90 protein-coding genes, 1 tRNA gene and 4 pseudogenes are annotated in these 93,154 nt (G+C 67.3%); 52 read left to right on the forward strand and 43 right to left on the reverse strand.

Translation table 11 applies throughout. The annotated features are described in order from the left end of the window. Positions 1–623 (reverse strand): annotated as a pseudogene (locus A5764_RS15025) (hypothetical protein); the annotation flags it as partial. Positions 624–677: 54 nt separating this feature from the next. On the opposite strand from A5764_RS15025, the gene clpS reads away from it, so the two are divergent. From clpS to rdgB, 12 genes and pseudogenes are all read left to right on the forward strand, one after another. Next, positions 678–983, forward strand: coding sequence for an ATP-dependent Clp protease adapter ClpS (gene clpS / locus A5764_RS15030; RefSeq protein WP_067114307.1), 306 nt, complete (start codon positions 678–680; stop codon positions 981–983). A gap of 25 nt (positions 984–1,008) precedes the next feature. After that, entirely contained in the window at positions 1,009–1,590 is a 582-nt protein-coding gene (locus A5764_RS15035) for a DUF2017 domain-containing protein (protein ID WP_067114308.1), read from the forward strand. A 16-nt stretch (positions 1,591–1,606) separates the two neighbouring features. Further along, entirely contained in the window at positions 1,607–2,644 is a 1,038-nt protein-coding gene (locus tag A5764_RS15040; protein WP_067114309.1) for a P1 family peptidase, read from the forward strand. Positions 2,645–2,656: 12 nt separating this feature from the next. After that, positions 2,657–3,067: pseudogene (locus A5764_RS15045) on the forward strand (Mov34/MPN/PAD-1 family protein); the annotation flags it as partial. 128 nt (positions 3,068–3,195) lie between these two features. Continuing rightward, a complete protein-coding gene (locus A5764_RS15050) occupies positions 3,196–3,477 on the forward strand; it encodes a MoaD/ThiS family protein (protein ID WP_067114310.1) in 282 nt (93 codons plus the stop codon). 9 nt (positions 3,478–3,486) lie between these two features. After that, a pseudogene (locus tag A5764_RS15055) lies at positions 3,487–4,458 on the forward strand (cysteine synthase). Positions 4,459–4,471: 13 nt separating this feature from the next. Continuing rightward, positions 4,472–4,545, forward strand: a pseudogene (locus tag A5764_RS30080) (hypothetical protein); the annotation flags it as partial. A gap of 14 nt (positions 4,546–4,559) precedes the next feature. Next, positions 4,560–5,231: a rhomboid family intramembrane serine protease gene (locus tag A5764_RS15060; RefSeq protein WP_067114311.1), complete on the forward strand. Its 672-nt coding sequence runs from the start codon at positions 4,560–4,562 to the stop codon at positions 5,229–5,231. Beyond that, the gene (gene murI / locus A5764_RS15065) at positions 5,228–6,043 is read left to right on the forward strand and encodes a glutamate racemase (RefSeq protein ID WP_067114312.1); all 816 of its coding nucleotides are present in this window, start codon (positions 5,228–5,230) and stop codon (positions 6,041–6,043) included. The genes A5764_RS15060 and murI overlap by 4 nt, the downstream gene beginning before the upstream one ends. A gap of 67 nt (positions 6,044–6,110) precedes the next feature. Then, the gene (locus tag A5764_RS15070; RefSeq protein ID WP_067114313.1) at positions 6,111–6,893 is read left to right on the forward strand and encodes a cyclic nucleotide-degrading phosphodiesterase; all 783 of its coding nucleotides are present in this window, start codon (positions 6,111–6,113) and stop codon (positions 6,891–6,893) included. 22 nt (positions 6,894–6,915) lie between these two features. Further along, complete coding sequence (gene rph / locus A5764_RS15075) at positions 6,916–7,695, forward strand: ribonuclease PH (RefSeq protein WP_067114314.1); 780 nt, start codon at positions 6,916–6,918, stop codon at positions 7,693–7,695. A 29-nt stretch (positions 7,696–7,724) separates the two neighbouring features. Further along, positions 7,725–8,354 carry an RdgB/HAM1 family non-canonical purine NTP pyrophosphatase gene (rdgB, locus tag A5764_RS15080; RefSeq protein ID WP_067114382.1) on the forward strand — a complete coding sequence of 210 codons (630 nt, stop codon included), beginning with the start codon at positions 7,725–7,727 and terminating at the stop codon, positions 8,352–8,354. Positions 8,355–8,462: 108 nt separating this feature from the next. Here rdgB and A5764_RS15085 read toward each other — a convergent pair whose 3' ends face one another. Together A5764_RS15085 and A5764_RS15090 are read right to left on the reverse strand one after the other, a co-directional pair. Continuing rightward, the gene (locus A5764_RS15085; RefSeq protein WP_067114315.1) at positions 8,463–8,813 is read right to left on the reverse strand and encodes a DUF3817 domain-containing protein; all 351 of its coding nucleotides are present in this window, start codon (positions 8,811–8,813) and stop codon (positions 8,463–8,465) included. Then, complete coding sequence (locus A5764_RS15090) at positions 8,810–9,193, reverse strand: hypothetical protein (RefSeq protein ID WP_067114316.1); 384 nt, start codon at positions 9,191–9,193, stop codon at positions 8,810–8,812. Before A5764_RS15090 ends, A5764_RS15085 begins: the two co-directional genes overlap by 4 nt. 97 nt (positions 9,194–9,290) lie before the next feature. Between A5764_RS15090 and A5764_RS15095 the strand changes: the two genes are divergently transcribed. Beyond that, a tRNA-Leu gene (locus tag A5764_RS15095) sits at positions 9,291–9,373 on the forward strand. Positions 9,374–9,442: 69 nt separating this feature from the next. After that, positions 9,443–9,769, forward strand: coding sequence for a hypothetical protein (locus tag A5764_RS30085; RefSeq protein WP_082951712.1), 327 nt, complete (start codon positions 9,443–9,445; stop codon positions 9,767–9,769). Positions 9,770–9,772: 3 nt separating this feature from the next. Here the strand turns inward: A5764_RS30085 and A5764_RS15100 are convergent, their stop codons facing one another. Then, positions 9,773–10,093: a hypothetical protein gene (locus tag A5764_RS15100; protein WP_067114317.1), complete on the reverse strand. Its 321-nt coding sequence runs from the start codon at positions 10,091–10,093 to the stop codon at positions 9,773–9,775. A 365-nt stretch (positions 10,094–10,458) separates the two neighbouring features. On the opposite strand from A5764_RS15100, the gene A5764_RS15105 reads away from it, so the two are divergent. The 4 genes from A5764_RS15105 (at position 10,459) to A5764_RS15120 (ending at position 16,656) form a co-directional block, all read left to right on the forward strand. Beyond that, on the forward strand, positions 10,459–11,172 hold the full coding sequence (locus A5764_RS15105) for a TetR family transcriptional regulator (protein ID WP_067114383.1): 714 nt from the start codon (positions 10,459–10,461) through the stop codon (positions 11,170–11,172). Then, complete coding sequence (locus tag A5764_RS15110; RefSeq protein ID WP_067114318.1) at positions 11,172–13,748, forward strand: ABC transporter ATP-binding protein/permease; 2,577 nt, start codon at positions 11,172–11,174, stop codon at positions 13,746–13,748. Before A5764_RS15105 ends, A5764_RS15110 begins: the two co-directional genes overlap by 1 nt. Next, positions 13,745–15,493, forward strand: a complete 1,749-nt coding sequence (locus tag A5764_RS15115) for an ABC transporter ATP-binding protein (protein ID WP_067114319.1) — start codon at positions 13,745–13,747, stop codon at positions 15,491–15,493. The genes A5764_RS15110 and A5764_RS15115 overlap by 4 nt, the downstream gene beginning before the upstream one ends. Positions 15,494–15,579: 86 nt before the next feature. Then, positions 15,580–16,656 carry a phosphotransferase family protein gene (locus A5764_RS15120; RefSeq protein ID WP_067114320.1) on the forward strand — a complete coding sequence of 359 codons (1,077 nt, stop codon included), beginning with the start codon at positions 15,580–15,582 and terminating at the stop codon, positions 16,654–16,656. A gap of 6 nt (positions 16,657–16,662) precedes the next feature. On the opposite strand, the gene A5764_RS15125 is transcribed toward A5764_RS15120, so the two are convergent. From A5764_RS15125 to A5764_RS15135, 3 genes are all read right to left on the reverse strand, one after another. Then, the gene (locus A5764_RS15125; protein ID WP_067114321.1) at positions 16,663–18,525 is read right to left on the reverse strand and encodes a fatty acyl-AMP ligase; all 1,863 of its coding nucleotides are present in this window, start codon (positions 18,523–18,525) and stop codon (positions 16,663–16,665) included. A 178-nt stretch (positions 18,526–18,703) separates the two neighbouring features. Continuing rightward, entirely contained in the window at positions 18,704–19,132 is a 429-nt protein-coding gene (locus A5764_RS15130) for a TIGR03618 family F420-dependent PPOX class oxidoreductase (RefSeq protein WP_067114322.1), read from the reverse strand. A gap of 48 nt (positions 19,133–19,180) precedes the next feature. Continuing rightward, complete coding sequence (locus A5764_RS15135) at positions 19,181–20,353, reverse strand: acyl-CoA dehydrogenase family protein (RefSeq protein ID WP_067114323.1); 1,173 nt, start codon at positions 20,351–20,353, stop codon at positions 19,181–19,183. Between the two features lie 114 nt (positions 20,354–20,467). Between A5764_RS15135 and fabG the strand changes: the two genes are divergently transcribed. The 6 genes from fabG (at position 20,468) to A5764_RS15165 (ending at position 25,998) form a co-directional block, all read left to right on the forward strand. Beyond that, positions 20,468–21,208 carry a 3-oxoacyl-ACP reductase FabG gene (gene fabG / locus A5764_RS15140; protein WP_197501445.1) on the forward strand — a complete coding sequence of 247 codons (741 nt, stop codon included), beginning with the start codon at positions 20,468–20,470 and terminating at the stop codon, positions 21,206–21,208. Positions 21,209–21,222: 14 nt separating this feature from the next. After that, a complete protein-coding gene (locus A5764_RS15145) occupies positions 21,223–22,446 on the forward strand; it encodes an acetyl-CoA C-acetyltransferase (protein ID WP_197501448.1) in 1,224 nt (407 codons plus the stop codon). Beyond that, positions 22,443–23,663, forward strand: a complete 1,221-nt coding sequence (locus A5764_RS15150; RefSeq protein ID WP_067114325.1) for a CoA transferase — start codon at positions 22,443–22,445, stop codon at positions 23,661–23,663. The genes A5764_RS15145 and A5764_RS15150 overlap by 4 nt, the downstream gene beginning before the upstream one ends. Continuing rightward, on the forward strand, positions 23,660–24,853 hold the full coding sequence (locus A5764_RS15155; RefSeq protein WP_067114326.1) for an acyl-CoA dehydrogenase family protein: 1,194 nt from the start codon (positions 23,660–23,662) through the stop codon (positions 24,851–24,853). Before A5764_RS15150 ends, A5764_RS15155 begins: the two co-directional genes overlap by 4 nt. 3 nt (positions 24,854–24,856) lie before the next feature. Next, positions 24,857–25,561: a GntR family transcriptional regulator gene (locus tag A5764_RS15160; protein WP_067114327.1), complete on the forward strand. Its 705-nt coding sequence runs from the start codon at positions 24,857–24,859 to the stop codon at positions 25,559–25,561. Positions 25,562–25,635: 74 nt separating this feature from the next. Beyond that, the gene (locus tag A5764_RS15165; RefSeq protein ID WP_067114328.1) at positions 25,636–25,998 is read left to right on the forward strand and encodes a hypothetical protein; all 363 of its coding nucleotides are present in this window, start codon (positions 25,636–25,638) and stop codon (positions 25,996–25,998) included. 5 nt (positions 25,999–26,003) lie between these two features. On the opposite strand, the gene A5764_RS15170 is transcribed toward A5764_RS15165, so the two are convergent. From A5764_RS15170 to A5764_RS15200, 7 genes are read right to left on the reverse strand one after another with little or no spacing between them, the layout of a single operon-like run. Beyond that, positions 26,004–26,660, reverse strand: a complete 657-nt coding sequence (locus tag A5764_RS15170; protein ID WP_067114329.1) for a class I SAM-dependent methyltransferase — start codon at positions 26,658–26,660, stop codon at positions 26,004–26,006. Next, entirely contained in the window at positions 26,661–28,187 is a 1,527-nt protein-coding gene (locus A5764_RS15175) for a class I adenylate-forming enzyme family protein (RefSeq protein ID WP_067114330.1), read from the reverse strand. Then, positions 28,180–29,721, reverse strand: a complete 1,542-nt coding sequence (locus A5764_RS15180) for a class I adenylate-forming enzyme family protein (RefSeq protein ID WP_067114385.1) — start codon at positions 29,719–29,721, stop codon at positions 28,180–28,182. The genes A5764_RS15175 and A5764_RS15180 overlap by 8 nt, the downstream gene beginning before the upstream one ends. Next, on the reverse strand, positions 29,711–31,180 hold the full coding sequence (locus A5764_RS15185) for a class I adenylate-forming enzyme family protein (RefSeq protein WP_067114331.1): 1,470 nt from the start codon (positions 31,178–31,180) through the stop codon (positions 29,711–29,713). The genes A5764_RS15180 and A5764_RS15185 overlap by 11 nt, the downstream gene beginning before the upstream one ends. After that, positions 31,180–31,986 (reverse strand): enoyl-CoA hydratase/isomerase family protein, encoded by an 807-nt coding sequence (locus tag A5764_RS15190; RefSeq protein WP_067114332.1) that lies wholly within the window; start codon positions 31,984–31,986, stop codon positions 31,180–31,182. The genes A5764_RS15185 and A5764_RS15190 overlap by 1 nt, the downstream gene beginning before the upstream one ends. Beyond that, positions 31,983–32,795, reverse strand: a complete 813-nt coding sequence (locus A5764_RS15195; RefSeq protein ID WP_067114333.1) for an enoyl-CoA hydratase/isomerase family protein — start codon at positions 32,793–32,795, stop codon at positions 31,983–31,985. Before A5764_RS15195 ends, A5764_RS15190 begins: the two co-directional genes overlap by 4 nt. A gap of 25 nt (positions 32,796–32,820) precedes the next feature. Then, complete coding sequence (locus tag A5764_RS15200) at positions 32,821–33,636, reverse strand: enoyl-CoA hydratase/isomerase family protein (protein WP_067114334.1); 816 nt, start codon at positions 33,634–33,636, stop codon at positions 32,821–32,823. 131 nt (positions 33,637–33,767) lie between these two features. Between A5764_RS15200 and A5764_RS15205 the strand changes: the two genes are divergently transcribed. Beyond that, positions 33,768–34,463: a hypothetical protein gene (locus tag A5764_RS15205; RefSeq protein ID WP_067114335.1), complete on the forward strand. Its 696-nt coding sequence runs from the start codon at positions 33,768–33,770 to the stop codon at positions 34,461–34,463. After that, positions 34,460–35,344, forward strand: a complete 885-nt coding sequence (locus A5764_RS15210) for an enoyl-CoA hydratase/isomerase family protein (protein WP_067114336.1) — start codon at positions 34,460–34,462, stop codon at positions 35,342–35,344. The genes A5764_RS15205 and A5764_RS15210 overlap by 4 nt, the downstream gene beginning before the upstream one ends. 14 nt (positions 35,345–35,358) lie before the next feature. On the opposite strand, the gene A5764_RS15215 is transcribed toward A5764_RS15210, so the two are convergent. After that, positions 35,359–36,165, reverse strand: coding sequence for a TetR/AcrR family transcriptional regulator (locus A5764_RS15215; RefSeq protein WP_067114337.1), 807 nt, complete (start codon positions 36,163–36,165; stop codon positions 35,359–35,361). Between the two features lie 189 nt (positions 36,166–36,354). Here A5764_RS15215 and A5764_RS15220 point away from each other — a divergent pair, with 189 nt between their 5' ends. Together A5764_RS15220 and A5764_RS15225 are read left to right on the forward strand one after the other, a co-directional pair. Then, a complete protein-coding gene (locus A5764_RS15220; protein WP_067114338.1) occupies positions 36,355–37,152 on the forward strand; it encodes an SDR family NAD(P)-dependent oxidoreductase in 798 nt (265 codons plus the stop codon). A gap of 43 nt (positions 37,153–37,195) precedes the next feature. Next, a complete protein-coding gene (locus A5764_RS15225) occupies positions 37,196–38,203 on the forward strand; it encodes a dihydrodipicolinate synthase family protein (protein WP_067114339.1) in 1,008 nt (335 codons plus the stop codon). 68 nt (positions 38,204–38,271) lie between these two features. Here the strand turns inward: A5764_RS15225 and A5764_RS15230 are convergent, their stop codons facing one another. Continuing rightward, positions 38,272–38,508: a CsbD family protein gene (locus tag A5764_RS15230; protein ID WP_067114340.1), complete on the reverse strand. Its 237-nt coding sequence runs from the start codon at positions 38,506–38,508 to the stop codon at positions 38,272–38,274. A 96-nt stretch (positions 38,509–38,604) separates the two neighbouring features. Next, positions 38,605–38,823: a hypothetical protein gene (locus A5764_RS15235; RefSeq protein ID WP_156664695.1), complete on the reverse strand. Its 219-nt coding sequence runs from the start codon at positions 38,821–38,823 to the stop codon at positions 38,605–38,607. 278 nt (positions 38,824–39,101) lie between these two features. On the opposite strand from A5764_RS15235, the gene A5764_RS15240 reads away from it, so the two are divergent. The 6 genes from A5764_RS15240 to A5764_RS15265 are packed head-to-tail and all read left to right on the forward strand — an operon-like array spanning position 39,102 to position 45,926. Further along, entirely contained in the window at positions 39,102–39,944 is an 843-nt protein-coding gene (locus tag A5764_RS15240) for an enoyl-CoA hydratase (protein WP_067114386.1), read from the forward strand. 21 nt (positions 39,945–39,965) lie between these two features. Continuing rightward, positions 39,966–41,168, forward strand: coding sequence for an amidohydrolase family protein (locus tag A5764_RS15245; RefSeq protein WP_067114387.1), 1,203 nt, complete (start codon positions 39,966–39,968; stop codon positions 41,166–41,168). Positions 41,169–41,190: 22 nt separating this feature from the next. Continuing rightward, positions 41,191–42,816, forward strand: a complete 1,626-nt coding sequence (locus tag A5764_RS15250) for an acyl-CoA synthetase (RefSeq protein WP_067114342.1) — start codon at positions 41,191–41,193, stop codon at positions 42,814–42,816. Beyond that, the gene (locus tag A5764_RS15255; RefSeq protein ID WP_067114343.1) at positions 42,813–43,643 is read left to right on the forward strand and encodes an amidohydrolase family protein; all 831 of its coding nucleotides are present in this window, start codon (positions 42,813–42,815) and stop codon (positions 43,641–43,643) included. Before A5764_RS15250 ends, A5764_RS15255 begins: the two co-directional genes overlap by 4 nt. Positions 43,644–43,645: 2 nt before the next feature. Next, positions 43,646–44,704 (forward strand): acyl-CoA dehydrogenase family protein, encoded by a 1,059-nt coding sequence (locus tag A5764_RS15260; RefSeq protein WP_067114344.1) that lies wholly within the window; start codon positions 43,646–43,648, stop codon positions 44,702–44,704. A gap of 25 nt (positions 44,705–44,729) precedes the next feature. After that, positions 44,730–45,926, forward strand: a complete 1,197-nt coding sequence (locus A5764_RS15265; RefSeq protein ID WP_067114345.1) for an acyl-CoA dehydrogenase family protein — start codon at positions 44,730–44,732, stop codon at positions 45,924–45,926. A 54-nt stretch (positions 45,927–45,980) separates the two neighbouring features. Here the strand turns inward: A5764_RS15265 and A5764_RS15270 are convergent, their stop codons facing one another. The 10 genes from A5764_RS15270 to A5764_RS15315 all read right to left on the reverse strand — a co-directional run bounded on the left by A5764_RS15270 (position 45,981) and on the right by A5764_RS15315 (position 56,617). Beyond that, a complete protein-coding gene (locus tag A5764_RS15270) occupies positions 45,981–47,615 on the reverse strand; it encodes a cation acetate symporter (RefSeq protein ID WP_067114346.1) in 1,635 nt (544 codons plus the stop codon). After that, positions 47,612–47,902: a DUF485 domain-containing protein gene (locus A5764_RS15275; protein WP_156664699.1), complete on the reverse strand. Its 291-nt coding sequence runs from the start codon at positions 47,900–47,902 to the stop codon at positions 47,612–47,614. Before A5764_RS15275 ends, A5764_RS15270 begins: the two co-directional genes overlap by 4 nt. 230 nt (positions 47,903–48,132) lie before the next feature. Beyond that, complete coding sequence (locus A5764_RS15280; RefSeq protein WP_067114347.1) at positions 48,133–49,278, reverse strand: thiolase family protein; 1,146 nt, start codon at positions 49,276–49,278, stop codon at positions 48,133–48,135. Between the two features lie 49 nt (positions 49,279–49,327). Next, the gene (locus A5764_RS15285; protein ID WP_067114389.1) at positions 49,328–50,542 is read right to left on the reverse strand and encodes a CaiB/BaiF CoA-transferase family protein; all 1,215 of its coding nucleotides are present in this window, start codon (positions 50,540–50,542) and stop codon (positions 49,328–49,330) included. Positions 50,543–50,563: 21 nt separating this feature from the next. Then, on the reverse strand, positions 50,564–51,760 hold the full coding sequence (locus A5764_RS15290) for a cytochrome P450 (protein WP_067114348.1): 1,197 nt from the start codon (positions 51,758–51,760) through the stop codon (positions 50,564–50,566). A 100-nt stretch (positions 51,761–51,860) separates the two neighbouring features. Further along, the gene (locus tag A5764_RS15295) at positions 51,861–52,703 is read right to left on the reverse strand and encodes an SDR family oxidoreductase (RefSeq protein ID WP_067114349.1); all 843 of its coding nucleotides are present in this window, start codon (positions 52,701–52,703) and stop codon (positions 51,861–51,863) included. Beyond that, positions 52,700–54,352, reverse strand: a complete 1,653-nt coding sequence (locus A5764_RS15300) for an acyl-CoA synthetase (RefSeq protein WP_067114350.1) — start codon at positions 54,350–54,352, stop codon at positions 52,700–52,702. Before A5764_RS15300 ends, A5764_RS15295 begins: the two co-directional genes overlap by 4 nt. 8 nt (positions 54,353–54,360) lie before the next feature. After that, positions 54,361–54,981, reverse strand: a complete 621-nt coding sequence (locus A5764_RS15305; protein WP_067114351.1) for a PaaI family thioesterase — start codon at positions 54,979–54,981, stop codon at positions 54,361–54,363. Beyond that, entirely contained in the window at positions 54,978–55,610 is a 633-nt protein-coding gene (locus tag A5764_RS15310; RefSeq protein WP_067114352.1) for a cysteine hydrolase, read from the reverse strand. The genes A5764_RS15305 and A5764_RS15310 overlap by 4 nt, the downstream gene beginning before the upstream one ends. Then, complete coding sequence (locus A5764_RS15315) at positions 55,607–56,617, reverse strand: Rieske 2Fe-2S domain-containing protein (protein WP_067114353.1); 1,011 nt, start codon at positions 56,615–56,617, stop codon at positions 55,607–55,609. Before A5764_RS15315 ends, A5764_RS15310 begins: the two co-directional genes overlap by 4 nt. 152 nt (positions 56,618–56,769) lie before the next feature. Here A5764_RS15315 and A5764_RS15320 point away from each other — a divergent pair, with 152 nt between their 5' ends. Genes A5764_RS15320 through A5764_RS15330 form a run of 3 tightly spaced genes read left to right on the forward strand, consistent with a single transcriptional unit; the run spans position 56,770 to position 59,329 of the window. Beyond that, positions 56,770–57,888, forward strand: a complete 1,119-nt coding sequence (locus tag A5764_RS15320) for a PHB depolymerase family esterase (protein ID WP_067114354.1) — start codon at positions 56,770–56,772, stop codon at positions 57,886–57,888. Continuing rightward, complete coding sequence (locus tag A5764_RS15325) at positions 57,885–58,265, forward strand: ester cyclase (protein WP_197501456.1); 381 nt, start codon at positions 57,885–57,887, stop codon at positions 58,263–58,265. The genes A5764_RS15320 and A5764_RS15325 overlap by 4 nt, the downstream gene beginning before the upstream one ends. After that, positions 58,262–59,329 carry a TIGR03857 family LLM class F420-dependent oxidoreductase gene (locus tag A5764_RS15330; protein WP_067114356.1) on the forward strand — a complete coding sequence of 356 codons (1,068 nt, stop codon included), beginning with the start codon at positions 58,262–58,264 and terminating at the stop codon, positions 59,327–59,329. Before A5764_RS15325 ends, A5764_RS15330 begins: the two co-directional genes overlap by 4 nt. A gap of 51 nt (positions 59,330–59,380) precedes the next feature. Here the strand turns inward: A5764_RS15330 and A5764_RS15335 are convergent, their stop codons facing one another. Beyond that, positions 59,381–60,877, reverse strand: coding sequence for an acyl-CoA carboxylase subunit beta (locus A5764_RS15335; RefSeq protein WP_067114357.1), 1,497 nt, complete (start codon positions 60,875–60,877; stop codon positions 59,381–59,383). Positions 60,878–60,966: 89 nt separating this feature from the next. Here A5764_RS15335 and A5764_RS15340 point away from each other — a divergent pair, with 89 nt between their 5' ends. Beyond that, on the forward strand, positions 60,967–61,989 hold the full coding sequence (locus A5764_RS15340; RefSeq protein WP_067114358.1) for an LLM class F420-dependent oxidoreductase: 1,023 nt from the start codon (positions 60,967–60,969) through the stop codon (positions 61,987–61,989). An 11-nt stretch (positions 61,990–62,000) separates the two neighbouring features. Continuing rightward, positions 62,001–63,221, forward strand: a complete 1,221-nt coding sequence (locus A5764_RS15345) for a cytochrome P450 (protein WP_067114390.1) — start codon at positions 62,001–62,003, stop codon at positions 63,219–63,221. 10 nt (positions 63,222–63,231) lie between these two features. On the opposite strand, the gene A5764_RS15350 is transcribed toward A5764_RS15345, so the two are convergent. Beyond that, positions 63,232–64,527 (reverse strand): serine hydrolase, encoded by a 1,296-nt coding sequence (locus A5764_RS15350; RefSeq protein WP_067114359.1) that lies wholly within the window; start codon positions 64,525–64,527, stop codon positions 63,232–63,234. Between the two features lie 123 nt (positions 64,528–64,650). Between A5764_RS15350 and A5764_RS15355 the strand changes: the two genes are divergently transcribed. Further along, positions 64,651–65,478 (forward strand): SDR family NAD(P)-dependent oxidoreductase, encoded by an 828-nt coding sequence (locus A5764_RS15355; protein WP_067114391.1) that lies wholly within the window; start codon positions 64,651–64,653, stop codon positions 65,476–65,478. A 469-nt stretch (positions 65,479–65,947) separates the two neighbouring features. Next, a complete protein-coding gene (locus tag A5764_RS15360) occupies positions 65,948–66,739 on the forward strand; it encodes an SDR family NAD(P)-dependent oxidoreductase (protein WP_067114392.1) in 792 nt (263 codons plus the stop codon). Here the strand turns inward: A5764_RS15360 and A5764_RS15365 are convergent. Then, positions 66,736–67,890, reverse strand: a complete 1,155-nt coding sequence (locus tag A5764_RS15365) for a Zn-dependent alcohol dehydrogenase (protein WP_067114360.1) — start codon at positions 67,888–67,890, stop codon at positions 66,736–66,738. The two genes, A5764_RS15360 and A5764_RS15365, sit on opposite strands and share 4 nt — an antisense overlap. Beyond that, positions 67,887–69,122 carry a cytochrome P450 gene (locus A5764_RS15370; protein WP_067114361.1) on the reverse strand — a complete coding sequence of 412 codons (1,236 nt, stop codon included), beginning with the start codon at positions 69,120–69,122 and terminating at the stop codon, positions 67,887–67,889. Before A5764_RS15370 ends, A5764_RS15365 begins: the two co-directional genes overlap by 4 nt. Positions 69,123–69,272: 150 nt before the next feature. Between A5764_RS15370 and A5764_RS15375 the strand changes: the two genes are divergently transcribed. The 4 genes from A5764_RS15375 to A5764_RS15390 are packed head-to-tail and all read left to right on the forward strand — an operon-like array spanning position 69,273 to position 72,802. Beyond that, positions 69,273–69,632 carry a Rieske (2Fe-2S) protein gene (locus A5764_RS15375; protein ID WP_369807327.1) on the forward strand — a complete coding sequence of 120 codons (360 nt, stop codon included), beginning with the start codon at positions 69,273–69,275 and terminating at the stop codon, positions 69,630–69,632. Then, the gene (locus A5764_RS15380; RefSeq protein WP_067114363.1) at positions 69,629–70,678 is read left to right on the forward strand and encodes an amidohydrolase family protein; all 1,050 of its coding nucleotides are present in this window, start codon (positions 69,629–69,631) and stop codon (positions 70,676–70,678) included. Before A5764_RS15375 ends, A5764_RS15380 begins: the two co-directional genes overlap by 4 nt. Further along, on the forward strand, positions 70,675–71,817 hold the full coding sequence (locus tag A5764_RS15385) for an amidohydrolase family protein (protein ID WP_067114364.1): 1,143 nt from the start codon (positions 70,675–70,677) through the stop codon (positions 71,815–71,817). The genes A5764_RS15380 and A5764_RS15385 overlap by 4 nt, the downstream gene beginning before the upstream one ends. Positions 71,818–71,842: 25 nt before the next feature. After that, the gene (locus tag A5764_RS15390; protein ID WP_067114365.1) at positions 71,843–72,802 is read left to right on the forward strand and encodes an alpha/beta hydrolase; all 960 of its coding nucleotides are present in this window, start codon (positions 71,843–71,845) and stop codon (positions 72,800–72,802) included. Positions 72,803–72,813: 11 nt separating this feature from the next. Here the strand turns inward: A5764_RS15390 and A5764_RS15395 are convergent, their stop codons facing one another. Continuing rightward, entirely contained in the window at positions 72,814–73,482 is a 669-nt protein-coding gene (locus A5764_RS15395) for a hypothetical protein (RefSeq protein ID WP_156664697.1), read from the reverse strand. Continuing rightward, entirely contained in the window at positions 73,479–74,303 is an 825-nt protein-coding gene (locus A5764_RS15400; RefSeq protein ID WP_067114366.1) for a hypothetical protein, read from the reverse strand. The genes A5764_RS15395 and A5764_RS15400 overlap by 4 nt, the downstream gene beginning before the upstream one ends. 154 nt (positions 74,304–74,457) lie before the next feature. Here A5764_RS15400 and A5764_RS15405 point away from each other — a divergent pair, with 154 nt between their 5' ends. Together A5764_RS15405 and A5764_RS15410 are read left to right on the forward strand one after the other, a co-directional pair. Continuing rightward, entirely contained in the window at positions 74,458–75,609 is a 1,152-nt protein-coding gene (locus A5764_RS15405; protein ID WP_067114367.1) for an acyl-CoA dehydrogenase family protein, read from the forward strand. Next, a complete protein-coding gene (locus A5764_RS15410) occupies positions 75,606–76,859 on the forward strand; it encodes an acyl-CoA dehydrogenase family protein (protein ID WP_067114368.1) in 1,254 nt (417 codons plus the stop codon). The genes A5764_RS15405 and A5764_RS15410 overlap by 4 nt, the downstream gene beginning before the upstream one ends. On the opposite strand, the gene A5764_RS15415 is transcribed toward A5764_RS15410, so the two are convergent. The 3 genes from A5764_RS15415 to A5764_RS15425 form a co-directional block, all read right to left on the reverse strand. After that, entirely contained in the window at positions 76,856–78,826 is a 1,971-nt protein-coding gene (locus A5764_RS15415; RefSeq protein WP_067114369.1) for a SpoIIE family protein phosphatase, read from the reverse strand. The genes A5764_RS15410 and A5764_RS15415 overlap by 4 nt on opposite strands. 290 nt (positions 78,827–79,116) lie before the next feature. Beyond that, positions 79,117–80,322, reverse strand: a complete 1,206-nt coding sequence (locus A5764_RS15420) for an amidohydrolase family protein (RefSeq protein WP_067114370.1) — start codon at positions 80,320–80,322, stop codon at positions 79,117–79,119. Between the two features lie 79 nt (positions 80,323–80,401). Beyond that, on the reverse strand, positions 80,402–81,427 hold the full coding sequence (locus A5764_RS15425; protein WP_067114371.1) for a hotdog fold thioesterase: 1,026 nt from the start codon (positions 81,425–81,427) through the stop codon (positions 80,402–80,404). 238 nt (positions 81,428–81,665) lie between these two features. On the opposite strand from A5764_RS15425, the gene A5764_RS15430 reads away from it, so the two are divergent. From A5764_RS15430 to A5764_RS15440, 3 genes are read left to right on the forward strand one after another with little or no spacing between them, the layout of a single operon-like run. Continuing rightward, positions 81,666–82,631: a metal-dependent hydrolase gene (locus tag A5764_RS15430; RefSeq protein WP_067114372.1), complete on the forward strand. Its 966-nt coding sequence runs from the start codon at positions 81,666–81,668 to the stop codon at positions 82,629–82,631. Further along, positions 82,628–82,816, forward strand: a complete 189-nt coding sequence (locus tag A5764_RS15435) for a ferredoxin (protein ID WP_067114373.1) — start codon at positions 82,628–82,630, stop codon at positions 82,814–82,816. The genes A5764_RS15430 and A5764_RS15435 overlap by 4 nt, the downstream gene beginning before the upstream one ends. Before the next feature lie 4 nt (positions 82,817–82,820). After that, entirely contained in the window at positions 82,821–84,044 is a 1,224-nt protein-coding gene (locus A5764_RS15440) for an NAD(P)/FAD-dependent oxidoreductase (protein ID WP_067114374.1), read from the forward strand. A gap of 18 nt (positions 84,045–84,062) precedes the next feature. Here the strand turns inward: A5764_RS15440 and A5764_RS15445 are convergent, their stop codons facing one another. The 5 genes from A5764_RS15445 to A5764_RS15465 are packed head-to-tail and all read right to left on the reverse strand — an operon-like array spanning position 84,063 to position 89,892. Next, complete coding sequence (locus A5764_RS15445; RefSeq protein WP_067114375.1) at positions 84,063–85,562, reverse strand: class I adenylate-forming enzyme family protein; 1,500 nt, start codon at positions 85,560–85,562, stop codon at positions 84,063–84,065. A 49-nt stretch (positions 85,563–85,611) separates the two neighbouring features. Further along, on the reverse strand, positions 85,612–86,547 hold the full coding sequence (locus A5764_RS15450; protein WP_067114376.1) for an acyl-CoA dehydrogenase family protein: 936 nt from the start codon (positions 86,545–86,547) through the stop codon (positions 85,612–85,614). Then, positions 86,544–87,701: an acyl-CoA dehydrogenase family protein gene (locus tag A5764_RS15455; RefSeq protein ID WP_197501453.1), complete on the reverse strand. Its 1,158-nt coding sequence runs from the start codon at positions 87,699–87,701 to the stop codon at positions 86,544–86,546. Before A5764_RS15455 ends, A5764_RS15450 begins: the two co-directional genes overlap by 4 nt. Continuing rightward, complete coding sequence (locus tag A5764_RS15460) at positions 87,698–88,816, reverse strand: acyl-CoA dehydrogenase family protein (protein ID WP_067114377.1); 1,119 nt, start codon at positions 88,814–88,816, stop codon at positions 87,698–87,700. The genes A5764_RS15455 and A5764_RS15460 overlap by 4 nt, the downstream gene beginning before the upstream one ends. Then, positions 88,813–89,892 (reverse strand): acyl-CoA dehydrogenase family protein, encoded by a 1,080-nt coding sequence (locus A5764_RS15465; protein ID WP_067114378.1) that lies wholly within the window; start codon positions 89,890–89,892, stop codon positions 88,813–88,815. The genes A5764_RS15460 and A5764_RS15465 overlap by 4 nt, the downstream gene beginning before the upstream one ends. 71 nt (positions 89,893–89,963) lie before the next feature. Between A5764_RS15465 and A5764_RS15470 the strand changes: the two genes are divergently transcribed. Then, complete coding sequence (locus A5764_RS15470; protein WP_067114379.1) at positions 89,964–90,833, forward strand: LLM class flavin-dependent oxidoreductase; 870 nt, start codon at positions 89,964–89,966, stop codon at positions 90,831–90,833. On the opposite strand, the gene A5764_RS15475 is transcribed toward A5764_RS15470, so the two are convergent. Both A5764_RS15475 and A5764_RS15480 read right to left on the reverse strand, forming a co-directional pair. Next, positions 90,796–91,515, reverse strand: coding sequence for an SDR family oxidoreductase (locus A5764_RS15475; protein ID WP_067114380.1), 720 nt, complete (start codon positions 91,513–91,515; stop codon positions 90,796–90,798). The two genes, A5764_RS15470 and A5764_RS15475, sit on opposite strands and share 38 nt — an antisense overlap. A gap of 14 nt (positions 91,516–91,529) precedes the next feature. Further along, positions 91,530–92,351, reverse strand: a complete 822-nt coding sequence (locus A5764_RS15480) for a FadR/GntR family transcriptional regulator (RefSeq protein ID WP_067114381.1) — start codon at positions 92,349–92,351, stop codon at positions 91,530–91,532. Between the two features lie 83 nt (positions 92,352–92,434). On the opposite strand from A5764_RS15480, the gene A5764_RS15485 reads away from it, so the two are divergent. Then, positions 92,435–93,154, forward strand: a 720-nt coding sequence (locus A5764_RS15485) for a CoA transferase (protein ID WP_197501459.1), incomplete at its 3' end; no start/stop codon positions are given.

A 93,154-nucleotide genomic window follows, 5' to 3' on the forward strand; every position in this document is an offset into this window, starting at 1 on the left:
CCCGGCCAGCACCCCGGCGGTGACCGTGGGACCGCGCAGTTGCGAGCGGCGCCGCACCCCGGCGCGGCCCGCGCGGGGGCCCCCCCGGGGGGGGGGGGGGGCGGGGGGGGGGGGGGCCCCCCCGCGACGGCCGCGCGCTCGTGGGTGCGGCGCGATCCCATCTCGACCAGCGGCCGCTCGTCGGCGGCGCTGACCATGCGCGCCGCGGCGGACGCGATGGCGGTGTCGTGGTTGAAGATCGACAGCGCCAGCGTTTCGAGCACCACGCATTCGGCAAAGCTGCCCGTCACGGACAGCACCGGCGATCCCGGAAAGTACAGCTCTCCCTCGGCGTAGCCGTCGATGTCGCCGCCGAACCGGAATTCGCGCAGGTAACCCACCGTGTCCGGGTCGAGGAACTGCGCCAGCAGCTGGCAGGCGTCATCGTCGAACGTGAACTGCGGCAACGCTTCCAGCAGCCGGCCGGTTCCGGCGACCACGCCGTAGCGGCGGCCGTCGGGCAGCCTGCGGGCGAACAGCTCGAACGTCGTCCGGCGATGGGCGGTGCCGTCGCGCAGCGCCGCCGCCAGCATCGTCAGCTCGTACTTGTCGGTCAGCAGCCCCGCGAGGGCGGGCTCATTCATGCCGCAACGGTAACGGCTGACGGCGGCGGACTCCGTCTCGGTATCGTGGGGGCCATGGTTGTTATGTCGGCGCCCACTAAACCGGGCACTACAGGACAACGGGAGTCCGCTCCGGTAGATGTCACGGCCAGCCCCTGGGTCACCATCGTGTGGGATGACCCGGTCAACCTGATGACTTATGTGACGTATGTCTTCCAGAAGTTGTTCGGCTACAGCGAGCCGCACGCCACCAAGCTGATGCTGCAGGTGCACAACGAAGGCAAGGCGGTGGTGTCGGCCGGCAGCCGGGAATCCATGGAAGTTGACGTGTCCAAGCTGCACGCCGCCGGTTTGTGGGCGACGCTGCAGCAGGACCGTTGAGCCCTGAGGTCGTCCGGGACTTTCTGTGCGCAAATGGAAGCGCGTCGAGACCGCCAACGGTCCACGTTTTCGGTCCGCCTTGGCCTCGCATGAGGCTGCGCTGCTCAAGAACCTGGTCACCGCGATGATCGGCTTGCTCGACGAGCGCGAATCTTCTGGCCCCGCAGACGAACTCGAGCAGATCACCGGCATCAAGACCGGCAACTCGGAACCGCCGCGGGATCCGACGCTGCGGCGGCTGCTGCCGGACTTCTATCGGCCCGATGAAGGCGACCTTCTGGGCGACGAGAGCCCCGAAAGCCTCAACGCCGCGCTGCGCAGCCTGCACGAGCCGGAGATCATCGACGCCAAACGCGTTGCCGCACAGCAGTTGTTGGACACCGTTCCGGACGACGGCGGCCGGTTCGAACTGACCGAGGAACAAGCGAACGCCTGGGTCGCGGCGGTCAACGACATTCGGTTGACGCTCGGGGTGATGCTCGAGATCGGGCCGCAGGGCCCGGAACGGCTGCCGGCCGACCATCCGCTGGCCGTGCACTTCGACGTCTACCAGTGGCTCACCGTGCTGCAGGAATACCTTGTCGTGGTCTTGATGGGGCCCCGATGACCTCGATGGCGGCGGGATGAACTCCATCACGGACGTCGGGGGGATCCGCGTCGGACACCATCACATGCTCGACCCGGACGCGTCGTTGGGCGCCGGTTGGGCGTGCGGCGTAACGGTTGTGCTGACCCCGCCGGGGACCATCGCCGGTGTCGATTGCCGCGGCGGCGCGCCCGCGACCCGGGAGACCGATGCGCTGGACCCCGTCAACACCGTGCGGTTCGTCGACGCGGTGTTATTGGCCGGCGGCAGCGCCTACGGCCTGGCCGCCGCGGACGGCGTCATGCGCTGGCTGGAAGAACACGAACTCGGCGTGGCCATGGACGGCGGGGTGGTGCCCATCGTTCCGGGGGCGGCGATCTTCGACCTGCCGGTCGGCGGCTGGGACCGGCGCCCCACTTCGGAGTTCGGATATGCGGCCTGCGAGGCGGCCGCCGGCGATGCCGCCATGGCCGTCGGGACGGTCGGCGCCGGGGTGGGTGCGCGGGTCGGGGTTCTCAAGGGTGGTCTCGGCACGGCGTCGACGACGCTGCCGTCCGGCGTCACCGTCGGGGCGGTGGTCGCCGTAAACGCCGCGGGCGATGTCGTCGACCGGGCAACCGGCCTGCCGTGGATGGCGGACTTGATCGACGAGTTCGCGCTGACCTCGCCTCCGGCCGCGCAGATCGACGCGCTCGCGCAGTTGCCGCCGGTGTTGAGCCGCCTGAACACCACCATCGCCGTGGTGGCCACCGACGCCGCGCTCAGCCCGGCTGCGTGCCGGCGCGTCGCGATCGCCGCCCACGACGGCCTGGCCCGCACCATCCGCCCGGCGCATACCCCGCTCGACGGCGATACGGTGTTCGCGCTGGCCACCGGGGCGGTCGAGGTGCCACCGCCGGCCGATCCGCCCGCCGCGTTCTCGCCGGAGACCGCGCTGGTCACCGAGGTGGGCGCGGCCGCGGCCGACTGCCTGGCCCGCGCGGTGTTGGTCGGGGTGTTGGCCGCCGAATCGGTGGCCGGAATACCGACCTACCGCGACATGTTGCCCGGAGCATTCGGCTCCCAGAAGCCCTAGAGGGGAAAAGACGTGCTGGTGATTCGCGCCGACCTGGTCGAGGCGATCGTCGACCACGCGCGCCGCGACCACCCCGACGAGGCGTGCGGGGTCATCGCCGGACCGGAGGGATCCGATCGTCCCGAGCGGTACATCCCGATGGCCAATGCCGAGCGTTCGCCGACTTTCTACCGATTCGACTCGGGCGAGCAGCTCAAGGTGTGGCGGTCGATGGAGGGCGCCGACGAGGTCCCCGTCGTCATCTATCACTCGCACACTGCGACGGAGGCCTACCCGAGCCGTACCGACGTCAACCTGGCCGCGGAGCCGGATGCGCACTACGTGTTGGTGTCCACCCGCGACCCGAACCGCCACGAGCTGCGCAGCTATCGCATCGTCCACGGCGCCGTCAGCGAAGAACCGGTCAACATTGTCGAGCAGTACCCGCCTGGCGACGATGCAGGCCGCGCAGCGGCGTGTGGAGGAGCCAGGCAATCGAACCCGCCTGGCGACGATGCAGGCCGCGCAGCGGCGTGTGGAGGAGCCAGGCAATCGAACGAAGAAAGGCCCGCATGAGCGTCACCGTGTCCATCCCGACCATCCTCAGGCCCCACACCGGCGGCGAGAAGCGCGTCGCGGCGACCGGCGACACGCTGGGTGCGGTCATCAACGACCTGGAGGCCAACTACACGGGCATCTCCGAGCGCCTGATCGACCCGTCTTCTCCAGGCAAGCTGCATCGCTTCGTGAACATCTACGTCAACGACGAGGACGTGCGGTTCTCGGGGGGCCTGGACACCGCGATCGGCGACGGCGACTCGGTCACCATCCTGCCCGCGGTGGCGGGTGGGTAAGCGGAGCGCATGACGCGCTACGACTCACTGCTGGCCGCCCTGGGCAACACGCCGCTGGTTGGGCTGTCGAGGCTCTCCCCGCGCTGGGATGACGGGGCGGACGGCCCGCACGTGCGGCTGTGGGCCAAGCTCGAGGATCGCAACCCGACCGGGTCGATCAAGGACCGGCCGGCACTGCGGATGATCGAGCAAGCCGAGCAGGACGGCCTGCTGGTGCCCGGCGCGACCATCCTCGAGCCGACGAGCGGGAACACCGGAATCTCGCTGGCGATGGCCGCCCGGCTGAAGGGCTATCGGCTGATCTGCGTGATGCCCGAGAACACCTCGGTGGAAAGACGCCAGCTGCTCGAACTGTACGGCGCGCAGATCATCTTCTCGCCGGCCGAGGGCGGCTCCAACACCGCGGTCGCCACCGCCAAGGAGCTGGCCGCGGCCAACCCGTCGTTGGTGATGCTCTATCAGTACGGCAACCCGGCCAACACGGAGTCGCACTACCGCGGGACCGGGCCCGAGCTCCTCGCCGACCTGCCCGAGATCACCCATTTCGTCGCCGGCCTGGGCACCACCGGGACCCTGATGGGCACCGGCCGGTTCCTGCGCGAGCGCGTGCCCGACGTCAAGATCGTGGCCGCCGAGCCGCGCTACGGCGAAGGCGTGTATGCCCTGCGAAACATCGACGAAGGCTTCGTGCCTGAGCTCTATGACCCCGACGTGCTGACGACCCGGTACTCGGTCGGAGCGGCCGACGCGGTGCGCCGCACCCGCGAGCTGGTGGACTCCGAGGGCATCTTCGCGGGCATCTCGACCGGAGCCGTCCTGCACGCCGCGCTGGCGATGGGCAACAAGGCGCTGAAGGCCGCTGAGCGCGCCGACGTCGCCTTCGTGGTCGCCGACGCCGGCTAGAAGTACCTGTCCACTGGCGCCTATGGCGGTAGCCTGGACGATGCCGAAAACGCTCTAGAAGGGCAGCTATGGGCATGACGCGCCGGCGACGATGCAGAGCGCAGCGATGAGGAGGAGCGGCGCAAGATGGCCGCGCCGGCGACGATGCAGAGCGCAGCGATGAGAAGGAGCGGCGCAACATGACCGGGCCGGTCGGGCATTCGGGTAAACGGGCGACACAGTCGAAAAAGCGACCGCATTGGATGGTCGGTGGGGCCACGATCCTCACGTTCGTCGCGTTGCTGTATCTCATCGAGCTAATCGATCAGCTGACGGGGCATTCGCTGGACCGCAACGGCATCAGGCCGCTGGAGGCCGACGGGCTGTGGGGGATCATCTGGGCGCCCTTCCTGCACGCGAACTGGACGCACCTGCTGGCCAATACCGTCCCCGCTCTGGTGCTGGGTTTCCTGATGACGCTGGCCGGGATGTCGCGATTCGTCTGGGCGACGGCGATCGTGTGGATCGTCGGCGGCTTCGGTACCTGGCTCATCGGCAACGCGGGCGGCTGCCCCTTCGAGTCCGACCACATCGGGGCCTCGGGCCTGATCTTCGGGTGGCTGACGTTCCTGTTGGTGTTCGGGATCTTCGTGCGCAGGTTCTGGGACATCGTCATCGGCCTGGTGGTGCTGTTCGCCTACGGCGGCATCCTGGTCAGCGCCGTCCCGATTCTCGACAAGTGCGGCGGCGTGTCCTGGCAGGGCCACTTGTGCGGCGCGCTGGCCGGCGTGCTGGCCGCCTACCTGTTGTCCGGTCCCGAGCGCAAGGCCCGCGCATCGAGGAGAGGCGGCGCACGGCGCACCAAGACATGAGCTCGCCACTAGCGCCCGTCGGGGTCTTCGACTCCGGCGTCGGGGGATTGACCGTCGCGCGCGCGATCATCGACCAACTGCCCGACGAGGACATGGTCTACGTCGGTGATACCGCCAACGGTCCGTACGGTCCGCTGCGAATCCCAGAGGTCCGCGCGCACGCGCTGGCCATCGGCGACGACCTGGTCGACCGCGGCGTCAAGGCGTTGGTGATCGCGTGCAACACGGCGTCGGCGGCGTGCCTGCGCGACGCCCGCGAACGCTACGGCGTCCCCGTCGTCGAGGTGATCCTGCCGGCCGTCCGCCGGGCCGTCGCCACCACCCGCAACGGGCGCATCGGTGTCATCGGCACCAAGGCGACCATCGCTTCGCACGCCTACCAGGACGCGTTCGCCGCCGCCCGCGACACGGAAATCACCGCGGTGGCCTGCCCGCGGTTCGTCGACTTTGTCGAGCGCGGCGTGACGAGCGGACGGCAGGTGCTCGGGCTGGCCGAGGGTTACCTGGAGCCGCTGCAACGCGCGCAGGTGGACACGCTGGTGCTGGGTTGCACGCACTATCCGCTGCTGTCCGGGCTGATCCAACTGGCGATGGGCGACAACGTCACTCTGGTGTCCAGCGCCGAAGAAACCGCCAAAGAATTGGTCCGGGTGCTTACCGAGAAGGACCTGCTGCGTCCCCACGAGGCGCCGCGGGCCACTCGCGTGTTCGAGGCCACCGGCGACCCCGAAGCGTTCACCAAACTGGCGGCGCGCTTTTTAGGTCCCGCGGTGACCGGCGTGCAGCCCGTTCACCGTTCCCGCGTGCCTTAATGCGGAGAGATTGGTCACACCAAAGCGGCGATGTTTTCTCCAACGTGCTATCGGGCATGGCACAGTAGTGTCCGTGCGAATAACCGTGCTCGGCTGCTCCGGCAGCGTTGTGGGTCCGGATTCGCCTGCATCGGGTTATCTGCTTCGGGCGCCGGATACCCCGCCGCTGGTACTCGATTTCGGCGGCGGTGTTCTCGGCGCGCTGCAGCGTTACGCCGACCCCGCTTCGGTGAACGTGTTGCTGTCTCACCTTCACGCCGATCACTGCCTGGATATGCCGGGGCTATTCGTGTGGCGTCGCTACCATCCGACACGCCCACTGGGAAAGTCGTTGTTGTACGGCCCCAGTGACACCTGGTCTCGGTTGGGGGCCGCGTCGTCGCCCTACGGCGGCGAGATCGACGACTGCTCCGACATCTTCGACGTTCATCACTGGGTCGACGGCGAGCCGGTGACCTTCGGCACGCTCACGGTGGTGCCGCGGGTGGTGGCTCACCCCACCGAGTCCTACGGTATGCGGGTCACCGATCCCAGCGGTGCGTCGTTCGTCTACAGCGGCGACACCGGCATGTGCGATCAACTCGTCGAGCTGGCCCGCGACGCCGACGTCTTTCTTTGCGAGGCCTCGTGGACACACGCTCCGGACCGCCCGCCCGCCCTGCATCTGTCCGGCACGGAAGCCGGCCGGGTCGCGAAACAGGCCGGCGTGCACGAGCTGTTGCTGACACACATTCCGCCGTGGACCTCGCGTGAGGACGTGATCAGCGAGGCGAAGGCCGAATTCGACGGTCCCGTGCACGCGGTGGTATGCGGTGAGACCTTCGATGTCCGCCGCTCGGAGAGGGTCTGAGCGCTCGCGTTAGGGTTGGCGCGTGTCGAAACGAGAAGACGGCCGCCTTGACGACGAGCTTCGCCCAGTGGTCATCACCCGCGGATTCACCGACCACCCGGCGGGTTCGGTACTGATCGAATTCGGCCACACCAAGGTCATGTGCACGGCCAGCGTCACCGAGGGGGTTCCACGCTGGCGCAAGGGATCCGGTCTCGGGTGGCTGACCGCGGAATACGCGATGCTGCCGTCGGCCACCCATACCCGCTCCGACCGCGAATCGGTGAAGGGCCGGCTCAGCGGACGCACCCAGGAAATCAGCCGGCTGATCGGTCGGTCGCTTCGCGCTTGCATCGATCTAAGGGCGTTGGGGGAGAACACAATTGCCGTCGACTGCGACGTGTTGCAGGCCGACGGCGGCACCCGCACCGCGGCCATCACGGGGGCCTACGTGGCGTTGGCCGACGCGGCGACCTACCTGTCGGCGGTGGGCAAGCTTTCCGATCCGCGGCCGCTGTCGTGTGCCATCGCCGCGGTCAGTGTCGGCGTCGTCGACGGCAGGATCCGGGTGGACCTGCCCTATGACGAAGACTCTCGCGCCGAGGTCGACATGAACGTCGTCGCGACCGATACCGGGACGCTGGTGGAGGTCCAGGGGACCGGCGAGGGCGCGACGTTTCCGCGGTCGACGCTGGACAAATTGCTCGACATGGCGCTGGGCGCATGCGATGAGTTGTTCGCCGCACAGCGCGAGGCGCTGGCGCAGCCTTACCCCGGTGTGCTGCCCAACGGACCCACACCGCCAAAGGCGTTCGGCAGCTGACCGCGCCGGCGACGATGCAGAGCGAAGCGATGAGGAGGAGCGGCGCTTCCGGCAAGCTGCTGGTCGCCAGCCGCAACCCCAAGAAGCTCGCGGAGCTGCGCCGGGTGCTCGAGGGCGCCGGCCTGTCGACGTTGACGCCCGTGTCGCTGAACGATGTGCCGCCGTTCGACGAGGCGCCCGAAACCGGTGCCACTTTTGAGGACAACGCGGTGGCCAAGGCGCGCGACGCGTTCGCCGCAACGGGTCTGGCCGCGGTGGCCGACGACTCGGGGCTGGAGGTGGCCGCCTTGAACGGGATGCCCGGTGTGCTGTCGGCCCGGTGGGCGGGCAACCACGGCGACGACGCGGCCAACACCGCGCTGCTGTTGGCGCAGTTGCGTGACGTGCCTGACGAACGGCGCGGCGCGGCGTTTGTGTCCGCGTGCGCGCTGGTCTCGGCATCCGGTGAGCTCGTCGTGCGCGGCTCGTGGCGGGGCACGATCGCGCGCGAACCCCGCGGTGACGGCGGATTCGGTTACGACCCGGTGTTCATTCCAGAAGGTAGCGAGCGGACGGCCGCGGAGCTGAGCCCGGCGGAGAAGGATGCGGTGTCGCACCGGGGTCGCGCGCTGCGGCTGCTGGTTCCGGCGCTGCGAGCGCTTGCTGAGCCGGGCGCCTAATCACTTCCGTCACAGGCGCCCCGGCGAAGGGGACGGTCGGCTTTTTGTCCACCCCTCAGCGACAGCGTGGGAGTTGTCGCTGAGACGTGGACACATAGTGCCTCGCCGTCAGAGCCCGAAGCGCTCCTTGACGTCCTTGGTCTGGAAGTGCTCGACGATGATGCCCAGCAGCGGGATGGTGCCGGATAGGAGCACTCCGATGGTCTTGCCGATCGGCCATCTGACCTTGATCGCGAGATTGAAGGCGGCGAGCACGTAGACGAAATACACCCAGCCGTGCACCACTTCGATCCACCGGATCTCGTGGTGGAAGGCGAGATGCGAGACGATCTCGTAGCACAGCGCGATGAGCCAGATGCCCGTCGTCCATGCCATGATCCGGTAGCCGAGCAACGCAGTGCGGATCTTGTCGGCGGGGACTGCGGGCAGGGGCGCTCCGGGCGTCTCGGGTGTGGTCATGCGGTGGTCCTGTTCTCCTTCTCGGCGTCCTTCTTGGCGAGCTCGGCCAAATAAGCGTTGTACTCCCGCAGCGCGGGATCGTCGGGCGGCTGGTGCTGCACTGGCTTGGGCCGCTCCGGCAGCAGACCGGCGGGTATCTCGGTCATTTCGCCGCTCTTGCGCGGTTCGGGCGGCTCCTCTTCGTAGCGAACGTATTTGCGGTATGCGTAGACGCAGAACCAGGCGAACAGCGGCCATTGCAGCGCGTACCCGAGATTCTGGAAGGTGCCCGAGACGGACTCGAACCTGGTCCACTGCCACCACCCCAACGCAAGGCAGCCGCAGGCCGCGACGATCACCAACGCGATCAGCGCGGGCCTGCGGCGACGGGCAGTGGACACCCCTTGAAGGTACCGCTCACCATTTGGGCCCGACGAATTCGTCGAGGGCGGCAGTAGACAGCTTCGGAGCCTTTTCGGGCGGTACGATCGGCACGCGGCGGGCGTGGCGAAATGGCATACGCGCCGGCTTTAGGTGCCGGTGCTCGAAAGAGCGTGAGGGTTCGAGTCCCTCCGCCCGCACTGTTCGGCCGACGTTTTGTCGTTCGTTTTACGGGTAAGCGCCATGGACTGCAGCAGTAGGGAGGCGCCATGGCCACCGGAGGCGAGCGACCATCGCCAGGCAAAGAAACCGTCACTGCAGACGATGTGGAACTCGCGGAACGCAGGGTCACAGCGGCCCGCGAACGCGCCGCCCACGCCGGACTCTCCGCCGCCCGGAGCATCGAAGAGTCGGCACGCTTACACGAGCGAGTCGCGAAGGTCCAAGAGGTAACCGTCGAGCAAGGCGCATCCGAGACGGGCGTACACCGCCGCTCCATAGCCCGTCACCGTGAAGCCGCGACCGACGATCGCCAGTTGGCCGAACAAAAGCGAGCGGAGTCCCAAGCCGACCTGTCTTTGGGCCCTGACCGGTAACCCTCAGTCGAACAGGTCCCGGTGCCGTTCGACGTATTGCTGCACGGTCTGCGCGGGATGGCCGGTGATGTCTCGAACGTCGTCGGTTGAGCGGTTGTAGCGGTCCGCGCGGTGCAATTTGGCAATGGTGGCGATGTGTTGTTCCACGTGCGCCGGCAACCCCAGTGCGCCCAGCTCGCGCGCCCACTCGTCGTCGGACGGCCGGGCCGCAGTGACGGGTCGGCCAAGAGCCTGCTCGTATTGCGCGGCGAGCTCGTCGACGTCAAGCGTTGCGGGGCCGGTCAATTCGTAGACCGCGTCTAGATGGTCCCGTGGCACGGTCATACCGCGGTGACGACGTCGGCCACGTCGCTAGAGGCGAGGTGCGGCCGCTTCCGAAAGCCAACTCCAGTCGGCCGGATTCTCCACCGATCGCCGACGCACGATCTTGCCGACGTCCGTGAAACCCATTGAGACGGAGGCGCTTTGACTTCACCGACCTATCTGATCACGGGTGCCGGCGGCGGTGTGGCGGGCGTCAGCCGGCAAGTGGTCAGCCGGCTGCTCGACAGCGGTAAGTCGGTTCGCGCCATGGTGTGAGGACTCCCGGGCCGACGCGCCGCGCGGCCCAGTCGGGCCACCCGGTGTTGACCATTGGTAAGGCAACCCTTAGTTTGTGGGGGTAACTTACTTGTCGGAGGGTGAATCGGGTGCAATCCGTTACGTCTCGTCAGGGCGGCCGACCCGCGCTCATCGCGGTGGGCGACGTCGTCCGGGTGGGCCGCGAGCTGGGCATGCAGCGGCTGAGCGTCAACGCGGTCGCGCAGCGGCTCGGCGTGTCGGCGACGGCCCTGTACCGCCACGTGGAAAGCCGGTGGGAACTCGAGCGCCTGGTCGGTGAAACCCTGCTCGCCGAACTCGAGCTGCGCGACGACCCCGCGGCCGAGATCGAAGCGCATCTGTTGTCGTTCGGTCTGCAGCTGCGGAACTTCACCGCCGGGCACCCGGGGCTGGCGGCATACCTTCAGGTGTTGTTTCCCCGCGGCGAGGCCGGCGCCCGGCTGCTGGCCACCGAGGTCGAGGCGCTGAGCCGGCGCGGTTACGCCCCGGACGCCGCAATGGTATTGAGCAGCGCGGTCGCCACACTCGCGATCAGCCTGGCCGCGCGGGAAGAGAACAATGCCAGCGTCACCGGCGGCGATCAGGCGAGCGGTTTTGCGGTGGAGCGTGACGCCGCCGCCGAAAGGCTGGCGAGTGATGCGCGGCTGGGCGAGGCCCATATCGGGTTGCCGCAGGTGTCAGATTCGGATTTCCTGAGGCTACTTTTGGCCGCATCGATTCGGGGCCTGGTCGCGGTGATCCCACCGGGTCGCCCGATCGGCGAGGCCGTTGCCGAGCTCGGCGCCGCGGGAGAGGACCGCTGATGGCACGCGGGTTTCAGGGCGTGATGCTGCGGGGCTTCGGCGCCCGCGACCACACCGCGACTGTCCTCGAAACCGTCCGCATCGCACCGCATTTCGTGCGGGTCCGGATGGAGTCACCGACCCTGTTCGAGGACGTGGAGGCCGAACCCGCCGCATGGCTGCGGTTTTGGTTCCCCGACCCCGAGGGTTCCAACACCGAGTTCCAGCGCGCGTACACGATCTCGGAGGCGGACGTCGACACCGGCCGCTTCGCCGTCGACGTCGTGCTGCACGAGCCGGCCGGCCCGGCATCGTTGTGGGCGCGCAACATCCAGCCCGGCGCGACGATCGCGGTGATGTCGCTGATGGGCTCGTCGCGGTTCGACGTCCCTGACGAACAGCCTGCCGGCTACCTACTGATCGGCGACTCCGCATCAATCCCCGGGATGAACGGAATCGTCGGAACCGTCCCCGATGACGTCCCGATCGAGATGTACCTCGAGCAGCACGACCACAACGACGCGCTGATCCCGATCGCGAATCATCCCCGGCTCCGGGTGCATTGGGTCGCGCGCCGCGACGACAAGTCGCTGGCCGCGGCCATCGAGAGCCGGGACTGGTCGGACTGGTACGCGTGGGCGACGCCCGAGGCCACGACGCTCAAGCATGTCCGAACGCGGTTGCGCGACGACTTCGGGTTTCCCAAGTCCGAGATCCACGCCCAGGCCTACTGGAGCGCCGGACGCGCGATGGGCACCCGCCGCGGCGACGAGGCCCAAGACGCGCCCGATAGTGCCCAGCCGGAAAGCATTGCGGCCCAGTCGGAACCGCTGAACCCGCCATCCCGCGGCAGTTGGCGCGCCCAGGCCGCCGGCCGGTTGCTGGCGCCGCTGCGGTCGGCGCTGATCCTGTCGGGCGTGCTGCAGGCCGTGATCACGCTTTTGCAGCTGGCTCCATTTGTGCTGCTGGTCGAACTGGCCCGGCTGCTGGCGTCCGGCGCCGAGGCGCCCCGACTGTGGACCGTCGGCGTTGCGGCCGTCACGCTGCTGGGGATCGGTACCCTCCTCGGCGCCGCGCTCACCCTGTGGCTGCATGTCGTCGACGCGCGATTCGCAAACGACCTGCGCTCACGGCTATTGACCAAGCTGTCCCGATTGCCGTTGGGCTGGTTCACCGCCGGTGGCTCGGGTTCGATCAAGCAACTGGTGCAGGACGACACGCTGTCCTTGCACTATCTGGTCACGCACGCCATCCCGGACGCGGTCGCCGCGGTAGTCGCACCCGTGGCGGTGCTGGCCTACCTGTTCGTCGTCGACTGGCGGGTGGCGCTCGTGCTGTTTGTGCCCGTTTTGGTCTATCTGGTGCTGACGTCCTCCATCACCATTCAGTCCGGCCCGCGCATCACGCAGTCGCAGCGCTGGGCCGAGAAGATGAGTGGGGAGGCCGGCGCCTACCTCGAGGGCCAGCCGGTGATCCGCGTCTTCGGCGGCGCCGCGGCGTCCAGCTTCCGGCGCCGCCTCGACGAGTACATCGGATTCCTGGTGGCCTGGCAGCGTCCGCTTGCCGGCAAGAAAACGGTGATGGATCTGGCCACCCGCCCTTCGACGTTCCTGTGGCTCATCGCGGTCACCGGCACCTTGCTGGTCGTCACCAACCGGATGGATCCGGTCAACCTGTTGCCATTCCTGTTGTTGGGCACGACCTTCGGCGCGCGCTTGCTGGGTATCGCCTACGGGCTCGGTGGCATCCGGGCCGGGACGGTGGCAGCGCGCCGCCTTCAGAACACCCTCGACGAACCCGAACTCGCCGTGCGCGACGCGGAAGTGCTCCAAGGCGACTCGCCGGCCACCGTGGAGTTTGACCGCGTCAGCTTCGGCTACCGCCCCGGCGTTCCGGTGATCCGGGACGTGTCGCTGAGGCTGCGGCCGGGCAGCGTCACCGCGTTGGTTGGTCCGTCAGGCTCCGGGAAGTCGACGCTCGCCGGGCTGCTGGCCCGCTTCCACGACGTCGACGAAGGCGCGATCCGCCTGGGCGGACAGGACATTCGATCACTCACGGCCGAAGAGCTCTACACCCGCGTCGGTTTCGTGCTGCAGGAAACACAGCTGGTGCACGGCACCGTCGCACAAAACATCGCGCTGGCCGTCCCGGACGCCACCGCCGCACAGATCCAGGCCGCGGCGCGCGAGGCGCAGATCCACGACCGCATCATGCGGTTGCCCGACGGCTACGACACCGTGCTGGGTGCCGGCACCGGGCTGTCGGGCGGGGAACGCCAACGGCTGACCATCGCCCGTGCCATCCTCGCCGACACCCCGGTCCTGATCCTCGACGAGGCCACGGCGTTCGCCGACCCGGAATCGGAATACCTTGTGCAGCAAGCACTCAACCGGCTGACCCGGGAGCGCACCGTCTTGGTCATCGCCCATCGACTGCACACCGTCACCCGGGCCGACCAGATCGTGGTCCTCGATCACGGCCGGGTCGCCGAGTGCGGCACCCACGAGGAGCTGCTCGCCGCGGACGGACGCTACCGCCGGCTGTGGGACACCGGCCACTCGGTGCCCGCGGCCGCTGCTCGGGAGGGGGCGCGATGATCCGCACCTGGCTCGGTCTCGTTCCAAAAGGCCGGCACGCCAACGTGATTGCTTACGTCGCGCTGGCGCTCGCCTCCGTGGTGGTGCGAGCGGTGGGCACCGTGCTGCTGGTGCCGCTGGTGGCCGCATTGTTCAGCGACTCTCCGCACCGGGCGCTGGTGTGGCTGGGCGGGCTCACCGCCGCGACGGTCACCGGGTGGGTGATCGACACCGCGACGGCGCGCATCGGGTTCGATCTGGGCTTCGCCGTCCTCGACCACACCCAACACGATGTGGCGGACCGGCTTCCCGATGTCCGGCTGGATTGGTTCACCGCCGAAAACACCGCGACGGCACGGCAGGCGATCGCGTCAACCGGGCCCGAGCTCGTCGGTCTCGTGGTCAACCTGCTGACCCCACTGGTCAGCGCGATCATGCTGCCGGCGGCGATCGCGCTGGCCCTGCTGCCCGTCTCCTGGCAGCTCGGCCTGGCCGCACTCGGCGGCGTGCCGCTGCTGCTGGGCGCGCTGTGGGCGTCCGCGCGACTGGCGCGTCGCGCCGATGCCGCGGCGGCCGAGGCCAACATCGCGCTCACCGAACGGATCATCGAGTTCGCCCGGACCCAGCAGGCGTTGCGGGCCGCGCGGCGCGTCGAGCCGGCCCGCAGCCTGGTCGGCGATGCGCTGAATGCACACCGCGGCGCGACGATGCGGCTGTTGTCCATGCAGGTCCCCGGACAGCTGCTGTTCAGCCTCGCCAGCCAGCTGGCCCTCATCCTGCTGGCGGGGGCGACCACGGCCCTGACGGTGAACGGCACACTGACGGTGCCGCAGGCCATCGCGTTGATCGTCGTGATCGCCCGGTACCTCGAGCCGTTTTCCAGCATCGGCGAGCTGGCCCCGGCACTGGAAAGCACCCGCGCCACACTGGACCGCATTCGCTCCGTACTGGCCGCGCCCGTCATGAACGCCGGTGCCGCCCCGCTGCCCACCGGCGTCGGGGCCCCGCGCATCGAGTTCGCCGACGTCACCTTCGGCTACGGGGGTTTCAGTGGTTCGAGCGCGCCGGTGCTCGACGGCGTGAGCTTCTCGTTGCGGCCCGGGAGTACCACCGCGCTCGTAGGCCCTTCCGGCTCGGGCAAGAGCACCATCCTGGCGCTCATCGCCGGCCTGTACGAGCCGACCCGCGGCCGGGTGCTCATCGAGGGTGTCGACGCCGCGACGCTGGACGCCGAGGCCCGCCGCGCGACCAGCAGCGTCGTGTTCCAGCACCCATACCTGTTCCACGGGACCATCCGCGAAAACGTCTTGGCCGGAAACCCGTCCGCCGGCGAGGCTCATTTCGCGCGGGCGGTCGAGCTGGCGCGGGTCGACGAACTCACCGGCCGGTTGCCCGACGGTGCCGACACAGTCGTCGGCGAGGCGGGTTCGACGCTGTCGGGCGGCGAACGGCAGCGGGTCAGCATCGCACGCGCCCTGCTGAAGGCGGCGCCGATACTGCTGGTCGACGAGGCGACCAGCGCTCTCGACACCGAGAACGAGGCCGCGGTGGTCGACGCACTCACCGCCGATCCGCGCTCGCGCACGCGGGTGATCGTCGCCCACCGGTTGGCAAGCATCCGCCACGCCGACCGCGTCCTGTTCCTCGAGGATGGCCGAATCACCGAGGACGGCACCGTCGACGAACTGCTCGCCGCGGGTGGGCGTTTCGAGGAGTTCTGGCGCCAGCAGCGCGAGGCCGCCGAATGGCGGATTCTCGCCGAGTGAATTGCGGCGGTTGACCCGCGGCTCTTGCGGTATGCCTTACAGTTGATCGGTCAGTCGACCGTCTAAGTGCTGGAGGCCCGCCGCTCATGAGTGCTGTGGTGTCGATTCCGCGGTATCCCGCCGACGTGACCGCCGAATGGTTGTCCGCGGCGCTCAGCGGAGGCCGCGCACCCGTCGAGGTGTCCGACGTGGGCATCGAGGCGATCGGCACCGGTCAGACGGGGGCGACGTTTCGCGTGACGGCCCGGTATGCGGCGGATCCCGGTGATCTGCCGCCCACCTTCGTGATCAAACTGCCCGCCCAGGACGACACCGTCCGTGACCGCGTCACCGTCGGCTACCGCAGCGAATGCGCGTTCTACTCATCCGTGGCCGACCGGGTACGGGTGCCGACGCCGCGGTGCTTCTATTGCGAAATCAGCGAGGACGCCATGGATTACGCGCTGTTGCTCGCCGATCAGGCGCCGGCGGTGCAGGGGGATCAGATCGCGGGCTGCGGGGAACAGGAAGCGCGCCTTGCGGTCACCGCCCTGGCCGGTCTGCACGCACCCAGCTGGTGCAACCCGATCTGGCTCGATTTTCCGGGCATCGCGTTCGCGCGACCGGATGAAGCCGGCGCCGCGGGCATGGGGGAGGTGGCGCGGATGAGCGCTGAGATCACGCTGGAGAAACTCGGCGACCGCATGACCCCGGAAGACCGTGAGACCTTTGCTGCGGCAATGGGTTTGGTGGAGCCCTGGCTGCTCGCCGAATACGATCGATTCGCCTTGCTGCACGGCGACTACCGTCTCGACAACATGTTGTTCGATCCCGACCGAACCCGGGTCAGCATAGTTGACTGGCAGACGCTCGGCGTGGGCCTGCCGGAACGGGATCTCGCGTACTTCACCGCAACAAGCCTGAATTCGGAACTGCGCTCCACCATCGAGAACACCTTGGTTGACGGCTATCACCGCGCCCTGCTCGATCACGGCGTCAGCGGATATGACCGCGAAACCTGTTGGCGCGACTACCGCCTCGGTGTGCTGCAGGCGCCGCTGATCTCCGCGCTGGGGTTTGCGTTCGCCACCGCCACCGAGCGCGGCGACGATATGGTGCTGACCATGCTGAGCAGGGGCTGCCGGGCCATCCGCGAGCTGGGCACGCTGGACCTGCTCGCCTGAGCTCGGTTAACGGGTGAACCGCCCCGCGAGGTAATCGGCCCGGCAGGCATTGCGGGCCAGTTTGCCGCTGGTGGTGCGGGGAATGGTGCCCGCGGCGACGAGGCGGACGTCGGCGACCCGCAGCTGATGGTCGCGGGATATCGCTGCCCGCACGGCCGCGGCGATCGGCGCCGGATCCGCGCGGCCGACGCCGGCGGCGCGTTCGGCGACGACGACGAGCTGCTCGCCGGAATCGCCGCCCGGTGTGTCGACGGTGCCCGCCGCAACCGAGAAGGCGGCCACGTAGCCGCTCCGGACAGCGGGCGACGCCTGGCTGACGGTGGTCTCGATGTCGTGCGGGTAGTGATTGCGACCGTCGATGATGATGACGTCTTTGATCCGGCCCGTCAGGTACAGCTCGCCGTCGATATAGACGCCGAGATCGCCGGTAGCCAGCCAGCAGCAGTTGTCCGGGGCGCCCTCGGCATGGCTACCCTCGTCCAGCCGGGACTGCAGCTTGTTGCCGAACGTGCGCTGTGTTTCTTCATCGCGTCCGAAGTATCCCCGGCCGACATTGTTGCCGTGCAGCCAGATTTCCCCGACGGCCCCGTCCGGCAGCTCGGCGCCGTCCGAGCTGGTGATCACCGCCCAGAGGTCGCGGATGGGCCGGCCGCAGGAGACGTAGGCGACCGCACCCTCGGTTTCAGGGGTGACGACGACGGCGCGGCCGGCGCCGAGTTGAGCACGGTCGAGGTAGAGGGCGCTCGCCGCCTCGTCCGGGGCGATGGTGGCGACCGCCAGCGTCGCCTCTGCCATGCCGTAGGACGGCTTGACCGCCGTCGTCGGCAGTCCGTAGGGAGCGAAGGCGGATGTGAATTTTTCAATGGCTGCCATCGTCACCGGCTCCGACCCATTCAGCAGGCCGACAACGTTGGTCAGGTCGATGGTGTCGCCCTCGTGGGGAAGCCCGCGCTCGGCCGTCAACTCGAACGCGAAGTTCGGCGCGGCCGCAAAGGTGCGACCCATGGCCGCTTCCGCGCTCAGCTCTTTGATCCATCGGAACGGGCGGCGAACGAATGCCATGGGATCGAGCAGCGTGAGGTATCCGCCGGCGCCGCACAACGCCGGGAACAAGATCATGATCAGTCCCATGTCGTGATATAGGGGCAACCAGCTGACGCTGCGGATTCCGCGGTCCAGCCCGCCGGCCAGGATCATCTGCAGAACGTTGGTGCAGGCGGCGCGATGGGTGATCTCCACGCCGGCCGGGATGCGCGTTGACCCCGACGTGTACTGCAGATACGCGACATCGTCGGCACGGATCGCTGGGTCGGTGAACATCGAAGCGAGCGTGTCGGGGACCGCGTCAACCGCGATCAGTCGCGCCCTGCCGCCCACCGAGTGTTTGCCGAGAGATGCTCGGACCTGCTCGGCGGCCGCCGTCGTGGTCAACACCGCGGCGGGCCGGGCATCGGCCAGGACCGCCGTCAACCGCTCGGCGTGCCCGGCGAGGGTCGGCGCAAACAGCGGGACCGCGATGCGGCCCGCGTGCACGGCGCCGAAGAAAGCGGCCACATAGTCGAGGCCGTGGGGCGCCAGGATCGCCACACGATCGCCCGGCTGGGTGACTTGTTGAAGGCGGGCGCCGATCGCATGGACCCGCGACCACAGCCCATTCCAGCTGAGGTCGACGGCGAGGCCGTCCAGGTCTTTCGTGTAATCGATGAACCGGTATGACGGAAGATCGCCGTATGCAGCGCGATTTTGATCCAAAAGCGCGGTCAGCGTCGCGTCGTCAGGCAACACGATTTTGCCGTCGGCGTTGACGTAATCGTTGATGTCCGCCATGGCCGATTGAGAAGAACTGTTTGCCAAGGGATCCCGACCCATGTTCAGAGAATAGAAGCAATGCTAATTGTGTCGTGCCACCAGGCCGCGTGTCGGCCATCACCGTGGGGAACCGACTGTGACCTACGTCTCATTCGATTAGCCTTGGAGTGGCCGCAATTTCAAGCGCGAAATGTTAGCCAGCACAGGGTAGCGGATTTCGCGCGTGAGGGCGGACTGCCTAGAGCTCGTCGGAGAAGTCGGCGCTGAGCCAGCGATCGGGGCGGATGGTGAAGAGGACCTCCTCAACACCTTCCATGCTGCGAACGAACGCGCGCCCACCTTCCTCGCCGAGGTACCGGGTGGCGACGGCTTCCAACACATCGGGCGGGGCGGGTCGGGTCGTCTCGACCACGGTGCCCTCGACTATCACGTACTGGTAAGGGGGTTCCTCGCGCTGGACCACCAGCGTGACGGCGCCGGCTCGCTCGATGAGGCGGGCCTTTCGGCTGGACGCGCCCGTTGCGACCCGGATGTTGCCGTCGGCGCTGTAGTCGTACCAGATCGGGACGCTGGCCGGCGGCCGACCGTCGGTGGCCGCGACGGACAGCACGGCGACATGCTTGTCGGCGAGGAACTCCTGGCGCTCGGTTTCGCTGAGGCTTCTCATGCGGACTAAAAACGCCTGCGCCGGAGCGCTATTCCCAGGCTCGCCTGGCTATCGCTGCGCCGCCTTCACCAGGTTCGACCCGATGATCAGACGCTGGATCTCGCTGGTGCCCTCGTACAGCCGCAGCAGGCGAACGTCGCGGTAGATGCGTTCGACGGGAACGCCGCGCATATAGCCGCTGCCGCCGTGGACCTGCACCGCAAGATCGGCCACCGTGCCGGCCATTTCGGTGCAGAACAGCTTGGCCGCGGACGGGGCGATCCGGCGGTCCTGGTCGGTTACCCACAGCCGCGCGGCGTCGCGGACAAGCGCGCGGCCGGCCAGCACCCCGGCCTGCTGATCGGCGATCATCGCCTGCACCAACTGAAACTTTCCGATCGGCGTGCCGCCCTGCGTGGCGGTGGCGGCATAGGACACCGATTCGTCGAGTGCGCGTTGGGCGGCGCCCACCGCGATGGCGGCGATGTGGACGCGCCCGCGCGCCAAGGAGGTCATCGCGGCCCGATAGCCGATGTCTTCGCTTCCGCCGATCAGCGCGTCGGCACCGACCCGAACGTCGCTGAAGTTGACGTCGGCGGTCCACGCGCCTTCCTGGCCCATCTTGGCGTCCTTCGCGGCCACCTGAACGCCCGGCGCGTCCGCGGGAACCAGGAAGACCGCGATCCCCGGGCCCTGGTCATCGGCCGGCCGGGTGCGCGCGAACACCACGAATAGGTCCGCGACGGGGGCGTTGGTGATGAACCGCTTCTCACCGGAAATCACCCACTCGCCACGATCGCGAATGGCCTTGGTGCGCAGACCCGCGGGATTGGATCCGGCGCCTGGTTCGGTCAACGCGAAGGACGCGACGACGTCACCGGACGCCATCGCCTCGAGCCAGCGGCCCTTTTGCTCGTCGGTGCCGAAGCCGACGAGGACCTGCCCGGCGATGCCGTTATTGGTGCCGAACATCGACCGCAGTGCCAGCGAGGTGTAGCCCAATTCCATTGCCAGTTCGACGTCTTGGACGAGGTTCAGGCCGAGGCCTCCCCACTGCTGGGGTATCGCGTATCCGAATAGACCCATCTTCTTGGCCTGGTCGCGCAGATCATCGGGCACCCGGTCGTCGGCCAGGATCTCCTGCTCGCGGGGCACCACGGCGCTGCGAACGAACTGACGGGTCTGGGCGAGGATCTCCCGGAAGTCGTCGTCGGCTACTTCCTGGGCTTCAGCGGTGGTCATCTGACGGACGCTCCTAGTTGCAGTTGTCGCTCACCCGGCGAACCGGGACAGATCCTATATGAAATACGATATTCGACAGGGGCGGGGACCAGACGAGAGGGAGGCGGGATTCAGGTGTCCTTACTGGACGGTCAGACCGCGGTCGTCACCGGCGGTGCGCAGGGTTTGGGCTTCGCCATCGCGCAGAGGTTCGTCACCGAGGGCGCACGCGTGGTGCTCGGTGATCTGAACCTGGAGGCGACCGAAGTCGCGGCGAAAGAGCTGGGTGGCAGCGATGTCGCGTTGGCGGTGCGGTGCGACGTGACGCGGGCAGCCGACGTCGAGGCTCTCATCTCCAACGCCGTCGACCGATTCGGCGGCCTGGACATCATGGTCAACAACGCCGGGATCACCCGCGACGCGACGATGCGCAAAATGACCGAGGAGCAGTTCGATCAGGTCATCGACGTGCATCTGAAGGGCACCTGGCATGGCACCCGGCTGGCGGCGGCGATCATGCGGGAAAACAAGCGCGGCGCAATTGTGAATATGTCATCGGTGTCGGGCAAGGTCGGCATGGTCGGCCAGACCAACTATTCGGCGGCCAAGGCCGGGATCGTCGGGATGACCAAGGCCGCGGCCAAAGAGCTCGCCTACCTCGGGGTCCGGGTCAACGCCATCGCACCGGGGTTGATTCGCTCGGCCATGACAGAAGCTATGCCGCAACGCATTTGGGACGAAAAGGTGGCCGAGATTCCGATGGGCCGCGCCGGCGAACCCAGCGAGGTCGCCAGCGTCGCGTTGTTCTTGGCCTCCGATCTGTCCTCGTACATGACGGGCACGGTGATGGAAGTCACCGGCGGCCGCCACATCTGAGTGGAGCGGTGAAGATGCGCCCGACCGTCATTTGTGAACCCGTACGGACCCCGATCGGCCGCTACGGCGGCATGTTCAAGTCGCTGACCGCCGTCGACCTGGGCGTCGCCGCCCTGAAGGGGCTGCTCGAGCGAACCGGAATCGCGCCCGAGGCGGTGCAGGACGTCATCCTCGGCCACTGCTATCCGAGCAGCGAGGCACCGGCGATCGGGCGCGTGGTGGCGTTGGATTCCGGCCTGCCGGTGACGGTTCCGGGGATGCAGGTCGACCGGCGCTGCGGGTCGGGCCTGCAGGCCGTGATCCAGGCGTGCCTGCAGGTGGGCAACGGCGACCACGACCTCGTCATCGCCGGCGGCTGCGAAAGCATGAGCAATGTCGCGTTTTATTCGACCGACATGCGTTGGGGCGGCGCTCGCGGCGGTATCCGGGTGCACGACGGGCTGGCGCGCGGCCGAACCACCGCCGGCGGCAAGCACTACCCGGTGCCCGGCGGAATGCTGGAGACCGCCGAGAACCTGCGCCGGCAATACGGAATCTCGCGTCTGGAGCAAGACGAGCTCGCGGTGCGCTCGCATCAGCGCGCGGTGGCCGCACAGAAGGACGGCGTCATGGCCTCGGAAATAATTCCAGTGATCATCCCGGCCCATGGCCGGCATGGCGAGGAGTTGATCGACACCGACGAGCATCCGCGCGCCGACACGTCCGTGGAATCGTTGAGCAAGCTGAAACCCGTTCTGCTGGCAGATGATCCGGAGGCGACGGTCACCGCGGGCAACGCCAGCGGGCAGAACGACGCCGCATCGATGTGTGTGGTGACCACACCGGAGAAGGCCGACGAGTACGGCCTGACGCCGTTGGTCCGGCTGGTGTCGTGGGGGTCGGCGGGTGTGGCGCCGGGCATCATGGGCATCGGCCCGGTGCCCGCGACCGAGGCCGCGCTTGCCAAGGCGAGCCTGCGGCTGAGCGACGTCGACCTCATCGAACTCAACGAAGCCTTTGCCGCACAAGCGCTTGCGGTGATGCGGGAATGGAATTTCGGCCCGGCCGACCATGACCGCACCAACGTGCACGGGTCGGGGATTTCGCTGGGTCATCCCGTGGGGGCGACCGGCGGCAGAATGCTGGCCACTCTGGCGCGCGAACTGGGGCGCCGCCAGGCGCGCTACGGCTTGGAGACCATGTGCATCGGCGGCGGCCAGGGGCTTGCCGCGGTGTTCGAGCGGGTCGCCTCGACGTGAACGGTCCCCTGGGTGGGCTCACCGTGGTGGAGGTGTCCAGCTTTGTCGCCGCACCGCTGTGCGGGATGACGCTGGGCCAGCTCGGCGCGCAGGTGATCCGCGTCGACCCGATCGGCGGCGCCTCAGATGTGCAACGATGGCCGCTGGCGGCGAGCGGCACGTCGATCTACTGGACCGGGCTGAACAAGGGAAAGCGTTCGGCCACCATCGATTTGCGAGCCGAAGAGGGCCAGGACCTGGTGCAGCGGCTGATCGTCGAGGGCGACGGCATCGTCGTCACCAACGCCGCCGGCCTGCCTTGGCTCAGCCATGAGCTGCTGACCGCCCGCCGTTCCGATGTGATCCATGTTCAGCTGCTGGGCCGCGGCGACGGTTCCACCGGCGTCGATTACACCGTCAACGCCGGCATTGGGTTCCCGCTGGTAACCGGTCCGGCCGACCATGGCGGCCCGATCAACCACGTGCTGCCGGCCTGGGACGTGTGCTGTGGCCTGTACGCCGCGCTGGCCGTCGTCGCCGCCGTGCGCCGCCGCGACCAGGCCGGGGTGGGTGCGCGCATCAGCCTGGCGCTGGAGGATGTCGCGCTGGCCACCGCGGGAAACCTCGGGCTGCTGACCGAACCCCAGGTCAACGGCACACAGCGCGAGCGGCTGGGCAATGCCATCTACGGCCAGTACGGCCAGGACTTCACCAGCCATGACGGCGCCGCGTTCATGGTTGTCACCTTGACGCGGCGCCACTTTCGCGACCTCGTCGAGGTGACCGGCACCGGCGCCGCGGTGTCGGCGCTCGCCGAGGCGCTGGGGGTGGACTTCGGCTCCGAGGGCGACCGCTACCGCTACCGCGGCGCCCTTTCCGGGCTGTTCGCCACCTGGTTCGCCGATCACACCGCCGACGAGATCACCGCCGCGCTGTCGGGCACCACCGTGCTGTTCGAGCGGTACCGAACCTTCGCCGACGTTGCGGCGGGCCCCAAGGTGAGGGCCAATCCGCTGTTTTCCAAGCTGCACCAACCCGGCGTCGGAGAGCATTTCGCCCCCGGCATGCCGGCCGCCTTCGACGGCACCCATGCCGCCGGCGCGCCGGCACCCACCCTGGGAGACGACACCGCCGACGTGCTTGCCGAGCGGTTGAGGTTGACGACCGCCGACATCGCGGGCCTGACGAGCGCCGGAACGATCGCCTGCGGAACGGCGGAAGGGAAAGACAACCCATGACCAAGCTCGCCCAAACCCTGGGCCTGACCGAATTTCAGACCGAGATCCTCGCCACGGTACGGCAATTCGTCGAGAAGGAAGTCATCCCCAACGCGCCTGAGCTCGAGCGCTGCGACACCTATCCGCAGCACATCGTCGACCAGATGCGCGAGATGGGGCTGTTCGGGCTGATGATCCCGCAGGAGTACGGGGGGCTGGGCGAGTCGCTGTTGAGCTACGCGCTGTGCGTCGAGGAACTGGCGCGTGGATGGATGAGCGTGTCCGGCGTGCTCAACACCCACTTCATCGTGGCGTACATGCTGCGTCAGCACGGCACCGACGAGCAGAAGCAGCGCTTCCTGCCGCGCATGGCTACCGGTGAGTCGCGCGGCGCGTTTTCCATGTCGGAGCCGGAGCTGGGGTCAGATGTCGCCGCGATCCGCACCCGGGCCCAACGTAATTCGGATGGCGACTACACCATCACCGGCCAGAAGATGTGGCTGACCAACGGCGCAAGTTCGACGCTGGTCGCGGTGCTGGTGCGCACCGACGAGGGCGCCGACAAGCCGCACCGCAACCTCACCGCGTTCCTTATCGAAAAGCCCACGGGCTTCGGCGAAGTAGCGCCGGGGCTGGTGATACCCGGCAAGATCGACAAGCTGGGCTACAAGGGCATCGACACCACCGAGCTCATCTTCGACGGCTACCGCGCCAGCGCCGACGACATTCTCGGCGGCGCCCCGGGGCAGGGCTTCTTCCAGATGATGGACGGCATCGAGGTTGGCCGGGTCAACGTGTCGGCGCGGGCATGTGGCGTCGGGCTCCGCGCCTTCGAACTCGCGGCACGCTACGCCCAGCAGCGGCACACCTTCGGCAAGCCGATCGCCGAGCACCAGGCCATCGCGTTCCAGTTGGCCGAGATGGCCACCAAAGTGGAAGCGGCACACCTGATGATGGTCAACGCGGCGCGGCTGAAGGACTCCGGCGAGCGTAACGACGTCGCCGCCGGAATGGCCAAATACCTTGCCAGCGAATACTGTTCGGAAGTCACCCAGCAGAGTTTTCGGATTCACGGCGGCTACGGCTACTCCAAGGAATACGAGATCGAGCGGCTGATGCGCGACGCCCCGTTTCTGCTCATCGGCGAGGGCACCAGCGAGATCCAGAAGTCCATCATCAGCAAGCGGCTGCTCGCGGAGTATCAGGTGTAGCCGATGACGGTCCCCGGTTTCGCTGCGCGCCCACAACTTTCCGACGACGTCGCACGTTTCATCCGCCGGCGGATCTTCGACGGCACCTACGCCGCTGGCTCCTACGTTCGCTTGGATCAGTTGGCCGCCGAATTGGGCATCAGCGTCACTCCGGTGCGCGAGGCGCTGTTCGCCCTGCGCGCCGAGGGCTTGATCGACCAGCAGCCGCGCCGCGGTTTCATGGTGCTGCCGGTCACCGGGCGCGACGTCACCGACGTCGCGAACGTGCAGGGCTACGTCGGCGGTGAGCTGGCGGCGCGCGCCGCACTCAACATCACCGGCGACCAGCTGCGCGAACTCAAGGAGATCCAGGCGGAGCTGGAACAGGCCTATAGTTCAACATTGGCCGGCGATGACCACGAGCGCACGGTTCGGCTGAACCACGAGTTTCACCGGGCGATCAACGTTGCCGCGGACTCGCCAAAGCTCGCCCAGCTGATGTCGCAAATCACCCGCTACGCACCGGAATCGGTGTTCCCCACGATCACGGGCTGGCCGGACCAGTCGATGAAGGACCATCGGCGGATCTTGTCCGCGCTCAAGAAGCACGACGCCAAGCTCGCCCGCGCCGCCATGTCGGAACACCTCGCCGCCGGCGCGGTGCCGTTGATCGACCACCTCACCGCGCGTGGGGTGGTTGTCGATGAGAGCCGTCCGACCTCTCGCTGAGCCGGCTCAGCTGTTGTTGCCGCGGCTGCCTGGGCTTACGCTGCCATCAGGGTGGGTAACAATTGGAGAGAGAAATGTCGCCCATGCTTCGAGGATCCGCCATTTTCGTTGCAGCTACCGTAGCCATCGCGCTCGCGCCGCCGGCTGTCGCCGATCCGCTGGACCCCGTCCCCGGAAACGGAGTGTTTCTGGTGGGACCCGACGTTGCTCCCGGCCTCTACCACACCGGCGGGTCGGGGTCGGCCTTTGGGGTTTGGATAAACGATGTGCCGACCCAGTCCTCGATGTGCTCGTGGTTTACCTACAGCACACCTGATGCGGCCAAGGACCATGTACTGCAGACGAATACCTCCATCGGTCCGATGTACGCGAATATCAACTCGTCGGTCAAGGCCTTCGAGTCACAGAACTGTCAACCCTGGACCCGGGTCCCGTAGCGGCGCTACCGACGCACCGCGCGGTAGACCGAGATCGATCCGCTGATGGTCTCGAAAACGTGGGTCTCCTCAACACCCTGGAATCCCACGTCGGTCATGAGCTCGGGAAGTACCCCTTGCGCATTCGGTTCCGTGTTGTCGAACCCGTCACCCTTCTGGACCATCCGAAAACGCTTGCGCATCTTGGCAGTGCGCTGTAAGCCGTAATCCGCGACATGCAAACTGCCCCCTGGTGAGAGGGATTCGTGAATTGCCGAAAGTCCGGCGCGCTTCTCCGCTAGCGGCACTTGATGAAACATCAACGACGACAGCACCTTCGTGACGCCGCGACGGCGCAGCAGAACGGCGCTGTCACGCGCAAACCCGACCAGCAGATCCACCGGCGGACTCACCGCCGCGAGCTTGGCGCGAGCGCGCCGAAGAATCGCTTCATCGGGATCGATACCGATCAAGGTGGCCGACGGGCATGCACGCGCCGCCAAACGCAGTTGGGTGCCCGTCCCACAGCCAACATCGGCGATGACGTCACCAGGCGAGGGGGCGACTTGCCTGAGCAGCGCGGGCCGCCATTGCCGAGTACGCGTCAGCAGGAAGCTCAATAGGTCGTATGTCCAAAGCTGTGGTGCCGCCGGAACGAAATCGTCAGCAGGTTGCGGGTCCATTCAGCGGCCTTGCTTCGTCAACAGGTCGCGCAACCGATGGATGTCGACCTTGCCGGTGGCGCCCCGCGGAAGGTCGTCGTCGGATCCCAGCAGCAGCCATACCGTCGGGACTTTGAACGCGCTCAACAGGTTTCGGGCGGCCTCGCTCAACCGCTCGACCGTCAGCGCGCGGTCGGCGCAAACCACCGCCGCGCCCACCCGTTCACCGTCGGCACCGGGCACGTTGGTGACGAAGGCGTTGTCGACGCCGGCGATGGCGCGCAGCGCCCGCTCCACCTCGCTGGGGTAGACGGTCGCGCCGCTGACCTTGAACATGTCGTCGGATCGGCCGTGGTAGAACAGGAACCCGTCCTCGTCGAGGTGGCCGAGGTCGCCGGTGGGGTAGAAGCCGTCGGGTGTGAACAGCTCCTCCCGGCTGCGCCGGCAGACGCCGCGCAACGTGTGTGGCCCCCGAATCTGAATGGTGCCAATGGTTCCCGCCGGGACCGGTTCGTCGTCGCCGCCGACGATGCGGACCTCCATGCCGGGGAAGGGTTTTCCGCAGCTGCCCCACGCCGTGCGCGGCATGTCGGTGTCGGCGGGATAGCCGCAGTACGGGCCGAAAGCTTCCGTCATGCCAAATAGGCTGGCCCGCGCGCCGGGCTGGGCCCGCTGCTCCGGGGGCAGTAGCGCCTCCAGGCTGCCCGGCCGCAACGCCGAAAGATCGGCACCGACCGTGTCCGCGTGTCGGGCCAGCGCTTCGGCCTGATCGGGCCAGCCGCGAAACAGCGTGACCCGCTCGGCCTCCAGGAGCCGCAAGGTGGTTTCGGGCCGCGGGATCTCCTCGGTTACCAGGGTGGCACCGGCCAGCAGCGTTGACAGGATTCCGCTGCCGAAGCCGCCCACCCAGAAGAACGGCATGGGGAGATACAGCCTGGTGTCGGGACCGATGCAGCGCGCCGCCAGACCCGAGCGCACCGCGCCCAACGCGCTGCCGTGCGAGTGAACCACCCCTTTGGGCGCCCCGCTGCTGCCCGAGGTGAACATGATGACGAGCGGGTCGGCGGCGGTGACGGAGTCGGTCATGGCGTCGATGATCCGGCGGGCCCGCTCGTCGGGGGTGGCGTGGGCGAATCGGTCAGCGGTCCAAACCTGGCGCAGCGCGGGCAGTTCGGATGGTGCCACGGAGCCGACGTCATCCAGGTAGCGGTGGCCACGGAATTCCTCGACGCTCATCAGGAACTGGACCGACGCCGTTCGCAGCTGCGCGATCAGTTCGCCGGCCCGCAGCAGGGTGCTCAGCGGAACCAGCACGGCGCCGATGCGGGTCAGGGCGACGGCCACCACCACCCAGCGAGCGCTGTTGGGCATGATCAGCCCGACCCGGGTGCCCTTGCCGATGCCCGCTGCCACGAAGGAGGCGGCCAGATCGCGTGTGGCCGTGTCGAGTTCGCGGTAGCTGATTCGCGATCCCGGATCGATCACGATCGGCTTGTCGCCGTGCTGGGCGGCGCGCAACCTCATCAGTTGGTCGATGGTGTCAGGCATCGAACATCTTCCTCAGTTGTCGGGTGTCGACCTTCCCGCTGGACAGCAGTGGTAAGTCTTCGCGGGACACGACCGCGAACCTCTTGGGGATCTTGTACGCCGACAGTTCCGACTTGAGCCGCTGCCGCAGCGCGGCCTCGTCGAGGCCCGGCCGGACAACGACCGCCCCCACCAGTTCGCCCCGTTCGGCGTCCGGAATGCCGACAACGTGAGCCTCCGCGCCAGCGACCTTTGCGATGGCCTTCTCGACCTCGGCCGCCGAGACGTTGGCGCCCGCCGTCTTGATCATCGCGCCGAGCCGGCCGACGAAATAGAAAAACCCGTCGGCGTCGACGCGGACCAAATCACCGGTGTGGAACCAGCCGTCGGCGTCGAAGCACTCCTCGCGGCTGCGTTTGTAGTAGCGCTGCATCACGTAGGGCCCGCGGATGCACAGTTCGCCGACTCCCGCAGGATCGCGGTCGATGATCTTGGTCTGGAATCCCGGCGCCGGTTTCCCGAATGATCCGCGGCGGCTTTCGGGTTGGTCGGATTCGTCACCGCTGATCAACACGACGCTGCCGGCTTCGGTCAGCCCCAGCATGTTGTGGCGCAGTTCCGGGTCGGCCGGTCGGGCGGTGGGCGCCATGATCGGGTACAGGTTCCCGCGGCGCATCGACGACAGGTCGCGGCCGGCGAAGGTGGGGTGGTCGGCCAGGTGTGCGATAGTGGCGGCGAAACCGTTTGTCATGGTGGGTCTTTCGGCCTCCAGCAGGTCGAGCGTCGCGGCCGGGTCGCGGGCGTTGGAACACACCAGTGTCGAGCCGGCCACCAGGGTGGCGAGCAGGCCGAACGCCAACCCGCCGATCCAGAAGAAGGGCGAATTGCAGAACAGCTTGTCCGACGCCGTCAATCCGCGGATGCGGTTGAGGTTCCGCTGGTGTTCGAGCAGGGCGGCGTGCGTGTGCACCACCCCCTTGGGGGCGCCGCTGGAGCCCGACGTGTACACGATGGCTAGCACATCGCAGCCGTCGACATCGGCTTCCATCGCCGCCAGCAGTGCTGGATCGACGGCCTTCGCAAGCCGGTATGCACGTTCCGAATCGAACATGATGTGGCGCAAAAGCGGTGCGGCGGTGGTGAACACCGGGTCATCGGAGTCCAACTCGGCGTCCGGAAGGGCCTCGCCTAGCCGTTGCAGGTAATCGTGAGAGCGAAAGGACGCGGCGGTCAGCAGGATCTCGACGTCGCTGTGCACCAGCTGCTCGCGCAACTCCCTAGCGGTGACGAAGGTGGAGAACGGCACGACCACCGCGCCGATCCGTGCCGCCGCGAGCATCCCGACGACGAACTCAGGGCCATTGGGGTAGAGCACCCCTACGTGGGTGCCCTTGCCGGCGCCCCGGGCGATCAGTCCACGGGCGAGGTCTGCCGAGCGGCGATCGGCCTCGGCATAGCTGATGCGGTCGTCGTCGCACACCAGCAGTGGGTGCTCTCCGCGCGAGCGGGCCTGTTGCCGCAGGATTTCGCCGACCGTGTTGAAGTCACCGGGCATGATCACTCTGGGCGGCGGCATCGCTGAAGAAGCGCCGGATCGCGCCGAGGTCGGCCTTACCCGAGGGTGTGCGCGGGATGGCGTCCACGATCGCGATCTGGGTGGGGATCTCGTAGCGCGCCAACCGTGTTCGCAGATACTCGACGAGCGCGTCGGCGGATGCCGGCTCGCGCAGCTGCACCATGGCGACCGGTGTCTCCCCGAGCCGCTCGTCGGGGCGCGCGACCACGGCCGCCCCGGCCACCGAGGGATGGCCCTCCAGGGCGACGCGTACGTCGTCGGGCATGACCTTGAACCCGCCGCGGATGATCGCCTGGTCGGCCCGCCCGACGATCCAGACAAAGCCGTCGTCGTCGATGCGCGCCAGATCCGTGGTTCGCATCCAGGTCGCCGATGGCCCGAGATGTCCGGGCTTGACCTCCAGCAGGCCGACCCGGTCGGCTCCCAGCGGCCTGCCGTCGTCGTCGACCACGCGCAGTCGCGCGCCGGGGTTGGCCCGGCCGACGCTGCCGCGCTTGGCATGCCAGTACTGTTGGTGATCGGCGAGCGTCCAGCCGGCCACGCCGCCACCGAATTCCGTTGCGGCATAGGAGGTTAGGACCGGAATGCCGTACTTCTGCATGAACGCGTCGGCGTCGTCTGCCGACAGTGGCGCCGTGCCACAGGTGACCGCGCGGATGCTCTCCAGGTCCGCTCGCGTCAGGTCGGAATGCAGCACCGTCCGCAACGCGGCCGGCACCAGCGACACCGTGCGCGGCCGGTGGTTGCGCACCGCCTCGGCCCAAGCGGTGAGCTCGAAGCGTTCCAGCAGCACGAAGGGCCTGGCGTCCGCGATGCATTGCAACACCCGGAACACCCCGCCGATATGCACCAGCGGCGAGTTGACGATCGCGACGCCGCGCCGCAGCCCCGTGGGGGCGGGGGCTCTGTCCGGGGCAGCGCCCATCACGCTGCGCGCCAGCATGTCGTAGCTGAGGTCGATTCGTTTGGGCGGGCCGGTCGTTCCACTGGTCAGCATTCGCACCGCCACCCCGGAGCGCGCGGCGGGTTCTTCGGCGTTGCCAGCTAGCCCATCGGCGTCGCGAAGGGAACCCGAAATCGACACCGTCGCGGTTCCGGGCGGGACCAGCGTCGCCAGGTCGTCACCTTCGCCGATGATCAGCGGCAGCTCAAGCGCGGCGATGTCGGCGCGGGTGCGGTCGTCGCCGCGGGCGGGGTTGATGACGACGACGGTGCCGCCGCCCAGCAGCACCCCGAGGAAGGCTGCGACCTGACCGGGCCGGTTGCGCAACAGTATCCCGATTCCGCCGCCGTGGCCGGCCGCCAGCGGTGCGACGCGTCCCGCCGCGCCGCCCAGTTGCGCCCACGAGATCCATTGGCCCTCATACTCGATGGCGTGCGCGTCCGGCTGCAGGTTCAGCACATCGGCGATGCGCCGGCTGAGCGGGTGGCCAGCCATCAGCGGATCGCCGGTTGGCCCGGCGGGCCCTCGTTTTGCTGAGCGGCCAGCTCGGCGATGCCGAGCGGGTTGCCCAGCCGGGTGTAGATGAGGCCCTGCTCCAACGCGGCACGGTAGGGCTTGTCCAGCGACTCCCAGATCGCCTTCACGGTGCCCTGCGTCGCCGACGGCGGCTTGGCGGCGATGGTCGCCGCGATCTCGTGGGCGCGGTCCCACAGCCGGTTGACGGGAACCACCTCGGACACCAGACCGATCCGCAGCGCGGTCTCGGCGCCGACCCGCTCGTCGTTGCCCATCAACGCCATGCGCAGCGTCTCGCCCAGACCGATGCGGCGCATCAGGCCGATCGGCTCCAGGGCGCACACCAGTCCGGCCGATACGTGGGAGTCGAAAAACGTTGCGTCGTCCGAGCAGATGACCACGTCGGACTCGTTGACGAAGTAGAACGCGCCCGCCGTGCACATGCCCTGAACGGCGCACACGACGGGCTTCCACATTTTCTGCCACTTGGGGCTCAGCGCCTCGCCCGGATCCTCGTGGTTCCATACGTTTTCCGGCTGCCCGTACGGCGTCTTGATGTCCAGACCGGCGCTGAACGCCCGGCCGCCGGACGCACGCAACACCACCGCGTGCACCGACTCGTCCAGCTTGACCGCGCGCCACGCCCGCGCCATTTCCTCACACATGGTCCGGTTGAACGCGTTGAGCTGCTCGGGCCGGTTCAGCGTGATGGTCGCGACATGGTCACCCGTGTCGACGTCGAGCAGGATGGTTTCGAAACGCGGTGGCGTCACTGGCTCGTTCATCGACACTGCCATTCCGGGGGCCGCTTTTCGACGAACGCCTTGGGGCCTTCCAGGGCGTCCTCGGTGCGCAGCACGCGCTCGCGGAAGGCTTCGGCGAGCATCTCGGCTTCGTGTAGCGGCAAATCGAGGCCCTTGAGGATAGCCAGCCGCGTGCCCCGAACCGCCAGGGGCGCATTGGAGTTCACGATGCCGGCGATCTCGTGCGCACGCTCCAGAAGCAGGTCGTGCTCGACGATTTCGCTGATCAACCCGAGCTCGTAGGCGCGCTCCACACCCATCCGCTCGTGCCTGCCCGTCAACGCCATCCGCAGGGCGACCGACCGGGGGAGCACCCGCGCCAGCCGCACCAGCTCGCGCCCGGCGACCAGCCCGATGCTGACGTGCGGATCGAAGAATGTCGCCCGGTCGGATGCGATGACGATGTCGGAGGTGGTCACCCAGTCGAGGCCCGCGCCACAACACAAACCGTTGACGGCGGTCAGGATGGGTTTGGCCATCCGGCGGAACGGGGGCGTGCCTTCCTGGGGCGCCTCCCACTGGTCGTAGGTCGACAAGTACGGCCGTTCGTAGATCACCTTGCCGTCGCCGGGGATGGCTTTGACGTCCGCCCCGGTGCAGAAGGCGCGACCGGTGCCGGTGATGACCAGCAGCCACACGTTGTCGTCGTTCTCGGCCTCGTCGTAGGCGGCGCGGAGTTCGGTGATCATGTCCGGGCTGAGCGCGTTGAGGGCCTCCGGACGGTTCAGCGTGATCGTGGCGGTATGACCGTCGACCTCATACTTGACGGTGTCGAACGAGTCAGCGGGCATGCGTGTTCCCCTCCTGCCTACCGGGTCATCGACCGCGGAACTTGGGCGTGCGTCGCTCCCGGAACGCCTCGAGTCCCTCTTTGAAATCGCCTGTTCGACAAGAGAGTTCCACATTGAAGAGCTCTTGTGTCAGGGATTGGCTCAACGTCGCGTGCTGACCGAAGCCCAAGGCCTGCTTGGCCAGCCCGATCGCTACCGTGGGTCCATCGGCCAGCCGCTCCAGCAGCGTTTCGGCGGTGTCGGCGAGTTCGGCACGGCTCACGGCCTGGTGGATCAATCCCCAGTCGGCCGCGTCGGCCCCGCTCACCTTCTCGCCGAGCAACAGCATGCGCCTGGCCCGCGCCAGGCCGACCAGCCGGGGCAGCAGCCAGGTGGAACCCGAGTCCGGGCTGAAGCCGCGGTCCACGAACGGTTCCCAGAAGACGGCGTCGGTGGCGGCCACGGTGAAATCGGCGGCCAGCGCCAGGTTGCAGCCGAACCCCACGGCCCAGCCCTGGACGCTGCAGACGACCGGCAGCTGAACGCTCCCGACGAGCTCGATCACCCGGTGGGCGGCATGGGGAATCCGCCGCACCAGATCACCGGCGCGCGGACGTTGCCCGTTGTTGGCGGCCAGCCAATCGGCGCCGGCGCAGAAGTCGTCCCCGGCGCCGCGGATGTGGATCGCGCGCAACGAGTCGTCGGTGGCGGCGCCGGTCAGCGCGTCGACCAAGTGGCCGATCATCAAGTGTGTCAACGAATTACGCCGGGAGGGGCGATCGAGAGTGATCCGCAATACCGCGCCGTCGCGGCGCGTCGTCACCGAGCCCTCGGCGTCGGCCGGGTCGGCCTCGTGACTCACCGTCTATCCGGCCTTTCTCCGCCGATACGGTTACCCATACAGTAGGCAATACGATTGATTCCAGGTATAAGTTAGCAAGGAAACGCCGACGACGGAAATAGCCGGGCGCAACCGGGCGAAAAGAGGAAAACATGGCCTTCGAGGAGGGGCTGGCCGCGCCGGCTTCGACATACACCGGCGAGGCCAAATTCGGCGAGGCACCCCTGGCCCAGACGGTGGCGGCCGCCGGCGCGATGCGTCGCATCAGCTCGCTGATGTTGTCCCTCGAGCACGCTCACCCCGCGGTGGACGCGATGCTGGCGAAGTTCGCCGAGTGGGAGGGCGAGCTGGGCGCCGCGGCCCCGACCGACAACGCGCCGCGCATCGGCGAGGTCCCCGACGATCCGCGGCGGGTCTACCTCAACCACGCCACCGACATCGGCGCCTACAACCCCTGTTTTCCCGAATACCGTTTCGATTACCTCGATGCCGAGAAGGCCAACGGCAGCGTGTGCTTCCCGCTGGTTTACGAAGGTCCGCCGGGGCTGGTCCATGGCGGCTTCCTCGGCGTCTTCTTCGATTGCGTCATCCAGCATCACAATTGCGTCACCGGGCTTTCCGGCAAGACGCGGTCGTTGACCGTCACCTTCCGCCGGCCGACACCGCTGCTGACCGAGCTGCGCTTCGATGTCGCCCGGTCGCAGGTGGAGCGGGGGGTCTCGTCGACGGCCCGGCTGCTGTTGGACAACGAGGTGCTCTGTACCGGTGAGGTCGACACGTTGGCCTCGCCGCCGGACAAGCTGACCGGATTCAGGTTCGGCAGGCGGCGAAAGGAGTCCGACACATGACCGCCTCCAGCGCTTCGGACGATCGCGTGCTCTTTGAGCTCGATCGCGACGGGCGTATCGCGACCATCACGCTGAACAACCCCAAGCAACGCAACTCCTACGACGCCGCCATGCGCGAGGCCGTCGCCCGCTGCCTGGATCGCGTGGCCGAAGACGACGACGTCACCGTCGTGCTGTTGCGCGGGGCCGGGGGAGTGTTCAGCACCGGGGCCGACATGAACAATGCGTACGGGTGGTACGGCCCGGGTAGCGACGACCAAGCCAAGCGCCGCCCCAGTCAGCGTCGGCGACTCACGGTGGACCGCAAGTCTTTTGGCTTTTACCACAACTTCATGGGCTTCCCCAAGGTGACGGTGGGCGAGATCGGGGGTTACGCGCTCGGCGGCGGCTTCGAGATGGCACTGATGACCGACATCTCCGTCATCGCGCGCGACACCAAAATCGGCATGCCGGCGACCCGCTTCCTTGGTCCCGCGCTCGGCAGCCTGCACATGTTCTTCCACCGGTTGGGACCCGTGCTGGCCCGGCGTCTGCTGCTCACCGGTGACATCATCGAGGCCGGCTCAATCGAGCACCTCGGAATCTTCACCGAGACATGCGATCCCGGTTCGGTCACGAAGCGCGCGCGGTACTGGGCCGAGAAGGCGGCGAAGATGCCCGCCGACGGAGTCGTCATCGCCAAGGAGGCGTTCCGCCTCGTCGAACAGACCCAGGCGTACCACGGCGAGGAGGTCGCCAGCTACCTGTTCCACGCCTTCGGCACCAACCTGCAGTTCGCCTCGGGTGAGTTCAATTTCGTCAAAACCCGTGCGGAACACGGCGCCAAGGAAGCCTTCCGGTTGCGCGACCAGCATTTCCACGTGCCCGAACCCGAAGAGTAACAGCGCGATTCGCGCTAGCGCGCCGCCGCGGCTTTGGTTCGTCCCCGCTGTGCAGGCGGCTTGGACGCCTTGCGTTGCCGGGACGCCGCGGACTTGGCGTCCTTGGCATTCCTCTCGATCAAACTGCTGGCGTGGTCCAGGATGCAGTCCAGGCCGAACTCGAAATTGGTTTCGTCGGGCGCCCCGATGCGGTGCCCCTGCCCGGTCACCTGAGCGATCAGCGGGGTGGTCCCCGGATCGATCGCCACGGCGTCCTCGATGGCGCGCGATCCGCTGTCCGACGCTTGGTTCTTCTCGTAAAGCCGGTGCAGCACCACCGATCCGCGGACATGAACCGAGACCGCCGAGTACGTGTCGAAGGCGTCCTCGGGTGATAGGCCGGCCTCCACCAGGTTGGCGATCGCCCGCTCCATCTCCTGAGCGCCCAACCGCGCCGCCTTGGGGCTGAGCGCGGCTCTGATCAAAATCAGGTCGCACAGAATTGGGTTGCCCATGAATGTCTTACGCATCAACCGCGCGTGGTTGCGCAACGTCTCGCGCCAGTCGGCGGCTTCGACGTAGGGCGTGGCGAATACATACTTGCTCAGGGCGCGGTCGGTCATCGCGTTGAGCAGATCGTCCTTCTTGCGGAAGTACCAGTAGATGCTGGTGACGCCGACACCAAGGTGTTTGCCGAGCAGCGGCATGCTCAGGTTGTCTATCGACACCTGCTCCGCGAGTTCGAATGCGCCGCTGATGATGTCGTCGGGATTGATGGACCCGCGTTCGCGTCGTTGACGCTTGTCGGCGGTTGCCTGCTTTGCCACTACGGGCACCTCCATCAAGATCGATCCGGTGCATGCGGCCTTCGGTTCCGTGCCACCGGTAAACTGGAATTCACCCGGTGGCCAGGCTCTGACCTGCGTGTACGCATGCGTGTCGTCGCGTTTTCCGTCTGCTACTGTAATACCTATCGTAGGCTTTTTGGTAAAACGGCTGGGACACGCAAGATCAAGGCTACGGACTGAGCCATGGATCTAGGGCTGGCGAACGCCGCGGCGGCGGTGGTCGGTGGCAGCCGCGGCATGGGTTTGGCGGCGGCACGTTGCCTTGCCGAGGACGGCGCCCGCGTCGCGGTCATCGGCCGTTCCCCCGATGCCCTCGATTCGGCGGTGACCGACCTGACGGGCCGAGGTAGCCCGGATGCACTGGGGCTGGTCGCCGACATCGGTGACGCCGGGGCGGTCGACAAGGTATTCGCCGAGCTCGGTGAGCGGTGGGACGGCCAACTCAATGTGCTCGTCAATACGGTCGGGCCCGGCGCGGCGGGCACATTCGAGGATCTGACCGACGAGCAGTGGCGTCAATCCGTCGAGGACGGCGTGCTGGGCATGGTGCGTTGCGTCCGTTCGGGACTTCCCCTGCTGCGCAAGGCGCAATGGGCGCGGATAGTCAACTTCTCGGCGCACTCGACTCAGCGACAAAGCGTGATGCTGCCGGCCTACACGGCGGCCAAATCGATGCTGACGAGCGTGTCGAAAAACCTGTCGCTGCTGCTGGCCAAGGACGAGATTTTGGTCAACGTGGTGTCGCCCGGCAGCATCGCGTCGGAGTCGCTGGCCGGGTGGGCAAAGTCCGTCGGTGTCGACGGCAATGACCCGTATGCACTGATGGACGCCATCGCCAAGCATTTCGGTCATCCGGCGCACATGCCCCGAGCGGGTCTACCGGACGAAATTGGCCCGGTCGTCGCATTCCTCGCGTCACGGCGCAACTCCTACATGACCGGAGCCAACATCAACGTCGATGGTGGTTCGGACTTCACGTAACCGCGGGTCGAGGAAATCGATTGGCCGACAGAAGGAGTCGACTGTGGCAACGGCAAGTGAGGCGCGTGCCTGGGCGCGCGGCGCATTGCGGGGGATCGGCGACTCCCTCTACACGCCCTTTTGTGGCGACGACGGTGACGACATCGACTGGGACGCCTACCGGACGCTGGTGCGCTACTGCGTCGGCGACCTCGGCCACCCGATGTTGTGGTGCACGAGCGGCATCGCCGAGTTCTGGTCGTTGACCCTCGACGAGCGGAAGCGCTTGCTGGAAGTGGCAATCGAGGAGGCGCGCCGCGTCAATCCCGACGTCGTCGTCCAGGCGTGCACCGCGGCCATGTCGGCCAAGGACTGTTTGGATCTGACGCTGCACGCCCAACAAGCGGGGGCCGACATCGCCTACATCCAGACGCCGATGATGGAGGCGCACGGCGGCGAGGGCGTGCTGAGGTTCTTCAAGTACGTCGCCGCGCGCACGGACATCGCCCTGGGCATGTTCAATTCCCCATCCTCCGGTTACGTCCTGACCGCGGCCGAAAGCGCACGGATTTATGACGAGGTGCCGGCGGTGTGCGCCACCAAGGAAGGTGCCTTCCGGCCGGCGAGCAGCCGGCTGCTGCACCAGTTGGCGCCCGGTCTGGTGCTCTGGGAATGCGACAAGACGGTGTACCGCGCCGGATGGCTGCGCGACGGGATCGTCTGCCCGGCACAATTGGGCACAGCCGGCTACCTGTTCGAGACACCAAAGCGGCGACTGTTTTCCGAGTACTGGGATTTGGTGCAGAGCGACAAGCTCCTCGAGGCGATGGACTACGGACGTGAATCCGGCCTCGACCAGTTCGACCTCGACGTCGGATCGTGGTGGACGTGCTATCCGGGGCGGCCGGACTACTTCACCCACTGGGCCGGTGCGTTCAAGTACGCCGCCTCGGTGCTGGGACTGCCGATCGGTGGGTATCCGCATTCTCGGCCACCGCAGGCGGAACTGCCGGCCGAGGCCAAGGCGCAGATCGAGGAGGCCTACCGGCGCCTCGGCCTCATCCAGGGGTAGCGCACCGGAAATTCCTTGCGGCACAAGAAGGCCCGGCCACCCTGTGACCGGGCCCCCTCGCTGACGCCCTACTGCTCGGCGCGCTCCCGCGCCTCCTCGACCTTGGCCTTGCCGCGGGCCTTCTCGGCCTCGGCTTCCTTTCGCCCGGCGTCGCGCTGCGCCGCCGCCTTGTCCTGCTGGGCCTTGCCCTCGTTGATCAGACCACGGTTGCCGATGACCGTGCCGATGACCTCCTTGGCCTTGCCCTTGACGTCCTCGACGACGCCCTTGATGGCCTCGAGCGGGCCACTGATGTTGGTAACCATTGCGTCCCCCTTCCGATTGACGGATCTCTCACTGGGGCGTCTTCCCCGCGCCGCGATCGTCGCAAACGCGTTGGCGACGTGGCGCTCACCACAGCGTCAGTTCGTCGGCCCGGGTGCTTTGGGTTCGGCTTCGCCCGAGCTGGGCGACTCGCGTCGGGTTCGGTGATGTCGCGCCCGCAACGCCAGACCCGCGATAACGCCGATCAGGGCCGCCCAGAACAGAATTTGTGCACCCGTCACCGCCACCTGGGCCCGCAGCGCCCACGCGCGCGCCTGGCGTAAGCGGTGCACAACCGCCTTTGCTGTCGAGTCCACTCGTCTCCCTAACGGCCGGGCATTTCAGGTAAGGGCTTCCTTGCTCGGTAACCCGCCGGATCGCGATCTCAAACCCTTCGCCTCGTTGCTCGCGGGCGGGGGTCGCGGTAGGGCATCTGCGGCCGGCCGCCGGGTAGCCGTTCGGCGGCCCGAAACCGCTGTTGGGTCGGGTTCGCGGGCGCGTGACCGCGGTTGTGGAATGCGCTACCGATAGGTATACAGTATGCGTACAAGCAGACGGAATCGGCGTGGCCGAGCGTGAGGAGGTGCCGCGGGAGATGTCCAGCAGCGGCGGTGCTTCCGAAGACGCGGTGCTCTACGAGGCCACCGAAAGCGGCGTCGCAATCCTGACCTTCAACCGCCCGGAGCGCCTCAACGCCTGGGGCCCCGATATCGCCGCCGGCTTTTATGCCGCGGTGGACCGCGCCGAAGCGGACCCGGCCATCCGGGTGATCCTGTTGACCGGCCGGGGAAGGGGATTCTGCGCCGGCGCGTACCTGGGCACGCCGAGTTCGGCCGCTACGTACGGCGACACAATGGAGAAGGCGGGTCAGACCAATCTCGCTGACCTGGTCGGGGAACGCCCACCGCATTTCGTCACCACGTTGCGCAAGCCCGTCGTCGCCGCCATCAACGGTCCCTGCGTCGGCATCGGCCTGACCCAGGCGCTGATGTGCGATGTCCGGTTCGCTGCCGCGGGGGCGAAGTTCGCCGCGGTGTTCGCCCGCCGCGGATTGATCGCCGAGTTCGGCATCTCCTGGATACTGCCGCGCTTGACCACGTGGGGCGTCGCCCTCGACCTGCTGTTGAGCGGCCGCACCTTTCTCGCCGAGGAGGCCGCCGAGCTCGGCCTCGTCAAGGAAGTCGTCGCGCCCGAGAATCTCATGAAGCGCGCGCTGGACTACGCGGAGGATATCGCCCAAAACTGTTCGCCGGCTTCGATGGCGGTGATCAAGAGGCAGGTGTACGGCGACGCCACACGCGATGTCGTGGACGCCACCGCGCGCGCCGAAGTCCTGCTGCACGAGGCGATGCCGCGGCCCGACGTCATCGAGGGCATCACCAGCTTCCTACAGAAGCGGCCTCCGCAATTTCCCTCCCTCAACTCGACCGACGTTTAGCGTTCGCCGGAAAGGATGATCATGGCCAATTTGGGTTACCAGGCGATTGACGTCGACAACCACTACTACGAGCCGCTGGACGCCTTCACCCGTCACCTGGACAAGAAGTTCAAGCGCCGCGGCGTGCAGATGCTCAGCGATGGCAGGCGCACCTGGGCGGTGATCGGGGACCGCGTCAACCACTTCATCCCCAACCCCACCTTCGACCCGATCATCGTGCCGGGCTGCCTGGACCTGTTGTTCCGCGGCGCAATCCCCGAAGGCGTCGATCCCGCCTCGCTGATGAAAGTCGAGCGGCTTGCCGACCACCCCGAGTACCAGAACCGCGATGCGCGGGTCGCCGTGATGGACACCCAGGACATCGAGACGGTGTTCATGCTGCCGACTTTCGCCTGTGGCGTCGAGGAGGCGCTCAAGCACGACATCGAGGCGACGATGGCGTCGCTGCACGCGTTCAACCTGTGGCTCGACGAGGATTGGGGCTTCGATCGGCCCGATCACCGCATCGTGGCCGCGCCGATCATCTCCCTGGCCGATCCGGCCAAGGCGCTCGAAGAGGTCGAGTTCGTGTTGGCGCGGGGCGCCAAGCTGGTGCTGGTGCGTCCGGCACCGGTGCCCGGCGTGGTCAAGCCCAGGTCGCTGGGCGATCCCAGTCACGATCCGGTGTGGGCGCGGCTGGCCGAGGCGGGGGTACCCGTGGGCTTTCACCTCAGCGACAGTGGCTACCTGCACATTGCCGCCCAATGGGGCGGCAAGTCGACCTTCGAGGGGTTCGGCGAAAAGGATCCACTGGATCAAGTTCTCCTCGACGACCGGGCCATCCATGACACGATGGCCTCGATGATCGTGCACGGCGTGTTCACCCGCCACCCCAACCTCAGGGCGGTCAGCATCGAAAACGGCTCGTACTTCGTACATCGGCTGGTCAAGCGCCTGAAGAAGGTGGCCAACAATTATCCGCGGCACTTTCCCGAGGATCCGGTGGAGCAGCTGCGCAACAACGTGTGGATCGCCCCCTACTACGAGGACGACCTGCCCGAGCTGGCGAAAGTCATCGGCGTCGACAAGATCCTGTTCGGTTCCGACTGGCCGCACGGCGAAGGCCTGGAGTCGCCGGTGTCGTTTGTGGACGAACTCAAGGGCTTCAGCGATTCCGACATCCGAAAGGTCATGCGCGACAACGCTCTAGACCTGCTCGGCGTTCAAGTCGGGTCGGCTGCTTGATTATTCGAGGCTGGCTGCGCTAGTGAGCGAATGGACCGTCGGGGCAGTGTTCGACGCGATCGCCGATGCCGTTCCCGACCGCCTGATGACCGTGTGCGGAAACCGCCGCAGCACGTTCGCGGAATCGGCGGACCGAACCAATAGGCTGGCAAATTACCTCAGCGGCAACGGGTTTGGCGCGCATGCCGAACGTGGGACGCTGCAGCCGTGGGAATGCGGTCAAGACCGGGTCGCGCTCATCATGTACAACGACCTGTACGCCGACATGGTGATCGGGTGCCTCAAGGCGCGCACCGTTCCGGTCAACGTGAATCACCACTACGCGCCAGGCGAGATCGCCGACCTGCTCGACTATGTCCGGCCCCGGGGGATCATCTATCACCGCTCACTGGGCGCGCGGTTCGCCGACGCGCTGGCCGGCGCGGGGGCCGAACTGTTGGTGTCGATCGACGATGCAAGCGGCACCGCCGAACTGCCCCGAGCGGTGTCGCTGGATGAGGCCTCGGCGGCCGCCGATCCCGGCCTGCACCCGGAGGGGTCGCCCGACGACCTGATCATGATGTGTACGGGCGGGACCACGGGCCGCCCCAAGGGAGTGCTGTGGCGTCAGAGCGACATGTATGTGTCGTCGATGGTGGGCGCCGATCACCACAGCGTCACCGAGATTCATGACAAGGTTCGCGACGGCGGTCCGCCGTGGTTCGCGGTTTCTCCGCTGATGCACGCCGCCGGAATGTGGACCGCGTTCGCGGCGCTGTGCGCGGGCCTGCCGGTCGTGCTCTACGACGACCGCAACAAGCTGGACGTACGGTCGGTGTGGGAAACCGCCGAGCGCGAGAAGGTGGGCATGATGACGATGGTCGGCGACGCATACGCCGGGCCGCTGGTCGCCGAGCTGCGCGCGCATCGCTACGACCTGTCCTCGCTGAACGCCATCGGCACCGGGGGAGCCGCGACCAACGCGAAATACAAACGCGCGCTGATGGACTGCCTGCCGCACGTCACGATCATCGAGGGCTACGGGTCTTCGGAGAGCGGCAATATGGCGTTCGGACACAGCCGCGACGGCACCGCCAGCGAAACGTTCCAACCCAGGGTCGGCGCCACCGTCGTCTCGGCCGACCGCAGCCGGTTCCTGCGGCCCGGTGAGGAAGAAATCGGCTGGGCCGCCAGGACGGGCCGGATTCCGCTCGGCTACTTCAACGATGCCGAGGCCACCCAGCGGACTTTCCTGGAGATCGAGGGCCGGCGGGTGGTGATACCCGGTGATCGGGCTTCACTCGAAAAGGACGGCACCATCCGCCTTTTCGGCCGCGACTCGCTGGTCGTCAACACCGGCGGCGAAAAGGTCTTCGTCGAGGAGGTCGAAGAAGTGCTGCGCGCGCATCCCGGCGTCGCCGACGCCCTGGTGGTCGGGCGCCCGAGCGAGCGGTGGGGGCAGGAAGTCGTGGCGCTCATCGCGGTACACCCGGACGCCGAATTCGGCGCGGACGAGCAGACCCTATACGCCCTGTGCACCTCGCAACTGGCGCATTTCAAGGCGCCCAAGGCTTTCATCTTCGTCGAGCAGATTGAGCGCCTCGGCAATGGCAAGCCGAACTACCGGTGGGCCAATGAACGAGCCAAACAGCAGGTCTCAGCGTCATGAACACCAAAGCGATCGACTGCCTGATCAACGTGCACTTCGGCGAGGCCGAATCCCAGCCCACCTGGATGCTCAAGGTCCGCGACGACTACTTCAAGGGACCGGAGTCGATGTTCGCTCCGGTCGACCTGTCCGGGCTGCTCGACGAGATGGATGAGCAGGGGGTGCAGAAGGCCATCCTGATGGACTCGATCACCAACCCGTCCACCACCGCGCGTAAGTTCGTCGAGGCCAAGCCGGACCGGTTCGCGCTGGCCATGGGTGGGGTCAACCTGCTGCGCCCGGTGCGGTCGTTGCGCGAATTGACCTCCGTCGTCGGTGACCTGCCGGTCGCGTATGCCGTTGTGGGGCCGAGCTTTTGGGGTGATGGGCAGTATCCGCCCAGCGACGCCGTCTACTATCCGCTCTACGCCAAGTGCGCCGAGCTCGACCTCCCGCTGTGCGTCAACACCGGCATTCCGGGACCGCCGATACCGGGGGAGGTGCAGCATCCGATGCATCTGGATCGGGTGTGCGTGCGGTTCCCCGAATTGAAGCTGTGCATGATCCACGGGGCCGACCCATGGTGGGACATCGCGATCCGGTTGCTGCTCAAGTATGCCAACCTGCGCCTGATGACGTCGGCATGGTCGCCCAAGCGGTTGCCGGAAAGCCTGCTGCACTACATGCGAACCCGCGGTCCCGACAAGATCATCTACGCGTCGGACTGGCCGGTGTTGCGCCTGCGCCGGGTGATCCCGGAAGCTCGCGCCCTGGACCTCCCGCCCGAGGTGCTGGACAACTACCTCTACAACAACGCGCAAGAGTTTTTCTTCGGGAAGGAACGCTGACCATGGACCGCTTCGAACTGCGCAGGCTCGACTACAGCCTCTCCGAAGACCACGTCGCTCTGCAGGACGCCTACAAGCAGTTCTTCAAAACGCACTGCTCGATCGAAACCGTCCGCGCGGCAGAGGCTTCCGGCTTCGACAAAAACCTGTGGGAGCGGTTGTGCGCGATGGGTGCGACCACCATGGCCCTGCCGGAGTCGTGCGGCGGGGACGGCGCGACGCTCGTCGATCTCACCCTGGTGGCCGAGGAGATCGGCCGGTCGCTGGCGCCGGTCCCGTGGATCGACCACGTGTGCGCCGCGCGGCTGCTGGCGCGCCTGGGGGAGCTGGACGCCGACACCGCCGGACTGGCCAACGGCGAACAGCTCGCCGCGCTCGATGCGCGCATCGACAGCCCGAGCGGCATCCGCCTGATTCCGACGGGGTCGATCGCCGACCACATCGTCGTCCGCGACGGCGACGAGGTGGTGCGCCTGACCTTCGGCACCCGGCCTGCGAAGGTCGACAACATCGGGCGGTTGCCGATGGCGTGGGTGGACCCGGCCGCCGCCGACACTAGCACGGTCGTCGCCCAAGGGCCGGCGGCGCTGGCCGATTACGAACGGGCCCTGGACGAATGGCGGTTGTTGACTGCCGCGGCGCTGGTGGGTCTGGTCGAGGAGACGATGACGATCGCGGCGGAATTCGCCAAGTCCCGCTACACCCTGGGTGTGCCCATCTCCACGCTGCAAGCCATCTCCCACCCGCTCGCGAACATGGCCATCACGGTTCAGGGCGGCCGTAACCTCGCCCGGCGGGCCGCCTGGTTCCTGGACAACGAACCCGACGAACGACCCGAATTGGCGCCGTCGGCCTTCGTTTTCATGGCCGAGGAGGCCGCCAAGGCAGCGACGATGGCCGTCCATATCCAAGGCGGCCTTGGCGTTTCGGCCGAAGCCGCGGCGACGGCGTACCTGGTGCGCGCCAGGGGCTGGCCGCTGGCGGGCGGCGATCCAGGCCTCGCCGCCCAGCGGATCGCCGAGATCGTGGCCGCGCGTGAGAGCGCACCGCAGTCGGCTTAAGCCGGCTCAAGACAGGAGCGAAACGATGGATTTCTCCCGGGTCGAGCTGTCCGGCGAAGATCGGGCCTTCCTTGAGGAGGCGCGAAGCTTCCTGAGCACACACGTCACCGAAGAGGTGCGGCGCCGCGACCGCGAGACCGGCGACAACTTCGACGAGGGTTTGCATCTGAAGTTAGGCGCCGCAGGCTATCTGGAGGCCGAGTGGAAGCCCGAATCCGACGGCGGATTCAGCCGGGTGCGGCGGCGCATCTGGGAGCTGGAGAAGCGGCGGGCGCACGTGCCGTGGGTGACCTGGGGGACCACCGCCATGGTGGCGCGATCGGTGGACAAATTCGGGTCACCGGAGCTGCGTGATGAGGTGCTGCCCAGAGTCTTTAGCGGCGAGGTTCGGCTGTGCCTCGGCTATACCGAGCCCGAGGGCGGCTCCGACGTCGCCACCTGCAAGACCCGCGCGGTGCGGGAGGCGGACGGGTCGAGCTGGATCATCAATGGCTCCAAGATGTTCACCACCGGGGCACACAACTGCCAGTACGTGTTCCTGATCACCAACACGGCCCCGGAGGCGCCAAAACACAAGAGCCTGACCATGTTCCTGGTTCCGCTCGATTCGCCGGGCGTCGAGATCCAGGGCATCCGCACCGTGGACGGCGACCGCACCAACATCGTCTACTACAGCGACGTCCGCGTCGACGACAAATATCGGCTGGGTGAGGTGAACGCCGGCTGGACCGTGCTGCGCGAGCCGCTCAACGTCGAGCACGGGGCGGTGGCGGCGGCGCCGGACGGGCTGCAGGACACCTCGATCATGATGCACCAGGCCGGTTCTATGGCCGACGCGGTCGACAAGGCCGCGGCGCGCATGACCCGACCCGACGCCGACGGACGCCGGCTCGTCGACGACAAGTCGGTTGCGTATCGATTGGGCCGCAGCGTGGCCCGGTTGGAGTTCGCGCTGTCAGCCCCGAGCATCTTCGGCCGGGTGGCCATCGCGCAGACGATGCGGGACATCTCGCCGGACCTGATGGACATTCTCGGCGCCGCATCCACCCTGCCGTTCGGGACGGACGGGGCCGCCGACGACGGCAGGGCCGAGTACGCGTACCGATTCGCTCCGCTGGTGGGGATCTACGGCGGCACGCTTGAGGTGTTCCGCAACATGATCGCCCAGTATGTTCTCGGGCTGGGCAAGCCGGCCTATGCGCCGCCGGTGAAGAAGGCTTGAGCGCAAGCGGCGTGTCGTCGCAACAGCTACACGTTGGGCGTAGCAGCCGCCGCGCTAGTGCGCCACAGTGGCCTGCTCGGCGCCGATACCGGTGAGTGAGCGGACCTCCATCTCGGCGTTGCGGCCCGGATCGCCGCGGTCGGGCGACGACAGCGTGCCGACGATGCCGAGGACGAACGCCAGTGGGATCGAAACGATTCCGGGGTTGGCGAGCGGGAACCACGCGAAGTCGGCGCTGGGGATCATCGCGGTTTTCGTGCCCGACACGGCAGGGGAGAAGACGATCAATACGATCGTCGAGATGAGACCGCCGTACATGCTCCACAGCGCACCGCGGGTGTTGAACCGCCGCCAATAAAGCGAAAACAGGATCGTCGGCAGGTTGGCCGAGGCGGCGATCGCGAACGCGAGCGCCACCAGGAAGGCGACGTTTTGGCCGTTGGCCAGGATCCCGAGCGCTATGCCGAAGATGCCGAGCACGATGGCGGTGATGCGGGAGACTCGGACCTGTTCTCTCTCGGTGACCTTGTGGCGCTTGATCAGGCTGGCGTAGATGTCATGGGCGAACGACGTCGACGCGGTGATCGTCAGCCCAGCGACCACCGCGAGGATCGTCGCGAACGCGACCGCGGAGATGACCCCGAGCAGGACCACGCCGCCGAGGTGGAACGCCAGCAGCGGCGCGGCCGAATTCTGGCCACCCGCGGACTTGAGGATGCGGTCGGGCCCGACGATGGCGGCGGCACCGTAGCCCAGCGCCAGCGTGAACAGATAAAAGGCGCCGATGAGGCCGATGGCCCAGACCACCGACCGGCGCGCTTCTTTCGCGGTGGGCACGGTGTAGAAGCGCATCAAGACGTGCGGCAGGCCGGCGGTGCCCAGCACCAGCGCAAGGCCCAGCGACAGCAGGTTGATCTTCGAGGTCGTCGACCCGCCGTACTGCGCGCCCGGCGCCAACACGTTGCGGCTGGCGACGCCTTTGGTGGTCGCGTGCGACACCGCCGACTGCGCCGACCCCAGGATGTCGGAGAAGTTCATGCCGAACTTGGCCAGCACCATCACCGTCATCGCCGCGGCGCCGACGATCAGCAGCACGGCCTTGATGATCTGCACCCACGTGGTGCCCTTCATGCCGCCGACCAGAACATAGACGATCATCAGGACACCGACGACTGCGATGACGATCGATTCGCCGAGGCGCCCTTTGACATTGAGCAGCAGGGCAACCAAACCTCCCGCGCCGGCCATCTGGGCGAGGAGGTAGAACAGCGAGACGGTGAGCGTGGACGCCGCTGCTACCAGCCGCACCGGGCGCTGCCGGAGCCGGAAGCTCAGCACGTCCGCCATCGTGAATTTCCCTGTGTTTCGGATTAATTCGGCCACCAGCAGCAAAGCCACCAGCCAGGCAACCAGGAATCCGATTGAATACAGGAACCCGTCGTAGCCGTACACGGCGATCGCGCCGGCGATGCCGAGGAAGCTGGCCGCCGACAGGTAGTCGCCCGCGATGGCGATGCCGTTCTGCGGTCCGGAGAATGCGCGGTCAGCGGTGAAGAACTCGGTCGCGGTGGCGTTTCGCCGGCTGGCCCGGATCACCACGTAGAGGGTGATCAGGACGAAAACGCCGAAGATGGCAAGGTTGGCAACGGGATTGCCGATCGCCCCCTGCCCGGCGGCCAGATACCTCATGACGCCTGCACTTCCGACCGAATGGCGGCGGCCCGCGGATCTAGCTCCCGGTCGGCGAACCGCACGTAGAGCCCGGTGATGATGAAGGTCGTCAGGAACTGTCCTAGCCCGATCAGCAATCCGACGTTGATGTTGCCGAACACCTTCGTCGCCATGAAGTCGTGCGCGAAGGCGCCCAGGAGCACGTAGGCGGCGTACCAGGCGAGGAAGAGCGCCGTCATAGGGAAGACGAAACGCCGTAGTCTGCGTCGCAGTTCGGCGAACTCGGTGCTGGCCTGGATGGTCATGAACTGCTCGCTGCTGGGTACTGGGACGTGCTCTGGTAACTCGGTTGTGGACAACACAACTCCTGACCTCGACTGTGGGCCCCCCTGCGGCGATAGCCTACGAGCACACGTGACCAGATTCGGAGTCTCGTTTGTCCCGCGGGGAGTAAATTAACCGCCGCGTTGCCGGGCATGCACCTGGCGGCCATCCCCACGATTCCTGATCTTTATCGCGCCGGCACTTCGGGCGGTTACGTCGTCAGGATCGTCGCCGCCGCGGTGCCGGGCGCGCCGTAGAGCTGAGCGAACCCGACGCGCGGCTCACCGGCCACCTGGCGATCGCTCGCCTCGCCGCGAAGTTGACGCACCAGCTCGTGGATTTGGCGCAGGCCCGACGCCCCGATCGGCTCGCCGTTGGCGATCAGCCCGCCGTCGGTGTTGATCGGCATCGAACCGGTGATCTCGGTGGCACCGTCGGCCAGTAACTTCTCCTGCTCACCGTCGGTGCAGAAGCCGCATTCGGCCATGTGGATGATTTCCGCGCCGGCATCGGTGTCCTGCAGCTGAATGACGTCGACGTCTTCCGGTGCCACACCGGCCTTTTCGAACGCCGCCCGCGAGGCGTACACCGTCGGCGATACGTCCTCGTCCACCGGGGCGAAGGTGGTGTTCACTTCGTATGCGCCGTAGCGGCGGGTGCGGACCTCGACCGCCCGCAAGAAGATCGGTTTGGCCGTGTGGCGGTGAGCAAGGTCCGCGCGACACATCACCACTGCGGCAGCACCCTCGTCGGGCGCGCAGAACATGTACTGGGTGAGCGGGTAGTTCAGCATTGTCGAGTTGAGGATGTCCGCTTCGGGAATCGGCTTGCGGCGGAATGCGTTCGGGTTGCGGGCGCCGTTGCGGAAGTTTTTGGCGGCCACCTTGGCCAGCGTTTGCTGCGAGATGGCGTGGTCATGCAGGTAGCGGTTGGCCTTCATGCCGAAGAACTTGGTGGTGAGGTACTGCCCGTTCTCGGCATACCAGCGCGGCATGCCGACCAGCGCCGGATCTTCGGTAAAGGCGCCGCGCGGATGCTTGTCCATGCCCACGGCAATCCCGATCTCGTAGTCGCCCAACCGGATTCCGTCGGCGCAGGCCTTCGCGGCGCTGGCCGCGGTCGCGCAGGCGTTGAACACATTCGTGAAGGGAATGCCCGACAGTCCGACCATCGCGACGATCGCGTCGGGGTTGGCGACCGTCCAGCTGCCTCCCGTGGCGGCTTGAATATCCTTCCACTGCACGCCCGCGTCGGCGACCGCGAGCTGGATGGCGTCCGCGCCCATCTCCATGGCGGACTTGCCCTCGAAGCGACCGAAGGGGTGCAGTCCCACCCCGATGACAGCAACGTCATTCATGAGCGCCGCTCCTCCTCATCGCTCCGCTCTGCATCGTCGCCGGCGCGGTTCACGCTATGGCTCCGGCATCCTTGAGCTCGGCGATTCGGTCCCAATCCAGGCCGAGTTCCATCAGGACGATCTCCGTGTGCTCGCTTGCTTGCGGCGCCCGCGTCGTCACCAGCGGCTCGTGGTTGAACTGGATGGGGCCCCGCACGACGCGGAATGGCTTTCCGCCACTGGCCAGCTCGACTTCGGCGATCATGTCGTTGGCGATCGCCTGCTCGTCGTCGACCAGGTCGAGAAGGCTCTGGAACGGCGCCCACTGGCCCTTCATCGTCTTCAGGTGCTGGCGCCAGTAGTCAAAGGGCTTGGCGGCGAACGCCTTCGCGATGAGTTCGGCGGCCGCATCGGCGTTTTGGATCAACGGGAGCACGTCGGCGAAGCGGGGATCGTCGGCGGCCTCGGGGATGCCCAGATGCTCGAAGGTGTCCCGGATCAGGCCGGTCGGGCTGATGATGCACAGGTTGATCGTGCCGCCGTCGGAGGTTTCGTAGTTGCCCATGAAGGGATTCACCGACGGGTTGCCGGAGCCCGGCATGGGCGTGCGCATGACCTCTCCGGTCTCCATGCCCTGCGTGACGCTGGCGCCGGCCGCCCACCAGGCCGTGCTCAGCAGCGACACGTCAAGCTCGAGGGCCTCGCCGGTGCGCTCGCGATGCAGCAACGCGGCCGAGATGCCGCCGGCGATGAACATGCCGCCGATGGAGTCACCGAACGCCGGAATGCCCTGTCCCAGTGCGCCGCCCAGCTCCTCCGGGGTCAGCGCGTAGCCGACGCCGCTGCGCGTCCAGAACGCCGTCCCGTCATAGCCGCCGACGTCACGCTCGGCACCCTTGTCGCCGTACGCCGAACCCCGCGCGTAGACGATGTTCGGGTTCACCGCGCGAATGTGCTCCACGTCGAACTTGTGCTTCCGCCGCTGCGCGGGCATGTAGTTGGTCAAGAACACGTCGGAGGCTTTGGCCAGTTCGTGGATCACCTCCTGGCCGCCCGGCGTGGACACGTCGATCCCGACGCTGCGCTTGCCGCGGTTGGGATGCTCCATAAGCGGATGCCGGTCCGGGTTGACCTGGATGCCGCCCATATTGAGGAAGCCGCGTTGGGTGTCGCCGCGCACCGGGTGCTCGACCTTGATGACGTCGGCACCCCAGTCGGCGAGAATGGCTCCCGCCGCCGGGACGAACGTGAACTGCGCGAGCTCGAGGACCCGAAACCCCTCCATTACCTTGATCATTTCCGGACCCTACTTCGCGTCGAACGTCACCGGAAGCGCCGTCGGGGAACGGAACGGCTGGCCGTGGATGTGCGGGTCCTCCTCGGTCCGGAGCTTGACGTTGGTCAACCGGTTGAGCAGGCATTCCAGCGCCACGCGGGTTTCCAGCCGCGCCAGGTGCAGACCCAGGCAGGTGTGCTCTCCGGCGGCGAAGGATATGTGCGGCATGTGCTTGCGGAAGATGTCGAATTCCTCCGAGCGTTCCCAGCGCCGCTCGTCCCGATTCGCCGAGCCGATGCACACGCCGACCACCGAGCGCGCCGGGATCTCGACGCCCTCCAGCTCGGTGTCCTCGGTCGTGAAGCGCTGCACGGTGGTCAGCGGCGTCTCGAAGCGCAACCCCTCCTCGATCGCCTGGCCGATCAGCTCGCGGTCGGACTGCACTGCGGCGAACTGATCCGGATGAGCCAGCAACAGGTACAGCAGGTTTCCCGACGACCGGTACGTGGTCTCCAGCCCGGCGGGCAGCAGCAGCCGCAGGAACGAGTAAATCGCTTCGTCGCTGAGGCTTTCGCCGTCGATCTCCGCCGTGACCAGGTCGCCGATGATGTCCTCGGTGGGTTTGGATTTACGCTGCTCGATCTGCTCGAGGAAATAATCCTTCAACGCCGCCGACGCCTCGAAGGCGCGTTCGTAGTTGACGTTGTAGCTGATCAGCTCCACGGCGCGCTTGCGAAACATCGGCAGGTCTTCGGCCGGCAGCCCCAGCAGTTCGGCGATTACGCGGGTGGGGAATTCGAAGGTGAATTGCCGGACCAGGTCGGCTTGGCCGGCATCGAGGAACTCGTCGATGAGCGCGTTGCAGATGGGCCGCACGATGGTGGGCTCCCACCGGGCCAGCGCTTTGGACTTGAATGCCGCGGACACCAGGTTGCGATGGTCGCGATGCTTCTTGCCGTCCATCGCCAGGATGGTCGGCCCCATGAACAGCCCGATCGTTTTGTCGTACGGCTTCGAGCTGAAGACGCGGCCGTCGCGGAACACCCTGTTCACCGCGTCGAACGACATCGCAGAATATTCGCGCTTGGGCTGCAGCGACTGGGGCGTCTTGGAGTAGTCCATCACCGTCCCACAGAACGCGCCCGACTCCCGGCGCTTGCGGGCGAAGAAGGGGTAGGGGTCGCGCAGATCAACGGCTTGGTCCCCGGTGTGCACGTCGGTCGTCACCTAGATCTCCAGCATCCTAGTGAATGAAGCGGCCCGTGCGTACGATCGTACTGTAATTCTTACAGTAGACAATATGGGCACCACGCGGTTGCGCGGCGAGTCAGCGGCCGACGTTGGCCGCGCGGGGGTTCGTCAGTCTCGCGGCGCGCGCCAACAGGCCGGCGTATCCCGCACCGAGGAGCCGAGGCATCGCCGCCATCGCCCGTCCGTCGGGTCCGATCAGGATCCTCGCTCTGTTTTTCTCGGCCCCTCGCAGAATGACCCGGGCGGCCTTGTCGGGAGAGGTGAGCGCCGCCCGTTCAAAGAGTTTCGCGGCCAGCTCCGGCTCCTCGGTATCTGCGGTGCGCATGTTCGCCCCGAAGTTGGTGCGCACGACGCCGGGGTGCACGCAATGCACGGTCACCGGGCGCCGTTCGATGATCATCTCCTGACGAAGCGCTTCCGTGAGCCCACGCACCGCGAACTTCGAAGCGCTGTAGGCACCTTGGTAGGGGACCGCGATGAGACCGAAGGCGCTGGACAGGTTGACCAACCGCGCCGGGCGCTCAGAAGAACCCGACTCGATGAGCCGCGGCAGGAATGCCTTGGTCCCGTTGACGACGCCGCCGATGTTGATGCCGATCAGCCAGTCGAAGTCCGCCCAGGACATGTCGGCGACGCTGGCGAAGAGATCAACGCCGGCGTTGTTGAAGACCATCGAGGCGGGACCGAGCCGGTGGCGGACGTCCTCCGCGTAGGCGAATACCGCGTCGCGGTCGGTGACATCCACCCGGAAAGTCGTCACCTGGTCGGGGCGGCAAGCCGCTTGGGTTTCGGCCAGACCCATTTCGTCGATGTCGGACGCGGCGACGTGTGCGCCTTCTTGGGTGAGCGCGCGCGTCAACGCCCGCCCGATGCCGGAACCGGCGCCCGTCACAACGGCGACGCGGTCTCGGTACTTCACCCGTTCACCGCCTGCTCGCTCGCCCATCGGTAGTCGGCCTTGCCCGACGGGCTGCGCTCGATCGCGCTGCGGAACACGACCGCCTTGGGAAGCTTGTAGCGGGCCAGGGACTCTGCGGCGTGCGAGATCAGCTCGTCCGCGTCGGCGTGGGCCCCGTCGGCGAGCGCGACGACCGCGACGACCTCCTGGCCCCAGCGTTCGCTCGGGCGCCCGGCGACCACCACGTCGGCCACCGCGGGATGCGACGCGATCGCGGTCTCCACCTCCTCGACAAAGATCTTCTCGCCGCCGGAATTGATCGTCACCGAATCGCGTCCCAGCAATTCGATCACGCCATCGGCGCGGTGGCGCGCACGGTCGCCGGGCACGGCGTAGCGCACGCCGTCGATCACCGGGAATGTCTTGGCGGTCTTGGCCGCATCGCCCTTGTAGCCCAGCGGAACGTAGCCCCGTTGCGCCAGCCAACCCATAGCGTCGTGACCCGGTTCCAGGATTGCGGTTAGGTCCTCGGACGCCACGAAGGTGTCCGGTCCGGCGTTGAATGTGCCCGTCGACACCGCCCCCGACATCGACATGTGGTGCATCTGCGCGCCCGTCTCCGACGATCCGACGCCATCGACCACGACGGCGTTGGGCAGTGCCTCGATCAAGCGTTGCTTCACGTACGGGGTGAGCAAGGCGCCGCCGTTGGCGACCACCGCCAACGACGACACGTCGGCGACTCCTTTTTCGATGGCCGCGAGCAGAGGCCGCGCCATCGCGTCACCGACCACCGTCACCACCGGCACCCGCTCCCGCTCGATCGTGCGGACTACGTCCTCGGCGTCCAAATGATCGACAACGGACGGAAAGACGACGGACTGTCCGGTCGTGATCGCCGTCATCACGCTCCACTGGGCCGCACCGTGGATCAGCGGCGGCAAGATCAGCAATTTGGCGCCGGGCCCGGTGGCCAGCCTTGCGACGATCTCCTCGACAGAGCCGGACGGCTCACCGGTCATCAGGTTTCGCCCGCCGAACGATGTCATGAAGATGTCGTGTTGGCGCCACAGCACGCCCTTGGGCATGCCCGTCGTGCCACCGGTATACAGGACGTACAAGTCGTCGGGCGAGTGCTGCACCGGCGGCGGTTCTGGCGAACTGGATGCCAGGGCGGTCTCGTAATCGACCGCGCCGTAAAGCAAGTCGTGACCGGAGTCGTCGGCGATCTGAATCAGCACCCGCAGCCGCGGCAGGTCCGGCAGGATTTCGGCCACCCGGGGCGCGAACGCGGCATGGTAGATCAGGGCGGTCGCCCCGGAATCCTTCAGCAGATACTGCAGCTCGCTCTTGACGTATCGGAAGTTGACGTTGAAGGGGGCAACGCGCGCCTGGAAGCCGCCAAGCAGCGCCTCGACGAATTCGTTTCCGTTGTAGGCATAGAGGCCGAGCAGGTCCTGACCCACCTCGTGGCCGGCCAGTGCCGAGCGCTCGGTGTGACACCCCAGGCCCCGCGAGTGCAGGTATGCGGCGAGCCGGTTGGACCGCTCGAGGATTTGGGCGTAGGTGTAGCGCTTTTCACCACGGATCACCAGCTCGCGGTCGGGGATCGCTGCGGCGACGGCCGTCGCGACTTCGGGAACCGTGAATTGCGTTGCGCTGTCGGACATTCTGCCTCTCAGGGCTGGTGGGGTAGCAGGCGGACCATGAGGCCGTTGGCCTCGCTGAGCAACGTGCCGTCGGTCGCGGTCATGGTAGCGCCGATGAAGAACTTCCTGCCGTCGACGTTGGTGATGCGGCCCCGGGCGGTCAGCGGCTCGTCGATCGGGGTGATGTTGCGGTAGTCGACATGCAGGAATGCGGTGCGGGTGGGCGGGCACCCTGCGGTGGAGACGACCATCCCGAACAGCCAGTCGTAGAACAGCGGGATCACGCCGCCGTGCACGGCGCTGTTCCCGCCCACGTGGGCTCGGGTGAAGTGTCCGTCCATGGTGACCCCGTTGGGCCCGGATTCGGTGACCAGCCACGGTGGCATCAGGGGATGGCCCAGCCCGGGCAGTTCGATGACCCGGCCGGCGGGTGCCAGGCCTTCCGGCACCTGGTGGTCCTCGATCAACGTGCAGGCGTTTTCGACGTGCTCGGCCGCGGCGGCCCACAGCGCGGAGTCCGGGTTGGTGGAGACGGTGAGATCCTGGAGGCGCCGCATCGCGGCGACGAACCTGCCCAGCTCGGGTGGCACATGGTCGACCGGCTTGATCTCGGGAAACCCGCCGCGCACCGCCGGCGTGGTGTCGGTCATTGCTGCCCCCACACCTGGAGCAGCTCGTCGGTCGTGGTGATGGTCGCCAGCAGCGACAGCGTGTTGGCGATGATGGCCTCTCCGTACTCGGTGGGCACGCCGGCGACGGCGTCGCGCGGCACGACGACACGATAGGCCGCATTGACCGCGTCCATGACGACGTTGGGAATCGCGATGTTCAGCGAGACCCCGACCACGACGATGGTGGACACCCCGAGGTTGCGCAGCACGGCGTCGAGGTCGGTGCCGCCCATCGGCCCGACGCCATGCCAGCGGCTCAGGACCAAATCGGTTGGCTCGGGGCCCAATTCGGGCAGCAGAGCCGCACCGGGAGACCCGGGAGCAATGTCGACCTGGCTATGTCCGGGGCCGCCTGCGATGGCGAAGATCTTGGCGTTGTGGTTGGAGCCCAGCCCGTCGGGCCGTCGCCGCACCAGGCAATGGACGACGCGCACCCCGGCCGCCCGCGCCGCCGGTAGCAGTCGCACGATGTTGGGTAGCGCGACACGACGCGCCTCCTCGGCGAGCACCGCCAGCCCCGCGTGCGGGCCGATGACCGCGCCCTGGCACTCCTGGGTGACGACCGCGGTGTGCGCAGGCGCGGCGAGGTCGGCAAGCTTGGGCGTCATGCGGGCGCCGCGGCTGCGGGCGGGACATCGTAGAACTGGGTGGCCCACTTGCGCAGCGCCATATACCCTTTCGCGTCGACCTTGGACAGCGGCGGACGTTCCACGTATCGCTGGTAGCGCCAGATTTGTAGATCATCGAAGACCGTGGACAGGAACTGCTTTTCGATGAGCTCGCGCAGCTCGCCCCGCGGCACGTCAGCGGTGTCGCCGGGAGTTCGCGGCCACCAGATCGAGTAGAACAGATCCGAACACCCATCGTCGACCGGCGTGCAGGTGAAGATCAGCCGGTGGTTCTGCGCGCCCTCGAAAACGCTGATCGCCCCGCCGAGGCCGAACAGGTGGCTGTGGAACCGCAGCGCCAGATCGTCGGGATCGTCACTGCGCGCGTCCGGCCAACCGGCGATGAATTGCCACTCGTGGTCGACGATCTTCCAGTCCAGCACCCTGGGCGTCACCGTGGCGTGGTGCACGTATTCGAAATGGGCGCTGTCGGGGGCGTTCTCCGCCACGATCTGCGGATGCACGGGTTCGCGCTCGGCGCGACGGGAGAACTCGGGGTATGCGCGGTAGTAGGCCGCCGGATCCGTCTCGAACTGCGGAAACTTTTTGAAGATGTCCGGCATCTCCCACTGCGGCTCCTGGCCGTCGGGGTGATGCCAGACGAACACGCAGTCGTACTGCTCCCGCACCGGAAACACCCGCAGCCGCAGCGCGCGGTTGGGCCGGTCGGGTTGGTAGGGGATGTATTGATTGGTGCCGTCCGGGCCCCAGCGCCATCCATGGAACGGGCACTGGACGCAGTCGCCCATCACCTTCCCGCCGTGGCCGAGGTGCGCGCCGAGGTGTTTGCAGTGGGCTTCCAGCACGTGCAGCTCACCGGACTCGTCGCGGTAGGCGACCAGGTCCTCGCCGAAGTACCGCAGCGGCCGGACCTCGCCGATCGGGAATTCCGGAGACCATCCGACCATGAACCACCCGGTTACTTTCCAGGTGAACGGCACTTTCACGGCGGCGCCTCTCGCGATCGTTGATACTAAGCGCGTTACAGTATAGATTTCAGCAGTTCGGTCAGCGCGCGGCAAGGAGCTTTATGGGTGGAGGGGCCGTCCGGGCGACCGACACCGGCTGCACCGGCTTCAAGTTCGGGTAGGTGAGTGGTATGTCGTGGGCGACGCGCGGGCTGGGCTTCACCGGCGAGCTGGCCCGCGAACTCGGGATGCTGCTGCCGCGTACGGTGGCCGGTCTCAACGAATCGACCGGCTGGGTTCCCGCATCGCCACGTGGTTTTCGCCAGTTCGGCGAGGTCATGCTGGATGAGCTTGTGCTAAGCGGCTTTTCGCTGCTGAACGGGAGCCCCCCGACGATGCGGCCGCTGACCGGATGTACCGCCGCGGCCGAGGAACTGTCGGCGCTGGGCATCGACGGCGCGCACGCCGACCCACCACCCTTGCGACCGACGTCGGTGCAGCGGCGCCGCATCGCGGGGCTGGGCTACGAGCGGATGACGTTCGAACACGATCCGGGGCTGCCCGCGACGCTGGAAGCCGCCGGCCTGGGCGGCCCGGCGCGGGCCTTGGCACACGTGTGCCGGCACCGCGGCGGCCCGAGGCCGTGGCTGATATGGGTGCACGGCGCCGGTCAGGGCGGCACGGAGGACTTGTTGCTGTCCCGGATCGGTCGGATACACCACAAGCTGGGGTTCAACGTCGCGATGCCGGTGCAGCCCGGCCACGGCTGCCGGCGCCGGGAATGGCCGGCCTATCCCGACGTGGATCCCTTGGGCAATGTCGCGGGCATGATGCGTGCGGTGTCGGAGGTGCGCGCCGTGGTGCGATGGGTGCAGCCGCAAGCCTCAGCCATTGTCGTGGCCGGGATTTCGATGGGCACCCCGGTGGCCGCGTTGGTCACCCACCTCGAGCGGCAGGTCGACGCCGTGGCGTTGTACACGCCGATCCTGGGGCTCAACGCGATGATTGCGCGGCACCTGGCGCGGTGGGGTCAGTCCCGCGCGGGGCTTTCCGAATTGCTGGGATCCCCGGAGGTCTCGAAGCTCACCTCGGTGATCGATCCGCTGGCGGTCGACCCGGCGCCGCCACCGCATCGCCGCCTCATCGTCGGGGCGTGGCACGACCGGATGGCCATGCGCCAACCCGCGGTCGCGTTGCACGAGCGGTGGGGTGGCCAGCTGTACTGGTACGACGGCGGGCACGTCGGCCACGTTTTCTCCCGGCGCGTGCTGGGGGTCACCGAGCGGTTCCTGCGCGCGGTGTCCGGCTGATGGCCACGCGGACGGCGCGCGAGGTGGTCGAGCTCTACAACCTCGTGGTCTGGAACGAACGCAACCTCGGGCTGGCCGGGGAGTTGTTGGGCGACAACGTGATCCGGCACGGTGTGGGCGAGTCGCAGACGCTGACACACGCGCAGGCGGTCCAGCGGGTGGCCGACGTGTGGCGACTATTCGACGCCGTGCGCTTCGACCTGAACGTCGTCGTCGCCGGGGACGACGGCGAGCACGTCACGATCGTCTACGACTCGACGATGACCACCCAGGACGGCACCGAAACCAACATCGGCAGCATCGAGGTGTTCCGCGTCGTTACGGGCAGGATTACCGAGGTGTGGAACTGCGGCTACCAGCAAGGGGTTTGGAAGTGAGCGAACGCGCGCTGGACGAGTTGGGTTATTACCTGCTGGCCGGCGCCGGCGGTGAGGGACCGGCGACCCTGATGGACGAGGCGCGCCGCGGCGAGGAGTTGGGCTTCGGCACCGCATTCATCTCCGAGCGCTGGAACGTCAAGGAAGCGTCGTCACTCGTCGGGGCGGCGTGCGCGGTGACCACCCGGATGCAGATCGCAACCGCGGCAACCAATCACAACACGCGCCATCCGCTGATCACCGGAGCCTGGGCGACGACGATGCACCGGCTCTCCGGCGGCCGGTTCACGCTGGGCATCGGGCGCGGCATCGCCGCAATCTACGGGGCCTTCGGCATCCCCGCGGTCACCACCGCGCAGATGGAAGACTGGGCGCGGGTCATGCGCCGCCTGTGGCACGGCGAGGTGATCTTCAACCACGACGGCCCGATGGGCAAGTACCCCATCCTTTTCCTGGACCCGGACTTCGACGAGGACATTCGGTTGGCGCTGGTGGCATTCGGGCCGCAAACACTCGCGCTCGGGGGCCGGGTGTTCGACGACGTCATCCTGCACACCTACTTCACGCCGGAGACGCTGCAGCGGTGTGTGGCGACCGTCAAGTCCGCCGCGGAAAAGGCGGGCCGCGATCCCGCCGGCGTGCGGGTGTGGTCGTGTTTCGCCACGGTCGGTGACCACCTTCCCGAGCCGCTGCGGCTGAAGAAGACCGTTGCGCGCCTGGCTACGTATTTGCAGGGCTACGGCGATCTGTTGGTGCGCACTAATGACTGGGATCCCGCCGTCCTGCAACGGTTTCGGGAAGATCCGGTGGTGACGTCGATCGCCGGCGGCATCGACCACAAGGCCACGCCCGAGCAAATTGAGCACATCGCGACGTTGATTCCGGACGAATGGCTCGAACCGTCGGCGACCGGGTCGGCCCAGCGGTGCGTGGACCGCATCCGCAAGGAGTTCGACTACGGCGCCGACGCGCTGATCATGCACGGGGCGACACCCGATGAGCTCGCGCCCGTGGTCGCGGCCTACAGGGCGGCCACGCCCTGGCCGCGAGCGTGCGCAGAATGACGCGCTGGACCGGCGTGTCGCGTACAAACGCGCACGGTCGCGCCGAAAAGCTCACGGCATGATGACGGTCCGCGCCACCGGTTCGGCCGCGGCCTGCCGACTGGACAGCCCCCGCTGCAGGGACGCCAGCAAGGCGTCACGCGTCTCGCGGGGATCGATGAGTTCGTCGAATCCCATGTGCTCGGCCGACCGATACGACGCCTGCAGCTCGGCGTTGCGCAGCTTGACGGAGAGGTCTTCGCCGGCGTTCGACGCGCGGCTGAGCGCCGCCGCGCTCATCGCGCCCATCGTCGCGCCCGGATAGGCAAACGTTGCGACCTGATGGTCGAAACCCAGCAGCGACATCACCATGGAGCCGAACCCGTACGCCTTGCGGAGTGTGAGGTGCAGCTTCAGCGTGGTCGCCGCGGTCTGCGCGGCGAACATCCGCGCGCCGGCGCGCAGCACGCCGCTGCGCTCGGAGCGGCTGCCGGGCAGCATGCCGGGGTTGTCGGCGAGGAAGACGATGGGCAGGTGAAACGAGTCGGCCACGGTGATGAAATGCGCCGCCTTGTCGGCCGCGTCGGCGTCGATGGAGCCGGCCAGCACCTTTGGCTGGTTGGCCACCACCGCCACCGGATGGCCACCGAGGTGGGCCAGCGCGCAGATGATCGCCCTGCCGAACTGCGGCTGCACTTCGAACCAGTCGGGACCGTCGAAGACGACATCGAGCACCGCGCGCATGTCGTAGACGCGGCGGTTGTCGCGGGACACGATGTCGAGCAACTCTGGGGTCGGACGCGGCGCGGAAGATTCGGTGGGCGGCAGTGACGGCGGGTATGACCACGCGCTCGGCGGAAAGTAAGACAAGTAGCGGCGGATCTCGTCGATCACCGCTTCGTCGTCCTCGGCGACGTTGTGGATGACACCGCTGGCCAATGCCACGTTCGGGCCGCCCAGGTCCTCCTTCGAGATGTCTTCTCCCGTCGACTCTTTGACGACGGGAGGCCCGGCGGTGAAGATCGCGCCCTGCGCGCTCATGATCCGGAAGTCGCAGACCGGCGCCACCAGCGCGCCGTGTCCGGCGGAGGGGCCGAGCACGGCGGCGACGGTCGGGACGCGACCCGAGCACTGCGTCTGGGCGAGCAGATCTGTCGGGCTGCGTCCGTAATGCCCGCCGGTGGGACGAAAGCCGGCGCCTTCGAGCAGCATCACCAGCGGAACCTTGTCCCGTAGCGCCAGTTCGGCGATGCGGTACCGCTTGGAGTTGCCGCCCGGTCCGATGCTGCCCGCCATGGTGGTGAAGTCCTCGGCGCCCAGCATCACGGGCGAACCGTTGATCTCACCGGAGCCGACAACCAGCCCGTCGGCGGCGATGTCGCCGCCCACCAGCGTGCCGAATTCGCGGAACGTGCCCGGATCCAGGAGCCGCTCGATTCGCGCTCGGGCGTCGAGCTTGCCCTTGTCGCGATGCTTGTCGAGGCGCTCGGGACCGCCCATCGCAAACGCGTGCCGACGGCGACGCTCTAGATCCTCGAGCGTTTCGCCCCAGTCCTGGGCTTTCGTCATGCTTCTGTCCTACCTCATGGGCGGCCGTCGCGCGCATAGTTGTAGGGAGCAGGGTCACATACTGGATCGCTTACTGTAAAGTTGCCCGCATGGCTACCGCCCCCCGTCTCAAGCTCGACGGGGGCATTCCCAATCGACTCGCGCGAGTGCCCGAGGCGGCCTGCGCTCTGGAAAGGGACGGGTACGACGGGGGCTGGGCCTTCGAAACCAGTCACGACCCGTTTTTGCCGCTGCTGCTGGCCGCGGAACACACGTCGCGACTGGAGCTGGGCACCAACATCGCGGTGGCGTTCGCGCGAAATCCGATGATCGTCGCCAACATCGGCTGGGACCTGCAGGAGTATTCGCGTGGCCGGTTCATCCTCGGGCTGGGCACCCAAATCCGGCCGCACATCGAAAAACGATTCAGCATGCCGTGGAGCCATCCGGCCCGCCGGATGTGCGAATTCGTCGCCGCGCTGCACGCGATCTGGTCGGCGTGGAGCGAGGGCACCAAGCTCCGGTTCGAGGGCGATTTCTACACGCACAAGATCATGACGCCGATGTTTACGCCCGAGCCCCAACCCTATTCGCCACCCAAGGTTTTCCTCGCCGCCGTCGGCGAGACGATGACCGAGACGTGCGGCGAGGTCGCCGACGGCCACCTCGGCCACCCCATGGTCTCCAAGCGCTACCTCGACGAGGTGACCTTGCCGGCACTGCTGCGCGGCATGCAGCGCTCCGGCCGCGATCGAAGCGACTTCCAGGTGTCAGCCGAAGTGATGATCGCGACCGGCGAGAACGACTCCGAGCTGGCGGCCGCCACCACCGCCGTGCGCAAGCAGATCGCGTTCTACGGGTCCACGCCGGCGTACCGCACGGTACTCGAACTGCATGGGTGGGGCGACCTGCACACCGAACTGCACCGTCTGTCGCTGGAAGGCGAATGGGACACGATGGGTTCCCTCATCGACGACGAGATGCTGACCGCTTTCGCTGTCGTCGGCCCCGTCGAGACCATCGCCGCGGCTCTGCGCGGCCGCTGCCAGGGCGCGGTCGACCGCGTCATGCCGATCTTTCCGACCGCAACCCGGGCCTGTATCACCGCCGTACTGAAGGAGTTTCGCGAGTGAACACGACGACGATCGACGAGGCCGCCAACCTGCTGGCCGATCCGTTGGCGTACACCGACGAGCAGCGGCTGCACGCGGCGCTGAGGCACCTGCGGGCCAACGCGCCGGTGTCGTGGGTCGACGTGCCGAACTATCAGCCGTTCTGGGCGATCACCAAACACGCCGACATCATGCAGATCGAACGCGACAACATGCTGTTCACCAACTGGCCGCGTCCCGTCCTGGCGACCCGCGAGGGCGACGAGTTGCAGGCCAACGTGGGCGTGCGGACGCTGATCCACCTGGACGACCCACAGCACCGGGTGGTGCGGGCGATCGGTTCCGATTGGTTTCGGCCGAAGGCGATGCGCGCGTTGAAACTCCGCGTCGACGAATTGGCCAAGACCTACGTCGACAAGATGATGGCCGTCGGTCCCGAGTGCGACTTCGTTCAGCAGGTCGCGGTCAATTACCCGCTCTACGTGATCATGTCGCTGCTCGGGCTGCCCGAGGCCGACTTCCCGCGCATGCTAACGCTGACCCAGGAGCTGTTCGGCGCCGACGACTCGGAGTTCAAGCGGGGCACCACCAATGAGGATCAGCTGCCCGCGTTGCTGGACATGTTCGGATACTTCAACGCGGTGACCGCGGCACGCCGCGAACACCCGACCGAGGATCTCGCGTCGGCGATCGCCAACGCCCGCATCGACGGCGAACCGCTGTCGGACATCGACACCGTGTCCTATTACCTCATCGTCGCGACCGCGGGCCACGACACCACCAGCGCGACCATCTCCGGCGGCCTGCAGGCGCTGATCGAGAATCCCGACCAGCTGGAGCGCCTGCGCGACAACCTCGATCTGATGCCGCTGGCCACCGAGGAGATGATCCGCTGGGTCACCCCCGTCAAGGAGTTCATGCGCACCGCGACAAAGGACACCACCGTGCGTGGAACCCCGATCGCCGCAGGCGAATCCGTGCTGATGTCGTACGTGTCGGCCAACCGCGACGAGGAGGTCTTCGACGACCCGTTCCGCTTCGATGTCGGGCGCGACCCCAACAAGCATCTGGCCTTCGGCTACGGCGTGCATTTTTGCATGGGTGCCGCCCTGGCTCGCATGGAGGTCAACAGCTTCTTCTCCGAGTTACTGCCCCGACTCAAGTCCATTGAGCTGGCCGGTGATCCGCAGCTCACGGCCACCGTCTTCGTCGGCGGTCTCAAGCACCTGCCCGTCCGTTACTCGCTGACCTGAGCCGGCCGGTCTAGATGGCGGCCGAGATCTGCTTGAGCAGTGCCGGGCCATGATTGTCGGCGATCACCACCGGCTCGCCCTTGTCCCAGTAGCCGTTGACCAGGATCGCGATGCCCAACGGCTCCCGTCCCGGGCCCGGCGGAGTGAAGCCGATCCAGCACGAGCAGCCGCCCACCGATGTCAGACCGTCCTTCCAAATGATCTGCGGCGAGCCGGGTTCCACCTGCCACGCCAGGCCCATGTGCGCCGGCCCCCGCTTGGCTTGCCCGCACATGTCCACCGACAGTGGCGCGGGCCGCGTCGTCGAGGCCAGCCCGGTCATCAGGGCCGGCGGCCCGTTCACCGCCCCGAGGTGCGCCAACAACCAGGTGTGCATGTCGGCGGCCGACGATTTGATATCCGAAGCGGCGCCGGCCGACACCTCGCGGCCGTTTGGAAAGGCCCGCGGCAGCGGTGCCCCGTCGGGAACGACCGTCACGGTGTCGGGCATGTTCAGCGGCGCGGTGATCTGATCGCGCAGGATTCCCGCATACGACGCGCCCGCGCCGGCTCGCCCATACCCGGCGGCGGCGGCGAAACCCAACGTGATGAAGCCAAGGTTGGAATAGGCCCAGCAGCTGCCCGGCTGCGGGCCGTCGTGAGTCCGCCAGGCATCCATCAGGCGGGGCGGCGCCGTGGACGGGTCCTTGAGAAACAGGCCGATGCCGTCCTCCGGGCCGGTGGAGTCACGAGCCAGGCCCGAGGTGTGCTGGGCCAGCATCCTGGGGGTGATCCGCTGCATCGTCGGGCTGAGATCGCCGCTGCCGCCGAGGTATCCGCCCAGATACCGGTCCATTCCCGCGTCCCAGTCAAAGCAGTCCGGGCGCATCGCCACGCCGTTCGCGAACAGCGCGGCCGTGAAGGTCTTGGTGAGCGACCCGATCCCGAAAACGGTCCTGGCGGTGGGCGGGGTCTTTTCGGCCACGCTGCCGTACATGTAGTAACGCTCGAATTGGTGGTCGGGGTATGCGAAGGCCACGGCCACTGCGTATTTCGACCCGGGCGCCTTGGCCCGCAGATTGCCCAGCAGTGTGTGCGCGTGGTCGCCGATGATCCGGTCCAGGTCGCCCTGGGTGAGTCTGATTGGCGGGCGGCTCTGCGGGACGTGGTTCGGCGTCGGGGCCGCGGAGGCGGCGGATGCGGTGGTGGCGTTCGGTTGGGCGGGCGGCGTCGCCGGCGCACCGCAGCCGGCCAGGCTTCCCGTGAGGCCGAGCGTCCCCGCTTGCGCGGCGAGCCGCCCGAATTCGCGACGCGAAATGCCGCCCATCCGACCGCCTTTCCTGCTCGGCTCGCTGAGCAAACCGCTTACTAGGTGTCAGTGATCCAAAGTTGTCAATCGGTCGCCCATAAGTCAATAACGCTCGCTACACTCCCCGTGGAGGACTACGCAATGACGCATAGGACGATCGTCATCACCGGCGCCAGCGACGGCATCGGGGCCGCGGCGGCACGTCGATTATGCCGCGGTGGACAAAATGTCGTGGTGGTCGGGCGGTCGGAGACCAAGACCGCCGCCGTGGCCGCGGAATTGGACGCCGACTATTTCGTGGCCGACTTCGCCGATCTGTCTCAGGTGCGGGCCCTGGCGGACAAGATTCGTTCCGAGTATCCGCGCATCGACGTGTTGGCCAACAACGCCGGCGGCATGTTCACCACGATCCACAACACCGCCGACGGCCACGACGCGACCTTCCAGGTCAACTACCTGGCGCCGTTCCTGCTCACCAACCATTTGATGGACGTGCTCCTCGACTCGCGCGCCACCGTCGTCAACACGACCAGCTCCTCGCACAAGCTCCTCCCGAGGGTTCGAATCACCGATCTGGAGAGCACCGCGAATCGCCGGCCTAGCATCGCGTATGCCGTCACCAAATTGGCGATGGTGTTGTTCACCATGGAATTACATCGGCGATATCACCCCCTTGGGATATCGGCCGCGACTTTTCACCCCGGCTACGTCAACTCCAACTTTGGTGAGGCCTCGGGATCGCGGTTTCTCCTTTTCATGAAGCACCACGTACCGATAACGGGCCGGTTCACGTCGACCTCCGACGAAGGTGCTGACCAGCTGGTGTGGCTGGCGTCCAGCACGCCCGGGGTCGATTGGACGCCCGGGGAGTACTACTCGAAGGGGAAAATCGCCAAGGCCCACCGTGCGGCCTACGATCCCGAACTTGCTCGCGAGCTGTGGGATCGCACGTTGGCGAAAATCGTTTGAAACGCGGGTATCCATCGGCAGTCGCCGATGGGGCCAAAGTCACCAGAATGCGCCACGCCGGTTCATGCTGCACGACAGTAACCCTGTCCCGCAGCATGATTCGCCCATGGACCAGATCAGTCGCTCGACTTCCGATGGTCACCTCAGCAATCGATGAGCACGGCGGAAAGACATACGCGAAGGTCGGGTTGCAATGGGGTAGCGCGAATTTTGCTGGAGATAGGCGTGGCGTGTCGTCATGCGGCCGACCGTTTGACTTGCGAAGGCCGCCACGAGCTAGCGACAGCCAGGGCCCTTTCGGATCTTGCGGATAAAGCGACGGCGCCGCGCCGAATAGGGGCCTGGCAAACGCGGGATACAGCCACCGGGCTTGTGGATCTGTGCGGGGACTACCATTGCTGCTCGTGCTAGGTGTTCACCATTCTGCGATTTGCAAAGCAACGTCGAGCGATCGTTTTGGGGCGGCGGCATGAGCTCCCCGACCGCCTTGGTGACCGGCGGTGCGTCCGGCATCGGGCTGGAGGTCGTCGGGTTACTGCGCGACGCGGGCCATAAGGTCGTTGCCTGGGACCTGTCGGGAGCCGATATCGACTGCGACGTCAGCGATCCCGACGCCGTATCGGCGGCGATGGAACAAACCGTGCGCGAGCACGGGGTGCCTACCCGGGTCGTGGCGTCCGCCGGCATCGGATCGTCGGGTCCGTCGGGGCTGTTGCTGAAACAAGCGCCCGCCGACTGGGAACGGGTGCTGGCGGTGAACCTCACCGGTACGTGGCTGACCCTGCGCGCGGCCGCGCAGGCCATGGTGGATGCCGAGGTGCAGGGCTCGATCGTGGCGGTCTCCAGCATCAGCGGCACCGTGGCCGATCGCGACATGGGCGCCTACTGCGTGTCCAAGGCCGGAATCGACATGTTGGTCAAGGTTGCGGCGGTGGAGTGGGGCAAGTACGGCATCCGGGTCAACGCCGTCGGGCCCGGGGTGACGCGGACACCGATGCTGCCCAATCCGGAGGCGTGGCCGGGCTGGGTGGACGGCCTGTCGAGGCGGACAGCGCTCGGCCGCCTGGGCGAGGCCACGGACGTGGCCGGCGCCATCGTGGGGGTTCTCGAACTGCCTTGGGTGACTGGGCAAGTGGTGCATGCGGATGGCGGACTCGCCCTGCACAGCCCGATCGACGCCTACGGCCAGCTGGAGCGGCTGATGCGGTTGAAGAGGCTGCGAGAAATCAAAGCGCAAAGGGAAGCCGCCGAGAAGGATTAGACGCCGAAATCGATGATGCCCCTGATGATTTTGCCGCTCAGCAGGTCGTCGTAGGCTTCGTTGATCTCGTCGAGGCGATACCGCCTGGTGATCATCTCGTCGAGCTGGAGCTGTCCGGTCTGGTAGAGCTTGGCCAGCCGGACGATGTCGGCCTTCGGGTTGCACGAGCCGAAGATCGTGCCGGCTAGCGTCTTGTTCATCAATATGAAGTCCTGCAGGTCGATCTTGACCGACCGGGTCAGCTGCGAGGTCATGCCGGTGAGCACACACGTCCCGCCCTTGCGGGTCAGCTGCACCGCGTCGCGGACGTCACCGGCGGTGATCAAGGACGGCGATACCACGACGGCGTCGGCCATCACCCCATACGTCAGATCGCGCACCAGGTCGAGCGCCTCGGCGACCGTGGCGACGCTGTGCGTCGCACCGAACTGCAGCGCCGATTTCTGTTTGAACTCCACCGGATCGACGGCGATGATCTGCGCGGCGCCGTTGATCCGGGCGCCCTGGATCGCGCCCGTACCTATCCCGCCGACCCCGATCACCACGACGGTATCCCCGGCACGCATGTTGGACCGGTTGGCCACCGAGCCGTATCCGGTGGGAATGGCGCACGACAGCAGCGCGCTCGCCGCCAGCGGCAGGTGCGGGTCGATCTTGACGAGCGAATTCGTCGACACCACAGTATGTTCGGCGAACGCGCCGACCTTGGCGAGGTGGCCCAGATTCCGGCCGTCGGCGGTGTGGTGGCGGAACGTGCCGTCGGTGGGCATCCCGGGGATCATGGTGCCGACGCCGACGTCACAGAGGTATTCGATTCCGCTTGCGCACCAGCGGCATTGGCCGCACACCGCGACGAACGACATCACGACGTGGTCGCCCGGCGCGAAATCGGTGACGCCGTCGGCGACCTCGCGCACGATGCCGGCGCCCTCGTGGCCACCGACCGTCGGGAACATGGTTGGCAGCCCGAGGGACCGCATCACCTCGTTGGGCGCCGACATGTCGCCTTTGAGGATGTGGTCGTCGGAGTGGCATAGCCCCGCGGCGCCCATCTGGACCAAGACTTCCCCGGCGCGGGGCGGGTCCAGCTCGAATTCCTCGACAGACCAAAGGCCGCCGACGTCGTGCAGGATCGCGGCGCGACTTCTCATGCGGCCGGGGTGAACGTGACCGGTAGCTTGTTGGGTGACCGGAAGGTGAGCCCGACGATCTTCGATTCCTCGCCGGTTCCGTCGTCGGGAACGAAGGCCAAGTCCTTGACCCGGTCGAACAGGCTGTTCAGCATGACCCGCGTCTCCAGCCGGGCCAGGTGCATGCCGAGGCACATGTGGATGCCGCCGGCGAACGCGATGTGGGCCTGCCGGGGCCGGCGGACGTCAAAGACGTTGGGATTTGTCCAGCGGCTTTCGTCGCGGTTCGCCGAGCCCATACACATGTCGATCTGCGCGCCGGCCGGGATTGTCTTGCCGCCGATTTCGACCTCCCGGGTGGTGGAGCGCGTGACCATGGTCAACGGGGTTTCGAACCGCAGGCCCTCTTCGATCGCGCTGGGGATCAGTGCGCGGTCGCGATAGACCAAGTCCAGCTGCTCGGGGTGGGTCAGCAGCAGGTACAGCAGATTGCCCGACGAGCGATAGGTGGTCTCCAGCCCGGCGGGCAGCAGCAGGCGCAAGAACGCGATGATGGCCTCGTCGGTGAGCTTCTCACCGTCGATCTCGGCGGCAACCAGGTCGCCGATGATGTCGTTGGTGATCTTGCGGCGCCGCTGCTCGACCTGTTCGAGGAAGTAGCCCTGCAACTCCGCCGCCGCGCTCAGCCCGGCCGCGATGTCGGTCGGGATCGAGATGAGGTCCAGCGACAACCGCCGGAAGAAGTCGAGATCTTCAGGCGGGAGACCGAGCAGCTTGGAGATGATCCGGGTCGGAAACTCGAAGGTCACCGCCTGCACCAGGTCGGCGTGGCCGTGGTTTTTGATCTCGTCGACCAGCTGATCGCAGACCGGCCCGATGACCGACGGCTCCCAGCGTTCCAGCGCGGTGGTCCGGAAGGCCTTGGCCACCAGGTTGCGGTGATCGTGGTGTTCCTTGCCGCCCATGGCCAGGATGGTGTGGCCCATCACCAGGCCGATGGTCTTGTCGTAGTTGGCCGAAGTGAAGGTCCGGTCGTCGCGGAAGGCCTGAAAGACGCCGTCGTAGCCGAACAACACCCACTCGTCTTCCGGGCGCAGTTCCTCCGGCATTTGCGAGTGATCCGCCAGGGTCCCGTGCCATACCGGATCGGTGCGCCGCATGTATTCGAAGAAGGGGTAGGGGCTGGTTTCACCGGTGACGTCGAGCGTGACGGGCTGTCCACTGGGGTCGAGGTGGTCGGTGTTGAGCGTCATCAGCGCTACTCCTGAGCAGCGGTATCGGGGGCATGGGCGGTTGGAATGTCGCTATCATAGTATAAATAGCAACGAAGCCCAACGGGTTGTGGTGGTTACCGTAACCGATTCAGTATGGGTAGCGCGGTAGGTAGAGGCGGTGATTTTCGGGTGCCCCAGCGGCGATTCGTGTGCTCCCTCGATGAGCTTCCACCCGGCGGCATGAAGCTCGTCGACGTCGGCAAGTTCGGCGTCGGCGTGTACAACGTGCACGGCGAGCTGTACGCGATCGTGAACTACTGTTCGCACGAAGGCGCGCCACTGTGCCTGGGCCTGATCGGCGGCACCAACGAACCGGCGCCCGAAGCGCCCGACGGCATACGCCGGGTCCGCGACGGCCAGATCGTCCGATGCCCTTGGCACAACTGGGAATTCGACGTCACCACGGGTCAAAACGTGGCCGATCCGCAGCGCCGTGTCCGCACCTACCCGGTCGATGTCACCGATGGGCGGGTGTATCTCACAGCATGAGCCCACCAATCATTGATGCCAATGTCCAACCGCACTTCCGGTACAACGCCGAGATTCGGCGATACCTCCCGGCCGCCCACAAGCTGCGGTCGATCCCCGACGTCGAGCAGCAGTGGTACCAGGCGCCCGGCGGCGACTACCGCCAAGACCTCTACGGCGAGCACTACCCGGGGTCGGATCCCGAGACCGTCGGCCGCCACCTTTTCGAAGACATGGGAGTGGACTATGCGGTGCTGAACCCGCTGACCCGCGGCAACATCGCCGATTACCTGCTCAACAGCAGGATCTGCGCCGCGGTCAACGACTGGCTGCTGGATCGCTGGCTGGAACCAGACACCACCAACCGTTTTCGAGGCACCATCCGGGTCAACCCCGAAGACCCCAAAGGCGCGGTCGCCGAGATCGAGCGCCTCGCCGGTCACCCCAAGCTGGTGCAGGTGGGCGTTCCGATGCAGTCACGTGAGCCGTACGGCAAGCCGGTGTTCGAGCCCATCTGGGAGGCCGCGGCCGCGCACGGACTGCCGGTGGCGGTGCACATCAACGGCGGCAACGGCGTCGACCATCCCCCCACGTTCGCCGGCCACGCGGACACCTACCCCGGATACGCCGGGTTCATGCCGCTGAACTACTTCGTGCACCTGGCCACCCTCATCGTCGAGGGCGTATTCGGCCGCCACCCCGGCGTGACCTTCGTCTTCGCCGACGGCGGCTACGACATCCTCACCCCGCTGATATGGCGGCTCGATACCTTCTGGCTGTCGATGCGAGACCAGACCCCGTGGGTGGACCGCTATCCCAGTGAGTACCTGCCCGGCCACGTCCGGTTCTGCTCGTCGGCGTTCGACGGGCCGCTGGAAACCGAGAAGACCAAGCGCTGGATGGACTTCACCGGGAAGGACGATCTGTTGATGTACGGGTCGAGCTATCCGCACTGGTCCACAACGTCGCCGCAATCGGCGACCGAGGGCATGGACACCACACAACGCGAGAAGGTGTTGTGGCGAAACGCCAGTGAGCTTTACGGGCTTAAGGAGGCCGTGTCATGACGACGACGGAACAACTCGACCCGCAGACGGCGCAAGAAATCGCGGTCACCGTCGTCGACACCGACGTGCACCCGCTGCCGGTCTCGGCCGACGTGCTGAAGTCCTACGCGCCCGCCGAATGGGTGGACAAGATCTGGCCGACCGGAAATGCCGTCAGCCCGGTGCCGCACTTCTACGACACCCCGGACTCGTACAAGACGATGTCGTTGCGCATGGACGCCGCCCCGCCCGACGGGGGAGTGGCCGGCAGCGACCCCGACTTTGCCGCCAAGCAGTTGCTGCTCGACGCGGGCGTCAGCATCGCGACGCTGGAGCCGATGTGCGACGCCCAGTTGCCGCAGGCCGAACACGTGCTGAAGTCGACCCATAACGACTGGCTCGCCGACGTCTGGCTGGGCAAGCACAACTGGCACGGCCGGTGGCGCGGGTCGATCAGCGTGAGCGCGCAGACGCCGGAGCTGGCCGCGCGCGAAGTGGAGCGGTGGGCCGGGCACCCCTTCATGGCCCAAGTGCTGATGACGCCGCAGACACGTGGAATCCCTTTCGGCAACCCGCATTTCGACCCGCTCTACGAGGCCGCCTCGCGCAACGGGCTCCCGGTGGCCACGCACCTGATGGGTCAGACGCCGTTCGAATTGATACCGCTGTACCCGGTGGGCAACCCCGCGCACTGGCACGACTTCTTCGCATCCTGGCCGCTGCTCTACGTCTCACACCTGATGAGCCTGGTGTTCGACGGCGCGTTCGATCGCCATCCCGACCTGCGGGTGGTTTTCGTCGAGGGCGGCTTCACCTGGGCGACGCCGGTGATGTCGCGGATGGACCGGATCTGGGAGGCCCGCCGCGGCGACCTGCCGCACGTGCGTCGCCGCCCGTCGGACTATGTGCGCGAACACGTCCGGTTCACCACCCAGCCGCTGGAAGACGTCGACACCGTCCAGTTCCGCGAGTACCTCGAGATGATGGACCTCGGCGACAATCTCATGTTCTCGACGGACTACCCGCACTGGAGTTACGACGCTCCGACCTACGCCATCAACCGGTTCCCCGCCGATCAGCGCGAGCGGATCATGCGCAGCAACGCGACGGCGCTGTACGGTTTGCCATCGACCGTCAAGGCCCTCCCCGGAGAACAGTGACGCGGGTGGCTGACCTGGAGAGCGCATGACACAGACGAATCTGGCGCGGCCGCAAGGTCTCAACCGGATCGACCCGGTGCTCCGCGAGGCCGCGATCGAGCTGGGCGTCGTCGAATTCCGCGCCGAGACGCTGCCGTCGGAGCGCGAACGCGCGAACCTGCTGGCCGCCCAGCGGGCCGCGGCGGTCGACACCGACGGCGTCGCGGTGGAATCGCGCTCCATCGTCGGACCGGACGGCGACCGGCTTGGGCTTCGCCTGTATCGCGGCCGCTCCGGATCGCCGGCGCCGCTGGTGGTCTACGCCCATGGCGGCGGTTTCGTGACGGGCAACCTGGACACCGATCACGGGCAGTGCGTGGAGCTTGCGCGCTCCGCCGGCTGCCTGCTGATATCGGTCGACTACCGGCTCGCGCCGGAACATCCGTGCCCCGCGGCGCCGGGCGACGTGGAAGCGGCCATGCGCTATGTCGTCGACAATGCCGCCGAGCTGGACGCCGACACCAGCCGCATCGCGGTGATGGGTCGCGACGCGGGAGCGGCTCTGGTCGCGGGCCTGACCCAGCGCATGTTCGACGAGGAGGGCCCGTCGATCCTGGTGCAGGTCCTGCACCAGCCGATGCTCGATTCCGATGCCACGCCGTCGAGGCGCGAGTTCCAGCGCACACCGGGGCTCAACGGTCCCGCCGTGAGCCGGGCGTGGGGCCACTACCTTGGCCACGCGGCCGCGAACGGTCAGCTCGTCCCCGCGCACCGCGCGAACCTGGAGGGCCTACCCCCCACGTTCGTCAGTTGCTCGGAGATCGACCCGTGCCGTGACGAAGCCATCGACTATGCCAACCGGCTGCTGCATGCCTACGTCCACACCGAATTGCACGTCATCGCAGCGACTTTCAACGGCTTCGATTCGCTGGTTCCCGATTGGATTGTGTCCCAAGAAAACCGGGTGCTGCACGCGCAAACGCTGCGCCGCGTGTTCGCCATGTAGCGCTCGAAAGCCTAGACCGGGGAGAATTTGGTGATCAGCCAGCTTGCGTTGATCCGGGACAGGTGCACCACCAAGCTGTTGACGGCCACGGACGGTTGCGGACTGTCCTTGGTCGTGGTGACCTGATCGACGAAGACCAGAACGACGGCGGAATCGGGATGTAGCTCTGAGACCGCCGCACCCGATACCTTGGCCGTGGTTTTCATCGACTTCTGCTTGGCCATCGGAGCCACGGTCTGCTGGCTGAATTGGTCGAAGTAAGAGAGGAAATCGCCGGCGAGGTGCGATCGGGCCTCGGCGAAGTCCTTGTCGAGCGAGTCGGCCGAATACGACAGCACTGCCACCGTTCCGTCGGTGGCGGCGCCGACCACCGCTCTGGAGACGCTGGCGTCGGTCTGTTGGTCGGGCCGGTACTGCTTGAAGTACAGCCAGGTTGCCACCGCGCCGGAGATCAGCATGAGCACGACCAGGACCGCGAAAATGGCTTTGCGCAACCTTGGTGGCAGGCGACGCCGGGGGCGCTCGTCGTCGGCGGGGGTGTCGCCCTCCGCCTCGTCGTCGAGCGCCTCTTGGGCCAGTGGGTCGTCGCCTTCGGCGGTGGGTTCGGTTGCGTCCGAAGCGGTCTCGTCCGAAGCGGTCTCGTCCGCAGCGTCGGTTGTGTCGCGTACATCGTCGGTCACGGCACGTACTCAACTTTCGACATCTTGTACTTTCCCCCGACATCGTCAATGGTCACCCTGAGCCGCCACATTCGGGGTGGTTCGTCCTTGCCGGGTGGTGAATTGGTGATTTGCGAGGTCGCCGAGACCAGCACCACCGCCGAATTCCCGTTTATGGACTCGAGGGCGGCCGCGTTCACCTTTCCCTCGGTGACCGCTTTGGACTGCGTAACCACCGATATGAATTCGTTGGCCTGGTGCTGGAAGTCATCTTTGAATTGACCGGTGGAGTTGTCGATCACCCGCTGGACGTCGTCCTTGGCCTTGTTGAAGTCGAGCGAGATCATGTAGGTGACGTCCTGCTTGGCCCCGGCGACGAACGCCGCTTCCCGCTGCCGGTGCTTGGTGGTGTCGCGGTGCTGGAGCGTCATGTAGACACTGACACCGATGAAGGCGCAGGTCAGGACGAACGCGGTCACCGCGGCAATTGCGGGCAGCCGGCGTCGTAATGCGGTCGGCTCGGCGGCCTGCGCGTCCTCGGACTCGTAGTAATGCTCGTAGTAGTCCTGGTCGTAGTCCTCGTCGTAATGCTCGGTCGCCGTCTCGTCGTAGTCCTCGTCCTCGTAATCCTCGTCCTCGTAGTCCTCGTCGTCCCCGAGCACCACGGCGGGGTCGGGCAGACCCAGGGCTTCACGCCGCAGCCGCGCCGCGCGGGCGCGGGCCTGCGCCGCGGCGGCGGGCGCTTCGGCCGCGGCGGCTTCGGCCTCGACTTCTTCGAGCAACGCCCGAGTGTCGGCCTCCGACGCGGCCGAATCGTCGTGCGGGGCGTCGGCGTCAGGCATCGCGTTTACCGCTCGTCACCATCATTATCGACTGAACTCCGGTATCTCTTACCGTATTGCCCATTGCTAACATCAGAGTCCCCAGCGAACTCCGACGAGAACCGATCAGGCGGATGATCACCCACCCCTACCTCTAAGGACCCCTTCCGGCATCATGACCGCTGTCGACTCTCCCGAAAAGATACTATTCGCTTCGACCACTCAGGCCTTTCTGCAAAAAGAAGCGCCGCTGCGCCGTGTCCGGGAGCTGCACGCCGCCGGGCTGGCTTTTGATCCGACCTGGTGGCAGCGTGCCGCCGAACTGGGGTGGACGGCTCTGCTGGTTCCCGAGGATTTGGGCGGCGGCAGCGTCTCCGGCAGCGGTGTCGAGGACCTGGCCATGGTCGCCGAACAGCTGGGCAAGACGGTGGCGCCCGGACCGCTGTATCCCGTCAGCGTCGTGCTCTCGGCGCTGGTCGACTGTGCGGACCCGCGATCGCACGCCGACACCATCGAGTCGCTGGTCTCCGGTGAAACGGTTGCGTCATGGGCGGTTTCGGAGCCGGGCCGGGGCTGGGCGCCGCTGGAAGCGTCGGTGACGGCCACCCAAACCGATGCCGGCTTCCGGATCGATGGCGCCAAGGACCGGGTCGAGGCCGGCGCCCAGAGCGCGGTGCTGCTGGTGGTGGCGCGATGTGGTGACGAGATCCGTCAGTTTTTGGTCCCGACGGACGCGCCGGGGGTCCGCATTGTGCCGCAGCAGTCGGTGGACCTGGTCAAGCAATACGCGCGGGTGGATTTCGACGGCGTGGTCGTGGACCGCTCGGCGGCCGTCGGAACCGCGGCCGAGACCCCCGGCCTGATCGATCGGCAGAGCCAGATCGCCCAGGTGCTGCAGTGCGCCGAGGTGGTCGGCATCCTGCAGACGGTGTTCGACTTCACCACCGCCTGGGCGCTGGACCGGCACACCTTCGGCCGCCCCCTGGCCTCCTACCAGGTGCTCAAACACGGGTTCGCCGATATGAAGCTGTGGCTGGAAGCGTGCCGCGCCACCACCGCCGCGGCGGTCGCCGATTTCGCCACCCGCGCGCCGGGAGCCGGCCTGTCGGCCAGCATCGCCAAGTCCTACGTCGGTGAGATGGGCGGGCGCATCGTTCAGGCCTGCGTCCAGATGCACGGCGGCATCGGCGTCACCTGGGAACACGACCTGCACCTCTATCTGAGGCGAGTTACGTTGTACCGCTCAATGTTTGGTACTCCCGAGGAGCACAACCTCAGGGTGTACGAGTCGGAGAAGTCGGCCCGGTCAATGGCGGGCGCCAGATGACGCCCGGCGAATCCGTTGCGGAGTTCGCCGCCCGGGCCCGGGCGTGGCTCGCGGACAACATGCCCGCCGTCGACCCCGAATCGCCGCCGCCAGCCCCACGCGATGAGGAACGGTCATGGAAAAGGGCCCGAGAGCTGCAAAAGCGGCTCTACGCAGGGGGATTCGCCGGGATCTGCTTCCCGCGCGAGTGCGGCGGCCTAGGTCTGGATTACGCATACCAGAAGGCCTTCGACGCCGAATCCCTCGGCTACGAAATGCCGTTGATCCTCAACACCCCGACATTCACCATCTGCTGCGCCACGCTGCTCGACACGGGCAGCGAGGAGCAGAAGAAGCAGCACATCGCCGCCGCCCTGCGCGGCGATGAGGTGCTGGTGCAGCTGCTTTCCGAACCCAGCGGCGGATCGGATCTGGCCGGTGTCATCACCCGCGCCGAACGCCGCGGCGACCGCTGGGTGATCAACGGCGCCAAGACATGGAGCACCAGCGCGTTCGCCGCCGACTACGGGCTGTGTCTGGCCCGGACCGACTGGGATGTGCCCAAGCACGAGGGCCTGACCATGTTCCTGGTGCCCATCGCGCATCCGGGAATCACGTTGCGGCGCATCACCATGCTGAGCGGTTCCACCGAGTTCTGCGAGGAGTTCCTGGACGAGGTGGACGTCGGCGACGACGCGGTCGTCGGCGAGGTCAACGGTGGTTGGGCGGTGGCCTCGCGCCAGCTGTATCACGAGCGGCGGGCGGTGGGGCAGGGCTCGGAGTTCGCTAGTGGCAGCGGAAGCGAGGGCGGCAGCACGAAACCCGTTGACTACGTAGCCCTTACGGAAAAGACCGGCCAGGCCGACAACGAACGCGTGCATGAGATGGCCGGCCGGGTGCTGGTGCGGCGCGCGGTCGCCGAGCAGCTGATCGATCACGTGTACCGAAATGTCCGTGACGGCGTGCTGCCGCCCGCCGCCGGAACGCTCATCAGGCTATTCCACTCCGAGACCGTGACCCTGGATATGGATACGGCGCTGGCGATCGCCGGAAGTGCCGGTGTGGTGGGCGAAATCGGCGAGGGCCTCGAGGCGGGGCTGCGGTTTCTGTCTCGGCAGAACGTCGCCATCGGCGGCGGCACCACGGAGATGGCCCGCAACGTCATCGGCGAGCGGGTGCTGGGTTTCCCACGCGAGTACGCCGCCGACCGCGGTGTGCCGTTCAATCGGGTGCGCCACGGCCGCGGCCAGGGCGCCGGGCCTTCGGCCTAGTCTTCGGCGAAGGGGTTCGCGGTGTCGCCGCCGTCGTGGCTGTTGAAGGGCATCTGAACCAGTGACAAGACGTGATGCGCCGCGCTCCCGGGCGGCGCTATCAGCACACATTCGCCGCCCTGTCTGCGGGCCCGGTCGCGTGCGGCGGCCAGCGCGCTGACGCCCGCCGATCCGAGGTGGGTGACGCCGCTCAGGTCGATCGTCAATGGTGCTATGCCGGAACGGCTTTCGACCGCAATGTGGCGGTCCAAAGTGGACGCGGTGGTGGCGTCGACGTCACCGATGACGAGGATGCGCCCTTCGTCGCTGAGCAGGGAGACGAATTCGGATTTGGGGGGCCGTCGATGGGACCGGCCGATGACCGTATCGGTAACGAAGTTGGCCGGTCGCGACAGGCGGTGCGTGAGCGAGGCCGTCGTCCCGCCGGCATCATGCGTGACCTGCGCCTCGGACACCAACGCCTCGGCCATCGCAAGGCCGCGGCCCCGGCCGCACTCTCCGTCGCGGTAGTCCTTCCACCGCCCGCGGTCGATCACCGAGGCGTGCAGGCTGCCGTCACCGGTCAGTGCCGCCTCGAGCACCACCCCGTCGGAGACCTCCGCCGCGTACCCGTGCTCGACCGCGTTTTCGACGTACTCGGAGACCGCGTGCACGACGTTACAGATGTCGTCGGCGTCGGCGCCGATGTCGGAGAGCCATTTGCGCAGCCGGGCGCGAACCGTGCGTGCAGCCTGGATCGTCGCATCCACCGTGATGCGCAGCGGTGGCGGCGGCGTGCGCCGTTGCGCCGCAAGCAATGTGACGTCATCTTGGTAGCCGCTCGACCGGAGCAGCAATTCCAGTGTCTCCGAACAGAGGCGGTCGATCGGCCGGCCCGGCGCGTCGATGACGAAGCCGCCGCTGCCGGCGGCGATATTCGCCGCCAATTCGGCGAATTCCGCGGTGCTGGAGCCCAATGGGCGGCCGGGACGCTCGATCAGGCCGTCGGAATACAGCAGGACCGCGTCGCCCACGTCAAGCACCTCGGTGCGCACCGGAAATCCGGTGCCGCTGCCGAGCGGACCGGCGCCGGACGGTTCGGTGTACCGCGCGTTCGCGTCGGCGCTGACCAGCAGCGGCGGCGGGTGTCCGGCTGTGCAGTATTGGAATTCGCCCGTGGCGAAGTCGAGCGAACCGATGCACACGGTGGCCGACTTCGAACCCGGCACCTGTTCGTGGAACCGGTCGAGCGCCTCGAGCGCTTCGACGATGGTGTAGCCCGCCGAAACTTGCATCCGTAACGCCGTGCGCAACTGCGACATCACGGCCGCGGCTTCGACGCCATGGCCGACCACGTCACCGACGATCAGGACCAGCCGGTCTCCCAGGGCGAGCGCGTCGAACCAGTCGCCTCCGGCCGCCGTGTCCTCCGCGGCGACGAGATATTCCGCGGCGATGTCGGCGCCGGGCACGACGGGTACGGACGGGGCCAGCAGCGCTTGCTGCATGACGATGGCCGAATCGCGGACGTTGCGGTACCGCGCGGACAGCTCCTCCATGCGCGCCTCCGCGGCCGCTCGGGCCTGCACCCGGCTGGTGACATCGTCGAAGAGGATCTGGACACCCTCGACCGACCCGTCCTTCCGGCGGCGCGGCGTGACGACAAAGTCGAAGAAGCGTTCCTCGATGCCCGAACCGCCAAAGTCGGCCTGAAGGCGCCACTCGCTACCCGATTGTGGTTCGCCGGTCTCGTACACCCGGTCGAACATCTCGTAGACCAGCTGGCTCTCCAGCTCGGGGAAGACCTCGCGGGCAAGCTTTCCCACCGGGTTGCCCGTCGGATTGAAGCGGCGGTATGCGGCGTTGACCGCGACAAAGCGATGGTCGGGTCCCTGCAGGCCGACCAGCATCGCCGGGACGTTTTCGAAGGTGCGGCGCACATCGTCGGCCGCGCCCACGGTTTGGTCCCAGTCGTTTTCGGCGACCATCCGGCCGTCCCCCCTCGCGGAACGCATCTATGCAGTCACATAACCGGCCCAAATGCATGGCGTACGCACGCACCGCTGCCCAGATTATCAACAGGTGACATGACGTGTCGGTATCTTTGTCCCATCAACCGTCACCGGCTCCGGGCACGGACCAACGCGCCGTCGCCGCTTGCCGTTTCGAGCGGGGCGCGAGACCGGCGAGGACCACCGACTCGTGGGCATTCCCCCGGCCCGGCAACCGCGCCGGGGCCGACTTGCCTGCAGCCTGAACGGCTATCGAAGGAAGTCGATCAGGCCGAGACCGGTTTCTTGGCAGGCTGGGACACCTTCATCAGCTTCATCAGGTTGCCGCCCATGATCTTTGCGACGTCTTCCTGCTCGAAGTCGGTGAGCTCGTCGACGAAGGAGATGGGGTCCTTCAGGCCTTCGGGGTGCGGCCAGTCGGAGCCGAACAGCACCCGGTCCGTACCCACCATCTGCACGATCTCGGTGAACCGGTCCTCCCAGAACGGGGTGATGTAGACGCAGCGCTTGAACGCCTCGATCGGGTCCTCGCTGAACGACTGCGGCATCTTCTTGTAGACGCCCTTGAGGCCCTTGAACAGGTCCGGCACCCAGTCCGCGCCGTTTTCGATGGACAGGATCCGCAGCTCCGGGTTGCGGGACAGGGCGCCGTGGCACACCAGCGCGCCCATCGCGTCCAGGATCGGCCGATGGCCCATCACAAAGCTGCGGAAGGCCGTCGGCTTGAACGGCAGGAACTCGTCGCCGGGCTCCCACACGTTGGCGAACTCGGAGTAACCGCTGTCCGAGGCGTGCATCGAGACGGGAAGCTCGGCGTTGACGCAGGCCTGCCAGAACGGGTCGAACTCCTCGAGGCCGAACGACCGGCTGCCACGGTAGCCCGGCACCGGGGCCGGCCGGACCAGCACGGTGCGGGCGCCGCGCTCCAGGCACCATTCGAGTTCTTCGAGCGCGCGCTCGACGATGGGCAGGGTGATGACCGGGGTGGCGAAGATGCGGTCCTTGTAGTTGAACGACCACTGCTCGTACATCCACTGGTTGAGCGCGTGGATGACGTCGTGGGTCATCTCCGGGTCGTCCTTCATGCGCTCCTCGACGAGGCTGGCCAGCGTCGGGAACATCAGGGCGTAGTCGATGCCGAGTTCGTCCATCATTTCCAGCCGTGGGCCCGGTTCGCGGAAGGCGGGGATGGCCTTCATCGGCTCGCCCAGGATCTCGCGGTAGGTCTTGCCTTGCGCGCCGTTGCGGAAGTAGTCCTCCTGGGCGCCCGGCTTGGCGACCTTTTCGAAGGTCGGGTTGGGAATGTACTCGCTGATGTGGCCGCGCACCACGATCTTGGTGCGACCCCGGACCTGGACGTAGTCGATCACGTTCTTGCGCTTCTCCGGCAGGAACTTGGTCAGCGCCTCCTGCGGCTCGTACATGTGGTTGTCGGCGTCGAACACGGGGAACGGAAGTTCGCGAGAAGGCATGGCGATCTCCTTGGGGAAGTTTTGGGTTCTCTGTGGGTGGTAATGACGTTACCACTTTTGCACCGCGAGGTGTACCGGCCTACGGCTCTCCCGGCAGGCCGGTCGGTGTCGTTCCGTTGATGACTGCGAAATTCACGGTCGCCGTCGCCGCCAGTTCTTCGCCGTCGCCGTATATGTCGACCTGCATGACCATCGCCCGCCGGCCGGATCGCAGCATCCGGGGCACGGCCAGCGCGGAGCCCTGCCGGATCGGCCGCAGGTATCGGATGAATAGGTCAGCGGTGGTCATGGTGGTGCCCGGCTGCAGATACTCCAGCCCGAATTGCCCCCCCGCCACGTCGACGAGCGTGGCGATCAAGCCGCCCTGAAGCGCGCCGGACGTGTTGACCACATGGGGGCTGACCGGCATGGTCATCGCGAATTCGCCGTTGTGGGTGCCCGGGCGCATGCCGATCTGGGCGAACAGTTCGGCCAGCGACGGCGTGGCCGATTCACCGTCGGTGTCCCGGATGCCCAGCGCGCGGCAGCAGAAGTCATACAGCTGGCCGGCGTCGATCGGCCCGCCGTTCAATTCCGTGCCGAGCCAATGCAATCGCTGCGCGCCCACGACCGTCTGCATGACGATCGCGGCGGCGGCCCCGACATCGAGGCCGGGATTGAAGACGCCCTCGGTGATGCCTTGCCCGACGATGTCGCGAATCAGTTGGTGCATGGGGGAGAGCACCCGCGCGTATTCGCGGGGGCGGGTCTCGGCGAGGTATTGGTTGTAGAGGCCCAGTGCACGATTGAGGCTGTCCTGGGTGCTTGATTCCGGCTGCTCGCTGACCCGCTCGATCAGCAGCTTCAGCGCGGCGGTGCTGTCCAGGCCGGTGATCTCGGCGCGCCAGGCCCCAACCGACTGCGCGATGGTCCGGTCGAACAGCGCGAGCAGCAATTCGTCCTTGCTGCTGAAGTGCTGGTAGAACGCTCGCAGCGAGGTCTTCGAGCGTGCGACGACCTCCTGCACAGTGAAGTCGGTGCGTCCGGTTTCGCCGAGTATCGCGACTGCCGTCTTGATGAAGCGCTCGGCGCGCGTCACTTCAGCTTCCTCGCCGGGATCGCCCATGAGAATGAGGTTACCGCGCTTCCTTACAAATCCGTGAAGCTCGTATGTCATCAGTGAATTCTCAGGAACGCAGTACCGCCGGTACGCATAGCCCGGCGGATGTGTGGGTACGTGGTCGGTGAACAGTTGTATGCCTCCAAGTACGACGCTGAGCGGTGTTTCGCTCTTGGGTCGACTGTTCGTTTCAGAAGAAGGAAGGAACCGACGGCGCGTAGTCCGTCGGCGGGAGGAGCTCCTGATGCCAGAGATCCAACTTCACCACGAGGGACACCCCAAATACCGACGGATGGTCCGGTTCGACTGGTCGGAAACCCCGCTGCACTGGGTGCCTGACGACCCGTTCTCGACGCACATGATCAACGTCCTGCACCTGCTGCTGCCCGAGGGAGAGCGGCACTTCATCAAGGCCGTCCTCGAAGCTTCGTCGCTGGTCGACGACCCGGAGTTGGAGGCGGCGATCAAGCCGTTCATTCAGCAGGAATCCTGGCACGCCTGGGCGCACCAAATAGTGCTGGACCACCTGGCCGCGCAGGGCATCGACACCAAGCCGTTCACCGACAAGCTCGGAAGACTGTTGTCGGTGCAGCTCGGTGATCCGCCCAAGTTCTTTCCGCCCGCGTTGCGGCGGTGGTGGCTGTATCGGCGTCTGGCCGATGTGGCCGCACTGGAACACTTCACCGCGATGCTGGGCCAGTGGGTGCTGACGAACCGAGGGCTGGATTACGCGGGGGCCGATCCGATGATGCTGGATCTGCTGCGCTGGCACGGTGCCGAGGAGGTCGAGCACCGTTCGCTGGTCTTCGACGTCTATCAGCACGTCTGCGGCAGCTACTGGATCAGGGCGATCTCGATGTTTCTCACCGCGCCGCTGTTCATCGCCTGGTGGGTCGCGGGAGCTCGGTACCTGATGGCTCAGGACCCGACGATCGATCAAAAGTGGCGCTGGCGGGACTGGCTGTGGTCCGCGCGCGAGTACCGGTTGCCCGGCCCGTGGAAGCTTCTGGTGACGACGCCCGTGCGGTACATGCGTCCGAACCATCATCCCAACGACGAGGCGTCCACGCAGATGGCGGTCGACTACCTGAACTACTCGCCGGTGGCGAAGGCGGCCCAGGAGCGGGCGCGCGCCCAAGCCAAGTCGGGCGGACCCGACGGTTCCCGCGGGGTTTCCGGGGTAGCAGCGGAAAGGGCTGAGGTTCGATGAAGGTTTCGGTGGATCTGGACACCTGCGACGGCAACGGCGTTTGCATGAGCATCTGTCACGAGGTGTTCGACGTACGAGAAGACGGACTGCACCTGCTCCAAGCCGAGCCGCGAGAGGAGTTGCGCCAGCAGCTGATCGGCGCCGAGGTGTCCTGCCCCACGCAGGCGATCAAGGTGGAGGGCTGAGCCGATGCCGAGTCGCCAGCTGAAAGAAGTTGTGGTGGTCGGTGCCGGCGTGGCGGGCACCCGGGCGGCGGAGACCCTGCGACAGGAGGGCTACGACGGTGACCTGACCATCGTGGGTTCCGAGCGGCACGCCCCCTATCACCGGCCGCCGCTGTCGAAGAAATTGCTCACCGGCGAGGTGCACCGGGCGGGCGTCGATCTGGCGCCGCAGTTCGAGACCGAGGCGCGCGTGCTGCGCGCGGCATCGGCGATCAAGTTGGACATGTCCGCGCGTGTGGTTCACGTCCGGGACGAAGACCAGGATCTGGCCGTGCGATTCGACGGACTGGTGATCGCCAGCGGCGCGGTTCCACGCCAATGGCCGGGCGGCCCGGTGCCCGACGGGGTGCTGCTGCTGCGCACGGTGGAGGACTGCCTGGCGATCCGGCAACGGCTGGGCTCGCGCCCGCGGGTCGTCGTGGTCGGCGGTGGGTTCATCGGCGCCGAGGTCGCCGCGAGTTGCCGGTCGCTGGGCCTGGACGTGGTGTTGATCGAGAAGACGGCCAGCCCGCTGCTGGCCGCGCTGGGCAACGAGTTGGCGCCGCGCTGGGCGGACCTGCATCGCGGGCACGGCGTCGACCTGCGGGTCGGCGTGGGCGTCGACGCCTTCATCGGCTCCGTCGACAAGGGCCGGGTGGAGGCGGTGCGGCTCACCGATGGATCGCAGGTTCCCGCGGATCTCGTCATCGTCGGCCTGGGCGTGACTCCAGCGACCGACTGGCTCGACGGCTCGGGAATCCGCGTGGACGATGGGGTGCTCTGCGATGCCACAGGCGCTGCGGAAGGCAGCACCGAAGATGCCACAGTGGTGGCCGCCGGGGATGTGGCGCGCTGGTGGCATCCGCTGTATGAGCGGCACCTGCGCACCGAGCACTGGGACGACGCGGGGCGCCAGGGCGCGGCCGCCGCGCGGACGCTGTTGGCCGGGCCCGACGATGCCCAGGCCTACGACGACATCCCCTATTTCTGGTCCGACCAGTACGACGTCAAGGTGCAAATGCTCGGGGTGCCAACCGATTACGATGCGCTCGAAGTGATCGAGGGCGATCGGGACGGCTGGGAGTTTGTCGCGGCGTACGGGCGTGGCGGCCGGACCATCGCGGTGCTGGGAACGATTTCCGGCCGGGTCCACGCCTATCGCGACGCCATCGCGAAGCGTGCCGAGTTTCCGCCGACGCCGCCGGATTAACGCGAGCTTTGCTGCGACCTACCCGCCGCGGGCCGCGATCATCGCCGACCGGTTGACCTTGGTAGCCGCGGTGCGGGGAATCGCGTCGACGAACTCGACGGTCTTGGGTGCCTTGTAGTGGGCGAGCCGGCTCTTGGCGTAGTCGATCACCTGGTCCTCGGTGAGTGCCACTTCGCCGGCGAGCTCGACGACGGCGTGCACCCGGCGGCCCCATTGCGGGTCGGAGAGTCCGATGACCACCACGTCGGCAATGCCGGGGTGGCCGGCGAGCGCGGACTCGACCTCGGCCGGGAAGACGTTGGCTCCGCCGGTGACGATCATGTCGACGCGGCGGTCGATGATGTAGAGGTACCCGTCCTCGTCCAGGTAGCCGATGTCGCCGGCGGACCGAAAGCCGTCCTCGGTCGACGGCAGCGGCGGCGCACCGCCCAGGTACTTCGATCCCGCGCTCATCGGTGCGCGCAGGTAGATCTCGCCGTGCTCACCGGGGCCGAGAGGCGTCCCGTCGGCGTCCAGGATCCGGATCTCGGTGTCCCGGAAGCCGCGGCCCACGCTGCCCGGGTGGGCCAGCCACTCGTCGCCGCGCAACGCGGTCAGCCCGAGGTTCTCGGTCATCCCGTACGCGGTGACGATCTTCTCCGGGCTGAGCAGCTCGAACCAGGTATGCATGAGTGACGGCGGCATCACGGCGGCGCCCTGCAGGATGAAGACGACGCTGGACAGGTCTCGCTGCCGGACGTCAGGCCGGGCCGCGATGCGCGACAGCATCGTGGGGGTGGCCGTGAAGTTGGTGATCCGGAAGCGTTCGATCACATCCAGAACCAGTGCCGCATCAAACTTTTCGAGCACAACGAGATGGTCGCCGGCGAGCAGGAAGAAGAAGGTGGCGAACCCGTTGGTGTGATACATCGGCGCGGGCACCATGATCGTCTGCGGCTGGGCCACCGGCGTCCAGTTCGACAGGAACGGCTCGCCATGCTGAGGCGTCCACAGCGACGGCGCCAGGCTGAGGATCACCTTCGGCACGCCGGTCGACCCGCTGCTGCAGATCCCGTTGGCGTTGGGGGAAACCGCGGCCGGGAGCGGACTTTCGGACTCGCCGGCCGCGCGCGCCTCCAAGTCCCACCGGCTGATTTCGTCAACGACCACCGCCGGGTTGATCACCTCGCGCACCCGGTTGCGCTCCCACTCGGGCAGATCCCAGTGCATCGGAACCGGAACCGCGCCGATCTTCCAGCACCCCAACGCGGCGAGCATCAGGTGACGCGAATTCGGGATGGCAAGCGCGACAAGGGAACCCGTTCCGGCGCCGCTGGCGGCCAGCGCCCGCCCCCACTGATTGGCGCGGGCGTCGAGCTCACCAAAGGTCAGCGAGTCCGCGGTGCCATCCAGCGCGACGATGGTCACGGCCAAGTCGTCAGGCCGTCGTTCGGCGAGCTCCTGGAGCTTGATCCCGAACGGGATTCCTTCGTCGAGCGGATCGGGCGCCACCCCCGGGGCAACTGGTTGGGTGCTCAATTGCGCCGCTCCTCCTCATCGCTCCGCTCTGCATCGTCGCCGGCGCGGCTCATGCCGGGACCGGCCCGGAAAACAGCGTCTCCAGGTGGCCGTCGCGGACGTCGGGGACCAGCCGCAGCGCGAGCGCCTCGGCGCTCATCGGCAACCGGATCAGCGGCTGGGTGTGCCGATCGAGCACGCTGATGTCGGACTCGTCGCAGAATCCCAGGGCGCCCAGCAACTGATGAGAGGTCCGCAGCACCTGCCGGGCGGTGTCGGCCGCCTTGTACCTGAGGACGAGCGCGTCGGCCGAATGCACCTGAATGGGCAGCGATTCCGGCCGGCAGATGGTGTACTTCGCGAGTTCGTACAGCCCGCGCACCGCGACCGTGGCGTCCGCGACGGCGAACCTGACGGCCTGGAAGTCGGCCAGCGGCTTGCCGAACTGAATCCGGGCGCGCACGTGTTCGGTGACGATGTGCAACGACTGTCGCATCGCTCCCAGAATCCGCCATGATCCCAGCACGAGATGAAGGTTAACGTCGGCGGCCGGGACGCTTCCCTCGGGTGCGCTCAAAGTGGCCGGAACCAGGAACGGCCCCAGTTTGGCGTTCGTTCGCGCCGCTGGTTGCGGGTGGTAGCGGTTGCCGTCGAGGTCGGCGGCGACCCAGTCACCAGCAAGGTCGCCGTGGTCGATGCGCGGCGCCGCGGGGTTGACCAGGGCCAGCCGGGCGCCGTCGATCGCCAGTAACTCCTCGACGACGGGATACGGCAGCGCCGCGGCGCCGGCGGCCTGGCACAGCACCGCGGCGGCCAGCAAGTCGTCGGGCGCCGACCGGACGTCCAGCTCGAAAGCGCCGAGCTCGGCCAGGGCGGTGCGCGCCGCGCTCCGGACGTCGTCGTCGGTCTCGGCGCGCAGCGCCGCCGGTGGCCCGCCCAGCCGGGCGAACCGCTTGGTGGCGACGGCGGCAAAGTCGCTGATGTCTTGTGGCAGTTCGGTTTTCACCGGTGTTCCCCCAGGACGTCGCGGGCCACCAGCATGCGCTGCACCTCGATGGTGCCCGATGCCACGGTGGCCGCTTGTGCGTAGCGCCAATGGTCTTCGATCGCCCCGTGCAGCGGCGCCGACACTCCGCTGTCCAGCGCCGCCGGGCCGAGCACGTCGAACAGCAGCTCGGCGACCTGTTGATCGCAAGTGGTGGTGGCGATGCGGGCGGCGCTGGCCGCCGCACCGGCCGACGGATCGTCCTGCAGCGAGATGGCCCGATATGCCAGCAGCCGGGCCACCCGCAGGTCGGCGAGCGTCCGCACCCAGCGGGCGCGGATGCTCTCGGGCAGCAGATCCCAGTCGTCGCCGAGCTGGGTTCGCATCCGGTCGAGCAAGGATTCACAGCGCGCGTAGCGTGCGATGCCCACCCGCTCGAATGCCAGCGCTTCGCGCATCACCCGCCAGCCGTCGCCGACCTCGCCGAGGACGTCCCCGGGGAACGCCTGCACATCGTCCAAGAACATTTCGTTGAGGTGATGTGGTCCCAGCATCGACGGAATGGGCCGCACGGTGAACCCGGGACGGTCCATCGGAATCAGAAAGAGTGTGAGCCGCTTGGGCTTTGGCGCCTCGGGATCGGTGCACGCCGCCAGCACGCACCAGGATGCCATGAGCGCGTACGACGTCCACACCTTCTGGCCGGTGATGCGCCAGCCGTCCCCGTCGGACACGGCGCGGGTGCGCAGCGACGCCAGGTCCGTCCCGGCTTCGGGCTCGGAAAAGCCTTGGCACCAAATCACGTCCCCGGACGCGATGGCCGCCAGGTGCTGCGCCTTCTGTTCGGCCGTGCCGTAGCGCATCAACGCCGGGCCCACCCAGTTGATGCCCATGTACTGCGGGCCGCGGGGCTCGTGCTGGGCCCACATCTCCTCGCGCAGCACGGTCTGCTGCCAGACCGAACCACCGCCGCCGCCATGCTCTTTGGGCCACGCCAGCGCCAGCAGTCCCTCGGCGGCCAGCAACTTGCAGAACGTCTCGGTGGTGGCCAGGTCGCGCGGATCGTCCGTGCAGGCGCCAAGGAAGTCGGCGGGAATATGGTTGGATATCAACTCGCGCAAATGCTTTCGGAGTTGTCCGGCGTCCTCGCCGAGGTCATAATCCATCATCGTCATCCCTTCGGCAGCCCGAGCAGCCGCTCGGCGATGATATTGCGCTGGACTTCCGATGTTCCGCCGTAGATGGTCGCGGCGAGCGCATCCTGGCGTTCGAAGAGCAGGTCGGGATCGCTGACACTATCCTGTCCTTTGGCGACGGCGGCGAGTTCCCAAACCCGTTGCAGGGTCACCGATCCGAGCAGCTTGAGGATGTCAGCTTCGGGGCTGGGCCGCCCGGCCAGCTCGTTGCCCAGGGCGCGGTATCCGGTGGCCCGCAGCGCCTCGGCGTCGGCGAGGAGCGAGCCGAGTTCGGCGCAGATGTCGTCGGTCGGAAGCGCGCTGCGTACCGCGTCCAGTCCGCGCTTGATCTCGACCCAGTTCATGATCCAGATCATCTGGCGTTCGTGCTGCAGCGAGGACAAGGCGACGTTCCAGCCGCCGTTGAGCGGCCCGAGCAGGTTGTCCGCCGGCACTTCGACGTCGTCGAGGAAGACCTCGCAGAACGTTTCGTCGGACACCGACGCCATGCGGATGGGTTCGACCCGCACGCCGGGCGAGTGCAGGTCGAGGATCAGACAGGAAATGCCGCGATGTTTCGGCGCCGCGGGATCGGTGCGGACATACAGCGTGCACCACCGCGATTCGTGGGCCTGGGTGGTCCAGATCTTGTGGCCGTTCACCCGGAACACGTCGCCAGTAGGGCCACAGCGCTCGGCGCGGGTGCGCAGGCCGGCGAAATCCGAACCGGCCTCCGGTTCGGACATGCCCAAAGCCCACCATTCGTCGCCGCGCAGCAGCGGCACCAGCAGCCGGTCGATCTGGGCGGGGGTGCCGAACTGACGGATGCCGGGCGCGGCGACGTTGGGACCGGCGATGTTGGGCAGCTTGGGCGCGGACCGCATCGCCGCCTCGAGTCGTACCTCCATCGCGTCGCGCAACCCCAGCGACCGGCCGCCGTGCTCGCGGGGCCAGGTCGGCTGTATCCAGCCGGCTTCGAAGGCGGCACGCTGGTAATCGCGCCGCAGCGAGAGGTCCCAGCGGTACTCCCGATACTTCTCGTAGTAGTCGTTGGGCAGGAATTCGGTGAGCCACGCGCCGAATTCCTCGACTTGTGTAGCGACGTGGGCCGTCATCCCGCGCCTCCTGCGAATCGGCGGCCCACCTCGTGGTAGAGCGCGCGGCTGTCGCCCAGCATCGCGGCGCCCTGCCAGGCGCGCCGGACGTAAAGGTGGGCGTCGTGCTCCCAGGTCTGGCCCAGGGCGCCGTGCACCTGTACCGCGGTGCGCGCGCAACTGACCGCCGCGTCGCCGGCCGCCGCCTTGGCCAGCGCCGCCGCGGTCCACGCTGCGGCGGGTGTGGCTTCGGGATCGGCCAGCTGGGCCGCCGCCGCCGCGTAGGTGAGGCTGCGGGCGCGTTCCACGCTGACATGGTTGTCGGCCAGCGCATGCTTGATCCCCTGGAAGGCGCCGATGGGCGCGCCGAACTGGCGGCGCGCCTTCGCGTGCTCGACGGAGAGGCGCAAGGCCGCGCCCGCCACGCCGACCAGGTCCGCGGCTGCGGCCACCAGCGGCGACGTCAGCGCCGATTCGACGCCTCCGCTTTTCACGGGCGCGGTGACCAGCGGTTCGGCGTCGATCTCGACGTCGGCCACCGGTTGCGCCGGGTCGGTCGACTCGCACGCCAGCGCGGTCACCCCGCTGGCACTGCCGCAGCGCGCGACCGCGACCACGACGCTGTCGTCGGATCGGGCCAGCGTGACGATCAGTTCCGCGCGGGACAGGTTGGGGACCGCCACCGCCCGGCCGCGCAGGCGCCCCCCGCGCAACGTCATCGGTGCGCCGGGCAGCCGAGATTTTCGTGGGTGGACCGCCAGGGTGGCGACGACGCCGCCGGCGATGTCGGTCAGCACCGAGTCGAGGCCGCCGGCCCGCAAGGCGCCCGCGGCCAGACCGACGCTGCTCAGCATCGGGATGGGCGCGATGGCCGCGCCGCATTCCTCGAGAACCACGGCCAGCTCGACGGGTCCGTAGTCGCCGTCGGGCGCCGCGAGCTCCGTCCAGCCGAGGTCGACGACCGTCTTCCACAGGGTGCGCCAGCGCTCGGGGTCGGTGATCGCCTGGCGGGCGGCGTCGGGCGGGCATTCGGTGCGCAGGATGTCGCGCACGGTGGCGCGCAGCGACAGCTGCTCCGAACTCAGACCGATGTCCATAAGACCCCTAACATAATAAAAATAGTAAACTAGCGACCCCGTTGCAATCGGCGCGAGCACAGGTGGTCTGCATGGTCGAGTGGTATCTGTTCCTTCCGCAGGTGCGGCTGTCGGCCGCCGACATCGCCGAGCGGGCCCGCCACGCCGAGGCCAGCGGTTTCGACGGCATGGCGTTCATTGACCACTTGGAGGCGCCCGGGCGGCCCGGCGAAAGCATCTGGGAGGCAATGGGGATCGCGACGTGGGTGGCGGCCAAGACCGAGCGGTTACGGATCGGCCATCTGGTGTTGTGCGACGCCTTCCGGCACCCCGCCGTGCTCGCCAAGCAAGCCGTCACGCTCTCCGACGCGTCGGGCGGCAGGTTCGAGCTGGGCCTCGGTGCGGGCTCCTGGCCGGACGAGTTCGCCCGCTTCGACGTCGGCCGGCAGGATGCGCTGGCCAGGGTCGAGCAACTTGGCCGCCACCTCGAGCTGATCAGACAGTACTGGGGCGACGAAGAGGGCGGCGCCGACCCGCAGGCCCCACGCCGGTCCCATCCGATACCGCTGGTCCTGGGCGGGACCGGGCCCCGGATGATGGAACTCGTTCGCAGACACGCGGATTGGTGGAACCTGCCGGCCAACCAGATCGACAAGTTGCCCAAGCTGGCCCCGGCCGCGGGCACGGCCCGGGTGTCGATTCAGCAGATGGTGGGTTTGGTCCGGTCCGGTGGTGACCCGCACACCGTCCGCGAGGTGAGCACCCGCCGGTTCGGCAACCTGGGGTCCGGATTGATCTGCGGCGCCGCCGACGAGTTGGTCGAGCACTTCACCGCCCTTACCGCCCAGCGCGTCGAGCGGTTCTACGTGTGGTTCGCCGATTTCGCCGTCCCGGATTCCCTGCACGAGTTCGGCGAATCGGTGATCAAGGCGTTCCCTGGCGCCGCCGACGGGCCTCCGTAGGCACGACCGGCGGCCGGGCGAAGGGCCCGCGCTGCACGGCGCTGAGCCGGATTTCCGGCAGATCGACCGACGAGTCCACCGTGTCCAGCCAGGCGACGGCCTCGGCGACGTCGGACACCTGTATCGCGTACATCTCGAAGGGAACGTCCTGCAGCATGCCGGTTTCCACCGGGCCGGGTGTGACGATGTGCACGCTGATGCCGTCGCGGTCGACTTCGAGCGCAAGGGCGCGCGCGAACGCGTTCATGCCGGCCTTCGACGCGGAGTACGCGGTCCGGGCCGGCATCGGCTCGTGCGCCGCCGACGACGAGATGAATACCAACCGCGAGCCCGCGCGCATCCGTGGCAACGCGGCGGCGGTCACCACGAAGCACGAATCCAGATTGGCCGCCATGATGATCCGCCACTGGTCGAAGGTCTGCTTGCGGGCGTAGGTTCCGCCCAGCGTGCCGGCCGCGTGAACGACGAGGTCTATCGTCTCCAAAGCGCTTATGGCGTCAGGGAATCCGTCCGGATCGGACGCATCGGCCACGATGTGACGCGCACCGATCTCGTCGGCCGCCGCACGCAGCGGGCCCTCGCGCCGGGCCGTCAGCACCACGTTGTAGCCGAGCTCGCTCAGCTTGCGCCCGCACCCCTTTCCGATGCCGCCGCTGCCGCCGGTAACCAATGCGGTTCGCATCGACGTCAAAGGCGTCAAGAGCGCCGCATATCCCGCGGGCGCGCCAAAGCCTGCGGCGACAGCGCATGGATGCGCTGACCGGGCTGACCCATCAGCACGTAGGTCTGGGTGTCGGCGAGGTGGCGGCCCGCGATGCGGCGAGCCCGGTCGACGTCGCCCTCCGCGATGGTCTCGGTGAGCTTGGTATGTGTGTTGAGCACCGCACGGCGTTGCGTCAACGAGGGGTAGGTGCCGCGTGCCGCGCTCTCGTCGGCCCACTGCCGTTCGTGGCTGGTCCACAGCGTCTCCAGGCTCCCCACCACGGCGATGATGGTGTGGTTACCGCAGCCGCGGACCACGAGATCGTGGAATTCGCGACCGATTTCGGTGAAGAGCCGGCCGTCCTCGAGGTTCTCGGCCATGGACTCGTTGACCTGCTTGAGCTCGGGAACCAGGGTGTCCGCCCGGTCGGGACGCTGAGCGGCCAGCGCGGCGCAGGCGGGCTCGAGTTCCTGCAACGCCATGCCAAGGTCGGCGACCGCCACCGACTCGCTCTGCAGTAGCAGGCCGAGCATGTAGGCCGCGCTGGTCTTGGCCGGCGCGTGCACGACGGCGCCGCCGCGATTGCCCCGCCGGACCGAAACCAACCCCTCGGTTTCCAGGATCCGCAGCGCTTCCCGCAGCGAGACCAGGCTGACGTTGAACTGTTCGACGAGCACCTCCTGGCGGGGCAGAAGATCGCCGTCGGCGAGCTCGCCGTCGATGATCTGGCGGCGCAACTCGTCGGCTACGATTTCGGCGATCCTCGGCGCCGACAATCGGCGGCGGGCGTCGGGGCCAATTCCCAGGGCGGTCATCCAATCCTCATGAATCACAACAGCAGAGAGCGCGCGGACCCGGCCGCGTGCTCGACTGGCTTAGCTATTTTAGCAGTAATGGTATAAATAGCCGGGTGAGCCGCGGATCCGACACCCGGCCGACACCGTTGCGAGATCTGCGTGTCGTCGAGATCAGCGACCGGATAGCGGGTAGCTATTGCGGCAAGTTGCTGGTCGATGCCGGAGCGCAGGTCCGCAAAATCGAGCCGCGGCAAGGGGATTGGCTGCGGCGGTACTCGGCCACGTGTGCGCCGGTGCCCGATGGCACTCCGTCGCCGCTCTTCAGCTACCTCAACGCGGGCAAGCAGAGCCTGGCCATCGCCGAAGGTGCTGAAGATTTGGCGCAATACCGCGCCATGCTGGCCGGCGCGGACGTGATCATCGTCACCGCCGGGCGGGAGCGGGCGGCGGCACTGGGCGTCGATCCGCAGCGGCTGCTCGCGGACTCGCCGCGCGCGATCGTCGTCAGCATCTCCGACTTCGGCTGGACCGGACCGTATGCCGGGCGCGCCGCCAGCGAGTTCACGCTGCAGGCGTGGGCGGGCTCGCCCGGCTTTCGGGGCGATCCAGCGGGGCCGCCGGCCGGGTTGTTCCCGGGGCCGGGGGGGGGGGGGGGGGGGCGGGGGGGGTTTGGGGGGGGGGGGGGGGGGGCCCCCGGGCGCGCCGGCGGCGGGGGGGGCCTCCCCGGGGGCCCGCCGGGGCGGGCCCGCCCGGCGCCCCCCCGGGGGGGGGGGCCCCCCGGCCCCGGGGGGGGGGGCGGGGCCCGCCGCGGGGCCCCGATG

The organism is Mycobacterium sp. 852002-51057_SCH5723018 (assembly GCF_001667035.1).
Classification (GTDB): domain Bacteria; phylum Actinomycetota; class Actinomycetes; order Mycobacteriales; family Mycobacteriaceae; genus Mycobacterium.

Excerpts from the sequence above, each read along its gene's own strand:
- clpS (WP_067114307.1), top strand. The coding sequence starts at position 678 with ATGGTTGTTATGTCGGCGCCCACTAAACCGGGCACTACAGGACAACGG.
- A5764_RS15040 (WP_067114309.1), top strand. The coding sequence starts at position 1,607 with ATGAACTCCATCACGGACGTCGGGGGGATCCGCGTCGGACACCATCAC.
- A5764_RS15050 (WP_067114310.1), top strand. The coding sequence starts at position 3,196 with ATGAGCGTCACCGTGTCCATCCCGACCATCCTCAGGCCCCACACCGGC.
- A5764_RS15060 (WP_067114311.1), top strand. The coding sequence starts at position 4,560 with ATGACCGGGCCGGTCGGGCATTCGGGTAAACGGGCGACACAGTCGAAA.
- murI (WP_067114312.1), top strand. The coding sequence starts at position 5,228 with ATGAGCTCGCCACTAGCGCCCGTCGGGGTCTTCGACTCCGGCGTCGGG.
- rdgB (WP_067114382.1), top strand. The coding sequence starts at position 7,725 with ATGAGGAGGAGCGGCGCTTCCGGCAAGCTGCTGGTCGCCAGCCGCAAC.
- A5764_RS15085 (WP_067114315.1), bottom strand. The coding sequence starts at position 8,813 with ATGACCACACCCGAGACGCCCGGAGCGCCCCTGCCCGCAGTCCCCGCC.
- A5764_RS30085 (WP_082951712.1), top strand. The coding sequence starts at position 9,443 with ATGGCCACCGGAGGCGAGCGACCATCGCCAGGCAAAGAAACCGTCACT.
- A5764_RS15100 (WP_067114317.1), bottom strand. The coding sequence starts at position 10,093 with ATGACCGTGCCACGGGACCATCTAGACGCGGTCTACGAATTGACCGGC.
- A5764_RS15110 (WP_067114318.1), top strand. The coding sequence starts at position 11,172 with ATGGCACGCGGGTTTCAGGGCGTGATGCTGCGGGGCTTCGGCGCCCGC.
- A5764_RS15115 (WP_067114319.1), top strand. The coding sequence starts at position 13,745 with ATGATCCGCACCTGGCTCGGTCTCGTTCCAAAAGGCCGGCACGCCAAC.
- A5764_RS15120 (WP_067114320.1), top strand. The coding sequence starts at position 15,580 with ATGAGTGCTGTGGTGTCGATTCCGCGGTATCCCGCCGACGTGACCGCC.
- A5764_RS15125 (WP_067114321.1), bottom strand. The coding sequence starts at position 18,525 with ATGGGTCGGGATCCCTTGGCAAACAGTTCTTCTCAATCGGCCATGGCG.
- A5764_RS15130 (WP_067114322.1), bottom strand. The coding sequence starts at position 19,132 with ATGAGAAGCCTCAGCGAAACCGAGCGCCAGGAGTTCCTCGCCGACAAG.
- A5764_RS15135 (WP_067114323.1), bottom strand. The coding sequence starts at position 20,353 with ATGACCACCGCTGAAGCCCAGGAAGTAGCCGACGACGACTTCCGGGAG.
- A5764_RS15145 (WP_197501448.1), top strand. The coding sequence starts at position 21,223 with ATGCGCCCGACCGTCATTTGTGAACCCGTACGGACCCCGATCGGCCGC.
- A5764_RS15155 (WP_067114326.1), top strand. The coding sequence starts at position 23,660 with ATGACCAAGCTCGCCCAAACCCTGGGCCTGACCGAATTTCAGACCGAG.
- A5764_RS15160 (WP_067114327.1), top strand. The coding sequence starts at position 24,857 with ATGACGGTCCCCGGTTTCGCTGCGCGCCCACAACTTTCCGACGACGTC.
- A5764_RS15165 (WP_067114328.1), top strand. The coding sequence starts at position 25,636 with ATGTCGCCCATGCTTCGAGGATCCGCCATTTTCGTTGCAGCTACCGTA.
- A5764_RS15170 (WP_067114329.1), bottom strand. The coding sequence starts at position 26,660 with ATGGACCCGCAACCTGCTGACGATTTCGTTCCGGCGGCACCACAGCTT.
- A5764_RS15175 (WP_067114330.1), bottom strand. The coding sequence starts at position 28,187 with ATGCCTGACACCATCGACCAACTGATGAGGTTGCGCGCCGCCCAGCAC.
- A5764_RS15180 (WP_067114385.1), bottom strand. The coding sequence starts at position 29,721 with ATGCCCGGTGACTTCAACACGGTCGGCGAAATCCTGCGGCAACAGGCC.
- A5764_RS15185 (WP_067114331.1), bottom strand. The coding sequence starts at position 31,180 with ATGGCTGGCCACCCGCTCAGCCGGCGCATCGCCGATGTGCTGAACCTG.
- A5764_RS15190 (WP_067114332.1), bottom strand. The coding sequence starts at position 31,986 with ATGAACGAGCCAGTGACGCCACCGCGTTTCGAAACCATCCTGCTCGAC.
- A5764_RS15195 (WP_067114333.1), bottom strand. The coding sequence starts at position 32,795 with ATGCCCGCTGACTCGTTCGACACCGTCAAGTATGAGGTCGACGGTCAT.
- A5764_RS15205 (WP_067114335.1), top strand. The coding sequence starts at position 33,768 with ATGGCCTTCGAGGAGGGGCTGGCCGCGCCGGCTTCGACATACACCGGC.
- A5764_RS15210 (WP_067114336.1), top strand. The coding sequence starts at position 34,460 with ATGACCGCCTCCAGCGCTTCGGACGATCGCGTGCTCTTTGAGCTCGAT.
- A5764_RS15215 (WP_067114337.1), bottom strand. The coding sequence starts at position 36,165 with ATGGAGGTGCCCGTAGTGGCAAAGCAGGCAACCGCCGACAAGCGTCAA.
- A5764_RS15220 (WP_067114338.1), top strand. The coding sequence starts at position 36,355 with ATGGATCTAGGGCTGGCGAACGCCGCGGCGGCGGTGGTCGGTGGCAGC.
- A5764_RS15230 (WP_067114340.1), bottom strand. The coding sequence starts at position 38,508 with ATGGTTACCAACATCAGTGGCCCGCTCGAGGCCATCAAGGGCGTCGTC.
- A5764_RS15240 (WP_067114386.1), top strand. The coding sequence starts at position 39,102 with ATGTCCAGCAGCGGCGGTGCTTCCGAAGACGCGGTGCTCTACGAGGCC.
- A5764_RS15245 (WP_067114387.1), top strand. The coding sequence starts at position 39,966 with ATGGCCAATTTGGGTTACCAGGCGATTGACGTCGACAACCACTACTAC.
- A5764_RS15255 (WP_067114343.1), top strand. The coding sequence starts at position 42,813 with ATGAACACCAAAGCGATCGACTGCCTGATCAACGTGCACTTCGGCGAG.
- A5764_RS15260 (WP_067114344.1), top strand. The coding sequence starts at position 43,646 with ATGGACCGCTTCGAACTGCGCAGGCTCGACTACAGCCTCTCCGAAGAC.
- A5764_RS15265 (WP_067114345.1), top strand. The coding sequence starts at position 44,730 with ATGGATTTCTCCCGGGTCGAGCTGTCCGGCGAAGATCGGGCCTTCCTT.
- A5764_RS15270 (WP_067114346.1), bottom strand. The coding sequence starts at position 47,615 with ATGAGGTATCTGGCCGCCGGGCAGGGGGCGATCGGCAATCCCGTTGCC.
- A5764_RS15275 (WP_156664699.1), bottom strand. The coding sequence starts at position 47,902 with ATGACCATCCAGGCCAGCACCGAGTTCGCCGAACTGCGACGCAGACTA.
- A5764_RS15280 (WP_067114347.1), bottom strand. The coding sequence starts at position 49,278 with ATGAATGACGTTGCTGTCATCGGGGTGGGACTGCACCCCTTCGGTCGC.
- A5764_RS15285 (WP_067114389.1), bottom strand. The coding sequence starts at position 50,542 with ATGGAGGGGTTTCGGGTCCTCGAGCTCGCGCAGTTCACGTTCGTCCCG.
- A5764_RS15300 (WP_067114350.1), bottom strand. The coding sequence starts at position 54,352 with ATGTCCGACAGCGCAACGCAATTCACGGTTCCCGAAGTCGCGACGGCC.
- A5764_RS15305 (WP_067114351.1), bottom strand. The coding sequence starts at position 54,981 with ATGACCGACACCACGCCGGCGGTGCGCGGCGGGTTTCCCGAGATCAAG.
- A5764_RS15310 (WP_067114352.1), bottom strand. The coding sequence starts at position 55,610 with ATGACGCCCAAGCTTGCCGACCTCGCCGCGCCTGCGCACACCGCGGTC.
- A5764_RS15320 (WP_067114354.1), top strand. The coding sequence starts at position 56,770 with ATGTCGTGGGCGACGCGCGGGCTGGGCTTCACCGGCGAGCTGGCCCGC.
- A5764_RS15335 (WP_067114357.1), bottom strand. The coding sequence starts at position 60,877 with ATGACGAAAGCCCAGGACTGGGGCGAAACGCTCGAGGATCTAGAGCGT.
- A5764_RS15340 (WP_067114358.1), top strand. The coding sequence starts at position 60,967 with ATGGCTACCGCCCCCCGTCTCAAGCTCGACGGGGGCATTCCCAATCGA.
- A5764_RS15350 (WP_067114359.1), bottom strand. The coding sequence starts at position 64,527 with ATGGGCGGCATTTCGCGTCGCGAATTCGGGCGGCTCGCCGCGCAAGCG.
- A5764_RS15355 (WP_067114391.1), top strand. The coding sequence starts at position 64,651 with ATGACGCATAGGACGATCGTCATCACCGGCGCCAGCGACGGCATCGGG.
- A5764_RS15360 (WP_067114392.1), top strand. The coding sequence starts at position 65,948 with ATGAGCTCCCCGACCGCCTTGGTGACCGGCGGTGCGTCCGGCATCGGG.
- A5764_RS15365 (WP_067114360.1), bottom strand. The coding sequence starts at position 67,890 with ATGAGAAGTCGCGCCGCGATCCTGCACGACGTCGGCGGCCTTTGGTCT.
- A5764_RS15370 (WP_067114361.1), bottom strand. The coding sequence starts at position 69,122 with ATGACGCTCAACACCGACCACCTCGACCCCAGTGGACAGCCCGTCACG.
- A5764_RS15380 (WP_067114363.1), top strand. The coding sequence starts at position 69,629 with ATGAGCCCACCAATCATTGATGCCAATGTCCAACCGCACTTCCGGTAC.
- A5764_RS15385 (WP_067114364.1), top strand. The coding sequence starts at position 70,675 with ATGACGACGACGGAACAACTCGACCCGCAGACGGCGCAAGAAATCGCG.
- A5764_RS15390 (WP_067114365.1), top strand. The coding sequence starts at position 71,843 with ATGACACAGACGAATCTGGCGCGGCCGCAAGGTCTCAACCGGATCGAC.
- A5764_RS15400 (WP_067114366.1), bottom strand. The coding sequence starts at position 74,303 with ATGCCTGACGCCGACGCCCCGCACGACGATTCGGCCGCGTCGGAGGCC.
- A5764_RS15405 (WP_067114367.1), top strand. The coding sequence starts at position 74,458 with ATGACCGCTGTCGACTCTCCCGAAAAGATACTATTCGCTTCGACCACT.
- A5764_RS15410 (WP_067114368.1), top strand. The coding sequence starts at position 75,606 with ATGACGCCCGGCGAATCCGTTGCGGAGTTCGCCGCCCGGGCCCGGGCG.
- A5764_RS15415 (WP_067114369.1), bottom strand. The coding sequence starts at position 78,826 with ATGGTCGCCGAAAACGACTGGGACCAAACCGTGGGCGCGGCCGACGAT.
- A5764_RS15420 (WP_067114370.1), bottom strand. The coding sequence starts at position 80,322 with ATGCCTTCTCGCGAACTTCCGTTCCCCGTGTTCGACGCCGACAACCAC.
- A5764_RS15425 (WP_067114371.1), bottom strand. The coding sequence starts at position 81,427 with ATGGGCGATCCCGGCGAGGAAGCTGAAGTGACGCGCGCCGAGCGCTTC.
- A5764_RS15430 (WP_067114372.1), top strand. The coding sequence starts at position 81,666 with ATGCCAGAGATCCAACTTCACCACGAGGGACACCCCAAATACCGACGG.
- A5764_RS15435 (WP_067114373.1), top strand. The coding sequence starts at position 82,628 with ATGAAGGTTTCGGTGGATCTGGACACCTGCGACGGCAACGGCGTTTGC.
- A5764_RS15440 (WP_067114374.1), top strand. The coding sequence starts at position 82,821 with ATGCCGAGTCGCCAGCTGAAAGAAGTTGTGGTGGTCGGTGCCGGCGTG.
- A5764_RS15455 (WP_197501453.1), bottom strand. The coding sequence starts at position 87,701 with ATGACGATGATGGATTATGACCTCGGCGAGGACGCCGGACAACTCCGA.
- A5764_RS15460 (WP_067114377.1), bottom strand. The coding sequence starts at position 88,816 with ATGACGGCCCACGTCGCTACACAAGTCGAGGAATTCGGCGCGTGGCTC.
- A5764_RS15465 (WP_067114378.1), bottom strand. The coding sequence starts at position 89,892 with ATGGACATCGGTCTGAGTTCGGAGCAGCTGTCGCTGCGCGCCACCGTG.
- A5764_RS15470 (WP_067114379.1), top strand. The coding sequence starts at position 89,964 with ATGGTCGAGTGGTATCTGTTCCTTCCGCAGGTGCGGCTGTCGGCCGCC.
- A5764_RS15475 (WP_067114380.1), bottom strand. The coding sequence starts at position 91,515 with ATGCGAACCGCATTGGTTACCGGCGGCAGCGGCGGCATCGGAAAGGGG.
- A5764_RS15480 (WP_067114381.1), bottom strand. The coding sequence starts at position 92,351 with ATGACCGCCCTGGGAATTGGCCCCGACGCCCGCCGCCGATTGTCGGCG.